The sequence below is a fragment of the Mesorhizobium sp. M8A.F.Ca.ET.208.01.1.1 genome, from assembly GCF_004791315.1.
Taxonomy (GTDB): domain Bacteria; phylum Pseudomonadota; class Alphaproteobacteria; order Rhizobiales; family Rhizobiaceae; genus Mesorhizobium.
In genome coordinates, this window is record NZ_SRUT01000009.1 from 1 (window position 1) to 115,343 (window position 115,343).

At 62.8% G+C, this 115,343-nt stretch carries 98 protein-coding genes and 1 pseudogene; 51 read left to right on the top strand and 48 right to left on the bottom strand.

Annotated elements, in window-relative coordinates; all coding sequences use genetic code 11:
* The 4 genes and pseudogenes from EN851_RS37905 to EN851_RS28140 all read left to right on the top strand — a co-directional run.
* Positions 1–105: pseudogene (locus EN851_RS37905) on the top strand (IS110 family transposase); the annotation flags it as partial.
* 54 nt (positions 106–159) lie between these two features.
* Positions 160–1,083 (top strand): sugar ABC transporter permease, encoded by a 924-nt coding sequence (locus EN851_RS28130; RefSeq protein WP_135882635.1) that lies wholly within the window; start codon positions 160–162, stop codon positions 1,081–1,083.
* Positions 1,083–1,940: a carbohydrate ABC transporter permease gene (locus EN851_RS28135; protein ID WP_135916444.1), complete on the top strand. Its 858-nt coding sequence runs from the start codon at positions 1,083–1,085 to the stop codon at positions 1,938–1,940. Before EN851_RS28130 ends, EN851_RS28135 begins: the two co-directional genes overlap by 1 nt.
* Before the next feature lie 21 nt (positions 1,941–1,961).
* Positions 1,962–3,944 carry a glycoside hydrolase family 127 protein gene (locus EN851_RS28140; RefSeq protein ID WP_135930453.1) on the top strand — a complete coding sequence of 661 codons (1,983 nt, stop codon included), beginning with the start codon at positions 1,962–1,964 and terminating at the stop codon, positions 3,942–3,944.
* A 29-nt stretch (positions 3,945–3,973) separates the two neighbouring features.
* Here EN851_RS28140 and EN851_RS28145 read toward each other — a convergent pair whose 3' ends face one another.
* The 9 genes from EN851_RS28145 to EN851_RS28185 form a co-directional block, all read right to left on the bottom strand.
* A complete protein-coding gene (locus tag EN851_RS28145; RefSeq protein WP_135930454.1) occupies positions 3,974–5,074 on the bottom strand; it encodes an acyltransferase family protein in 1,101 nt (366 codons plus the stop codon).
* Positions 5,075–5,230: 156 nt separating this feature from the next.
* Positions 5,231–5,629 (bottom strand): DUF1801 domain-containing protein, encoded by a 399-nt coding sequence (locus EN851_RS28150; protein ID WP_135930455.1) that lies wholly within the window; start codon positions 5,627–5,629, stop codon positions 5,231–5,233.
* Between the two features lie 33 nt (positions 5,630–5,662).
* The gene (locus tag EN851_RS28155) at positions 5,663–6,097 is read right to left on the bottom strand and encodes a DUF1801 domain-containing protein (protein WP_135930456.1); all 435 of its coding nucleotides are present in this window, start codon (positions 6,095–6,097) and stop codon (positions 5,663–5,665) included.
* A 6-nt stretch (positions 6,098–6,103) separates the two neighbouring features.
* Positions 6,104–6,325: a hypothetical protein gene (locus EN851_RS28160; RefSeq protein ID WP_135930457.1), complete on the bottom strand. Its 222-nt coding sequence runs from the start codon at positions 6,323–6,325 to the stop codon at positions 6,104–6,106.
* Positions 6,326–6,364: 39 nt separating this feature from the next.
* Positions 6,365–6,757, bottom strand: coding sequence for a VOC family protein (locus EN851_RS28165; protein ID WP_127870179.1), 393 nt, complete (start codon positions 6,755–6,757; stop codon positions 6,365–6,367).
* 78 nt (positions 6,758–6,835) lie between these two features.
* Positions 6,836–7,267 carry an SRPBCC domain-containing protein gene (locus EN851_RS28170; RefSeq protein WP_135867368.1) on the bottom strand — a complete coding sequence of 144 codons (432 nt, stop codon included), beginning with the start codon at positions 7,265–7,267 and terminating at the stop codon, positions 6,836–6,838.
* Entirely contained in the window at positions 7,264–7,587 is a 324-nt protein-coding gene (locus tag EN851_RS28175) for a metalloregulator ArsR/SmtB family transcription factor (RefSeq protein ID WP_127870177.1), read from the bottom strand. Before EN851_RS28175 ends, EN851_RS28170 begins: the two co-directional genes overlap by 4 nt.
* Before the next feature lie 86 nt (positions 7,588–7,673).
* Positions 7,674–8,405: a gamma-glutamylcyclotransferase gene (locus EN851_RS28180; protein ID WP_135930458.1), complete on the bottom strand. Its 732-nt coding sequence runs from the start codon at positions 8,403–8,405 to the stop codon at positions 7,674–7,676.
* Between the two features lie 152 nt (positions 8,406–8,557).
* Entirely contained in the window at positions 8,558–9,466 is a 909-nt protein-coding gene (locus EN851_RS28185) for a LysR family transcriptional regulator (protein ID WP_135930459.1), read from the bottom strand.
* A 98-nt stretch (positions 9,467–9,564) separates the two neighbouring features.
* Between EN851_RS28185 and EN851_RS28190 the strand changes: the two genes are divergently transcribed.
* The 3 genes from EN851_RS28190 (at position 9,565) to EN851_RS28200 (ending at position 13,967) form a co-directional block, all read left to right on the top strand.
* A complete protein-coding gene (locus EN851_RS28190) occupies positions 9,565–10,788 on the top strand; it encodes an MFS transporter (RefSeq protein ID WP_135930460.1) in 1,224 nt (407 codons plus the stop codon).
* 52 nt (positions 10,789–10,840) lie between these two features.
* The gene (locus EN851_RS28195) at positions 10,841–11,533 is read left to right on the top strand and encodes a DUF2270 domain-containing protein (protein ID WP_135867364.1); all 693 of its coding nucleotides are present in this window, start codon (positions 10,841–10,843) and stop codon (positions 11,531–11,533) included.
* A gap of 100 nt (positions 11,534–11,633) precedes the next feature.
* Positions 11,634–13,967: a cation:proton antiporter gene (locus EN851_RS28200; protein WP_245520822.1), complete on the top strand. Its 2,334-nt coding sequence runs from the start codon at positions 11,634–11,636 to the stop codon at positions 13,965–13,967.
* An 11-nt stretch (positions 13,968–13,978) separates the two neighbouring features.
* Here EN851_RS28200 and EN851_RS36515 read toward each other — a convergent pair whose 3' ends face one another.
* The 6 genes from EN851_RS36515 to EN851_RS28225 form a co-directional block, all read right to left on the bottom strand.
* Positions 13,979–14,122, bottom strand: coding sequence for a hypothetical protein (locus tag EN851_RS36515; RefSeq protein WP_167531334.1), 144 nt, complete (start codon positions 14,120–14,122; stop codon positions 13,979–13,981).
* Positions 14,123–14,233: 111 nt separating this feature from the next.
* The gene (locus tag EN851_RS28205; protein ID WP_135930461.1) at positions 14,234–15,115 is read right to left on the bottom strand and encodes an ABC transporter permease; all 882 of its coding nucleotides are present in this window, start codon (positions 15,113–15,115) and stop codon (positions 14,234–14,236) included.
* Positions 15,112–16,071, bottom strand: coding sequence for an ABC transporter permease (locus tag EN851_RS28210; protein WP_127870171.1), 960 nt, complete (start codon positions 16,069–16,071; stop codon positions 15,112–15,114). The genes EN851_RS28205 and EN851_RS28210 overlap by 4 nt, the downstream gene beginning before the upstream one ends.
* Positions 16,072–16,079: 8 nt before the next feature.
* Positions 16,080–17,732: an ABC transporter substrate-binding protein gene (locus tag EN851_RS28215; protein WP_135930462.1), complete on the bottom strand. Its 1,653-nt coding sequence runs from the start codon at positions 17,730–17,732 to the stop codon at positions 16,080–16,082.
* 42 nt (positions 17,733–17,774) lie between these two features.
* Positions 17,775–18,548: a DUF427 domain-containing protein gene (locus tag EN851_RS28220; protein ID WP_135930463.1), complete on the bottom strand. Its 774-nt coding sequence runs from the start codon at positions 18,546–18,548 to the stop codon at positions 17,775–17,777.
* 10 nt (positions 18,549–18,558) lie between these two features.
* A complete protein-coding gene (locus EN851_RS28225) occupies positions 18,559–19,911 on the bottom strand; it encodes an LLM class flavin-dependent oxidoreductase (protein ID WP_135930464.1) in 1,353 nt (450 codons plus the stop codon).
* Between the two features lie 190 nt (positions 19,912–20,101).
* On the opposite strand from EN851_RS28225, the gene EN851_RS28230 reads away from it, so the two are divergent.
* The 3 genes from EN851_RS28230 (at position 20,102) to EN851_RS28240 (ending at position 23,489) form a co-directional block, all read left to right on the top strand.
* Positions 20,102–21,928: an ABC transporter ATP-binding protein gene (locus EN851_RS28230; protein ID WP_135930465.1), complete on the top strand. Its 1,827-nt coding sequence runs from the start codon at positions 20,102–20,104 to the stop codon at positions 21,926–21,928.
* 70 nt (positions 21,929–21,998) lie between these two features.
* Positions 21,999–22,445, top strand: a complete 447-nt coding sequence (locus tag EN851_RS28235) for a DOPA 4,5-dioxygenase family protein (RefSeq protein ID WP_135930466.1) — start codon at positions 21,999–22,001, stop codon at positions 22,443–22,445.
* A 72-nt stretch (positions 22,446–22,517) separates the two neighbouring features.
* Positions 22,518–23,489 carry an ornithine cyclodeaminase family protein gene (locus tag EN851_RS28240; RefSeq protein ID WP_135930467.1) on the top strand — a complete coding sequence of 324 codons (972 nt, stop codon included), beginning with the start codon at positions 22,518–22,520 and terminating at the stop codon, positions 23,487–23,489.
* Between the two features lie 259 nt (positions 23,490–23,748).
* On the opposite strand, the gene EN851_RS28245 is transcribed toward EN851_RS28240, so the two are convergent.
* The gene (locus tag EN851_RS28245) at positions 23,749–24,942 is read right to left on the bottom strand and encodes a class I SAM-dependent methyltransferase (RefSeq protein ID WP_135930468.1); all 1,194 of its coding nucleotides are present in this window, start codon (positions 24,940–24,942) and stop codon (positions 23,749–23,751) included.
* A 118-nt stretch (positions 24,943–25,060) separates the two neighbouring features.
* Between EN851_RS28245 and EN851_RS28250 the strand changes: the two genes are divergently transcribed.
* The 3 genes from EN851_RS28250 to EN851_RS28260 are packed head-to-tail and all read left to right on the top strand — an operon-like array spanning position 25,061 to position 29,849.
* A complete protein-coding gene (locus EN851_RS28250; RefSeq protein WP_135930469.1) occupies positions 25,061–26,356 on the top strand; it encodes a site-specific DNA-methyltransferase in 1,296 nt (431 codons plus the stop codon).
* Positions 26,353–28,599 carry an ATP-binding protein gene (locus tag EN851_RS28255; RefSeq protein WP_135930470.1) on the top strand — a complete coding sequence of 749 codons (2,247 nt, stop codon included), beginning with the start codon at positions 26,353–26,355 and terminating at the stop codon, positions 28,597–28,599. Before EN851_RS28250 ends, EN851_RS28255 begins: the two co-directional genes overlap by 4 nt.
* Positions 28,596–29,849, top strand: a complete 1,254-nt coding sequence (locus EN851_RS28260) for a hypothetical protein (RefSeq protein WP_135930471.1) — start codon at positions 28,596–28,598, stop codon at positions 29,847–29,849. The genes EN851_RS28255 and EN851_RS28260 overlap by 4 nt, the downstream gene beginning before the upstream one ends.
* A 371-nt stretch (positions 29,850–30,220) precedes the next feature.
* Here EN851_RS28260 and EN851_RS28265 read toward each other — a convergent pair whose 3' ends face one another.
* The 4 genes from EN851_RS28265 to EN851_RS28280 all read right to left on the bottom strand — a co-directional run bounded on the left by EN851_RS28265 (position 30,221) and on the right by EN851_RS28280 (position 34,238).
* On the bottom strand, positions 30,221–30,466 hold the full coding sequence (locus EN851_RS28265) for a MoaD/ThiS family protein (RefSeq protein ID WP_135930472.1): 246 nt from the start codon (positions 30,464–30,466) through the stop codon (positions 30,221–30,223).
* A gap of 169 nt (positions 30,467–30,635) precedes the next feature.
* Positions 30,636–32,900: a xanthine dehydrogenase family protein molybdopterin-binding subunit gene (locus EN851_RS28270; RefSeq protein WP_135930473.1), complete on the bottom strand. Its 2,265-nt coding sequence runs from the start codon at positions 32,898–32,900 to the stop codon at positions 30,636–30,638.
* Between the two features lies 1 nt (position 32,901).
* Positions 32,902–33,378, bottom strand: coding sequence for a (2Fe-2S)-binding protein (locus EN851_RS28275; protein ID WP_127277000.1), 477 nt, complete (start codon positions 33,376–33,378; stop codon positions 32,902–32,904).
* Positions 33,378–34,238 (bottom strand): xanthine dehydrogenase family protein subunit M, encoded by an 861-nt coding sequence (locus EN851_RS28280; protein ID WP_135930474.1) that lies wholly within the window; start codon positions 34,236–34,238, stop codon positions 33,378–33,380. The genes EN851_RS28275 and EN851_RS28280 overlap by 1 nt, the downstream gene beginning before the upstream one ends.
* 328 nt (positions 34,239–34,566) lie before the next feature.
* On the opposite strand from EN851_RS28280, the gene EN851_RS28285 reads away from it, so the two are divergent.
* Positions 34,567–35,715, top strand: coding sequence for an amidohydrolase (locus EN851_RS28285; protein WP_135930475.1), 1,149 nt, complete (start codon positions 34,567–34,569; stop codon positions 35,713–35,715).
* A 2-nt stretch (positions 35,716–35,717) separates the two neighbouring features.
* Here the strand turns inward: EN851_RS28285 and EN851_RS28290 are convergent, their stop codons facing one another.
* A complete protein-coding gene (locus EN851_RS28290; RefSeq protein WP_245520823.1) occupies positions 35,718–37,136 on the bottom strand; it encodes a PLP-dependent aminotransferase family protein in 1,419 nt (472 codons plus the stop codon).
* Between the two features lie 85 nt (positions 37,137–37,221).
* Here EN851_RS28290 and EN851_RS28295 point away from each other — a divergent pair, with 85 nt between their 5' ends.
* Positions 37,222–37,848, top strand: coding sequence for an FMN-binding negative transcriptional regulator (locus EN851_RS28295; RefSeq protein WP_135930476.1), 627 nt, complete (start codon positions 37,222–37,224; stop codon positions 37,846–37,848).
* Positions 37,849–37,880: 32 nt separating this feature from the next.
* Here EN851_RS28295 and EN851_RS28300 read toward each other — a convergent pair whose 3' ends face one another.
* Entirely contained in the window at positions 37,881–38,810 is a 930-nt protein-coding gene (locus tag EN851_RS28300; protein ID WP_135930477.1) for a sigma-70 family RNA polymerase sigma factor, read from the bottom strand.
* A complete protein-coding gene (locus EN851_RS28305; protein ID WP_135930478.1) occupies positions 38,807–39,565 on the bottom strand; it encodes an SDR family NAD(P)-dependent oxidoreductase in 759 nt (252 codons plus the stop codon). The genes EN851_RS28300 and EN851_RS28305 overlap by 4 nt, the downstream gene beginning before the upstream one ends.
* 601 nt (positions 39,566–40,166) lie before the next feature.
* Here EN851_RS28305 and EN851_RS28310 point away from each other — a divergent pair.
* Positions 40,167–41,300: an ATP-binding protein gene (locus EN851_RS28310; protein ID WP_135930479.1), complete on the top strand. Its 1,134-nt coding sequence runs from the start codon at positions 40,167–40,169 to the stop codon at positions 41,298–41,300.
* A gap of 79 nt (positions 41,301–41,379) precedes the next feature.
* Here EN851_RS28310 and EN851_RS36520 read toward each other — a convergent pair whose 3' ends face one another.
* Positions 41,380–42,558: a hypothetical protein gene (locus tag EN851_RS36520; protein ID WP_189521950.1), complete on the bottom strand. Its 1,179-nt coding sequence runs from the start codon at positions 42,556–42,558 to the stop codon at positions 41,380–41,382.
* A 264-nt stretch (positions 42,559–42,822) separates the two neighbouring features.
* Here EN851_RS36520 and EN851_RS28320 point away from each other — a divergent pair, with 264 nt between their 5' ends.
* Complete coding sequence (locus tag EN851_RS28320; RefSeq protein ID WP_245520824.1) at positions 42,823–43,881, top strand: aminopeptidase; 1,059 nt, start codon at positions 42,823–42,825, stop codon at positions 43,879–43,881.
* Between the two features lie 48 nt (positions 43,882–43,929).
* Here the strand turns inward: EN851_RS28320 and EN851_RS28325 are convergent, their stop codons facing one another.
* Positions 43,930–44,823 carry a LysR family transcriptional regulator gene (locus EN851_RS28325; RefSeq protein WP_135930480.1) on the bottom strand — a complete coding sequence of 298 codons (894 nt, stop codon included), beginning with the start codon at positions 44,821–44,823 and terminating at the stop codon, positions 43,930–43,932.
* Between the two features lie 154 nt (positions 44,824–44,977).
* On the opposite strand from EN851_RS28325, the gene EN851_RS28330 reads away from it, so the two are divergent.
* The gene (locus tag EN851_RS28330; RefSeq protein WP_135916412.1) at positions 44,978–45,631 is read left to right on the top strand and encodes a hydrolase; all 654 of its coding nucleotides are present in this window, start codon (positions 44,978–44,980) and stop codon (positions 45,629–45,631) included.
* Positions 45,632–45,969: 338 nt separating this feature from the next.
* Here the strand turns inward: EN851_RS28330 and EN851_RS28335 are convergent, their stop codons facing one another.
* Complete coding sequence (locus EN851_RS28335) at positions 45,970–46,494, bottom strand: GNAT family N-acetyltransferase (RefSeq protein ID WP_245520825.1); 525 nt, start codon at positions 46,492–46,494, stop codon at positions 45,970–45,972.
* Positions 46,495–46,713: 219 nt separating this feature from the next.
* On the opposite strand from EN851_RS28335, the gene EN851_RS28340 reads away from it, so the two are divergent.
* Positions 46,714–47,019 carry a hypothetical protein gene (locus EN851_RS28340; RefSeq protein ID WP_135930482.1) on the top strand — a complete coding sequence of 102 codons (306 nt, stop codon included), beginning with the start codon at positions 46,714–46,716 and terminating at the stop codon, positions 47,017–47,019.
* A 51-nt stretch (positions 47,020–47,070) separates the two neighbouring features.
* On the opposite strand, the gene EN851_RS28345 is transcribed toward EN851_RS28340, so the two are convergent.
* The gene (locus tag EN851_RS28345) at positions 47,071–47,451 is read right to left on the bottom strand and encodes a UTRA domain-containing protein (protein WP_135930483.1); all 381 of its coding nucleotides are present in this window, start codon (positions 47,449–47,451) and stop codon (positions 47,071–47,073) included.
* 267 nt (positions 47,452–47,718) lie between these two features.
* On the opposite strand from EN851_RS28345, the gene EN851_RS28350 reads away from it, so the two are divergent.
* Positions 47,719–48,930: an alpha-D-ribose 1-methylphosphonate 5-triphosphate diphosphatase gene (locus tag EN851_RS28350; protein ID WP_135930555.1), complete on the top strand. Its 1,212-nt coding sequence runs from the start codon at positions 47,719–47,721 to the stop codon at positions 48,928–48,930.
* Between the two features lie 56 nt (positions 48,931–48,986).
* Here EN851_RS28350 and EN851_RS28355 read toward each other — a convergent pair whose 3' ends face one another.
* Positions 48,987–49,187 carry a hypothetical protein gene (locus EN851_RS28355; protein WP_135930484.1) on the bottom strand — a complete coding sequence of 67 codons (201 nt, stop codon included), beginning with the start codon at positions 49,185–49,187 and terminating at the stop codon, positions 48,987–48,989.
* A 514-nt stretch (positions 49,188–49,701) separates the two neighbouring features.
* Between EN851_RS28355 and EN851_RS28365 the strand changes: the two genes are divergently transcribed.
* A complete protein-coding gene (locus EN851_RS28365) occupies positions 49,702–51,726 on the top strand; it encodes an amidase (protein ID WP_135930486.1) in 2,025 nt (674 codons plus the stop codon).
* A gap of 98 nt (positions 51,727–51,824) precedes the next feature.
* Here the strand turns inward: EN851_RS28365 and EN851_RS28370 are convergent, their stop codons facing one another.
* On the bottom strand, positions 51,825–52,472 hold the full coding sequence (locus EN851_RS28370; protein WP_135930487.1) for a ThuA domain-containing protein: 648 nt from the start codon (positions 52,470–52,472) through the stop codon (positions 51,825–51,827).
* A gap of 54 nt (positions 52,473–52,526) precedes the next feature.
* Positions 52,527–53,549, bottom strand: coding sequence for an LLM class flavin-dependent oxidoreductase (locus EN851_RS28375; protein ID WP_135930488.1), 1,023 nt, complete (start codon positions 53,547–53,549; stop codon positions 52,527–52,529).
* 129 nt (positions 53,550–53,678) lie between these two features.
* On the opposite strand from EN851_RS28375, the gene EN851_RS28380 reads away from it, so the two are divergent.
* Both EN851_RS28380 and EN851_RS28385 read left to right on the top strand, forming a co-directional pair.
* The gene (locus EN851_RS28380) at positions 53,679–54,761 is read left to right on the top strand and encodes a CaiB/BaiF CoA-transferase family protein (RefSeq protein ID WP_135930489.1); all 1,083 of its coding nucleotides are present in this window, start codon (positions 53,679–53,681) and stop codon (positions 54,759–54,761) included.
* Positions 54,762–54,844: 83 nt separating this feature from the next.
* Positions 54,845–55,345, top strand: a complete 501-nt coding sequence (locus EN851_RS28385) for a peptide deformylase (protein ID WP_135930490.1) — start codon at positions 54,845–54,847, stop codon at positions 55,343–55,345.
* A gap of 12 nt (positions 55,346–55,357) precedes the next feature.
* Here EN851_RS28385 and EN851_RS28390 read toward each other — a convergent pair whose 3' ends face one another.
* The 3 genes from EN851_RS28390 to EN851_RS28400 form a co-directional block, all read right to left on the bottom strand.
* A complete protein-coding gene (locus EN851_RS28390) occupies positions 55,358–55,636 on the bottom strand; it encodes a hypothetical protein (protein WP_135930491.1) in 279 nt (92 codons plus the stop codon).
* Between the two features lie 101 nt (positions 55,637–55,737).
* Complete coding sequence (locus tag EN851_RS28395; RefSeq protein WP_135930492.1) at positions 55,738–57,234, bottom strand: aldehyde dehydrogenase family protein; 1,497 nt, start codon at positions 57,232–57,234, stop codon at positions 55,738–55,740.
* Positions 57,235–57,404: 170 nt separating this feature from the next.
* Entirely contained in the window at positions 57,405–58,541 is a 1,137-nt protein-coding gene (locus EN851_RS28400; RefSeq protein WP_135930493.1) for an FAD-binding oxidoreductase, read from the bottom strand.
* 145 nt (positions 58,542–58,686) lie between these two features.
* Here EN851_RS28400 and EN851_RS28405 point away from each other — a divergent pair, with 145 nt between their 5' ends.
* The 6 genes from EN851_RS28405 to EN851_RS28430 all read left to right on the top strand — a co-directional run bounded on the left by EN851_RS28405 (position 58,687) and on the right by EN851_RS28430 (position 64,947).
* Entirely contained in the window at positions 58,687–59,355 is a 669-nt protein-coding gene (locus tag EN851_RS28405; RefSeq protein ID WP_135930494.1) for an XRE family transcriptional regulator, read from the top strand.
* 127 nt (positions 59,356–59,482) lie between these two features.
* Positions 59,483–61,030, top strand: coding sequence for an ABC transporter substrate-binding protein (locus tag EN851_RS28410; protein WP_135930495.1), 1,548 nt, complete (start codon positions 59,483–59,485; stop codon positions 61,028–61,030).
* A gap of 17 nt (positions 61,031–61,047) precedes the next feature.
* Positions 61,048–62,064 (top strand): ABC transporter permease, encoded by a 1,017-nt coding sequence (locus EN851_RS28415; RefSeq protein WP_127277257.1) that lies wholly within the window; start codon positions 61,048–61,050, stop codon positions 62,062–62,064.
* On the top strand, positions 62,064–62,948 hold the full coding sequence (ddpC, locus tag EN851_RS28420; RefSeq protein WP_127277259.1) for a D,D-dipeptide ABC transporter permease: 885 nt from the start codon (positions 62,064–62,066) through the stop codon (positions 62,946–62,948). The genes EN851_RS28415 and ddpC overlap by 1 nt, the downstream gene beginning before the upstream one ends.
* Positions 62,945–63,940, top strand: a complete 996-nt coding sequence (locus tag EN851_RS28425; protein WP_127870140.1) for an ABC transporter ATP-binding protein — start codon at positions 62,945–62,947, stop codon at positions 63,938–63,940. The genes ddpC and EN851_RS28425 overlap by 4 nt, the downstream gene beginning before the upstream one ends.
* Entirely contained in the window at positions 63,937–64,947 is a 1,011-nt protein-coding gene (locus EN851_RS28430; RefSeq protein WP_135930496.1) for an ABC transporter ATP-binding protein, read from the top strand. Before EN851_RS28425 ends, EN851_RS28430 begins: the two co-directional genes overlap by 4 nt.
* 123 nt (positions 64,948–65,070) lie before the next feature.
* On the opposite strand, the gene EN851_RS28435 is transcribed toward EN851_RS28430, so the two are convergent.
* Positions 65,071–66,540 carry a M81 family metallopeptidase gene (locus EN851_RS28435; RefSeq protein ID WP_135930497.1) on the bottom strand — a complete coding sequence of 490 codons (1,470 nt, stop codon included), beginning with the start codon at positions 66,538–66,540 and terminating at the stop codon, positions 65,071–65,073.
* Positions 66,541–66,692: 152 nt separating this feature from the next.
* On the opposite strand from EN851_RS28435, the gene EN851_RS28440 reads away from it, so the two are divergent.
* Entirely contained in the window at positions 66,693–67,952 is a 1,260-nt protein-coding gene (locus tag EN851_RS28440; protein WP_135930498.1) for an amino acid deaminase, read from the top strand.
* Positions 67,953–68,067: 115 nt separating this feature from the next.
* Here EN851_RS28440 and EN851_RS28445 read toward each other — a convergent pair whose 3' ends face one another.
* From EN851_RS28445 to EN851_RS28465, 5 genes are all read right to left on the bottom strand, one after another.
* Positions 68,068–68,865 carry a M55 family metallopeptidase gene (locus EN851_RS28445; RefSeq protein WP_127870136.1) on the bottom strand — a complete coding sequence of 266 codons (798 nt, stop codon included), beginning with the start codon at positions 68,863–68,865 and terminating at the stop codon, positions 68,068–68,070.
* 105 nt (positions 68,866–68,970) lie between these two features.
* The gene (locus EN851_RS28450) at positions 68,971–70,641 is read right to left on the bottom strand and encodes a serine hydrolase domain-containing protein (RefSeq protein WP_127278483.1); all 1,671 of its coding nucleotides are present in this window, start codon (positions 70,639–70,641) and stop codon (positions 68,971–68,973) included.
* A gap of 17 nt (positions 70,642–70,658) precedes the next feature.
* Positions 70,659–71,531: an ABC transporter permease gene (locus EN851_RS28455; RefSeq protein WP_056570727.1), complete on the bottom strand. Its 873-nt coding sequence runs from the start codon at positions 71,529–71,531 to the stop codon at positions 70,659–70,661.
* A complete protein-coding gene (locus EN851_RS28460) occupies positions 71,528–72,535 on the bottom strand; it encodes an ABC transporter permease (RefSeq protein ID WP_245511725.1) in 1,008 nt (335 codons plus the stop codon). The genes EN851_RS28455 and EN851_RS28460 overlap by 4 nt, the downstream gene beginning before the upstream one ends.
* Positions 72,536–72,636: 101 nt before the next feature.
* Complete coding sequence (locus EN851_RS28465) at positions 72,637–74,475, bottom strand: ABC transporter substrate-binding protein (RefSeq protein ID WP_245520826.1); 1,839 nt, start codon at positions 74,473–74,475, stop codon at positions 72,637–72,639.
* Positions 74,476–74,682: 207 nt separating this feature from the next.
* On the opposite strand from EN851_RS28465, the gene EN851_RS28470 reads away from it, so the two are divergent.
* The 6 genes from EN851_RS28470 to EN851_RS28495 all read left to right on the top strand — a co-directional run bounded on the left by EN851_RS28470 (position 74,683) and on the right by EN851_RS28495 (position 82,333).
* Entirely contained in the window at positions 74,683–75,648 is a 966-nt protein-coding gene (locus EN851_RS28470; protein WP_245464375.1) for a LysR substrate-binding domain-containing protein, read from the top strand.
* A gap of 240 nt (positions 75,649–75,888) precedes the next feature.
* Positions 75,889–76,815, top strand: coding sequence for an ABC transporter ATP-binding protein (locus tag EN851_RS28475; protein WP_245464376.1), 927 nt, complete (start codon positions 75,889–75,891; stop codon positions 76,813–76,815).
* Complete coding sequence (locus tag EN851_RS28480; RefSeq protein WP_135930499.1) at positions 76,812–77,759, top strand: ATP-binding cassette domain-containing protein; 948 nt, start codon at positions 76,812–76,814, stop codon at positions 77,757–77,759. The genes EN851_RS28475 and EN851_RS28480 overlap by 4 nt, the downstream gene beginning before the upstream one ends.
* A gap of 965 nt (positions 77,760–78,724) precedes the next feature.
* Positions 78,725–79,939, top strand: coding sequence for a glycosyltransferase family protein (locus tag EN851_RS28485; RefSeq protein WP_127870132.1), 1,215 nt, complete (start codon positions 78,725–78,727; stop codon positions 79,937–79,939).
* Position 79,940: 1 nt separating this feature from the next.
* Entirely contained in the window at positions 79,941–81,185 is a 1,245-nt protein-coding gene (locus EN851_RS28490; RefSeq protein ID WP_135930500.1) for a glycosyltransferase family 4 protein, read from the top strand.
* Entirely contained in the window at positions 81,182–82,333 is a 1,152-nt protein-coding gene (locus EN851_RS28495; protein WP_135930557.1) for a glycosyltransferase family protein, read from the top strand. The genes EN851_RS28490 and EN851_RS28495 overlap by 4 nt, the downstream gene beginning before the upstream one ends.
* A 37-nt stretch (positions 82,334–82,370) precedes the next feature.
* On the opposite strand, the gene EN851_RS28500 is transcribed toward EN851_RS28495, so the two are convergent.
* The gene (locus EN851_RS28500) at positions 82,371–83,042 is read right to left on the bottom strand and encodes a class I SAM-dependent methyltransferase (protein WP_135867326.1); all 672 of its coding nucleotides are present in this window, start codon (positions 83,040–83,042) and stop codon (positions 82,371–82,373) included.
* Positions 83,043–83,223: 181 nt separating this feature from the next.
* Between EN851_RS28500 and EN851_RS28505 the strand changes: the two genes are divergently transcribed.
* The 3 genes from EN851_RS28505 to EN851_RS28515 are packed head-to-tail and all read left to right on the top strand — an operon-like array spanning position 83,224 to position 87,291.
* On the top strand, positions 83,224–85,938 hold the full coding sequence (locus EN851_RS28505) for an ABC transporter ATP-binding protein (RefSeq protein WP_127275929.1): 2,715 nt from the start codon (positions 83,224–83,226) through the stop codon (positions 85,936–85,938).
* 34 nt (positions 85,939–85,972) lie between these two features.
* Positions 85,973–86,419 carry a cyclic nucleotide-binding domain-containing protein gene (locus EN851_RS28510; protein ID WP_127275928.1) on the top strand — a complete coding sequence of 149 codons (447 nt, stop codon included), beginning with the start codon at positions 85,973–85,975 and terminating at the stop codon, positions 86,417–86,419.
* A gap of 23 nt (positions 86,420–86,442) precedes the next feature.
* Entirely contained in the window at positions 86,443–87,291 is an 849-nt protein-coding gene (locus EN851_RS28515) for an MBL fold metallo-hydrolase (RefSeq protein WP_135930501.1), read from the top strand.
* A 1-nt stretch (position 87,292) separates the two neighbouring features.
* Here the strand turns inward: EN851_RS28515 and EN851_RS28520 are convergent, their stop codons facing one another.
* Together EN851_RS28520 and EN851_RS28525 are read right to left on the bottom strand one after the other, a co-directional pair.
* Complete coding sequence (locus EN851_RS28520) at positions 87,293–88,072, bottom strand: polysaccharide deacetylase family protein (RefSeq protein ID WP_135930502.1); 780 nt, start codon at positions 88,070–88,072, stop codon at positions 87,293–87,295.
* Positions 88,069–89,157 (bottom strand): glycosyltransferase family 4 protein, encoded by a 1,089-nt coding sequence (locus tag EN851_RS28525; RefSeq protein WP_127870124.1) that lies wholly within the window; start codon positions 89,155–89,157, stop codon positions 88,069–88,071. The genes EN851_RS28520 and EN851_RS28525 overlap by 4 nt, the downstream gene beginning before the upstream one ends.
* A 74-nt stretch (positions 89,158–89,231) precedes the next feature.
* On the opposite strand from EN851_RS28525, the gene EN851_RS28530 reads away from it, so the two are divergent.
* The 7 genes from EN851_RS28530 (at position 89,232) to EN851_RS28560 (ending at position 98,842) form a co-directional block, all read left to right on the top strand.
* Entirely contained in the window at positions 89,232–90,410 is a 1,179-nt protein-coding gene (locus EN851_RS28530; RefSeq protein WP_127275924.1) for a DUF3095 domain-containing protein, read from the top strand.
* Positions 90,411–90,691: 281 nt separating this feature from the next.
* Complete coding sequence (locus EN851_RS28535) at positions 90,692–92,032, top strand: adenylate/guanylate cyclase domain-containing protein (protein ID WP_127275931.1); 1,341 nt, start codon at positions 90,692–90,694, stop codon at positions 92,030–92,032.
* A gap of 157 nt (positions 92,033–92,189) precedes the next feature.
* Positions 92,190–94,085, top strand: coding sequence for an ABC transporter ATP-binding protein (locus EN851_RS28540; protein WP_127870122.1), 1,896 nt, complete (start codon positions 92,190–92,192; stop codon positions 94,083–94,085).
* Positions 94,082–95,980, top strand: a complete 1,899-nt coding sequence (locus EN851_RS28545; protein ID WP_127870401.1) for an ABC transporter substrate-binding protein — start codon at positions 94,082–94,084, stop codon at positions 95,978–95,980. Before EN851_RS28540 ends, EN851_RS28545 begins: the two co-directional genes overlap by 4 nt.
* Positions 95,981–95,982: 2 nt before the next feature.
* A complete protein-coding gene (locus tag EN851_RS28550; protein WP_127870121.1) occupies positions 95,983–96,981 on the top strand; it encodes an ABC transporter permease in 999 nt (332 codons plus the stop codon).
* Positions 96,978–98,159: an ABC transporter permease gene (locus EN851_RS28555; RefSeq protein WP_127870120.1), complete on the top strand. Its 1,182-nt coding sequence runs from the start codon at positions 96,978–96,980 to the stop codon at positions 98,157–98,159. Before EN851_RS28550 ends, EN851_RS28555 begins: the two co-directional genes overlap by 4 nt.
* Positions 98,160–98,362: 203 nt before the next feature.
* Positions 98,363–98,842, top strand: coding sequence for a class I SAM-dependent methyltransferase (locus EN851_RS28560; RefSeq protein ID WP_135867322.1), 480 nt, complete (start codon positions 98,363–98,365; stop codon positions 98,840–98,842).
* Positions 98,843–98,942: 100 nt separating this feature from the next.
* On the opposite strand, the gene EN851_RS28565 is transcribed toward EN851_RS28560, so the two are convergent.
* Positions 98,943–100,358 (bottom strand): adenylate/guanylate cyclase domain-containing protein, encoded by a 1,416-nt coding sequence (locus EN851_RS28565; protein WP_135867321.1) that lies wholly within the window; start codon positions 100,356–100,358, stop codon positions 98,943–98,945.
* Positions 100,359–100,553: 195 nt separating this feature from the next.
* Here EN851_RS28565 and EN851_RS28570 point away from each other — a divergent pair, with 195 nt between their 5' ends.
* From EN851_RS28570 to EN851_RS28580, 3 genes are all read left to right on the top strand, one after another.
* A complete protein-coding gene (locus tag EN851_RS28570) occupies positions 100,554–101,378 on the top strand; it encodes a hypothetical protein (RefSeq protein WP_135867320.1) in 825 nt (274 codons plus the stop codon).
* Positions 101,379–101,552: 174 nt separating this feature from the next.
* Positions 101,553–102,074: a GNAT family N-acetyltransferase gene (locus tag EN851_RS28575; protein WP_127280037.1), complete on the top strand. Its 522-nt coding sequence runs from the start codon at positions 101,553–101,555 to the stop codon at positions 102,072–102,074.
* The gene (locus EN851_RS28580; protein ID WP_135867319.1) at positions 102,074–103,453 is read left to right on the top strand and encodes a hypothetical protein; all 1,380 of its coding nucleotides are present in this window, start codon (positions 102,074–102,076) and stop codon (positions 103,451–103,453) included. Before EN851_RS28575 ends, EN851_RS28580 begins: the two co-directional genes overlap by 1 nt.
* Positions 103,454–103,469: 16 nt before the next feature.
* Here the strand turns inward: EN851_RS28580 and EN851_RS28585 are convergent, their stop codons facing one another.
* Positions 103,470–105,239 (bottom strand): adenylate/guanylate cyclase domain-containing protein, encoded by a 1,770-nt coding sequence (locus EN851_RS28585; RefSeq protein WP_135930503.1) that lies wholly within the window; start codon positions 105,237–105,239, stop codon positions 103,470–103,472.
* Positions 105,240–105,479: 240 nt separating this feature from the next.
* Between EN851_RS28585 and EN851_RS28590 the strand changes: the two genes are divergently transcribed.
* On the top strand, positions 105,480–108,764 hold the full coding sequence (locus EN851_RS28590) for an adenylate/guanylate cyclase domain-containing protein (RefSeq protein ID WP_135930504.1): 3,285 nt from the start codon (positions 105,480–105,482) through the stop codon (positions 108,762–108,764).
* Between the two features lie 17 nt (positions 108,765–108,781).
* Positions 108,782–109,462: a peroxiredoxin-like family protein gene (locus tag EN851_RS28595; protein WP_135930505.1), complete on the top strand. Its 681-nt coding sequence runs from the start codon at positions 108,782–108,784 to the stop codon at positions 109,460–109,462.
* 60 nt (positions 109,463–109,522) lie between these two features.
* Here EN851_RS28595 and EN851_RS28600 read toward each other — a convergent pair whose 3' ends face one another.
* Genes EN851_RS28600 through EN851_RS28615 form a run of 4 tightly spaced genes read right to left on the bottom strand, consistent with a single transcriptional unit; the run spans position 109,523 to position 115,042 of the window.
* Positions 109,523–110,593, bottom strand: a complete 1,071-nt coding sequence (locus EN851_RS28600) for an adenylate/guanylate cyclase domain-containing protein (protein WP_135882413.1) — start codon at positions 110,591–110,593, stop codon at positions 109,523–109,525.
* Between the two features lie 3 nt (positions 110,594–110,596).
* Complete coding sequence (locus EN851_RS28605) at positions 110,597–111,091, bottom strand: Rab family GTPase (RefSeq protein WP_127279821.1); 495 nt, start codon at positions 111,089–111,091, stop codon at positions 110,597–110,599.
* Between the two features lie 11 nt (positions 111,092–111,102).
* Positions 111,103–114,162, bottom strand: a complete 3,060-nt coding sequence (locus EN851_RS28610; RefSeq protein ID WP_135930506.1) for an OmpA family protein — start codon at positions 114,160–114,162, stop codon at positions 111,103–111,105.
* Between the two features lie 7 nt (positions 114,163–114,169).
* Complete coding sequence (locus EN851_RS28615; protein ID WP_245520827.1) at positions 114,170–115,042, bottom strand: hypothetical protein; 873 nt, start codon at positions 115,040–115,042, stop codon at positions 114,170–114,172.
* Positions 115,043–115,343: the final 301 nt, after the last annotated feature.

Consider the following 115,343-nt stretch of genomic DNA (forward strand, 5'->3'; position numbering starts at 1 on the left):
GGAAAGCCCAAAATGCTCATCCGCATCGCACTCGCCAGAAAACTTCTCGTCATCCTCAACGCAAAAGCACGCGACGCGAGAAGCGAATTCGCAAATGCAACTTGACACCCCAGATAGTCGCTCTCCCACAAGGGGAGAAGGAAGAACGAGCGCCCAGCCATGACCACCATCACAACCACCGCCCCGCCCCGCGCCCGCAAACTCGTCGGCGCCTGGCGTCGGCAATGGATCGGCCTGCTCTATGTCGCGCCGGCGGTCGCGCTGGTCATGCTGTTCTTCGTCATCCCGCTCGGCATGACGGCGTGGATGTCGCTGCACAATTGGCCGCTGATGGGCGAGCATTCCTTCATAGGCCTCGGTAATTACTGGGCAATCCTGCGCGACACCAGGTTCTGGAACGCGCTGAAATTCACCGGTTTCTACACGCTGGTCGTCACCATCGCGATCTTCGCCGTCGCCTTTCCGCTGGCGATCTTCATCGAGCGGCCGCGCCCGTTCACCAATGTCTACCGCACCATGTTCTTCATGCCGGCGGTGGTCGGCTTCGCCTCGGCAAGCCTACTCTGGTCGTGGCTGCTCAACGTCGATTCCGGCCTGTTCAGCCCCGCCGCCTACGACCTCGGCCTGATCGACAGGAAGTTCAACCTGCTCGCCACCTTCCAGCCGGCCTTCTGGTCGATCATCGCCATGGTGGTGTGGAAGGTCGCCGGCTTCACCATGATCATCCTGATGACCGGCCTGCAATCGATCCCGCAGGACCTGCAGGAGGCGGCCGTCATCGACGGCGCCGGGCCGTTCGCGCGGTTCCGGGCGATCACCTTGCCGCTGATGCGCCGCACGCTGGCGCTGGCGCTGATCCTGTCGGTGGCCGGCTCGATCCTCGCCTTCGATCAGTTCTACATCATCCTGCGCGGCGGCCCGCGCAACCAGACGCTGACGGCGGTCTACTGGATCTTCAACCAGTCGTTCGTGTCGTTCAAGCTCGGCTATGGCGCGGCGCTGTCGATGGTGCTGCTGGTCATCCTGGTGGCGCTCAGCCTCGTCCAGCTCTGGCTGCTGCGCAAGCCCGAGGGGCTCGACTGATGGCGCAGGCGATATCAGCCAGAGGCAAGCTCGCCGCGCGCTTGGCCAGGCACTCCACCGGCATCATCGCCTCGCTGCTGTTCGTGGCGCCGATCGTGTGGACGGTGCTGTCGGCCTTCAAGCCGGCGCAGGAGGCGCGCCTGCCGCCGCTGCCGCCCTGGCCGACCACGGGCTTCTCGCTCGAAAACTATGCCACGCTCAATTCCTTTGGCGACGGCCTGTGGGTCTCGGCGCAGAACAGCATCTATGTCTCGGTGATGACCGTCATATTGTCGGTCATCGTCAGCGTGCTCGCCGGTTACGGCTTCTCGCGGTTTCGGTTTCCGTTCAAGGACCTGTTCTTCGTCCTCATCCTGTCGACGATCATGATCCCGTTCCAGTCGATCCTAACGCCGATCTTCCTGGTGCTGACCAAGCTTGGCCTGCACAACACGCTGACCGGGCTGGTCGGCGTCTATGTGACGCTTCAATTGCCGTTCTCGATCTTCATGATGCGCAACGCCTTCGACGCGGTGCCGCGCGAGATCGAGGAGGCCGCTCGCATGGACGGCGCCGGCAACGCCACCATGCTCATAAAGGTGATGCTGCCGCTGGTCTGGCCTGGCGTCGTCACCATCGCGCTCTTTGCCTTCCTTGGCGCCTGGAACGAGTTCCTCGCTGCCCTGGTGCTGATGACCGACCAGTCCAAATTCACGCTGCCGGTGATGATGACCGCGCTTCAGTCGGGCCGCTTCGGCGCCATCGACTGGGGCGCCGTGCAGGCGGGCGTCACCGTGATGATGGTGCCCTGCCTGATCCTGTTCCTGGCTTTGCAGCGCTTCTACATCCGCGGCCTGATGGCCGGGGCCGTCAAGTAATCGATCGAATGGAGTGAGTTCATGACAGCATCGCCATCCCCCCGGCCCGCCACCACAGCCAGGCCCAAGCTCGCCTTCCGCCCGCTGCCGGTGCCGCAGGTCGACGTGCGCGGCTTCTGGGGCGACCGCGCCGAGGCGGTGGCGACGCGCACCGCCGACATCCTTTACGACCGCTGCGTGGAGGCGCGCATGCTGGAGCAGATCGATCCCGACCGTCCCTCGCCCGGCATCGTCATTCCCTTCCACTCGCCGTCGCCCGACGAGGCCGCCTCCCCCGGATTCACCGGGTCGACGGTGACCACGCAGATGTTCTGGGATTCCGATCTCGGCAAGACGATCGAGACATCAGCCTATTCGCTCTACCGGCGCAAGAATCCCGAACTGGAGAAGAAGATCGACGCCGTCATCGACATGTATGGCAGACTGCAGCAGGAGGACGGCTATCTCTCCAGCTGGTACCAGCGCATCCAGCCCGGCAAGCGCTGGACCAATCTGCGCGACTGCCACGAGCTTTACTGCGCCGGCCACCTGATCGAGGGCGCGGTCGCCTACTACCAGGCGACCGGCAAGCGCAAGCTGCTCGACATCATGTGCCGCTATGCCGACCACATCGCCTCGGTACTCGGCCCCGAGCCCGGCAAGAAAAAGGGCTATTGCGGCCATGAGGAGATCGAGCTGGCGCTGGTCAAGCTGGCGCGGGTGACCGGCGAGCGGAAGTACATGGAATTGGCCAAATACTTCATCGACCAGCGCGGCCTTGAGCCGCATTATTTCGACGAGGAGGCCCGCGCTCGCGGCGCCGATCCGAAGGCCTATCATTTCAAGACCTATGAATACAGCCAGTCGCACATCCCGGTGCGCGAGCAGGACAAGGTCGTCGGCCATGCGGTCAGGGCCATGTATCTCTATTCGGGCATGGCCGACATCGCCACCGAATATGGCGACGACACGCTGCGGCTGGCGCTGGACCGGCTGTGGGACGACCTCACCACGAAAAACCTCTATATCACCGGCGGGCTCGGGCCGTCGGCGCACAATGAGGGTTTCACCAGCGACTATGACCTGCCCAACGAAACCGCCTATGCCGAGACCTGCGCCTCGGTCGGGCTGGTGTTCTGGGCGAGCCGCATGCTCGGCATGGGGCCGAACGCTCGCTATGCCGACATGATGGAGCGCGCGCTCTACAATGGCTCGATCTCCGGCCTGTCGCTCGACGGCTCGCTGTTCTTCTACGAGAATCCGCTGGAAAGCCGGGGCAGGCACAACAGATGGAAATGGCACCGCTGCCCCTGCTGCCCGCCCAATATCGGCCGCATGGTCGCTTCCATCGGCAGTTATTTCTACAGCCTGTCCGACGATGCGCTGGCGGTTCACCTCTACGGCGACTCCACCGCCCGCTTCGACATAGCGAGCGTGCCGGTGACGCTGACGCAGGCGAGCCGCTATCCCTGGGACGGCGCCGTCGAGATCACGGTCGAGCCGCAGGCCGCAGTGGAGTTCACGCTGCATCTGCGGGTGCCGGGTTGGAGCTCCGCTGCCAGGCTGGAAATCAACGGCGAGACGATAGACCTCGAGGACGTGACCAGCGACGGCTACGCCGCCATCCGGCGCAACTGGAAAAAAGGCGACCGTGTCCGGCTCGATCTCGAAATGCCGATCGAGCGGCTCTATGCCAATCCCGAGGTGCGGCAGGATGCCGGCCGCGTCGCGCTGTCGCGCGGGCCGCTGATCTACTGCGTCGAGGCGACCGACAATGACACCAGCCTGCATCGACTGACCCTGCCGCGCACAGCCGGCATCGAGGCGCATGACGAACCGGACCTGCTCGGCGGCGTGGTGACGCTTGCAGCCACGGCGCAAGCCGATGCCGGCGACGGCTGGCAGGACGGGCTCTATCGCTCCGAACCGCCGGCCAAGGTCGAGACGCGCCTGACCGCCATCCCCTATTTCGCCTGGGATAACCGCGAGCCCGGCGAGATGCTGGTGTGGCTGCGGGACGGCTGAGGTTGGCGGCAGGGCCTCTTGCGGCTTTGTTATGTCCGGCTTGACTGGGTGGCGGCGGCAGGCAGCGGTGTTTTCGACGCAGCTTGCGCGGCGCTGCCGTCGTCGACATGCGCCCAGGCTGGCCGCTCGAACAGGAACATGCCGAAACCGATGCGCCGGACGATGAAGTAGAGGATCACCGGGCTGATGATCGACACCAGCAGCACCGCCAGGCTGAGCATGCCGGTGTCGGTCAGGAGGCCGCTTGCGAGTGCCGCGCCGCGAAACAGCGACATCGGGATGGTGAAGGCGACATAAACGACCAGTGAGTGCTCGCCCAGCCAGCGCAGCCATTCCATGGCGGGGAATTTCGACAGGAAGCCGCCAAGCACGCACAGCGCCACCGCCCCGGCGACCGCCAAAGTGAGATGCAGCGGCGGCCATGCCGCGAGGCCCATCCGCATGCCGACCGGCTGCATGGCATAACCCGGCGAATAGACCAGCAGGCCGTTGACAACAGCCCACAGGAGCAGCCCGGCGACGGCCAGCTCCGGGCGGGCCCGCGTCCATTCGACGAGCCTGAACACCAGCGGCGCCATGACGAAGCCGACGTAGAAAAAGACGAAATAGGCCGCGAATTGTTCGACCGCGTAGCTATCGGGATGCGGCGCCCACATCTGCAGGCAGGCGGCGATCGGGATGACGATCCAGGCAGGGACCGCAAACTGCCGCAGCAGTTTCGCGGCAAGGCCGAACACGGCCAGCATGTAGATGAACCACAGGACGCCATAGGGCTGCACGACGGCCATTGCGAGGTCGCGCAGCATGCCGGCGGGGTCCCTGCTGAAGATGCCGATCTTCAGGCCGATCGAGATAATCGCCCACAGCACGTAGAAATAGAGGTAATGGACGACGCGCCGGTCGACATAGCGCCGCCATGGCCGGTCGATCACCTGCGACAGGAAAAGTCCGGAGATCAGGAAGAATTCGGGCATGCGAAACGGCGTCGCGAAGCCGATGACATAGTGGAGAAAGCCCACCCCGCCCGTGTACTCGCCGGTGTTGTAGGCCGAGTACATCATGACCACGAGGATGATCGAGAGGCCTTTGGCCGTGTCCACCCACGGCATGCGCATCGGGCTGCTGTTCATGGCGGCGAATCCAAACCTGCCGGCCCGGCAGGCCAGCCTTCATCCGGCCATGTCTAGCACCATCAAGCTTCCCAGATCGTAAACGGGGCCGATCGCTCGCGGCGACCAAACCATTACAGCTTTGACCGTCACGCGCTATGACTATCACGCGGCAGACTACCTTCGCGCCTTCGACTTGTTCAAAGCCACGGCGGCGCGCACCAGCGCCTTGAAGGCCTCCTCGTCCACCTCTTCGCCTTGCTGGAAGTCGATGGCGCGGCGCGTATTGCCTTCGAGACTGGAGTTGAACAGCCGCGCCGGATCGGGCAGCGCCGCGCCCTTGGCGAAGGTCAGCTTGACGACGGCCTTGTAGGTCTCGCCCGTGCAGATCATGCCGGCATCCTCCCACACCGGCACGCCGCGCCATTTCCACGTCTCGACCACATCGGGATCGGCTTGATGGATCAGCGCGCGCAACCTGGCGAGCATCTCGCCGCGCCAGTCGCCCAATTCCTTGATCCTGCCGTCGATCAGTTCGGAGGGAGATTTGCTCGCCTGCGCTTCCGTGGTCGTCATGATGTTTCTCCTTCGAACCGACAAATAGAGCGTTTACATGCGCTCGCCAGGCAATTGGCTGGCCTGCTTCGCCCAGGCGCTGAACCGCGCTTCGTCGAACGCGTCGTCCTCGCGGATGTCGAGATAGCGCGTATCCCCGCTCTTGGACGCGCCCGGCGGCACCGGGTCCAGCGCTAGGCCGCGAAAGAAAGCCACCTTGATGTATTGCGTGAAGCAATGGATGCCGAGGAACCAGCCCTCGCCTTCGACGCCATAGAGCGGCGAGTTCCATTTGACGGCCTTCCGCACGCCGGGCACGGCGCGCTCGATGAGCGCGTCGAGGCGTTGGCCGACCTCGCGCTTCCAGCCAGGCATGGCCGCGATATAGGCCTGCACCGGCGCATCGCCCTGGCCCTTGGCGATCCGCGGGTTGCCGCCGGAAAGCAGCTTCGGTTCAGCCTTGGCGGCTGGTTTGGTCGATTTCGCCATCCGTTCCTATCCGTTGGCGCGCTGCGCGACGCGCGCTTTCGCGACATGGGGCAGCACGAACATATAGAGGCCGCTGAACAGCAAAAGGAAGAGCGGCGGGAGCGGCGAATAGACCACCCAGGCGGGCGGCTGCCCGAACGCCATGGTCGCGAAATTCGCGGCGACGGTGATCGTGAAAATCATCGACAGCCAGCGATGCGCCTGCCGTATCCATTTGCTCCAGTCCAATTCTGCCTCCTCTTGCACTGTTCGTTGAAACCCGGCGCCTTACCAGCGCGCCAGTTCCGTGATCTGGATGAGATTGCCGCAGCCGTCGTTGACCTGCGCGATGGTTGAGCCGGTCACCGCGGTCGGCGCCATGGCGAAGGCACCGCCATTCGCCTTGATGCGCTCATGATCGCCCTTGATGTCGTCGGTGAACAGCATCAGCGCCGGCTGGCCCTGCTTGAAGATCGCCTGCTGGTAGGTTTTTGCCGCCGGATTGTCGTTCAGCGCCAGCTGCAATTCGGTCCCGTCCGGCTCTTCGGCCGAGACGACCGTCAGCCAGCGGAACGGCCCATTGCTGAAATCGGCCTTCTTGGTGAAGCCGAGCACACCGGTGTAGAAGGCGAGCGCCTTTTCCTGATCGTCGACATAGATGCTGGTCAGTTTGATCTTCATCGCATTTCTCCATGGGTTTTGCTGGCGCAGAACCGCCCTTTGACAGTGCTGTTTGGTTTTCAGCCTGGCCGGGAACTCTCAGTCCGTGCGGGCCAGAAGCTCTTCCAGCTTCTCCAGGAATTGCGGCCAACCGGTTTTGGCGCCGCCATAGGCCCGTCTCTGGTCGGGCCGGAAACCGGCCTGCTCCATGCGCAGATGGGTTCCCGTTGGCGTCGGAGTAAGCGTGAAAGTCACCACGCTCCTGAGATCGAAGGCCGGATCCTGGTGCGCCAGGTTCCAGGTATAGGACAGCGTCCTGTGCGGCTCGACGGCAAGCACCTCGCAATCGAGCACGCCGCCCCAATCGGCGCTGATGTTGAAGCGATGGCCGACGACCGGACTGAAATCGTTCTTCATCAGCCATTCCTCCATCAGATGCGGCTGCGTCAGCGCGCGCCAGAGTTTTTCAGGCGGATGGGAAATCTGCCGCTCGACGACGACAGTGCGGGTCTCCTGGGCCCTATCGTTCACTGGTCCATCCTTTTGAGTAAATCCTCGAGGTCGTCGAACCGGCTTTCCCAGAACCCGGCCATCTCACGCGTCCAGTCCATCAGCGGCGCCAGCGCGGCAAGCTGCGCGCTGTAATGCGTCTGGCGGCCTTCATGGCGGTCGCGCACCAGCCCCGCCTGCTTGAGCACGCCCAGATGCTTCGACACCGCCGGCTGCGAGACGCCGGCCTGTATCGTCAGCGCCCCGACCGTCTGCTCTCCCTGTTGGCACAGCCGTTCGAAGATCGCCCGCCTTGTCGGGTCGGCGAGCGTCCTGAATATCATGTCATGAGCGTCCGGCATCCGAGATCGATAACCCGTTGGCTATTGGTTGACGTATAACCACAGAGATATATGTTCGTCAAGCGGAAGATTGGATGGGCGGGAGCCTACATGGTGCTATTGGCACCCAGGATCTCCTGCGCCACCAGCTCCTGCAACTGCCACAGATTGCGGTCACGTATGCCGCAGGCGTCGAGGTGGCGGATCGTCTCGAACAGATATTGCGCGCCCGAGCCCCAATGGCCGACGGCGCTCGCCAGCGTCGCGGCGACCGCCTGCTTGTCCAGTTTGCCGGCGTAGCGCGAATTGGCCGGGTCGACGACGAAGCCGAGCGCCCGGCTCATCCCGCCTTCGGTCCTCACCCACAGCCAGCGCGGCACGTTGACGGCGGGCAGGATGGTCATTTCGCGGCGCAGCAGCGCCTCCAGATTGTCGGCAACCGGCTCGGCGATCTCGAACACCATGCCCTGGCATTGGCCGCCACGGTCGAGCGCCATCATCAAGCCGGGCTGATCGAGCGTGCCGCGAAAGCGTTGCACGGTGAAGCAGAACGACCGGTGCCAGCCCCGCGCCACCGCCCGTTCGCCGCCCCTCACCTCGCCGGCCGGCTTCCACAGCAGCGAGCCATAGGCGAACAGTTTCAGCGGCCCGGCCGGTGCCGAGGCCAGGATCTCGTCACGAAACCGCGCATAATCCTGGTCAGTCATATAGATCATGCCCGGCGTCGGTCCGGCATCCTCGACCACGCGCATGGTGCGCGCCACCAGCGCCTCGGTGAGCGCCATCGGCGGTTTGGGTGGCGCGGGTTTGCGCGGTGCGGCGGAAATCGGCTTGTTCATTTTCGTGCCTCGGCCATGGCAGCCATGTTGCCGAAGGCAAAGGGATTCTCAAGAGCCATTACCGTTTGAACCTGGAATCGGCACTTGAGCAATTCCGCACAGCAGCTTGATCGGATTCGAGAAATTCTGGCGAAATTCAACGTCCCGCGCACCTACGACACCAGCGGCATCGGCACCTTCAGCCCGTCGATCAGCGCGTCGCGGAACAGCGCGATCGGACGCCCCAGCCGCCCGGCCGGCGGGCGGTGCAGCAGCCAGGCGCGCACTTGCGGCTTGAAGTCGGGGCAGTCGATCACCTCCACCGCGTCGCGCCAGCGGCTGTCGGCGAAGGCGCCCGGGGTGACGATGCCGATGCCGTGGCCGCGCGCCACCAGCGACATTCTGAGGTCGACGCTGAGCGCCTCCACCCCGACCTGGAACGGCAGCCTGGCGGCCTCGAGACTCTGCCTTATGAAGGCGCGAAAACCGCAGCCGTTTTCGTTCATCACCCAGGCGAAGCGCGACAGGTCGGCGAGCTTCGCCGGTTTCGGCACGCCAAGGCTGGGGGACGCGACCAGCAGCACCGATTGCGCGCCGAGATCGTCGCAGACCAGTTCGTCCGGCGGCGCCAGGCCTTCGGCAAGGCACACCGCCACCGCGTCGAGCTCGCTGCGCGCCACCTGCTCCACCAGCCTTGGCGACCAGCCCGAACTGATGCGCAGCGTCAGGTGCGGAAAGGCGGCGCGCAGGCTGTCGAGCGGCAGCGCAAGTGCTGCATCCGAGAGATAAGGCATGATGCCCAGCCGGAACTCGCCCTTGACCTCGCCTTGCGGTGAGACGCCGGCCTTCAGATCCTCAAGCGAGCGCAGCACGCGGCGGCCATGCTCATAGGCCTCGCGTCCGGAGGCGGTCGGCTTCAGCGGCTTCGACTGGCGGTCGAGAAGTGCTGTCGCCAGCCCGTCCTCGAGGTTCTGGATGCGGCGCGTGACACCCGGCTGGGTGAGGTTGAGCCTGGCCGAGGCGCCGACGATCGAGCCGGTTTCCACAACGGCGACGAAGGCTTCGAGATCATGGATGTTCATGCGCACCTCGCATAATCATTATCGAATTGATTGAATTGTAGCATGATGAAGCTTTGGCATAAAGTCCTTGCACGATATGCAGCTTCATTGAGGACTTCATGCTCGATACCAATGACGGCCAAACAGCCGGCCGGCTTCCGGTTCAAACCATCACCGGCCCGCAGACGCTGCTGTTTGCCGCCTCCACCGGCATCATCGTCACCAATCTGTTCGCGCCGCAGACACTTGTCGGGCTGATCGGCCCGTCGCTCGGCGCTGGCGCCGCGAGCGTTGGCCTTGTCGCCATGGTGACGCTGCTCGGCTATGCCGCCGGCCTGTTCTTCCTGGTGCCGATGGCCGATCTCGCCGAGAACCGTGCCCTGATCCTGCGCATGTTGGTCGCGGCGGCATTGGCGGCCGGCGTGGCGGCGCTGGCGCCCACCATCGCCTCGCTGCTGATCGTCCTGTTCGGGCTCGGCGCCGCCTGTTCGGCGATCCAGATTCTGGTGCCGATCGCCGCCTCGATGGCCCCGCCCGGCGAGGCAGGCCGCGTCATCGGCGACGTGATGAGCGGGCTGATGATCGGCATCCTACTGGCGCGGCCGTTGGCCAGCCTCGTCGCCGACGCCTGGGGCTGGCGCGCCTTCTACGGCCTCAGCGCCGCCGCCCTGACGCTGCTCGCCATCGTGCTCGCCTTCACGCTGCCGCGCCGGCGGCCGGTGGCGAAATCGTCTTATGGCAAGCTGATCGCTTCACTGTTCCATCTGCTGCGCGAGGAGCCGGTGCTGCGGCGCCGCGCGCTGACGGCGGCGCTGGTGATGGCGGCGTTCAGCCTGTTCTGGACGGCGGTCGCCTTGCGCCTCGCGCAGCCACCCTTCGGCCTTGGCCAGCGCGGTATCGCGCTGTTCGCTTTGGTCGGCGCCGGCGGTGCGGTGGTCACGCCTTTGTTCGGCCGCGCCGGCGATCAGGGCTGGACGCGATCCGCCACCATCTTCTGCCATCTCGTGCTGATCGGTGCGATGGCGCTGGCGGCCTGGGCCGGCTCCTTCTTGTCCGGAACGTCCTGGACGCCGCTCGTGCTGATGGGCATCAGCGCCGTGCTGCTCGATATCGGCGTTACCGGCGATCAGACGCTCGGCCGCCGCGCCATCAACCTGCTGCGGCCCGAGGCGCGCGGCCGCCTCAACGGCCTGTTCGTCGGCATTTTCTTCATCGGCGGCGCCATCGGCTCATTGCTGGCCGGTGTTGCCTGGGCCTGGGCCGGGTGGCCGGCGGTCTGCGCCATCGGCGGCGCCTTTGGGCTCGTCGCACTGCTAGTCGACTGGATCGGCGGCCCGGAATGACCGCCTGCCGGAACGACATTGCCTCATAAGCGTTGTCGGCTGGGAGGAAGTCATGAACGATGCGCCGGCAACGCCCGTCGGCAGACCGCTTTCGCCAGGCGAACTGGTCACCGTGATGTCCCATTTCCATCGCGCCGAGATCGCCCGCATGGCCGGCTGGCGCGACCGCCTCGACCGCACCAGCAATTGGGCGATCACCGTTGTCGCGGCGATGCTGTCGGTGTCGCTGTCGACGGCCAGCGCCCATCACGGCGTGCTGCTGTTCGCCATGCTGCTGGTGCTGCTTTTGTTGTGGATCGAGGCGCGCCGCTACCGCTTCTTCGACGTCTACCGCGCCCGCGTGCGCCAGTTCGAGCGCCATTATTTCGCGCAGATCTTCTCGCCGCAGCCCGATTTCGCCTCCGACTGGCTGCTGGTCGTCGGCGAGAGCCTGCGCACCCCGAAATTCCTGGTTTCGCAGCGCGTGGCGCTGGCGCGCCGTCTGCGCCGCAACTACGTGCACATGATGCTGATCCTGCTGCTCGCCTGGATCCTCAAACTGTCGACCCCGAGCCTCATCGATCAAGGCGTGCCGGTCGGCTTTGTCGGCACAATGCGCGAGGCGGTCGGCGCGGCGGCGCTCGGTCCCATACCGGGCGCGGCCATCGTCGCCGTGGTTGCCCTCCTCTATGCCGGCCTGCTGGCGGCCGCCTTCCTGACGCCAGGCGACGACGGCGAACTCTCCTTCGGTAACGTCCACGTCTGACCTCGATGCCGGACGCCAACAACTCGCGACGGATGGCTGCAACGCAAACGTCGGCCGCGCGTTGTGATGGTCAGTCCGCGGCGGCGTCTTGAAGGGACCCATGATCCATCCATCGGCAACGAGGCCGCACGGTACAGCGGCCGCCCTTTCGCTGGCCATTTTCGTTCTGGCGCCGGCAAACCACGCGCTGGCCGCGCAGCCGGCCGGCCACGCCTCGGGCATCGGCGGCTCGGCGGAGGGATTATTCGTCGCCGAGATCGTACTCCTGCTTCTGGTCGGCCGTGGCCTCGGCGAAATCTTCCAGCGCTATGGCCAGCCGGCGATCATGGGCCAGCTGATCGGCGGCATCCTGCTCGGGCCGTCGCTGTTCGGCTGGATATGGCCGGACGCCCAGCATCTGATCTTCTCCACCGATCCCGCGCAGAAAAGCATGATCGATGCCGTCTCGCAGCTCGGCATCCTGCTGCTTCTCCTGCTTACCGGGATGGAGACGGATCTGCGCCTCGTGCGGCGGGTGGGCGCGGCCTGTTTTTCGATCTCGATCACCGGCGTCGTCGTGCCCTTTGTCTGCGGCTTCGCGCTGGCGCAGGTGCTGCCGGATTCCCTCCTGCCCGAGCCGGGTGAGCGCATCGTCGCCGGACTGTTCCTCGGCACCGCGCTGTCGATCTCCTCGGTCAAGATCGTCGCCATGGTGGTGCGCGAGATGAACTTCATGCGCCGCAATCTCGGCCAGGTCATCGTCTCCTCCGCCATCATCGAGGACACGATCGGCTGGCTGATCATCGCCGTCACCTTCGGCATCGCCACCAATGGCAGCCTGCAGGTGCTGCCGCTCATCATCACGGTGGTCGAAGTGGCGCTGTTCATGGTGTTTTCCTTCACCATCGGCCGCCGCCTGGTGTTCACCCTGATCCGCTGGAGCAACGACTCCTTCCGCAGCGAGTATGCCGTCGTCACCGTCATCATCATCATTATGGGCGTGATGGCGCTGATCACCAATCTGATCGGCGTCCACACCGTGCTCGGCGCCTTCGTCGCCGGCATACTGGTCGGGGAATCGCCGATCCTGTCCGACCACATCGAGGGCCAGCTGCGCGGCGTCATCACGGCGCTGTTCATGCCGGTGTTCTTCGGCATGGCCGGCTTGTCCGCAAACCTCACCGTGCTTGCCGACCCGACGCTGGCGCTGCTGACGCTGGCGCTGGTGCTGATCGCCAGCATCGGCAAATTCTCGGGCGCCTTCCTCGGCGGCCGGCTGGCCGGCATGTCGCTGAGGGAGGCCATCGCCGTCGGCAGCGCCATGAACGCGCGCGGCTCGACCGAGGTCATCGTCGCCTCGATCGGCCTGTCGATGAACATCCTGTCCCACAATCTGTTCACCATGATCGTCACCATGGCCGTCATCACGACGCTCGCCATGCCGCCAATGCTGCGCTGGGCGCTCGGCCGGCTGCCGGTCGGCGATGCCGAAAAGCAGCGCGTCGACCGAGAACTGCTCGACGAACGCGGCTTCGTCTCCAAACTGGAACGATTGCTGCTGCTCGTCGACGACAGCCCGGTCGGCAAGTTCACCGCCTATCTCGCCGGGCTCGTCGGCGGCGGCACCGGCATGCCGACCACGCTGCTCCACCTCGAGGACGGCAAACTGCCCGGCCCTGCCCGCGACAAAGGCCCCGAGCGGGCCTCGAAACAGGTCAAGAGGGGAGCGGCCAGAAGCGCCAGGGCTGTCAGCAAGGCCGAGGACACGCCCGTCGACAAGATCCATCTCACGGCCCGCGCCGAGCTTGAAGCCACCACCGAAACGATCGCCGCCGAGGCCCGCAAGGGCTACGGCCTTCTGCTGGTTGGGCTCGACAACGCGCTGACCGGCAAAGGCACCTTCAGCGGCACGCTGAACGATATCACCAGCGGCTTCGACGGCCCGCTCTGCCTGGTGCTGAATGGCGCCAAATCCAGCGGCAGGATGCCGATGCTGCGCGCCGGCGCGACCATTCTGGTTCCCGTCAACGGCACCGAGGTCGCGCGGCGCGCGGCTGATTTCGCGCTGGCCCTGGCGCGGCCGCACCGGGCGCGCGTCAAAGTCCTTTATGTCTCGCAGGCCCGCAACGGCAGCCGGCCAGGCTCGGTTTCGCACCGCCGCGAGGAGGCCGTGCTCAAGGATGTCGCCGATCTCGCCGACCGCTATGGCGTCGCCGTCGAGACCGCCATCAGAACGCGCGCCACGCCCGACCAGGCGATCGCCCGGGAAGCGGCCAAGGGCGCGGCGATGGTGGTGATGGGCGTCACCCAGCGGCCGGGCGAAGAGCTGTTCTTCGGCGACACGGCGACCGCGGTGCTGGCCGCCGTCGCCTGCCCTGTCGTGCTTCTGGCGAGCGATCGCGTCAGGCGAGCCGACGCCGGCGCCGAGGAGGCGACAGCCGAGACCGGCGCCTGATGTCTATGGTCCTATAGGCCGAGGAACTGCCGCCCGATCAAGTAGCCCAACGCCGCCGCGACGAGCGGGAACAGCGCCGGCGCGACCCTGCTGAACAAGGAAATGCTCGTGTCCTTGGGCGGCACATAGCGTGCATTGCCGAGATTTTTGGTCATTGCGTACCCCACGCGCACCGATAATTAGCAGATGCTTATTGATGCATGGCCGAATTAACGGGTTGTAAAGAAATTCGATCGAATAGCCGACCATTGCATGGCGCCCACAGCCTATTTGTCGCCTTGTTCGAAAGCGCCGATGCCTTGCGCGATGAGGTTGGTGGCCATGACCAGCGAAATGATCGCCGCCGAATTGAACACCACCACCCACCATTTGCCGCCGGTGAGGAAGCCGTAACCGTCGGCGATCGCCAGCCCCCAGTCGGCCGATGGCGGCTGGATGCCGAGGCCGAGGAAGCTCAGCGTCGCGATCGAGAAGAAGGCGTAGCCGAGCCGGGTGATCAGCTCGATCAGGATGGTTTCCCGGACATTGGGCAGGATTTCCAGGAACATGATCGCCAGCCGCCCTTCGCCGGCCAGCCGGGCGGCGCTGACATAGTCGCGCTCGCGCTGTTCGCGCGCGGCGGTGCGCACGGTGCGCGCCACCAGCGGCGCATAGGCAAGGCCGATCACCGCGATGACGGTGAGGTTGGACGGGCCGATCGCCACCAGCGCCATCGTCACCAGCACGATGAAGGGCAGCGACATGACCGCGTCGAGCAGCCGCGCGCCGACGGCATCGACCAGGCCGCCGAAGGTGCCGAGCACCAGGCCGATGACGCTGCCTGAAGCAACACCCGCCAGCGTCGCCAGCGGCGCCACCAAAAGGATGTCGCGCGAGCCGACGATGATGCGCGAGAGCACGTCGCGGCCGAGCTGATCGGTGCCGAACCAGTGCACCGCGTCGGGCGGCGTCATCATCGACAGGAAATCCTCGGCATAGGGATCGAACGGCACGAACAGCGCGCCGAACAGCGCGCAGGCGACCCAGAACAGCAGCACCACCGAACCGATCACGGTCGACGGCGCCACATCGGGCATCAGGCCGCGCAACCTGCCGGTCCAGGAGAGCCTGATGTCGCCGCGCGCCGGGGATTGCGCCAGATCGGTCATGGCGCGCTCCGGCGGCGCTGGCGCGGATCGAGCAGCGCCTGCAGGAGATCGCCGATCGCGGCCGTCGACACGAAGATCGCCGCCATCACCAGCACGCCGGCCTCGAGCATCGGAAAGTCGCGCGCCTTGGCGGCGGTCAGCACAAGATTGCCGAGCCCCTGTATGCCGAACAGCGCCTCGATCACCACCAGCCCGCCGAGCAGGAAGCCGCTCTGCGTGGCGATGACGGCGACTGTCGGCACCAGCGCATTGCGCAGCACGTGCTTGAACAGCACCTGCGAAGGGCTCAAGCCTTTGAGGATGGCGGTGCGGGTGTAGTCGGCGCCACGCGCCTCGATCACCCCGGCCCTGGTCATGCGCGCGACATAGCCGATCAGGTTCAGCACCAGCGGCAGCGCAGGCAGGATGAGGTAGTAGCTGGACGTCCAGAAGCTGGCCCCGTCGGGCGCAGCACCGGTGATCGGAAACCAGGCCAGCCACAGGCCGAAGACCATCAGCAGCAAAAGGCCAGAGACGAAATCGGGTACGATCGAGAGCGAGACGCCGGTCAGCACGATCAGCCTGTCGGCAAGGCTCCCCGGGCGCAGGCCGGCGGCGACGCCGGCGCCGATGCCGATCGGCACGAGGAACAGCAGCACGACGCCGGCGAGTGCGGCGGAGTTCCTGATGCTCTCCAGCACGAACGGCGCCACCGGGGCGCGCATCGACAGCGAGTCGCCGAAATCCCCCGTCATCGCCCGGCTGAACCAGTGCCAGTATTGCGCAAGGATTGGCTGGTCGGTGCCGAGCTTGCGGTTGAGTTCGGCGACCGCCTGCGCATCGGCGAACGGGCCGAGCATGACGCGGCCGACATCGCCGGGCAGCACCTGCCCGGCGAGGAAAACCAGCGCGCTGACCAGCCACAGCGTCAGAAGCAGCGAACCCGCGCGCGCCGCCAGGGGCCTGACGACCGCCATCGAGGCGATCACACGAACGACACCTTGTCGAGCAGCAGATGCGAGATGGCGGTGAAGCGCACGCCCTCGACCTTGGAGGAAACGATGCGGCTGTATTGCGAGAAATAGCTGATGATCAGCGGCGTCTCGTCGAGCAGCAGGGTCTGGATCTTGCCGGCGGCGAGCCGCTGCGCCTGCAGGTCGCGCGCCTTGCCGTAGTCGATGAGCAGCGCATCATAGTCCGCATTGTTGAAATGCGCCGCGTTCCAGGCGCCCGAACTCTTCAGCGTCGCGTTGAGGAAGATGTCGGGCGTGCCGCGATGGCCGAAATCGGTGATGCCGAGATTGGAGTCCAGCCACGGCGAGGAGCCGAATGTCGCCGAGCCGTAATAGGCATCCTGCGGCAGCACGTTGAGCTTGATGTCGATGCCGGCCTTTTTCGCGAAATTCTGGATGATCACCGCATAGTCGGGAATGTCGTAGGCGCGCTCGGTGGTCAGCGTCACCTCGAACCCATTGGGCACGCCGGCCTCGCCGAGCAGGCGCTTGGCCTCGGCGATGTCCTGCTTGCGCTGCGGCACCGACGGATCGGCCGAGGGGAAGATCGGCGCGAACGGCGTGTCGTTGCCGACGACGGCGCGGCCCTTGAGCAGGCCCTTGACCACGGCTTCGCGGTCGATGGTCAGCGCCAGCGCGCGGCGGATGCGCTTGTCGGTGAACGGCGCCTGGTCGGTTCTGAGATGCGCCGGATCATGCGAGCTTGCCTGCACGCTGAGCAGCTTGAAGTTGGGGTTGCCCTCGATCGCCAGCTCTAGCCGCGTGGTGCTCGGGATGACGTCGAGCTGGCCGGCCTGCAGCGCCAGAACCTGCGCCTGTTCGTCGTCGAAGAACTTGATCTCGACGCGGTCGGGCAGCGCCTTGTCGCCCCAATAGTCGGGGTTGCGCACGAAGCTGGCGCCCTGCTTGGGGCGGAAGGACTCCAGCTTGAACGGGCCGGTGCCGTTGAAGGTCTTCTCGAAATCGCCGGCATAGTCGGCCGGCACGATGACGGCGTTGTAGACGTCGGAGGAGACATAGAACGGGAAGTTGCTGTTGGACTGGTCGAGATCGAAGGCGACCGTCTCGTCGTCGACGACCTTGGCGCCGCCCTTGGAGAGAATGCCCTTATAGGCCGACAAGGCCGAGGAGCCGCTGGCCGGATCGACCAGCCGTTCGAAGCTTGCGACCACGTCCTTGGCGGTCACGGCGCGGCCGTCGTGGAATTTGACGCCTGGCCTCAGCTTGAAGGTCCAGCGCCTGGCGGTCTCGTCGGCTTCCCACGACAGGGCAAGCTTCGGCTGCAGGCCGTCCTTGGGATCGTCGAGGATGAGATACTCGCCGACCTGGCTGATCACGCCGATGCTGGCCGGATCGGTGATCGTGACGGGATCGATCGCCTTGGTCGGCTGGCCGAGGCCGACGCGCACCGTGCCGCCGGCAGTCGCCGCGCGCGCCGCGCCTGGCGTGAACAGCCCCTGCGAGGCGGCAAAGCCGGTGAGGCCGAGAAGTGCCGCGTATTTCAGCAGGTCGCGGCGCTTGAGGAAGCCCTGCGCGTATTCATCCACCGCGACATTCCAGATGTCGCCAGTGTGGCCGCGCGTGGCCTGGCTGCGCAAAAGATCGATGTCTGAACGTTTCGTCATTGTTTTTCTCTCTTGAATGGGAAACTGGGAAAAAAGCCGCCGTCAGGCGGGCTGGCCGTCGAGATGGATGCGGTCGACCGCCTGCGGATAGAAGGCGATCAGGCCCTTGATTTTCGCGACCTCGTCGATCGGCTCGCGATAGCTCCAGGCGATGTCGGGGCGAACCGAACCATCCCCGAGCAGGCCCGACCAGTAGGAGGCGATGCCCTTGTAGGGACATCGCGTCGTCGAACTGGACGCCGTCAGCCGCTCCAGCCTGATGTCCTCGGGCCGCAGGTAGAAACGCGTCGGCAGATGGGTCTCGAACAGCAGCACCGGACGATGGCTGTCGGCGATGATCTCGCCGTCGAACCAGACCTCGACATGGCTGGAACTCTGCAGCACGTCGATGCGCGCATAGGGATCACGGGCGTGGACGAAGACTTCCTCTTCCTCCTCGAACCATTGGTCGACCGCCTTCCAGGTGAAGGCGATGCGGCCGGCGAGCGGCGCCAGGTTTTCATCCGGCGGCGCCGTGAACGACCAGGCCGCGTTGGCGGCGCGCTTGTCGCCGCTGTCGATGTCCCAATAGGCGGTCTCGCCGCCGACCGCATGCGGCTCGCGATGCAGCGACGGTTTCAGCACCGAAGGATCGACCGCGGACGGCGGGAAGAAATAGATCGGCAGGAAATGGTTGGAGCGCAGCACCAGCACGTTGCGGCTGTCGGCGATGGTGCGGCCGCCGAATTTCACACGCACGCGCTTGGGGCTGTGCAGCACATTGACGAGACGCGGAGCGGTGGCTTCGCGGGGCTGGAGATTAGGTGCCGCGGTCATGGCTGCCTCCTCAGGACACGGCGCGCTGATTGGCGCGCTGCTCGGCGAAGCGGTTGGCGGGGCGGGCAAGGCCGAAGCGGTCGCGCAGCGTGCCGGGCGCGTATTCGGTCGGCACCAGGCCGCGCCGCTGCAGTTCCGGCACCACCTGCTCGGCGAAATTCACCCAGTCCTCGGGCAGCAGCGGGAACATCAGATTGAAGCCGTCGCAGGCGCCGGCGACGTACCAGTCTTCCAACTGGTCGGCGATCTGCTTCGGCGTGCCGGCCACCGTCGGCACCGAGCCGCTGTTGGCGAGCTTGCGGGCGATGTCGCGCAGGCTGAGATTCTGCTTCGACCATTGCTTGACCCGGTTGAGCGAGGTGCGCCCGCCATTGAAGGTGCTTTCGTCCGGCAGCGGCGGCAGCGGGCCATCAGGCGGGTAGACGGAGAGGTCGATGCCGCTCCAGCTCGACAAAAGGTCGATGCCGACCTGGTCGGGCAGCAGCGTCTGCAGGTATTCCTGCTTGTCGCGGCCCTCTGCCTCGGAGGCGGCAACGATCGGCAGGATGCCGGGCAGTATCTTGAAGCTTTCCGGCCGCCTGCCGTGGCGCGCCAGCCGCTCGTTGATGTCCTGCCGGTATTTGATGCCGTCTTCGCGCGTGGAGAAGATGGCGAAATGCACGTCGGCCTGGGCGGTGGCGAAATTCTTGCCGTCCTCGGACGAGCCGGCCTGCACGATCAGCGGATGGCCCTGCGGCGGCCGCGACACGTTGAGCGGCCCGCGCACCTTGAAATGCTTGCCCTTGTGGTCGATCGGATGGACCTTGTCGGGATCGGCGAAATAGCCCGTCTCCTTGTCGATGAGGAGCGCCTCGTCCTCCCAGCTGTCCCACAACGCCTTGACGATATCGAGGAATTCGCCGGCGCGTTCATAGCGGAAGGCGTGCTCGATATTGCCGTCGCGGCCGAAATTGCGCGCCTCCTCGTCCATCGCCGAGGTGACGACGTTCCACGACGCCCTGCCCTTGGAGATGTGGTCGAGCGAGGCGAACAGCCGCGCCACATTGTAGGGCTCGCTGTAGGAACTCGACGCCGTGGTGATCAGGCCGATATGCTTGGTGACGCCGGCCAGCGCCGACAGCAGCGTCAGCGGTTCCAGCCGCGCATTGGCGTAATGCGCGACGCCGCTCTTGACCGAATCCCAGATCGACACGTGGTCGGCGACGAAGATGGTGTCGATCGTGGCCCGCTCGGCCGCCTGCACCAGCTCGCGGTAATAGTCGAAGTCGAGCACCTCGCGCCCCGGCGCGCGGGGGTGGCGCCAGGCCATGCGGTGGTCGCCCTGCGGGTTGAAGAAGAACGCGCTGAGGATCATGTGCGACATGCCGGTAGCCTTCCCTGTCCATGCGGAAATCGTCAGGCGCGGCGGCGTGTGGCCGTGCCCTGAAAACCTTCCAGTCGGTAAAAGTTAGATTGCGCCCGGGCTTAATTCGAGTAATTTTATAGAGATTGTTCTATGTGAAAGCGGAAGCGATTGCCCCCGATCGCCGCGCGGACAGAAAGTGGTTTCGGGCATGTCCTCTTCATCGTCGTCTTCGGTTCTGAACGTCGAGCACCTCTCGGTTTCCTACCGGGGCGCCCGGCGCATCCACCGCGCGGTCGATGACATCTCGCTCGGGATCGGCCAGGGCGAAGCGCTCGGGCTGGTCGGCGAATCCGGTTCGGGCAAGAGCTCGGTGGCGCTGGCCGTGCTGCGCTATCTGCCCCGGCACGCCCGGGTCGAGGCCGCGCAACTTGCCTTCGAGAACCGCGAAATCCGCGACCTCTCCGCCGTCGAACTGCGCCGGCTGCGCGGCGACCGCATCGCCGCCGTCTACCAGCATCCGGGTTCGGCGCTGAACCCGAGCATGACCATTGGCGGCCAGATCACCGAGACGATCCTGCGCCACCGGCCGATGCATCGCGACGATGCGTTTGCGCGCGCCGCCCAGCTTCTGGGCCGCGTGCGCGTCGCCAACCCCGAGCGCGTGCTAAAACTTTATCCGCACGAACTGTCGGGCGGCATGCAGCAACGCGCCAACATCGCCATCGCGATCGCGCTCGATCCGGCGCTGCTGGTGATGGACGAGCCGACCACGGCGCTCGACGCCAGCGTCCAGTCCGAGATCATCGCCATCCTCGACGATCTGCGCCGCGACCACCGCACCTCGATCCTTTTGATCAGCCACGACATCAACCTGATCAGGCGCTCCTGCGACCGCGTCTCGGTGATGCAATCCGGCGCGATCGTCGAGACGGGTGTCGCCGAAGAAGTGTTCGACAATCCGCGCCACGCCTATACCAAGGCGCTGGTCGCGGCGATCCCGACGCTCACCCGCACCAAGCGCGACGGCAGGCTGGCCGAGGATGCGAGCCCCATCGACCTCGCCTCGCCGGCGCCGGCCACCGACAGCATCCCCGCCCGGCCGCGCGAGATCGCCGTCTCCTGCCGCAGCATAAGACAATCCTTCGCCGGCCAGCCGGTGCTGCACGGCATCGACCTCGACATCGCCGCCGGCGAGACCTTCGGGCTGATCGGCGAATCCGGCTCCGGCAAGTCGACGCTCGCCCGTATCGTCACCGGCCTGCAGCCGCCGACGGCGGGCAGCGTCGAACTGTTCGGGCGCACCGTGGCGCCGCTGGTCGAGCGGCGCCAGCCAGCCGAGCGGCGCGACGTGCAGATGGTGTTCCAGTCGCCAGACCGCACGCTCAATCCGCGCCAGCGCATCGGCCGCATCCTCGGCCGCCCGCTGCGGCGGCTGGCCGGCCTGCCGCGCCGCGCAGTACCGCAGCGCGTCGGCGACCTCTTGGCCTCGGTGCGCCTTGCCCGCGCGACGGCGGAGCAGAAGCCCGGCACGCTGTCGGGCGGCCAGCGCCAGCGCACGGCGATCGCGCGCGCCTTCGCCGGCCTGCCGAGGCTGGTGGTGCTGGACGAGCCGACCTCGGCGCTCGACGTCTCGGTGCAGGCGACCGTGCTCAACCTGCTCAACGATCTGCAGAAGAGCAAGCATACAGCCTATCTCTTCATCAGCCATGATCTCCGCGTCGTGCGCTACATGGCCGACCGCATCGGCGTGCTCTATCGCGGCCGCCTGGTCGAGACCGGTTCCTCCGACCAGATTTTCGCCGGCCCCAACCACCCCTACACGCAGATGCTGCTGGCGGCGTCTTCCAATGAGGGGCGGACCATGGCGGAAGCCGCCATCGAAGCCGGCCGCGATGCCGGCCTCGATTATGCCCTCGCCGGCTGCGCCTTCGCCGGCCGCTGCCCGTTGGCCGACGACGCCTGCCGCAAGGCCGAACCTGTCGCCCGGGAAGTTGAAGCGGGCCATGTCGTCGCCTGCTGGAAAGGCGCCGGCTGATCACGGCAGAAGACAAGCCGCCCGCGCTTCGGCTACAGTTCCCTCGGGGCGTCACCAGGGGAGCATCGAGATGAGCAAAGCCAGTACAACGCCGGCCGGGCAACCCCGGCCGCCCAGCCCGAGACAACTCGCCGAGATCGCCAGCTACCACGCCCATATCTATTACGGCGACGCCGCCCAGCGCCAATACGCCGAATGGCTGCGCCAGCGCATCGCCGAACGTTTCCGCGTGCGCCTGGGCAGCTGGCGCGACGAGCCGGTCGGCCCGCATGAGCAGGCCATGTACCAGGTCTCCTTCGCCACCGAAATCTTCGCCACGCTGGTGCCCTGGCTGATGCTGAACCATGGCGGCCTCAGCATCCTCATCCATCCCAACACCACCAACCCCAAGCGCGACCACCTGGTCGACCCGATCTGGATCGGAAAGGCATTGGGCGTGCATGGCGAGGTGCTGGGGGAAGAGGATGAGGCGGAAGAGGCGCTGGAGGTGAACACGGAGCCGACGCTGGAAGCGTGAGAGGGCGTCCAGACCCGCGATGAGGGCGCTCTCGCGAAGCGGCGGTTTGAGGATCCCATGAGGAATGACAGGATGAACAACCAACTCTTGGCCGCCGAAACCTTGCCCTATCTGTCATCGGCGCTGCTCGACCGCCTGTCGATCTCGACAGTCGACATGGTCGACGAGATCGAACGCCAGATATCAGGCCAGAGGCGCGGCGAAGTCTGGTGCGCGCCGAAGGCGGTCGTGCTGCCGGGCGACGACCGCTACATCATGGCGACGCTTGGCGTTGCGTCGACGCCGCCGGTGCTCGCCACCAAGGCGCTGGTCGTCAATCCGCGCAACGCCGGGCGCGGACTGCCCACGCTGAATTCGCTGATCACGCTGCTCGACGCCGAAACCGGCCTGCCGCTTGCCCTGGTCGACGGCAATTGGGTGACCGAGAAACGCACGGCCGCCTTGAGCGCCGTCGCCGCCAGGCAAATGGCCAGAAGCGAAGCGTCGTCCCTGGCCTTCATCGGCTGCGGGGTGCAAGCGCGTGGACATTTAGAGACATTCGCCGACCTCTTCCCCTTGCGCGAAATCCGCGCCTTCGGCCGCGGCACCGCCAACCGCGACGCACTGTGCCAGATGGCGCGCTCGCGCGGCCTGCAAGCAATCCCCTGCGACACGGCACAGGCTGCGATCGAAGGCGCCGACATGGTGGTGACGACGGTGACCCTGGTGCCCAAACCCGAACCGTTCCTCGACGCCAACTGGCTGAAGCCGGGAAGCTTCACCGTGATGACCGACCAGGCCCTGCCCTGGCTGCCCGAAACGATGCCCCGCTTCGACCGCATTGTCGTCGATGATTTGGAGCAGGAGAGAAATATGACCAAGCCCATGGTTGATCCAGCGCTGGTTGTGGGTGACCTGACGGGGCTGGTCTGCGGCGATTTTGCGGGGCGGCAGGACGCGGGCGAGACGACGGCGTTTGTTTTCCGGGGGCTGGCGGTGGGAGATCTGGCGGTGGCGGGGTTGGTGTATATGCGGGCGCAGGCGGCGGGGGTGGTTGGGACGTAGGGCAAGGGAGGGAACGGCCGCGAAGGCGTGGCGGAGGATGCGGTGCTGGCGGGCAAGCGCGAGATCGAGGTGGGGATTGGCGCGATTACGGCGACGTTGAGGGCGCGGCAGACGTTTTTGTTGTGAGGCTGCGGTAACCGGTGGTCGACCTGAATGGCTGCTTTGCGCCCTCATTCGAGTCGTTCACGCCTCCATTTCGGTTTTCCAAAAGCTCCACTTGCATTGGTGCTCTGAGCCCCTGCCTTCGTTACGTCAGTGGTTATGAACCTTTGCGGCAAACGAGCACCGTCTCGGTCCTCATCCTTTTCGAGAGACTGGCACCCGAGACCGGAAGATAGCGGCTCGCGATAGGCAAGTCTCGTTCCCTTGTCTCGATAACCGTCATCCCGGCACGTGCAGCGGAAGTTGCGACCCCGTCGGCGTTATTGATAAACCTGCCCTTTATGCAGCTGTTGCCGACCACGAAAGTTGCCCTGCCGCCAGGCTTCAGCACCCTTTGGACCTCGGCGGTCATGTCCAAGAGGTCCAGGGCGTAACGCGAAATGACTCCTTCTAGCCTGCTAGACAGAAGTTCAGTTCCGCGCATCGCCGTGGCGACCGCGGCGAGTTCTACATTCCGTGCGTGTGCGTCCGCCGCACGCTCCGCTCCGATGGCGCTGGATCTGACATTTCTCAGATCGGGAATCGAATGGCCCAGCCAGACTAAGGACATGCGGTGGCCACGCATGTAGTCGATGGCGTTTAGATAGGGCGGCGATGTGATCACAGCGTCGACACAGCCATCTGCCAAAGCGAGAGCCCGAGCATCGCCACGATGCACCCGAGCATTTCCTTTTGGCGGATTCTCGAGCAGTCGCTTCTTCAGTTGCGCGACGGACCGCTCGAAATTCGGCAGGACCTTGTAGTCGGACACGGTGGCGACCCTGTGTGGGCGACTGTGCGAGGTGTCCCGAGCAAGTGAAGCGCCCTGTTCTTTAGTGATGATGATACGACTGAAGGCGACCCGTAAAACATCGAGAGCGGCGCATGCGCCGTGAGTCGTGTCTTCACCGCCGGCCAAATGAAGTGCAGCCGCGATACGTGCGAGTTCACCCTTTTGCGCAGGGTGAAACCAGTAGTCTACGAACTGGGTGGTCTCAGCGCCCGCCTGCCAGGCTAGGCCAGGTATATCGTCTCCGTAACCGGCCACTGTACGAAGAAGCTGTTCGAGGGCCTGGTCTATGTCTTCGATGGCGACTTCAGTAGTCCAGGCACGGCTCATGAGTACCGCAAGAGGATCGAGATCGTAACCCAGAGCGGTGTGCCCCCGCTCAAGAGCCTGGCGAACCACGGTGCCTGAGCCAACCATCGGGTCGAGTACGACACTTCCCTCCGGAAGATGCTCCAGAGACACCAGCGCCAAGTCCGGCGCCATCCGAGCGGGGAATGGGTGGATTGATTGAACGGCTTTCATCGGGCTTTCCGAGAAACGAGGTACGAGCCTACCGACAGCCCGACAGGATGTAAGGACTTGATAACCACCAATAATCTACAATTGACGTGCAATAGACGACCTCAGCCAAGTGCCCCTGATGCTTCTCATAGAAGACGACGTGTCCGATTTTTCTCCGGCACGGTGGAAGTATAATCGGCTGAATTTTGCGCCCGTATCGGCCGACTGGACCGAATCCGCATCACCCGAATCGAAGATACACCGAATTCACGCGTATCCCGCAAGATTTCCCGCGTTCCTCGTGCAGAGGTCCATTGATTATGCACAGGCTGAAGGCGTGCACGTGGGTCGAGTCGGCGACATATTCTGTGGCAGCGGGACGGTGGCATACGAAGCCGCATCTCGGAACTATTCCTTCTGGGGATGCGACATCAACCCCGTCGCAACCATGATCGCTCAGGTGAAGGCGAAGCACCGTGATCCTGAGGAATTTCTCCGTATCGCAGCAGAGATCGTGGAACGGTGCGATCGGTCGTCCACCCGCCCCTCGCTGTCCGAGACGGCTTTGGAGAGGCTTGTCCCGTGGTTTGAGGCTTCACAGTTCGAAGAACTCGGGAAGCTGCGCAACGCCATTGCGCAAGTGGTCGGCGACGACGATGACACTGCCTTGGCATTCGAATGCGCATTTTCGGCGATACTGAAGCCTGTCTCGAGATGGAAGAGCCGCTCGACAAAACCGGCGAAGGATCCATCCAAGGTGCCGGTTGCAGTGCTCGAAGCGTTCAAGCGACAATGCAGGACCATGGCTGAAGCATGGGCGGAAGCAGGCGCTGCGCACCCACCAGAAGCCGAAATTGTCCGCGCTAACATCGCGGATGTGGCACGACCCGTCGTGCCGATCGACCTCATCGTGACGAGCCCCCCATACGCCCTGTCATATGAATATGCAGACCTGCACCAGCTCTCTATGCTTTGGCTCGGCTTCGCTGACGACCACCGTGTCCTTCGCGCAGACGTCATCGGAACAAACACCCGCAGAACCGACCTTATGTCGGCTGTGAGAATGCTAAATTCGGTAGGCATACAAGTGGTTTTCAGCCTTTTCGAAAGAGACAAGTCGCTGGCAGGAGCTGCCGCGACTTACTTCCTAGACATGCAAAAAGCCGTACTACGGTGCTTCGAGTTCTTGCGACCGAGAGGAATTTCTGTTTTCGTGGTAGGAAATACCCAACTTCAGGGTATCCGAATCGACAACGCAAACCATCTCGTGGAGAGTCTTCTGGAATCCGGCTTCGTCAATGTACGTGTTGTCAAGCGACAACTATCGAATAAGCCAAACACACCATATAGGCTGTCGAACGGCCGGCTGTCCGCATCGCCCACGCCAATGCGGATCTACGCAGAGGAATACATCGTGATGGCACAGCGTCCATGAGTCCTAAGCCGCTCAAGTTCAAGCCGTATGCACGCCTGTTGACCATGCTCGGGGATCAGTTGATCCGGAACGAGCAGGTCGCACTTTCAGAACTTATCAAGAATGCCTATGACGCCGATGCCACATGGGTGAAAGTCACCTTTGAGGGTTTCGACGGCAGCTTCCGTGCCGGCACCGACGCCAAGATCGTGGTGGAGGATGACGGGCAGGGAATGTCCAGTGACGTCATCGAAAACCATTGGGCGAACCCCGCCACCCCGCTCAAGTTGATGGACAAGAATGCCAATCGCCGCACGACGCCGAGCGGTCGTATCGTCCAAGGCGAAAAGGGCATCGGTCGGTTTGCGCTTCTTAAGCTGGGCCGCGACGTCAAGATGACGACTAGGCCGACCGGATCGCCGGACGAGAACGTTCTCGAGCTCAAGCTAGCCGATTTCAACGAGAATTTCATACAAGGCAACCGAGCCATGTTTCTCGACGAGCTGGAGCTTGAGCTCGAGACCGTCTCACCTGCGAAAACGATCGTTCAGGAGGATGTGGATTTAGGCGGACGGATGACGCCACGCCGTCCGCAGGGAACTCGGATTGAGATTTCTCCGCCGGTCGGCCGTTGGACACGGGCGAAGGTAACAAAGGTATATGAAGAGCTCACGCGGTTGCAGTCGATCTTCCCCGGGGAGCAGAACAGTGAGCCGTCGGGACACGAAAACTTCGCCGTCTACGTCTACCGGGACAAAACCTACGAACCTCTAGGCACCGACAAGCGTGAGCGCCTCGAAGTGCTGATGAGCGATAACGCGGTCTTTCGAATTGTGGGGAGGTACGATGAAAATGACCGTGCGTTCCATTTTGACATAGACGGGCAATTGCAGGATCTCAAGCTCGTTGATCCAGAGGTGTCCGGTCTCGCAGTCTTCCGGGATTATCTCAAGGGTTTGGATCTGAAGCCCGATCAGGTAGACCAGTTGCGAACGGAGTGCGGGTCGTTCGGTTTTTCCTTTTTCGTCTTCGATTTCAGCAACGATGCCAAAGGAAAGCACCAGCTAAACAAAGATGACAAGGAGCTCATCAAAAACCATCGCATCTATCTGTATCGCGATGACATCCGCGTGTATCCGTACGGCGATCCTGATGACGACTGGCTGCTGATCGACGTGCGCCGCGGCACAGTCCGCGCCAGCGAGTTCCTGAGCAACGACCAAGTCGTGGGCTTCGTGAAGATTTCCCAGGAGGGCAATCCCGACCTTAGAGACAAAACCAGCCGTGAGGGCCTGGTAGACACGGGCCGTGCCGTTGAAGATTTCCGGTCGCTGCTTCAAACCTTCTTGGCTTGGGTTCGGAAGACCCCTTACAATCAATACAAGCAGCGATCGCAGAAATCGCAGGACGTCGACGTTTTCCGTAGCGGGAAAGTCCAGTCCTTAATGGACGACGCCATCACTGCCGCCGCAGCTGAACATGTTCCGCCTGTAGTGCGCGAAAAGCTCTCGGAGGCAAACCGCCAATATAAGGCGGAGCGCCGATATCTGGTTCAACGCGCGGAGAACACCGAGCATCTTGCTGGGGTGGGCCTCTCTGTCGAAGCCGCGTCCCACGACCTAATGATCGCCATGCAGCGCGTCATGGCTGCGATCGACCGCCTGATTGTGCAATGTGATAGCGATGCCAAGATCGACAAAGAGGCACTGCGCGCGGAACTACTCGCGATGCGTGGACTGCTGAGCTTCATCCAGTCGCAGATGGCGGACATGCAGATGCTGTTTCGGTCGACGAAACAGCGACGTAAGGATATCCGTGTCTCGGAACTGGTCGAAAAAGTCGCCAAAATCTTTAGGTCGCTGCTAGAAAGGCACTCCATACAAGTGACCGTGGAGAGCACGGGCTCGCCTCTTGTCGCGAAGACGACCGATGCCGTTCTTCTTCAGCTGCTTTTGAACTTATTCGATAATTCAACATACTGGTTACAGAGCGCGCCTCAGCCTCGCGAAATAGAGATCCTGCTGGACGGAGACGCAGGCAGGATGATCTTCGCCGATAGCGGACCTGGTTTCCGGGAAGAGGACCTGCCGTATCTGTTTGAGCCCTTCTACTCAGGGAAGGGCGAAGAAGGTCGCGGGCTCGGTCTTTACATCGCCCGGCAACTGCTTGAGCGGCATGAATACTCGATAGACATAGCAGGCAGTGACCAACGAATTCTCAAGGGGGCTAATCTGGTGGTTTCTTTCGTCAAGGGTCAGGCATGACCGACGCCGTTCCAAACCTTTTCAAAGGTATCGCGGTCGTCATCGATAACGGCATCCAGACCGAGGACGCCATAAAGAGGATATTGCAGAATATCCGCGATGCAGGGGGCCACGCGATTGAGCTACCCGCGCTCCCTCCAATCGAGTATGACCTTGAGCATTTTTCTCGGGCGTCGTTCTTTATCATGGACTGGAACCTAGCCAATGACGGCGGGGGGCCTCTGGAAGCTGGCGTGCGCTTACCTGCGGGCCTGCATGAGGAAATGATCGCGGACAACATCGCGTTCCTGAAACGGCTAAGCCAGAGCCGTCACGCTCCGGTGTTCATCTTTTCCAACGAAGATCCGGACTCGATCGTCGAGGAACTCCGAGCAGATAAGGACCTGCACCGCAGCGTGGAAGAGTCGCATATCCTCGTGATGCGGAAATCCGATGTCGTTGATAAGCTATATTCGGTTCTGGAAGACTATGCGCAGAGCAACCCGTCGGTGCTTACGCTCAAAACCTGGGAGCGGAATTATATCCGCGCCGCCAACGACCTTTTCATCGATCTACACAACCGCACCCCCTTTTGGCCGGTACTGGTCTGGCAGACGTTTGGGGCCGATGAGGTCCCTCCCGAGGTGGAGATGAACAAGCTTCTTAACCGCCTCGTAGAATCCCGCATGGCTTTTCTGGACGTCGACCTGGAGCCTTTCACGAAGGACGTCGCTGAACATAAGGCGAAGGACGAAGAAGCATACCGCGCGTCTGTCTTTCGCGTGCTAGAGGGCGAGCGCTTCCTCCGCAACGACCGCCTGAAGCCGGACTACTATGCGCCCGGAGATATCTTCGCGACCAAGGTCAGCGACACCCAGACCTCACACTGGATGAACGTCCGGGCAGAGTGCGACTGTCTCCGTGGGGGCGAAGATCATCAGCTCTATCTCTTGAAGGTTCAGGAAGTCACGGACGTTGAGACCCGCATCGACGCTGCTTACGGCATCATCAAGAACGAGAAGGACAACGAAACCTTCGTCTTCGCGATGATGGATGGCAAAACTTTCACGGTGAAGTTCAAGGACATGAAGATCAAGACGCTAAAGCAACTTGGAGCCGATAAAAGCGAGCGGATCGGCCGTCTGCTGCCGCCGTTTGTCACACGAGTGCAGCAGCGGTATTCGACTTATATGCAGCGCCCGGGTCTCCCACGGATACCTCCAATGTTCTATCAAACTGAAAGGGCTGACGAACGTCAGGTCAGGTCGTGAGCTGACGGCGACGCCCTCCATTCCCGTGGATCGTCCAACTGTAGCATTCGCTAACGCAGACTAGGTCAAGGTGCCGAAATCCGAGGCAGATGCTGTGCTTGCGTCAGCTCTTTCCTCAGGCATTTCCGTCAAGGTCAATCGTGCGTCGCGCTGCTTCCGGTTCTGTACATGTCACGCCGCAACAGCGGCGGCTACGTCCGTAGTCGATTTGTCCCTTTGAGACTCATCTGTTTGCTTTGATCCCATATCCGCTGTTGGTTCCGCTGGTTACTAAATGTCCGGTATCGACAATCTATTTTCCAACAGCTGCAAGTCTGCTCACGGCCCCTACCAAGACGTTAGAGCCAATGGCAGCGAGGCGCCCTGCCCCCTCACCCCCCCGCCAGCCGCGGCAGCAAAAATATCTCCGCCCCCGGCGGCAGCTTCTTCCCCCAAGTATCGCGATAGATCGTCCCGTCGATCGCCACCGCAATCCCGCGATCGATCCATGGCTCGAACCCGGGATACTGTTCAGCCAGCTTCCTGAACAGCTCCCTGATGTCCTTGGCCTCGACCTCGACCTTGCTCTTGCCCCCGGCAAGCTGGCTCAGCGCGCCCCAAAGGGTGACTTCGACCATCGGCGCTACGGTGTGCTGATATTCAGGTGAGGCCGGCCTGCAAATGGCAGGTTCCTGCGCTTCCGGTGCTCACGTACTTCAAGTACGCTCCGCTCCGGTTCTCGGAACCCGCCACTTTCGGCTCGGCCTGACCAGAATCTCAACACACCTTATCCCTAGCTTTCGCCCTCTACCCTTCCCGTTCCGCCTCGATCGCCGCCAGGATGCGTGGCGGCGACATCGGGATGTGGGTCATGCGCACGCCGGCCGCGTTCGAGACCGCGTTGGCGATCGCCGCCAGCGGCGGCACGATCGAGGTTTCGCCGACGCCGCGCACGCCATAGGGGTGGTTGGGGTTGGGGATTTCCAGGATCTGCGTGTCGATCATCGGCAGGTCGGAGCAGACCGGGATGCGGTAGTCGAGGAAGCCGGCGTTCTGCAGCCGGCCGTCCTTGCCGTAAATATACTCCTCGTTGAGCGCCCAGCCGATGCCTTGCGCGGCACCGCCCTGGTACTGGCCCTCGACATAGGTCGGGTGCACCGCCTTGCCGGCATCCTGCACCACCGTGTAGCGGATCACCCTGGTCGCGCCCGTCTCGGGGTCGACCTCGACGTCGCATATATGGGTGGCGAAGGAGACGCCGGCGCCGTCGGCGACGAGTTCGCTGTGGCCGGCGATCGGCCCGCCCGTGGTGCCGGACTTGGCCGCGATCTCCTTCAGCGACAGTTTTCCGAGATTGCCGTGCTTGTCGCCCTTGGCGACCGCGTGGCCCTGTTCCCAGACGACGTCGTCGACGGAAATATCCCACATCTGCGCGGCGCGCTCGCGCAGGATCTTGATCGCGTTGCGGGCGGCCGAGATGGTCGCCATCGAGGACGAGAAGGTGCCGCGGCTGCCGTCGGTCATGTCGTTGTAGCCGAGGCTCGACGTGTCGGCGACCACCGCCTTGAGCTGGGCATAGTCGATGCCCAGTTCCTCCGCCGCCACCAGCGACAGCGAGGCGCGGGAACCACCGACATCGACGGTACCCACGGCGAGCGACACCGAGCCGTCCATGCCGATGTTCAGGTCGACGCAGGTCTGGCCGCCGAAATTGAACCAGAAGCCGCAGGCCATGCCGCGCCCCTGGTTCTTCTTCAGGGGCGCCTTCATGTGCGCATGGGCCTTCACCGCTTCCAGCGTCGGGCCGATGCCGATCGGGCCGTAGACCGGGCCGTAGGACGAGCGCGTGCCTTCCTGGGCGGCGTTCCTGATGCGGAACTCGACCGGGTCCATGCCGAGCTCCTTGGCGAGCTCGTCGACAGCACTTTCCACCGCGAAGGCCGCCATCGGCGCCGAGGGCGCGCGATAGGCGGCGGTCTTCGGCCGGTTGACCAGCACTTCGTAGCCGACGGTCTTGACGTTATCGAGACGATAGCAGGCGAACGCCGTCATGGCGCCGATCTCGGCCCATGAACCGGCATAGGGGCCGGCGGAATAGCGCAGCGTGGCTTCCGCGGCCGTGATGGTGCCGTCCTTGCGGGCGCCGATCTTGACGTCGATCGAGGTGGCGCTGGTTGGCCCCGAGGCGCGGAACACCTCGTCGCGCGTCATCACCAGCTTCACCGGGCGGCCGGCTTTGCGCGACAGGGCAAGCGCCACCGGCTCGGCCCAGACATGGGTCTTGCCGCCGAAGCCGCCGCCGATCTCCGACGAGGTGACGCGCAGCTTCGAGGCTTCCATGCCGAGCAGCTGGGCGCAGTGCTGGCGGTAGACGAAATGGCCCTGCGTGCAGACCCAGAGGTCCGCGGTGCCGTCGGAGCTGACATTGGCCACGCAGGCATGCGGCTCGATATAGCCCTGGTGCGTCTGCTCGGTCTTGAACGAGCGCTCGACGATGAAGTCGGCGTGCCCAAAACCCTGATGCACGTCGCCATGGCCAAACTGGCTGCGCTTGGTGACGTTGGACGGCTTGACCGGCTTTTCCTCCAGCCCCTCGGTGAAGACCGTGTCGTTGATCAGCGGGGCGTGATGCTGCATCGCCTCGTCGACGTCGGTGACATGCGGCAGCACCTCGTAGTCGACCACGATCAACTTCAGCGCCTGCCTGGCGGTGTGGGCATCGATCGCGGCGACCGCGGCCACCGCGTGGCCGTCATAGAGCGCCTTGGTGCGCGCCATGCAATTGTCGAGGATGTCGTACATGGCGGCATCGCCATCGGTGAGATCAGGCAGGTCTTTCGCCGTAATCACCGCCTTGACGCCCGCAAGCGCTTCCGCTTTCGAGGTGTCGATCTTCCTGATCTTGGCATGCGCGTGCGGGCTGCGCAGCACGCGGCCGACCAGCTGGCCGGCCATGTTGAAGTCGGCGCCGTAGCGGGCGCGGCCGGTCACCTTGTCGACGCCGTCGGGACGGATCGGGCGCGTGCCGACGGAAGCGAATTTACGCCCCGAAAAACGCGGATCGAAATTCATCTCAGGCTCCCTTCATCACGATTGCCGCGTCCTGGACGGCGCGCACGATCTTGTCATAGCCGGTGCAGCGGCAGAGATTGCCGGCCAGGCCGAAGCGGATTTCCTCCTCGGTCGGGTCGGGGTTCTTGGCCAAGAGGTCCTTGGCCGCGATCAGGAAGCCGGGCGTGCAGATGCCGCATTGCAGCGCCGCATGCTCCAGGAACTTCTGCTGCAGCGGGTGCAGCTTGTCGCCATGCGCCATGCCCTCGACGGTCTCGATGCGCCGGCCTTCCGCTTCCGCGCCGAGCACCAGGCACGAACAGACCAGCCGGTCGTCGAGGATGACGCTGCAGGCGCCGCAGTCGCCCGTGCCGCAGCCTTCCTTGGCGCCGGTCAGCCCGAGCCGGTCGCGCAGCACGTCGAGCAGCGTCTCGTCGGGCTGGCAGAGATATTCAATCGTGTCGCCGTTGATCGTGGTTGAAACCGCTACGCCAGCCATCATTTGCCTCCTGCACGTGCATAGGCGGTCTGTGCGGCTCTCCTCGCCAGCACGCCCGCAACCTTGCGTCTGAATTCTATTGTGCCGCGCTTGTCGTCGATGGGGCGGCAGGCCCCGGCGCAGACCTTGGCCAGCCGCTCCAGCGCTGCTTCGTCGAGCTTGCGGCCGATCAGGGCCTCGGCCCCTTCCTCCACCAAAAGCACGGTCGGCGCCGCGGCGCCGATCGCCACGCGGGCCGCCGTCACGACGCCCGCCTCGTCCAGCGTCAGGTTGACGCCGGCGCTGACCACGGCGATGTCCATCTCCGTGCGCGGAATGAACCGCAGATACGCATCGGCCGACCGCGGCGCTTGGCTGCCGAGCAGGATCGCCTCGATGATCTCGCCCTTGGCGAGCGATGTCCGGCCCGGCGCGGTCGGCACGGTCTCGACGGCAATGGTGCGCTTGCCCGACGGGCCGACGACCACTGCCTTCGCACCTGCCGCCACCAGCGCCGGCACGCTGTCTGCCGCCGGCGAGGCGTTGCATAGATTGCCAACAATTGTGCAACGTCCCTGCACCTGCTTGGAACCGATCAGCTTCGCCGCCTCGACGACGCCTGGCCATGCTTTCTTGAGCGCGGCGTTCTCGCCCAGCACCGCGCAAGGCACGGCGGCACCGATGCTGAAGCCGTCGGCGGTTTCCTTGATGTCGCGCAGGCCGGCGATCGACTTGATGTCGATGATCAGTTCGGGTTCGACAAAGCCGCCCTTCATCCTCACCAGGAGGTCGCTGCCTCCGGCAAGGATGGCGGCCGGGCCGGCCGATCCGGCCAGTTGGCCGACGGCGTCTTCGATTGAAAGCGGACGTATGTAGCGCATCGTCTCCCCTTGGTATGGCGATTTCAGCGACCGTTATAAACAATCGTCTCATAATGACCATCCGGTTCGTAGGCCAAGGCGATTGGGCCAGATGGCAAGATGCGCCGGTGCAACGGGTCTTGACCGCGCCTTGTCGGGCGCCGATCCTCCCGGCCAAAGGGAGGAGCTTCCGGTTAAGACTACACGCTGGACCCGTTCAAGGCGCTCTGCCCCAACCGCGTGAAATAACGGGTGCGAAGGTTTCTGGCCCGCCAAAGCCCGGAAGTTGGACCGTGGCCGGCACGGCCGTTTATCGCTAGCACGGGAATGCAGCGGAGGCGCGAAACCCATGACCCTGACCAATCGCGATATTGTCGAACTGACCGAGTGGCGGCGCAAGCTGCACCGGCAGCCGGAAATCTCGAACGAGGAGGAGAAGACGGCTGAAGCGGTCGTCGCCTTCCTCGCCGACACAGGGCCGGACAAGGTGCTGACCGGGCTGGGCGGGCACGGCGTCGCGGCCATCTACGACAGCGGCAAAAACGGACCGACCGTCCTGTTTCGTTCCGAACTCGATGCGTTGCCGATCGAGGAACTGTCGGGCGTGCCGCATGCCTCGCAAGTGCCGGGCAAGTCGCATATGTGCGGCCATGACGGACACACCGCGATCCTGGCAGCGCTTGGCCGCCAGTTCGGCCGCGAGCGGCCGGCCAGCGGCCGTGTCGTGCTGATCTTCCAGCCGGCGGAGGAAACCGGCAATGGCGCGGCCGGCGTCGTCGCCGATCCCCGCTTCGGCGAGATCGCGCCGGATTTTGCCTTCTCGCTGCACAATCTGCCCGGCGTGCCGTTCGGCGAGGTCAGGCTCAAGCCCGGCGTGGTCAACTGCGCCTCGCGCGGCATGCGCATCGTGCTGGAAGGCAAGACCGCGCACTCCTCCATGCCCGAGACCGGAACCTCGCCCATGCCGGCGATCTCGGAGCTGATGCCGGCTTTGCCCGCGCTCGGCCGCGCGACCTTCGCCGATGACGACTTCTCCATGGTCACCGTCACCCACGCTGAGATGGGCGAAGCCGTGTTCGGCATCGCGCCCGCCCATGCCGAGGTCTGGGCGACGCTGCGCACCCGCCGCGACGAGCGCATGGCGGACCTCTGCGCCGCCGCCGAAACGCTGGTCAAGGAGATTGCCGGCCGGCACCGCCTCTCGGCCAGGTGGGACTATCACGAGATCTTCGTCGCCAGCGTCAACGCGCCCGACGCGGTCGAGCATCTGCGGCGCGCCCTCGACGAAGAGAGCGTCGCGCATGGCGAGGAAGCCCTGCCGATGCGCGCCTCGGAAGATTTCGGCCTGTTCGGCCACAGCGCCTCCTCGGCGATGTTCTTTCTCGGCGCCGGCGAACGCCACCCTGCCCTGCACAATCCCGACTACGACTTTCCCGACGACCTGATTCCGATCGGCTCGAAGATCTTCATGCGCACGGCGCGCAACCTTCTCGGCTGATTTCAGCGGAACCCGGCCAGCACCGCCGCCAGCACCGCCACGCCCTGCCGCAAGGCATCCACGTGGAGCCCGGCATAGCCGAGGATGAACCCCGCCGTGGCCGGCTGTGGCCCAGCCGGGTCGTAGAGCGGCGTCACCGGATGGAGGCCGATCCCGGCGGCCTGCGCGGCCGTGACGATCGAGGCAACGCGATCGGCGCCGACGCCGTTCACCCAGATGACCAGGTGCAGCCCGGTGTCGGCGCCCTCGATGGTGACCGATTGGCCGAGCTTGTCCGCCAGCGCCCGCAGCAGCAGCGCCCTTCGCTCGGCGTTCTTCCTGCGGATGGCGCGCACGTGGCGCTCGTAAGCGCCGCTGGCCAGCATGTCGGCCAGCGCGTCCTGCTCCAGCAGCGGCGAGTGCCGGTCCGTCAGGCGCTTGGCCGCGCTGAACGCCTGGCGCAGACCGGCGGGAACGACGAGATAGCCGAGCCGCAGCGTCGGCGACAGCGTCTTGGACAGCGTGCCGGCATAAATGACCATATCCGCGTCCAGCGTCTGCAACGGCGGGATGGGGGCGATGTCGTAGCGGTATTCGCCGTCGTAATCGTCCTCGATGACATAGGCGGCTTCCCGCGCCGCCCAGGCCAGCAGCGCGCGCCGGCGCGTCGCCGACAGGACGCCGCCGAGCGGAAACTGGTGCGAGGGCGTCACATAGGCGAGCCGCGCCGGCGGCAGCGCGTCCGTCCTCAGCCCGTCGCCGTCGACGGCAATGGGCATGGCGACACCGCCCGCCGCCGCGAAGGCCTGGCGGGCAAGCAGATAGCCGGGGTTTTCGATGACGAAGCGGTCTCCCGTATCGAGCAGCAGCCGGGCGCAGAGATCGAGCCCTTGCTGGGAGCCGTTGACGATCACGATCCGGTCCGGCGTGCAGGAGATGCCGCGCGCCCGCCAGAGATAGCCTTGCAGCGCGGCGCGCAGATCGGCCGAGCCCTGCGGATCGCCATAGGCCAGCCGCGCGCCGCCCCGCACGCTGGCCCTGTTCATCGCGCGCCGCCAGGCCAGAACCGGAAAGTCGGCGCCCGACAGATCGCCATAGCGGAAATCCGCGACCCGCGCCGGCTGCGCCAGGGCTGGCACCGGCAGGCCGAGCAGGCGTTGCGCGAAGGCCGAGAGGTGACGGGGCGCGGCCGCCATGGCGGGTTTGGGCGCCACCGCGGCCCCCAGCCCCTGCGCCACTTCAGCGCGCGCCCCGGCCCGCGAGATCAGATACCCCTCGGCGATGAGCTGGCTGTAGGCCGCCGTCACCGTCGTGCGCGACGCCCCCCATTCGGCGGCGAAGACCCGGGTCGACGGCAGACGGTCGCCAGGCTGATAGGCGCCGCCGTGGATCTGCTCCTTGATGGCCGCGATGATGCGGCGCGCGGCTCCGTCCTCATTCAACTGGACCACCTTAACTCTTCGAAACTGGATATTCCAACAGGCCAGATTGTCTGGCATCTGTGGCTGCAACGCAAGGAGTTCGACCATGTATACCCCGCCCGCCTTCCGCGACGACGACAAAGACAGCCTGATGGCGACGATCCGCGCCGCACGGCTGGCAAATCTGGTCACCGCCACGGCGGACGGGCCGCTGGCCACCCCCCTGCCGCTTTTTCTCGACGAGACGGAGGGTGAGCACGGCGTGATCCATGGCCATCTGGCCAGGGCCAACCCGCAGTGGCGTATTCCCGCGATTGGCGACGGGCTTGCCATCTTCATGGGGCCGGACGCCTATGTGACGCCGTCCTGGTACGCGACCAAGCAGGAAACCGGCAAGGTCGTGCCGACCTGGAACTACGCGGCCGTTCACGCCTACGGGCCGGTCGAGTTCTTCGACGATGCGGACAGGCTGCTGGAGGTCGTCACCCGGCTGACCAACCTGCATGAGGGTGCGCGCGATGCGCCGCGCTGGGCGGTGTCGGACGCGCCGCCCGACTTCATCCAGTCGCAGCTTCGCGGCATTGTCGGCCTGCGCATGCCGGTCGTGAGGCTCGAAGGCAAGCGCAAGATGAGCCAGAACCGCAACGCCGCCGACCGCGCCGGCGTCGCCGCCGGGCTGGCCGCGAGCGAACGGCCGTCCGACCGCGAGGTCTCCACCCTCATTCCGTCGTGAAGGCACGACGCCTCGCGACCTGTTGTCTCCTATCAGCGTCCGCCGCCACCACGGGAAGCTCCGGCTTCCCTTGCCAGCATCAGGTCCGCGTCGTCGAGGATGTAGCGGACGTAGCGGTAGTCGCGAATGAAGCTGATCCGGCCTTCGCGCCATTCCAGCCACATGAAGTGATTCGGCTTCGCCGCGGTCCGGTCTTCGAACACCGCGATCACCTCGCGGCCCTCGACCCATGCCGGCTTGAGCCACAAGCCGTCGCTCTTGGCGTAGATCGTGAAGAACATGCCGACGTCGGCGGCGCCCGCGCGCGGCGGGTGCATCGACTGATGGAGCCTCACATCGTCGGCAAGCAGCGCGCGCAAGCCGTCCCAGTCGCGCTGGTTGAACATGTTGACGTAGCGCACGATAGCGGCGGAGGCGATGCGCGCATCGGGCCGCGGGTCGGCCTGCGCGTTGATCTGCCGAAGCCGGGCACGGCCGCGCGCCAGATGCCCCTTCACCGCATCCACCGTGGTGCCAAGCAAGGCGGCGATGTCGGCCAGCGGCTCGTCGAGCACATCCCTGAGGATGACGACGCTGCGTTGCGGCACGGGAAGCTCCGCGAAGCGCGACACGGCGGTTTGCACGGCTTGCCTGCGCATCAGCATCTCCACCGGGTCGGCCGCGTCGGCAATGTCAAGCGCCGCCTCGATCGGCTCGGCCACGCGGATCGCGCGGCTGCGCGACAGGTCGAGCGCCCGGTTGTGGGCGATCCTGAACAGCCAGGGCCTCAGCTGCGGCACCTCGCACAACTCGTCGAGCGCCACGAAGGCGCGGGCGAACGTATCCTGCACGACATCCTCGCCGTCGATGACCGATCCCATCAGGCGGGCGCAATAGCGGTGCAGTTCCGGCCGCAGCGCGGCGGCAAGGGCAAGCAGCCCCTCCCGCCGGTCGCGCTCCACGGCTGGCTTTCCGTCGCTCAAGGACCAGCGCCCTCCATGATCGTCACGCCCGCGTCGCCGCTGAGGCCGAAGACGACGCCCTCGGCATGGGCCGGGTCCTCCAGCAGCGAGACGACCCTGTCGCCGAACGCCCGGGGCGGCATCGGCGCGCCGAAGCGGGCGACGAATTGTTCCGGCGTGATGCCCATCGAGCCGGCATAGGCGCCGGCGGCCGCATCGCCGATCCCGGTGCCGAGGATCATCTGCCGGGGCAGGATCGCCTGGAAGCGTATGCCGAGGCCTTTCTCTTGCGCCACGCCATTGGCGTACTTGGCCATGAACCACAACATCCGCTTGGAGCCGCCATAACCGCCCGACATCTGCGATCCGGTGACGGCGGCGCCGCTCGACCCGACCAGCACCCGGCTGCCCGGCTTGAGCGGCAGGTTCAGCGCCGCCTGCAGCCAGTAGAGCCCGGCCTTGACGTCGGTTTCCCAGGCGACGGAGAAATCCTCCCACTTCAACTGGTCCAGCCGCCCCATGCGCGGCGTGGCACCGGCATTGAGCACCACTATGTCAGGCCGCACCTCGCCCAGAATACGATAGGCCGCGTCCTCGTCCGTGACATCGGCCGCAATGGTGGCGACCCCAAGCCGCGCAGCAACCGCTTCCAGCGCCTCGGCGCCCCGCGCGACAACAGTCACCTCGGCGCCCTGCTCGACTAGCGCTTCGACCAGGCCGAGGCCAAGCCCCCGGCTGCCGCCGGTGACCACGATTTTCCTGTCCTTGAGGCTCATTGGATCCTGCTCCAGTGTTTCACTTTAGCTAAGACGTTTGAGGATCGGGAAAAGAGTCAGCGGTGCGCGAGATTTGGTGATGGCGTCTGGATATGACGTCGCCAATATGGGGGCGGGGGCGGAATGGCAGGTTTTGGAAGCTCCCGGTAGAAAGCTGTCGACCGGACGACGTTTGTAGGGACAGTTGCCACAAAGCTCCCGTTGGAACTAATTTCTTGACGTAGTGAGTATCAAGGTGGAGGTGCGGCTCAGCTCTACCACTCCGATACCCCCTAAATTTCTTCAAAAAAATCAACCGTTTGCATGCTTAAAAAACTTTTGCGTCCCTCAGAGCGTACTGGGAGTCTTAACCCGTGGGATAGAGCCAACAATCCTTCAGCCGACGTCCGGGTGACGTCTCCGCAATCGATCCTGCATCAATGAGCGCAAGAGAATATCCGCAGGTAACAGCAACCGCCTGGCCGACATTGGTCACCAGCGAATTCACCCCGTTCGGCTTGCCGTGCGCTTCTCCAAAGCTTCGCAGTGCCTAATATCAATGGGCCACGACAACTCGGTATGCTAAGGCGGTCCTAATTGGTAGGGCTAAAAAGGGAAGCCGATGCTATCGGAAGCATTGCTTGAGGAGCTACGTTTCAAGGGAGAAGGCTCCGACCTGGACTACAAGGCCGAACGGTACCGGTTTGCCCAGGCAAGCGATGACGACAAGTCGGCGATGCTCAAGGACATACTGGCCTTTGCCAATGCCTATAGGGAGGGCCCGGCCTACATCCTTCTGGGGTTCAAGGAAAACGCGCCACATCCTGCCGAAGTCACCGGTTTGCCTCCCGATGGAGCGATCGATGACTCCCGCGTGCAGCAGTTCGTCAATTCGAAATTGAACGCAAAGCTCGAGTTCCGCTACGAAGAAGGCTTGCTGGGTGACCGGCATATAGCTGTCATTTCAATCCCAAAGCAGCGTAGGCCGTTCTACCTGACCAGAGACTACGGGAAGCTTACCAGAGACACGGTGTATGTGCGCAGGGGCAGTTCCACCGGCATCGCTTCCCCAGACGAAATTGCGAGGATGGGCACCACCAGAGGCGTGGTAAAGACCGTGCTGGACTTTCAAACCCCAGACAACGACCCGCTTCCCAACGCGTTCGAGCGCCGATTCATTAATTTTCCTGCACGTCTCCCAAGCCTGGAACGCGACCGAAACGTGTTTTTGCCCACCACTTTCCTGGTCAACGCGCACTATTACAGGGAGGGGGCCGTATACCACTCGAGTTGGAACAGGGTTTTCCAGGCCAGGTTGCTGCTGACGAACCAGTCCGAATTTTCGCTTGGTGATGCGCATCTCGAGGTCGTCGTCCGGTGCCCGGAGGGAGAGACGGCGTCCATGCTTCGTGCTGACGAGATGCCGGACGTACCAAGCAGCACCTATTTCCCGTTAGCCAATGCTCACCTGGAGCACGCAGGTCAAGCGGTGACGATCGACGACAGGGGGAAAATGCCGGTGGCTCAGGTCGCGCTCGGCACGATACGCCCGGGCCAGACGGTGAGAGCCGAGGAGGACATCGCCATCCTGCCGTCAGGACCAGGAGTGTATTCCATACAGGTCCGAATCCTTGCCAATGAAATCCCGGCCCCGCTATTGGCAGAACATCAGCTCGAGGTCACCGGCCCCCTGGTATCCGTTAGCGAGCAAGAATTCTTTCTGTCGTGGAACAGCTTTCCAGACGACGAAGATTGAGCGGTTATTCGGCGCGCTTCGCAGACTGATCATCCCGGCCATTGCTACCTCACCCCGCGCCGGGGGGAATTTAGGCTCGTCAGGAACGGCCTCGATCTACAGCGCCAAAGTTCGGCGTTTGTAAAGGTTCTTGATTGAGCTCGCGGGCTCCCTGTGCTCTCAACGCGGTATCGAAAGGATGTCCCGCCAAGGGGTGAAGAGCGTTGGGATTCCACGCGAAAGTGGCTTCGATATTGATCTGCGCGGGGACAGTGGACAAGATCAGATTGTCCCGGAGAAAGATGATGCCAGACAGGTGACGGGTTGCGTCGCCGGCCGAAATTGAGGTCTTGAATTTCGGATTGTACTTCGATGCGAGATCGGGTGAGCCGACATAGTCGTTGAAAAAATGGTTGGCAAATCTCTTGAAGAAAAACTCTGGCTCGCGGCCGGTTAAGCTAAGTGCTTTCTCGCCCGACCAAGGGAAAACCACGAACGTGATGATGGTCGGCTCCACCCGTGAAAATTTCTTGGCATGCCCAAACAACAGTGGATGATGCGACTTGGCGTGGTCGATGGGCGAATATGTGCTCTCCCCAAAATGGACTCCGGCGTCCCAGGCGAACGTATAGCTCAGCCCGGGAATGACCTTGCTGTAGAAGACTTTTGGTCGAACGGCGATCTCCACGCCAGCGGTCAATTCGGCCAGCAGCTTCTTGCGATTGCTGGCGTACTCGGTGAAATCGCTGCCCATCTCATACGACGCGATGATCGCTAGGCGGGCGATCCCCTTACTCGATTTGAATTCTTTGAAAATCCCCTTAAGGATGTCTTCTGTCTTGTCGGACAGGAGCTTGGTGTCCATCGAGACACCGAGCTTGTTGAAAGCCAGATCGTGGTTTGCGTTCTGCATCCCCATTTCCGATGCCAGCGTCTCGATCGCGGGGATGGTGCGGTCGAGTTCGACATTTCCTGGTCCCGTAGCTTGTGCTGCCAGAAAGTAGTCGAGCGCACTCAACTCGGCATAGGCGCCGTCCCATTCACTCGTCGCGATCCGGTTTACCGCAGACAGGATTTCGACACTCAGCCTGGGATCGGTCTGCACTGCCGCATGGAGTCGATGCAGCCTTGCCGCGAAATTGTTCCGAAAGTTTTGGAACTGCTGATGGGCCAGCGCGCCTATGACGTGGTTCGAGGCGGGGTCCGACGTATCGAAATTTGCGGTGCCCGGGCCGAAGATAGATTCGACCAGTGATGCGTAGTGAGCCCTTGCGGTCAATATGTCGGATCCTATGAAATCTTGAGGAATACTCGTATGCCAACAATCTCATGAACAGAGAACTCTTCCGTCAAATGATCCACTACTATATCGGACCGTCAGTTTTTAGGAGATCGCGATTGCGCTACGAACGGCCGGAGTGAGCCGCATGGCAGCCACAGCGGCTTGGGGGCCGGCGGCGAACCGGCAGCTTCGAGGGCATGCCCAGTGGACGGTCCGCGAGACATATGCTCCATGGGCAAGTGACGAAGCGGCGGGGAAGAAGTGAAGCGCGTTTTTCGATTGTTTGCCGCGGTGGTCATGGCGTCCGCAGTCAGCGGCTGCACCAGCATTTCCTATTACGCCCAATCGCTGGAGGGTCATGTGCGGATCATGGCCGCGCGCCAAGACGTTGGAAAACTGATCCAGGCTCCTTCTACCCCTGCGGCGTTGCGCACCAGGTTGACGTCGGCGAGCGCGATCAGGCGGTTCGCCACGGACGAACTGGCACTGCCCGAAAACAGCAGCTATCGCAGTTATGTCGACATCCACCGGGATGCCGTGACCTGGGCCGTCTTTGCCGCCCCGCAATTTTCGCTCACGCCAACAACATGGTGCTTTCCGGTTTTCGGATGCGTTCCCTACCGGGGTTACTTCGACCGGAAATCCGCGACGGAAAGCGCTGCCGCACTTCATGAACGGGGGCTGGACGTCTATGTCTCCGGCGTCACCGCCTATTCCACGCTGGGCTGGTCCAGTGACCCGCTGCTCAGCACCATGCTGCGTCAGGACGACACCTATCTCGCGAGCCTCATCTTTCATGAACTGGCGCATCAGCGCCTCTATGTGAATGGCGATTCCGCATTCAACGAGGCTTTCGCGGTTGCCGTCGAAACCACCGGCACAAGAAAATGGCTCCGCGCGGCCGGCGACCGCGCCGGCTTGCGCCGCTACGAAGCCGATCGCAGGCGCAGCGCCGATTTTCTCGCACTGGTGTCGAAAACCCGGGACGAGTTGAGGCAGGTCTATCAAAGCTCCCGTAGCCCCGAGGAGATGGCGGCTGAAAAGGCAGCCACGCTCGACAGGCTGCGGATGCGCTACCGGCAAACGCGCGACAAACGCTGGGCCGGATACCGGGGATACGACGCCTGGTTCGATGCCCCGATCAACAACGCAAAGCTCGCCGCGACTTCCGTCTACGGCGAACAGGTTCCGGCGTTTCTCCGCCTGTTCGACCTGTGCGCCGGCGATTATCCGAGGTTTTACGCATCCGTTCGACGGATCGCGGATCTGCGCGAACCTGCCCGCGCCGAAGCGCTTGAGGCCGCCGCCACGTGTGATTGATTTTAATAAGTGAACGCAATTGTTGAAGGGTTCCGCCTCGTTCGTGCTTTAGCGGTCGAGACCCCAAACGTCTGGATGTCGTGCGAAATACTCGATCAGCATTTCGCTGAGGACCCGGACTTTCCGTGTGGGGTGCCTACCCGGCGGCCGGACGACATACACGCCTGCCGAAGGCGGGGGATAGCGCGTCATCACCGCAACGAGTGCGCCGGAGGCCATATATTCGTGCGTGATGCAGTCGGGGAGCCAGGCGATGCCGAGTCCAGCCGCCGCGGCAGCGGCAAGCGCGGTAGCGTTGTCGGCCTTGAACCTGCCCTGCGGCTGAGCCGTGACAATCTTGTCGCCATCCACGAACTGCCAGGCTTCCGTTCCTTGCATGAGGGCCTGATGGTCGACGAGTTGCTCTACCTTCTCAGGTGAACCGTGCGCCTTGATGTAATCCGGGCTTGCGACAAGCTTTCCATAGATCGGCCCGACGCGCTTCGCGATCAGGTTGGAGTCCTGAAGGTAGCCAACCCGGATCGCGCAATCGAAACCTTCGGCGATCAGATCGACGAAGCGGTCGCTGTAGGAGCTATGGATGTGGAGTTGCGGGTGGTGTTGCGCCATTTCCGCAAGCACCGGAGCGAAGTGGGTCGGGCCGAAAGAAAGCGGCATGGCAACCCTCAGGCGGCCGCGCAGTTCTCCGGTTGGGAGGATCGTTTCCCTGGCCGTGTCGATCTCGGCGCTGGCGCGTGCCGCATGATCCCTGAACGTGATCCCCGCTTCCGTAAGCGCCGCACCCCGGGTCGTTCGTGCAAGAAGCTGAACGCCAAGTTCCGCTTCAACCCGAAAGAGCCGCCGACTGACGATTGACTTGGAAACGCCGAGCCGACGCGCGGCGGCCGATACGCCGCCTGCATCGGCCACTACGACGAATGTCTGTAGATCTTCAATGTCCATTCCGGCGTTCCTCATTTCGCAACACAGTATGCCTGACCATGGCACTACCGCATCACCAAGAGGAACAGCAAATTGCGTCCAGGCAACGCCGCCCGCTGGCGCATGTCTCCCGTGAACCCAGTGCCGTCCATGGCGGCAGAGAAAGGAAGTCTTGATGACCCCTCGCAACGGCCTTGATTCGCTTCTTCGTCCTGAAGACTCGGTCCTCGTTCTGATCGATCACCAACCTTATCAGCTCGCAAACCTGAACAGCCACGATCCGCACATGGTGGTCAACAACACGACCGCGCTGGCGAAGCTGGCAAAAGCCTTCAATGTTCCGGCCATTCTCACCAGCGTGATCGCGGCGCGCGGTGGACTTCTCTTTAAGCAGATCACCGACGTATTTCCGGACCAGGAAGTCGTCGATCGCACCTGGGTGAACACCTGGCAGGACGAGAATGTGGTGAACGTCGTCAAGGCGACCGGCCGCAAGCAGCTGATCATCGCCGGCCTGTGGACCGAGGTCTGCGTCGCAATGCCGGTGATCCAGGCCGCCGGTGAAGGCTGGGACGTGACCGTGATCACCGACGCGTCGGGCGGCATTTCGAAGGAGTCTCACGAAGTTGCCATCCAGCGGATGATCGCGGCCGGCGCGAACGTGATGACCGTGATGGCGCTCGCTGGCGAATGGCAACGCGATTGGGCGCGCACCGAGCATGTCGAGGATCTGACCGAGATACTCATCCAGCACTTCGGCGGCAGCGGCATCGCGTATCTTTGGGAGCAGCAGCTCCTCAATACGCCTGTGCCGAGCGCCAAGGGCTAAGCTGAATAGGGATGACGAGCATCCGGGGCGATGCGTCGCAAGGGAGTTTGAATACGTATCGGGTCTCGTCATCCCACGCCGCCTCGCCAGCCTCACCGCACTGGCTTTCGGCGGCGGCGCCGGGCACTGATCGCCTTGACTGGTGATCTTGTCGCGGCGGATATGCGCTCGACGCCGGCACCTCGTCCAGCTGGTCCATGGGCCAGTGCTTGCGAGGCGGGGACGGATGCTGGCCGGCATCATTTTCGTGGCCTTTGAGGCGCCGATGATCTGATCTGCCCTGAACCGCGGAAAGCCCACGCGATCCAGGGATCATCCCTCGGCGGATGCCTCAAAGCCTAGCAGCCTGGCATCGCATCGCCCGCCAACAGTGACGTTCCGACGTCTGCGTCGAGCACGAAGCGCTCGCAGTGCTCACCGTCGGACTCATCGATGAAGCTCTCGACATGGTCGAAGCCGAGCTTCGCCAGGATCCGCAGCGACGCGACATTGCGCGTCGCCGCCTCGGCCGTCACCCGTTCGAGCGCGAGGGTTTCGAAGGCGTAGCGAAGCACTTCGCGCGCGGCCTCGCTGCCCAGCCCCTGCCCCCAATGCGCGCGCCCGAGCACAAATCCCAATGCGGCCGCCTTGGCGTCGGTTGCGAAGGACAGGGTGATCGCCCCGATCGCATCCGACACACCTGGCTGGTCCACGGACCATTTGATCGCCTTGCCGTCGGCGAACCGCTGACGCGAAAGCGCCAGCCACCGCGCGCCCGCGCTCATGTCGTCGGGAACGGGATCGCCGGCAAGGGAGGCGGATTCGACATCGGTGGCACGCGCGAACCATGCCGGGATATCCCGTTCGCCCGGCGCCCGAAGCACGAGCCTTGGTGTCGTGAGCCTGGGAACTGCTTTCATGGAGGCATTTTCGGCCCGAGGCGGCGCCAATGCAATGGCGCTGGCAGGGCTCGGCTGTAGCCAGGCAACGCCGGCCCAATCGCCTCTTCATCAATGCTTCACCATAGCGGCAACGGTGACGGAACCTTCCTGATCGCGGCGGACTTCTGGAGGCATTCTGAGCTCGATTGAAGAGGTCCCCGCATGAGAGTCACCGCAGCAGGCATCGACCGCATCAAGATCGGCAATGCCGACGCGAGCGGCCAGGGCGCGCATTTCGTCGTCTGGCTTTATCTTCAGGTCGACGAAGGGGGGACACAGACCGGTCAGGAACTGGTGGTGTCGGTGCCGTACGACGCGCGGATGACGTTCGACGATCTCGCGTCTCAGGCCTTCGAGAAGGCACACGCCATGCTTCGAGCCTGCTGCGAGATAGATGAGGCGATGTGGTGGAAGCAGTTCAACCGCAGCCTGGCGCCGCTGCCCGAATGGACGTCCGGCGCCCAGTAGTTGGCGAACCCGAACCAAGAATGGATGCTGGCGGGCGGGCGGTAGCCCGTCTCAGGTCGAACAGCGGCGTTGTTCGCGGCCGCACGCTATCCCGAGCCAGACCGGCGCCGATTTCATCTTTGGCGCGGAACCCAGCCCCTCACCCTCGCCGTTCTCAGCCTGCGCCAGCACGCTGAGCAGCTGGCTCGTATTGTCGATCGAGAACTGCATGCGTTCGCTCGCCCAGACCGTTTCGGAATAGGAGGTCGGCGTGCCTTTCATGTCCACATCGACTTTTTTCGTCAGCATCACCGGCTCGGTCTCCGGTTGCGTGAGCCGTCGCGCCTCCTCCTTGGTCGGCAGCCGCTCGATGATGTCGGTGCGCAGCCTTATGTAGTCGGTGACGCCATATTCGGCGAGGATGACGCTGACGCTGTGGCCCTTGCTTCTCAAGGCCGCGGCAACGTCCGTCTCGTACCGTCACATCTTGCGGATATCTCCGGTGGCAGCACGACGGGCCGGCCTGTTTGTCCTACACAACCCTGTCACCAAGCCAAGTTATCCAGTCATCAGAAATGAAACATTCAAATGCACGCCTTGAAACCGCCTGGCCGGAGGGCGATCCGGAAATGCGGAATGTTGTTTTCGGAGACGACCATGCTTGAACGGGCAGACAAGGCCGCACCCCACCGCGGGGACGAACCGATGGAGCGGCGGAACATGTGGCTGAGTGAATTCCAGATTGTCCTGCGCGACCGTGTCATTGCCAATGGCGCCGTCAGGGTCGAAGACGGCCGGATCGCCGAGATCCGCGACCAGCCTGTCGAGAACGCCGACTTCACCGGCGGCGGCCGCCTGCTGCTGCCTGGTTTCATCGACATGCATGGCGACATGGTTGAGCGCGAAGTGGAGCCGCGCAGCGGTGTCCACGTGCCGATGGAAATCGGCATCGCCGAACTCGACAAGCGGCTGGCCTCCTGCGGCGTGACCACAGCCTATGCCGCGCTTTCCTTCATCGGCAACAGCGCCACCGCGGCTTTGCTGCGCTCGGAAGAACACACATCTTCCATCATCCAGACCATCACCGGGCTGAAGGACGACCTTCTGGTCGACCACCGCATCCACGCCCGTTTCGAGGTGACGTTCACCGCGGCTGTCGGCGTGCTGGAACGACTGATGGATGCCGGCAAGCTGCACCTGGTCTCACTGATGGATCACACGCCCGGACAGGGGCAGTACCGCGACGTCGAACTGTATATCGCCCGCCTGGCCAAGGAGCGCGGCATGTCCATTGCCGACGTCTCCGAGTTCGTCGGCAAGCGCATGGCCGATCGCAATGGGCATGGCGGTGTGCTCGGCACGCTGCAGAGCCTGTCGGCGTTTGCCCGCGCCCGCGGCATCGTGCTCGCCTCGCACGATGACGACACATTGGAAAAGGTGGAATTCGTCCACGGCCTGGGAACCGTGCTCAGCGAATTCCCGGTGACCCTGGAGGCGGCGCGGGAAGCCCGCCGGCTGGGCATGTATACGGCCATGGGCGCGCCCAACGCGTTGCGCGGAGAATCCTATTCGGGCAATCTTTCCGCCCGCCAGGCCTATCAGGCCGGGCTGCTCGACATGCTGGCCAGCGACTATCACCCGGCCTCGATCCTGCCCGCCGTGCTCGGCCTGGCGCAGTTGCGCGAGGATGGCCTGGCAGCGGCTGCGGCGCTGACCAGCGCCAACCCGGCCAAGGCATTGGGCCTGGCCGACCGCGGCGCCATCGAGCCTGGACTCCTGGCCGATCTCGTCGTCGCCGATGTCAGCCCCGTGGCCCGCGTGCGCGCCACCTTCCGTGCCGGCCGCATGATTTATGGCGACGGCACGCTGGCGCCGGCGCGCAAGGCGGAACGTTTTCAGGAGGTGGCGACCCACCCGTATCTGCAGGCCTAGAGCAATCGCCAAGAAAGGTGCGGGCTGCTTATCGTTCCCTGAGACGGTGAACCATCCTAAAGATCGAGCGCCACCATCATCCCGCGCACCTCCGCCATTTCCAGCAGCACATCCTGCAGCCTATCGATGGTCAGCGCCGCGCCGGCTGCCGCCGGCAGTTCCGCGATACTCTCCTTCATCGAAATGACGGCGACCCCGGTTTTCTCGGAAAGCAGCCGTGCAATGGCCGTGCGGACAAGCGCGTTCTGTTCAGGCATGATTCCCCTTTCATGCTGTGATGACGGCACCATTTTCTTTCATGTTATATGCCAGTCGCAACTTATGCGAGCATTCATTCACGCTTGCAAGTCGTCTTGTCGATCATTCTGACAGGATCGGCAGCCACTCAGCAGCGAGAGCGACGGCATCCTGCTGTCATCGGGCTCCATGGCGGCGAGCAGAGCCAGCGGCACTTCGTGCCGGTAAAGACCGATGAAAGCCCTGCCTCCCACGGTTACCGGCAATTCGGTCGATCTGTCGAAAATGGAATACGTGCCTGTCGGCTCGTTCAGTATCTCGAAACGGTACAATGCAAACCTCACCCTCCCCCCGGGAGCCTTGTAACGCGCGCGCCCATCAGAGGTTGCATAAAAAAATCGATTTTTTCGAGGACCGCGTGCCGCTGACCTGAAAGGCAGGAACAACAGGCTCGGCAAAGACCTCTGATTGGCTCTTGCCGAAGCCGGCGGCCTCGCTCATCCATGGCGTACGGACAACAGCCTGGGACCCGCGATGACCGACGCCAGCCTTCACCTCGTCGAAGCGACGATCGACGAACTGCGCCAGGCGCTCGACGAGGGCACGGTCACCAGCGTCGAACTCGTCGCGGCCTATGTCAGGCGCATCGCCCATTTCGACCGGCACGGCATCAGCCTCAACGCCGTGCCTGTGCTCAACCCTGATATGTTCGAGGAAGCCGCCGCTTCCGACCAGCGGCGCCGGCAAGGCAAGACGCTCGGCACCCTCGACGGCATCCCCTACACCGCCAAGGACAGCTACAAGGTCAAGGGGCTGACGGTGGCGGCCGGCTCGCCCGCCTTCGAGCATCTCGTCGCCAATGAAGACGCCTTCACCATCGCCCGGCTGCGTGCCGGCGGCGCTGTGCTGATCGGCCTCACCAACATGCCGCCCATGGCCAATGGCGGCATGCAGCGCGGCGTCTATGGCCGCGCCGAAAGCCCGTACAACGCCGACTACCTGACCGCCGCCTTCGCGTCGGGCTCCTCCAATGGCTCGGGCACCGCGACGGCGGCGAGTTTCTGCGCCTTCGGGCTTGGCGAGGAGACCTGGTCGTCCGGCCGCGCGCCGGCCACCAACAACGCGCTGGTCGCCTACACGCCCTCGCGCGGGGTGATTTCGGTGCGCGGCAACTGGCCCTTGGTGCCGACCATGGATGTCGTGGTGCCGCACACGCGCAGCGTGCCCGACATGCTGGAACTGCTCGATGTCATCGTCGCCGATGATCCGGAAACCAGAGGCGATTTCTGGCGCGCCCAGCCCTGGATCAAACTGCCGAAAAGTTCCGAGCTGCGCCCACCGCGTTACACCGATCTGGCGCTGGAGGGGTCGCTCAAGGGCAAACGGCTCGGCGTGCCCGGAATGTATATCGGCCGCGACAGCGAGGCCGACCGGCCGATCGAAACCCGCGCCTCGGTGCTTGATCTATGGGAGCAGGCGGCAACGGATCTGCGTCGGCTCGGCGCCGAGATGGTCGAGGTCGATTTTCCCGTCGTCTCCAACTACGAGCGCGACCGTCCCGGCGCGCGAACCATGGTCGAGCGCGGACTGGTGCCGGCGGACTTCGCCGACCGCGAAATCTGGGACCTCTGCATCTGGGCCTGGGACGATTTCCTGCGCGCCAATGCCGACCCTGCCTTGCCCGATCTCGCCTCTGTCGACGGCCCGAAAATCTTTCCGCAGCCGCCAGGCACCTTGCCGGACCGCTATGAAGGCGGCTTCGACCTGGCGGACTATGTCGAGCGGGCGAAGTCCGGCGTCACGCCCTTCAAGGACATCCCGACCATGGCAGACGGGTTGACGGGACTTGAGGCGACGCGGCGCATCGATTTCGAGGACTGGCTGGACGCCAACCGCCTCGATGCCGTGGTGTTGCCGGCCGCCGCCGATGTCGGCCCGGCCGACGCCGACATCAACGAGGCGTCCGCCGCGCTCGCCTGGCGCAACGGCACCTGGGTCGCCAACGGCAATCTGGTCTGGCGCCATTTCGGCATCCCGACCGTCACCATACCGATGGGCACCATGGCCGACATCGGCATGCCGGTCGGCCTGACCTTCGCCGGCAAGGCTTACGACGACGAAAGGCTGCTGCGCATGGCCGGCGATTACGAACGCTCCACGCAGCGCCGCACGAGCCCGCCGCGCACGCCTGAACTGGCCGATGATGTGTTTTCGAGCCGGCCCAACCGGGCTGGCGACGCCAAAGCACCTCCGCTTGCCATCGCGTTTGCTGCCGAGATGCGTTCTTCCCGCGATCAGGACGAGATCGCCATCACGCTTGATCTGCCCGGCGACGCAGAGGCGCAGAACGCCAGCGTCAAGCTGCATGTCAACGGAGACGCCGTCGCGATGCAACGAAGCGGGACGCGCTTCATCGGGCGTGCGCTCGTTCCGGCCGCCGAGCACCAGCGCCTCCATAGCCCCTGGCGCGGCGCGTATGGCTCGATCGTGACGGCGGTGGTGCGGCTGGAGGATGGACGCACCGCAGGCGCCTATGCGGTTACGGGTGGGATTGGGTAGCGAAGTAGTGAAAAGCGCAACGTCCACCGTCGAGTTCTGTCACGCCCCCCTTTGTCCGGCAGGACAGAGGGGGGCGCCGTAGAGCGCCACCGTTGCCGCTACCCCCGCGCGGCCCACAGCAAGCCGCGCTCGACCATCAGCGCCATTTCCGGCACCGCGAACTCATCCGCGGTGTGACCAAGCGAACTGTAAAAGACCTTGCCCGCGCCATACCGGCGCTTCCAGGCGACCGGCATGACGACGCCGTCGATGCCGGGGAAATGCGCGTCGGTGAATGTGGTTGTCGCCAGCACTTCGTTGCCCGGGTCGACATGCATGTAATATTGCTCCGACCTATAGGCGAAATCACTGACGCCTTTCGTGATCGGATCGTCCGGCCGGGTGATGACGACGCGATAGTCGATGATGTCGCCGGGATGCGCGACCCATTGGCCGCCGGTCATGAACTGATAGTCGGGCTCATTGCGAAAGCTGTCGCCCATCGTGCCGTGGAAGCCGCCGAGCCCGCTCCCTTGGCGAACGGCCTGCGTCAGGTTCTTCAGCTCGGCCTTTTCGATCGTCGACATGGTGATGACAGGCACGATGAGATCGAATGAGGCAAGGTCCGGGTCGGCGAACATCGCCGTGCCCTGGCCGAGCGTGACCGTGAAACCGTTGCGCTCCAGCATGTCGCGCACGACATTGGCGCTGCGCTCAGGTGTGTGGCCTTCCCAGCCGCCCCAGGCAATCAGGGCCTTCTTCGCCATACCGTGAATCTCCGTGAACCGCCCGCAATGGCGGATGGTTACACGGAGCGGCCGTCAGCGCCACCCCAGCGCCGGCGCGACATGGGTCATGATCGCTTCGAGGACATGGGCGTTGTAGTCGACGCCGAGCTGGTTGGGCACGGTGAGCAGGAGCGTGTCGGCCTCGGCGATCGCCTCGTCCTGCGCCAATTCCTTGATCAGCACATCCGGCTCGGCGGCATAGCTGCGGCCGAAGATCGCCCGCGTATTTTCCTCGATGAAGCCGATCTGGTCGCGGCTCTCATTGCCGCGCCCGAAATAGGCGCGGTCGCGATCGTCGACCAGCGCGAAGATGCTGCGGCTGACCGAGACGCGCGGCTCACGCTTGTGCCCGGCCGCCTTCCAGGCTTCGCGATAGACGCGGATCTGCTCGGCCTGCTGGACGTGGAACGGCTTGCCGCTCTCGTCGAATTTCAGCGTCGAGCTCTGCAAATTCATGCCGAGCTTGGCCGCCCATTCCGAGGTGGCGTTGGTGGCCGCGCCCCACCAGATGCGCTCGCGCAGGCCCTCCGAATGCGGCTCGAGCCTGAGCAGGCCGGGCGGATTGGGGAACATCGGCCGTGGATTGGGCTGGCCAAAGCCCTCGCCGCGCAGCGTGTCGAGGAAGACCTCTGCGTGATGCCGCGCCATATCGGCGTCGGTCTGGCCTTCCTGCGGCTGGTAGCCGAAATAGCGCCAGCCATCGATGACCTGTTCGGGCGAGCCACGGCTGATGCCGAGCTGCAGACGTCCGCCGGCGATGATGTCGGCGGCGCCGGCATCCTCGGCCATGTAGAGCGGGTTCTCGTAGCGCATGTCGATGACCGCCGTGCCGATCTCGATACGGCTGGTCTTGGCGCCGACGGCAGCCAGCAGCGGGAATGGCGAGGCGAGCTGGCGGGCGAAGTGATGCACGCGGAAATAGGCGCCGTCCGCGCCAAGCTGCTCGGCGGCGACGGCGAGATCGATGGATTGCAGCAGCGCGTCCGATGCCGAACGCACCTGCGACTGCGACGAGGGCGTCCAATGCCCGAATGACAGGAAACCGATTTTTTTCATGGCCCTGAAGTATATGCCGACGGCACATGCTTCAATGGCGAAAGAGCGGGGTTACACACCGTCGCCCTCTCGATACCAAACGTTCGCGATAACCAAGGTGCCAAAGGGCCGACCGCTGTGGAGGATGGGATGCTCAGGGGAATCCGCATCGTCGAGATCGAAGCGCTGGGACCGGCGCCCTTCGCCGGCATGCTGCTCGCCGATCTCGGCGCCGATGTCATCGTCGCCCACCGCAAGCACGCGTCCATGCCGGGTGCGCCGGAGCGCTCGCTGCTCGATCGCGGCAAGCGCTCTATCGCGCTCGACCTCAAGGACGCCGGGGACGTGGCCGTGCTGATGCGCCTCATCGCCACCGCCGACGGGCTGATCGAGGGGTTCCGGCCCGGCGTGATGGAGCGTCTTGGGCTCGGCCCGGATGTCTGCCTCGCGGCCAACCCGCGCCTGGTCTACGGCCGCATGACCGGCTGGGGCCAGGACGGACCGCTGGCCGCCACCGCCGGGCACGACATGAACTATATCGGCCTGTCGGGCGCGCTCTGGTACGCCTCCTTGCCTGGAGAACCGCCCATGGCGCCGCCGACGCTTGTCGGCGACATAGGCGGCGGCGCGCTCTATCTGGTGGTCGGCATGCTGGCCGGCATCATCAACGCGCGTGCCGGCGGCCACGGCACCGTGGTCGACGCCGCGATCGTCGACGGCTCCGCCCATATGATGAACCTGTTGATGTCGCTCGGCCAGTCCGGCGCGCTCGCAACGGAGCGCGGTCAAAGCCTGCTGGATGGGCCGCATTGGTGCCGCGTCTACCGCACGTCGGAGGGTAGCTTCATCAGTGTCCAGTGCATCGAGCCGAAATTCTACGCGCTCTTCCTCGACCGGCTCGGCCTCGCCGCCGATCCAAACTTCGCCCGGCAGTTCGATCGCGAGCTCTGGCCGGAGCTCGGCGACCGGCTGGCGGCGATCTTTGCCGCGAAACCCCGTGACGAATGGATCAGCCTGTTCGAAGGGTCCGACGCCTGCGTCGGGCCGGTGCTTGGCCCGCATGAATCCGCCCTGCATCCGCATATGGCCGCCCGCGGTACATGGCAGGCGGTGGACGGCGCGCTTCAAGCGGCTGCGGCACCGCGCTTTTCCAGCGCGCGGTGGACGCCGCCCAAATGCCCGGCGCGCGGCGAACACGATGCCGAAATCCGTGCGGGCCTGGCGGAACCGTGATGGCGCCATGCTAGGCTATGCCAGTATTCGCCGGTCGCCACGGCCCCACCCGACGAAGATGATTGGCGGATAGGACGAGGTCCATGGCGGTTCGGTCGATCATAAAATTCCCCAATCCCCTCCTCCGTGCAGTGGCCGAACCCGTAGAGCTGTTCGACGGCGACCTGCACGCTTTGGCCGGCGATCTCATCGACACCATGCACGCGGCGCCAGGGATAGGCATCACCGGCCCGCATGTCGGCGTCTTGAAACGCCTGGTCGTGATCCAGCTTCCTTCCGCGGCAAAGCCGGGAATCTATGCAAATCCATCCGTCATCCAGGCCTCGATCGAGATGGTCCGTCACACGGAAGGCAGTGTTTCCATGCCCGGCGTCACCGAGGACATCGAGCGGCACGCCCGCATACGCGTCCGCTATCAGGATCTGGATGGCAATGAGCGGTTCGAGGATGCCGAGGGTCTGCTGGCGGTTTGCCATCAGCACGAGATCGACCAGCTCGACGGGCTGTTCTGGACGCACAGGCTGACGCGCCTCAAGCGCGACCGGCTGATCAAGCGCTACGGCAAGTTGATGCGAGCGTCGTAGGCGCCAGGCCGTCTACTTCCCGCAGTGGTGATCGTTGATCTTGTTTATCGCAAACCCATCCGGCCCTGTCCGCTGGTAGGAGCAGGCCCCCGCGGCCGTCGTGATCAACTGCTGGTCATAATAGCGCGGGCCGCCGAACAGGAAATCGATGAGGTCGTCATTGGCCGGAACATAGCGTTCCTGTTCGCCCTGTTGATTGTGGCGGTGCTTGGCCCCGGCGAATGCCGTGGAAGACATGCAGCAGCCTATTGCGAGGGCAAGAACACAGATCGCCAGCCGTTTGGTCGTCATCGCAAAACACCCTTCTGTTCGGTGTTCATCTTATATCCAAATCCTCAGATGACGAAAAGTTCCTGAACACGGGCCTTGCCAGCACCTGAATATCAGCACAGCTAGTCGGTCTGGATCCAGACCGACTTGGTCTCCAGATACTCATGCAGATGCTCGATGCCGCCCTCGCGGCCATAGCCGGACATCTTCATGCCGCCGAACGGCACGGCGGGGTCGATGGCATGGTACATGTTGACCCACACCGAGCCTGCCTTGATGCGGCGGGCGAGCTTGTGCGCGGTGCCGAGATTTGTGGTGAAGATGCCGGCGGCCAGCCCGTAGGGCGTCGCATTGGCGCGCGCGACGGCCTCGTCCAGCGTGTCGAACGGCATCGCCGAAATGACCGGCCCGAAGATCTCTTCGCGCGCGATGGTCATGGTGTCCGACACCGCGCCGAAGACGGTCGGCGCGATGAAGTTGCCGCCGTCATAGAGCGCGCCCGTCAGCCGCGAGCCGCCGGCGACCAGTTCGGCGCCTTCGTCGCTGCCGGCCTTGATGTAGCCCTCCACCTTGCCGGCCTGCCGGGCGTTGATCAGCGGCCCGATTTCGGTTTCCGCCTCGATGCCGTGGCCGACGCGCAGGCTGCCGGCGAACTCGGCGAGCCGCCGCACGAACTCGTCATGGATCTCGCGCGCCACGAACAGGCGCGAGCCGGCAATGCAGATCTGGCCCGAATGCACGAACACCGCCATGGCCGCGATGGGAACAGCCTTGTCGATATCGGCGTCGCGGCAGACGATGATCGGTGACTTGCCGCCAAGCTCGAGCGAGACGCGCTTGAGATTGGCGACGCCCGCCCGCGCGATCGCCTGGCCGGTAAGCGTCGAGCCGGTGAAGACGATCTTGTTGACGTCGGGATGCTCGGCAAGCCGCGCGCCCGCTTCGGCGCCGGTTCCGGTGACGATGTTGACGACGCCGTCGGGCACGCCCGCTTCCTGCATCAGCCGCGCGATCAGCAGCGGCGTCAGCGATGCTTCCTCCGAGGGTTTCAGCACGATGGTGCAGCCCGTGGCGAGCGCCGGCGCGATCTTCCAGATCGAGGCCGCGGTGGGCGCATTCCAGGGGATGATCGCGCCGACGACGCCGACCGGTTCGCGCCGGGTGAAGGTGACGATCTCGCCCGGAATGGAATTGTCTATGGATTCGCCGTGCAGCGCGGTCGCCATGCCGGCATAGAAGCGCAGCATGCCGATGACGCGGCGCCGGTTGGCCAGCGTGCGCGTGATCGGCAGTCCCATGTCGAGCGTGTCGGAAACGCTGAGTTCTTCCCAATGAGTCTCGAACAGATCGGCGATCCTGAGCAACACGCATTGCCGCTCATAGGGGGAGAAGTTCGACCATGGCCCTTCGAAGGCCGCGCGCGCTGCCGCCACCGCCGCATCGACATCGGCGGCTGCGCCGAGCGGCACGGTCGCCAGCACTTCGCCGGTCGCCGGGTTGAGCGCCCGCATCACCTCGCCGGACTGCGCCGCAACCCACTGGCCGCCGATGAACATCGGCCGGAATTCGCCGTGGTAGAGCGTCGCGGCCTTCGCCCTCGGGTCGAAATTCACCGTCATCTCGTCCTCCTCACGAATTCCATGGCGACTATTACTCCCGGTGGGAGCGACCTCAAGCAAGGAAAGCTGAAAGGGCGTTCTCGACCGGGGGCACGCAGCGCATCGCCCGGGCCCGGCGGTCCTGACGAGGCCACGCGCATGTCCGGCAACATGGGCGCCTCAACAGTCATTCACCTCGGTCGTGGCCCATGAAAGCGGGCCGGCGACAACAGGCTGGGATCGGCGCCTTCGCCAAGAAATGGCTTGGGCAGGTCGCTTCCGGTCACCAGGGCCGCGGTCAGTTGACCGAGCGCGGGTCCGGTCTGGATGCCGTAGCCGCCTTGTCCTGCCAGCCAGAAGAAGCCCTCGACATGGGGGTCCCAACCGACCGCCGGCGTCTTGTCCGCAAAGAACGACCGCAGCCCCGCCCAACTGCGCGACACATGCGTTACCGGCAGCGCGGCGGCCTGTTGAACGCGATCGACTGCGATGGCGATATCGATCTCCTCGGGCTGTGCATCACACGGTTCGCTCGGCGTCTCGTCGGCTGGTGAGAGCAACAGCATTCCCGAGGATGGTTTGAAATAGAACATCTCGTCGGCATCGATCACGCCCGGCCAGTCCTTGGCGTTGATGCCGAGTGGCGTTTCGACAAGCATTGCGGTCCGTCGTTTCGGGACCAGGCCAAGCGGCGTGGCTCCTGCCATGGCGGCCACCTGGTCCGCCCATGCACCCGCCGCGTCGACCAGGACGGGCGCCTCGAAGACGCCGGCCGTGGTCGTCACGATCCATGTGCCACCAATCCGCTCGATCGCCTCGACCCGAGCATTGGTGACGACCTGCGCGCCCTGGCGGCGTGCGCCCCGCAGAAAGCCCTGGTGAAGGGTGTCGACATCGATGTCCATCGCCGAACGGTCCAGAAACGCGCTCGCCTCGTATTCGGGTCGCAGGATTGGAATGACCGATCGGGAAGCGTCGGGGTCGAGCCATTCGATGGCTGTTGCCGATTCCGCGACCCTCTCGGCAAACAGCGCCTCCAGCCTGGGCCTCTGCGCGGCCGTGCCGATCGACATTGTGCCACGAGGTGTCAGCAAGGGTACGTCGCAGAAGCCGGACGGCGGCTCGAGGAAGAACCGCCGACTGGCGCGCGTAAACGCGCGGATAGCGACGTTGCCGTAACCCTCGATGAAGAGAGCGGCGGACCGTCCCGTTGTGTGCATGCCGCAATGGGCTTCGGCTTCAAGCACGGTCACCTGTCGACCAGCCGCAAGAAAGAAAGCCGCCGAGGCGCCAGCCATGCCGCCGCCGATGATAAGAACGTCCTGCATGGCTTCCCTCTTGCAAGTGCCGGCAACCAAGCAGAATATTTCCGATCGGTCAAACCTCTTTCCTATGATAAAGGCGGCGCCGCTTGCGAGTCGACTTTGTCCAGTCCCAACCCTAGACTGCCGCCAATGTCGAAAAGGGTCCGCCATGAGCGATTCGAAGCCAAGCCTGGGAGAATGCCTCAAACTGCTGCGCCGGGAGCGGGGCTGGACGCTGACGCAGGTCGCCCAGATGTCGGGGCTCGCCATCTCCACCCTGTCGAAGGTCGAGAACAACCAGATGTCGCTGACCTATGACAAGCTGCTGCAGCTTGCCCAAGGGCTCAAGGTCGACATAACCGAGCTCTTCGGCGTGAGAAAGGCCAGCGCCTCCCCCATCGCGCACGGCGCGCGTGCCGTCAGCCGGCTTGAGGACGGGCGGATCGTCGAGACCCCCAACTATGTCTACCGCTTTCTATGCACGGAACTGTCGCGCAAGGAAATGATCCCCATGCTGGGGTCAATCACCCAGCAAAGCATCGAAACGTTCGGCGAGCTCATCCGTCATCCCGGCCAGGAATTCACTTATGTCCTCGAAGGCGAAGTCGAGCTGCACACCGACGTCTACGAGACGCTGAGGCTGAAAACAGGAGAGTCGGTCTACTTCGAAAGCACGATGGGACACGCCTATGTCAGCGTCGGCGACATGCCGGCCCGGATCCTGTGCGTGTGCACGTCGGCATCCGGCCAGTCGGAGCAGACCATCATCAACGGCGCCAAAAGCGTGCGTCCTCATGACGAGCGCGAGACTGCCGACACGGAAATGACACTTGGCTAATTAGAAAAATATCTTTCCTATCAGAAAAATCGGCTTGCCATCCGAAATGCGGGTGTTAGCGTGGGCGAAAGGCATCCCTCGGTCATCCCGTGAGAGATGCAAAACACAAGCTCGAGGGGAGCGCATCATGTTGTTACGTCGCCTGCCGACTTTTGCGGCATTTGCCGCTTTGACAGCCTTGACCTTCGCGGGGCCGAGCTGGGCCACCGACAAGGATGTCCTGGTCATCGCCAAGGCCGAGGATCCGCCCACGGCCGACCCCGGCGTCGAGGTCAGCAACAACGGCTATACGCTGATCTTTCCGGCCTACGAGCGTCTGGTGAAATATGACGGCGCCAAGACCGAGGTGATTCCGGAGCTTGCCGAGAGCTGGACCACGGCGCCCGACAACCTCAGCTGGACCTTCAAGCTGGCGTCGGGGCACATGTTCGACGATGGTTCGCCGGTCGATGCCGCCGCGGTCAAATATTCATTCGACCGCGTAAAGAAGCTGGCGGCTGGACCGGGCGACATGTTCCCGACCATCAAGGATGTCGTCATTGTCGACCCGAGCACCGTGAAATTCGAATTGTCGGCGCCGTTTGCGCCGTTCCTGTCGGCGCTCGCCACTTCGGCCGGATCGATCGTCAATCCCAAGGCGCAGGAGCACGCGGTCAACGGCGACGACGCGAAGGCCTGGCTCGCCGAGCACAGCGCCGGCAGCGGCGCTTTCAAAATCTCGGGCTGGGAGCGCAACCAGCAGATCACGCTCGATCCCAATCCCCACTATGCCGGCAAGGCGCCGGCTTTCAAGCAGGTCATCTTCAAGATCGTGCGCGAGATGTCATCGCGTCGCCTGCAGCTGGAGAACGGGGACGCCGACCTGATCGACCAGGTTCCGGTCGACCAGGCCGAGGCCATGAAATCAAGCGCGGGGGTGGTCATCGAGAGCAATCCCAGCCTCTATGTCGTCTATCTCTATTTGAACAACAAGAAAGCGCCCTTCGACAATCCGAAGGTCCGTCAGGCCATATCCTATGCGGCCGACTACAAGGGGCTGGTCGATGGCGTCATGCAGGGCCAGGCCGAACAGATGCGCGGGGCTGTCCCGGACGGCATGTGGGGCCATGACCCGCAGGGCATGCAGTACAGCTACGATCTGGAGAAGGCCAAGCAACTGCTTGCCGACGCCGGTGTTTCCAATCTGCACATCAGCTTCACCTATTCGCAGGCCGACTCCGCCTGGGAGCCGGTGGGGCTTGCGCTGCAGGCCTCGCTCGCCGAAATCGGCGTCACGATGGATATGAAGAATGTCGCCGACACGACCAAGCGCGAACTGGTCGCCAAGGGCGACTACGACATCGCGACGGGCGCGTGGACGCCCGATTTCGCCGATCCGTTCATGTTCATGAACATCTGGTTCGACCCGACCAAGATGGGAGCCCCCGGCAACCGAGCCTTCTATGAAAACCCGAAAGTGACAGATTTGATCACCCAGGCGCTCGCGACCGTCGACCAGAAGAAGCGTGAACAGCTCTATATCGACGCGCAGAAAATCACCAACGAGGATGCACCATACGTCCTTCTGTTCCAGAAGAACGACATCTTCGCCATGCGATCCTCGGTGAAGGGGTACGTCTACAATCCGATGCTGATCCAGGTCTACAACATCGCCGATATGTCTAAGTCCGAATAGAAATCGGCGCCGAAGGCATGTCGCTTATTTCAACAATCCTTCGGCGCCTCGTCTTGCTGGTCTTCGTGGTGGCTGGCGTCGCGGTCATCACCTTCACGATTTCGCATTTGATCCCCGGCGATCCGGCGCAGCTGATCGCCGGCGACAAGGCTTCGGCCGAGACGTTGGCGCATGTGCGCCAGGAGCTTGGTCTGGACAAGCCCGTCACCCAGCAGTTCGTCATATACGTCAAGCAACTCCTGTCGGGCGATCTCGGCCAGTCCTTGCGGACACGGCGCCCGGTGGCCGGCGATATTGCCCTGTTCCTGCCCGCCACGCTCGAGCTCGGCATCGCCGCGCTGGTGACGGCGATCATGATTGGCGTGCCGCTCGGTGTGCTTTCGGCAATCTACAAGGACGGACCGGTCGACCAGGCGGCGCGTGTCGTGTCGGTTGCCGGCATTTCAATGCCGGTATTCTGGTTCGGGCTGGCGCTCATCCTCCTGTTCTACGTCAAGATACCGATCCTGCCGGGCAGCGGCCGCATCACGCTTGGCATCGCCGCGCCGCCGCGCATCACCGGCTTCTTCCTGGTCGACTCGCTGGTCGCCGGCGACCTGAAAGCCTTCTGGTCGTCGCTCTATCACCTCATCCTGCCGGCCTTTGTCCTCGCCTTCGCCAATCTCGGCATCATCACGCGCCAGATTCGGGCCTCGATGCTGGATGTCCTGCAGGAGGATTATGTGCGCACCGCGCGTGCGAATGGTTTGTCGCGATCGGCGGTCATCCTGCGGCACGCCTTGCCCAATGCCCTGATCCCGTCGGTGACGCTGCTTGGCCTCGCCTTCGGTGATCTGCTCTACGGCGCGGTGCTGACCGAAACGATCTTCGCCTGGCCAGGCATGGGGAGTTATGTGGTGTCATCGATCCAGACGCTGGATTTTCCCGCGATCATGGGCTTCACCATCGTCGCCTCGCTGGGGTACGTGCTGATCAATCTCGCGGTCGATCTGACCTATATGGTGCTCGACCCACAGATCAGGGAACTCGGCTGATGGCGGCGGATGGCATCGTCACATCGCCCCGGCCGGCTGCGCGGCTTCGCGCGGGACGGTTGTGGTATCGCGTGAAGGAAAGTCCTCTCACTCTGGTCGGCGCCGCGATCGCGCTGGCGGTGCTGTTTGTGATCATGGCCGCGCCCCTGCTGGCGCCCTACCCGCCCGACAAGATCTCACTTGCAGCACGGCTTGCCGCGCCCAGCCCGCAGCACCTCTTCGGCACCGATGAGGTCGGGCGCGACCTGTTTTCGCGGGTGCTCTTCGGCGCGCGCGCGTCCTGCGGCATCGCCTTTGCCATCGTCATCATCTCGACCTTCATCGGCTCGATCATCGGCTGCCTGTCCGGCGTTGTCGGCGGCATCGTCGACACCGCGATCATGCGGCTGATGGATGTCTTTCTGGCGCTGCCGGCACTCATCCTCGCCATGGCGCTGGCCGCGGCGTTGGGACCGAGCCTGTTCAACGCCATGCTGGCCGTCGCCGTGGTGCGGGTGCCCGCCTATGTGCGGCTGGCGCGTGGGCAGACGCTGTCGCTGCGCAACCGCACCTATGTGAAGGCATCGCGCAGCTTCGGGGCTTCGCCCGCCTATATGCTGCGCTGGCACATACTGCCTAACGCCCTGTCGCCCATCATCGTTCAGGCGACCCTGGATCTTGGTGGCACCATCCTGACGGCGGCGGCTTTGAGCTTCATCGGCCTCGGCGCCCAGCCGCCGACGTCTGAATGGGGCTCCATGGTGTCGAGCGGGCGCAACTATTTCCTCGACCAGTGGTGGTATGTCACCTTTCCCGGCCTGGCCATTCTGATCAGCGCCATGGGTTTCAACCTGCTGGGCGACGGATTGCGCGACATGCTCGATCCCAGGCTGGGTGGCCGATGACCGAACCGTCCGGCGATGTCCTGCTCGAAATCTCCGACCTTTCGCTCGAGTTCCGCACCTATCGCGGGCCGATCAAGGCGCTGAACGGGGTCAGCCTCAATGTCCGTGCCGGCGAGATCGTCGGCATCGTGGGAGAATCCGGCTGCGGCAAATCGGTGACCATGATGGCGGCGACGCGGCTTTTGCCCAAGGGCAGCGCGCACATTACCGGCGGCGGCATCCGTCTGTTCGGCAACGATCCGATGACGCTCAGCGAGCGTGAACTCCAGCATGTGCGCGGGCGGCTGGTGTCGACCATCTTCCAGGAACCGATGAACGCCCTCAACCCGACCCGACGGATCGGCGAGCAGATCGTCGAAGTCATCCGCCGTCACCAGCGTCTCGACAACGCGGCCGCGACGAGCAAAGCCTCGGGCCTGCTGCGCGACATGCTGATCAGCGAGCCGGAGCGGATCATGCAGGCCTATCCGTTCGAGCTTTCCGGAGGCATGCGGCAGCGCGTGCTCATTGCCATGGCCTTCTCCTGCGAACCCAAGCTCATTATCGCCGACGAGCCGACGACGGCACTCGACGTGACGGTGCAGGCGCTGATCCTGGGCCTCATCAAACACAAGGCGATGAGCACGGGAACGGCCGTTGTTTTCATATCGCATGACATGGCCGTGGTGTCGCAGCTTTGCGACCGGCTCTACGTGCTTTACGCGGGACGGGTCGCGGAAGCCGGAACGACCGCGTCGGTGCTGGCAGCGCCAGCCCATCCCTACACGCGCGCCTTGATACGCTGTCTGCCGGGGCTGGCACCACCCAAGCAGCCGCTGGAACAGATCCCCGGCACCTTGCCCGACCTGCTTGATCCGCCTGCCGGCTGCCTCTTTCGAGCGCGCTGCCGCGAGGCGAATGATCGTTGCGTGTCGGTGCCACCGCTGGCTGCCATGGAGCCGGCCCGCCGCGCCGCCTGCTGGCGCCGTATCGAGGAGACGCAAGCCGCGTGACCAAGCCTCCGCTCCTCTCCGTCGAAGACCTGGAAGTCCGCTACCGTGTCACCTCGGGCTGGTTCGGAGGCGCCGACGTCCATGCCGTCAACGGCGTGTCGTTCAGCGTGGCCGAAGGCGAGACGGTCGGCATTGTCGGGGAATCCGGCTGCGGAAAAACCACGCTTGGGCAGGCGATCCTCGGCCTGACCGACATTTCCGCCGGTGCCATCAAACTCAGGGGAACCGAACGGGACCGCGCACGGCGCACCCAATTGCAGATCATCTTCCAGGATCCCCAATCGTCGCTCGATCCGCGTCTTCCGGTCTGGCGCCTGATCACCGAACCTCTGCACATTCGCGGCGGCTACACCCGCAAACAACTGATCGGGCGCGCAACCGAACTGGCCGTCTCGGTCGGCTTGCGGCCGGAGCACGTCGATCGCTATCCGCACGAGTTCTCGGGCGGCCAGCGCCAGCGCATCGCGATTGCCAGGGCACTCGCCGTTGAACCGGCGCTGCTGGTCCTCGATGAGCCGACCTCGGCGTTGGACGTGTCGGTGCAGGCGCAGATCGTCAATCTGCTGCTGTCGCTGCAGGCGGAGCGCAAGCTATCCTACGTGCTCATCTCGCATGACGTGTCGCTGGTGCGCCACGTGGCCGATCGTGTCGCCGTCATGTATCTCGGCCAGATCGTCGAGGAAGGCCCGACGCTCGACGTGCTTGACGCTCCCAGGCATCCCTATACCAAGACGCTCCTCGATGCCGTTCCGAGTTTCGATCGTCCACTGACCTCGATCGCACCGCGCGCCGGCGAATTGCCGAGCAACCGAACACTGCCGACCGGCTGCTTCTTCCGCGAGCGCTGCCCTTCCGCGACGGCCGGCTGCGAACTGCCGCAGGTTTTGGCACCCGCCGACGGGTTGCGAACAGTCCGCTGTCATCTGGTCACGCGCGCAACCGATACGGCGGTGCCGCGCACGGCGCCGCGACCGGTATTTTCCTCCCCGAATGATGCGATTGCTTAGAGCAATTCCAGGAAAAGTGCGTAGCGGTTTTCCCGGGAGAAGCGCGTAGCGCTTCCCCTTGGGAATTGCGTAAAAACAAGAAGCTAGAGCGGGTCGGGCGATTCTTTCAAACGCTGAACCGCTCTAAGCCGCGTCGGCCGCGAATGGGTCTTCCACTTTCGGCCAATAGGGCGTCTTGAGCTTCGTGTAGGGGATCGCGGCGAAGTTGGGCTGGGTCGCACCGGGCGGCGCGCAGAACAGGATGCGCTTGGCGATTGGTGCGAAACCAGCCTGGAAATGGTAATTGGATTTGACGATGACGATGCGCCGCTCGCTTGGATCGAGACCGAGCGCGGTCATGCAGTCGGGATGGAAGACCTGCGTGCGTACCGTGTTGATGATCAGGTCGATGCCGCCGTCGGTGGTAACCCATGCCGCATCCCCGAGCGGCCATGGCATGGTGCCGAACAGCTGCGTCAGCTCGCGACCGAGGCCTTTTACCGTAACGCGCAGGTCGACAGGCATGCCCGAGAACACGCCACACTTGCCGCCGACCCGCAGGTTTATGGTACCGCCGACCCCGGCCTCGACGCAGAAGCGATAGGCGATCGGGTCCCAGTACATTGCGCTGGCCACGTTCCCGATGCCGCGCTCTGTCAGCCGGCGCAGGATGTAGGTGGAGTCCCCCGGCGCGCCGCCGCCGGCATTGTCCGAAACATCCGCGATGACGACCGGCCCTTGCGGCTCGGCGAGCGCGATATCGAGCGCCTCGTCGATGCCGAGGAATTTCGGGATCAGGTCGTTGCGCAATGCGAAAAGCTGCTTGCCGAACCTTTCGGCTGTGCGCTCGGCAAGCGACTTGTCATCGTCGGTGACGACCAGCATGCGGGCTCCGACATCCTCGACGTCGCCATGCGGAAAACCATGTCCGAGCGAGACTGACAATATGCCAGGCTCGGCTTCGGCGGCGATCATGCCATCAACGAAGCCGCGCATCGGCTGCTCCTGCACGCGGAAGGTGCTGATCATGCGGCAGTCGTAAAGCGCCATCACCGGCCTGACCTTGCCCTCCACCGCGTCGACGACAATGCGGTAGAGCTCGCCGGCACGGTCCATGATGTCGGTGTGCGGATATTCCTTGTAAGCGACGATGGCGGTGGCATTGTCGACCATCTTCTGGGTTGTGTGGCAGTGCAGATCGAGCTCTGCCCCGATCGGGATGTCGGGGCCGACGACAGCTCTGACATGCGCGAGAAGGTCACCCTCGGTATCGTCATAGCCTTCCGCGACGAAAGCGCCATGCAGCGCCAGAAGCACGCAGTCGACCGGCATGGCGGCCTTGAGCTCGTCGAGGATCTCGTCGCGGAACTGCTCGTAGACATTGCGGATGGTTATGCCTCCGGGCTCGGCGCAGACGCACAGGCTTTCCACGATCTCGTGCCCGTCGGCTTCGCCGCGCTGACGCCACACGAACAGTTGGCAGGACGGCTCGTTCAATGCCTTCGAGGTGGCGTCGCCCCGCGCAATGCCCATTTCCTCGAAACTGTGGTAGCCGGTCGGGATGGGCGCGAACGTGTTGGTCTCCGTGTCCATGCCCGCTATGAAAATGCGCATTCTTTCGTCCTCAACCCAATTTTCGTTTAAGAAAAATCTTTTCTCATCATCAAACTATTATATGATTTCCGCAAGCACCTGGACCATGTAAAGAGCTGCGCCAGACCGCGTTCACGCGGCATCCGGCGGGTGGCACAGAATCGGAAATTCACATGCATCTTCACCCGCTCGACGATCTGGTGCTGGACGAAACCACCAAGGCCATTCCGCCAGGCGTTGCGGTCCGTCTTCATGATGTCGGTTCGATGGGCTGGAACCTCCTGCGCGGAGATGTGCCGCTGCCGGCAGCGGTCATCAGGGAGTCCGCGCTCGACCACAATTCGCGATGGATGCAACGTTTCCTCGCCAAGCGCAACGCGGTCATCGCGCCGCATGTCAAGACGACGATGTGCCCTCAGATCATGCAGAGGCAATTGCGCGACGGAGCCTGGGGCGTGACCGTCGCCACGCTGCACCAGATGAAGGTTTGCCGTCGGTTCGGCATCGATCGCATCGTGCTCGCCAACCAGCTTGTCGGACGGTTGGAACTGGACGCCCTGGTCGCCGAGTTGAACGCTTCGCCCAGCCTCGACTTCTACATGCTGGTCGACAGCCTCGACGCCGTGCGGCTGGCGAGCGAGGCGGTCGGGCGCGCGGGAACGGCCTCGCGGCCGATCCAGGTGCTGGTCGAGCGCGGCTATCCGGGCGGCCGCACCGGTTGCCGCGACAACGACGCGGCGCTCGAGGTGGCGCGTGCCGCGCATGCCGCGCCGCAACTGCGGCTCTGCGGCGTCGAGGCTTTCGAGGGATTGATCAAGCCGAAGGACGGTGGCCCGGCACAGGCAGTCGCGGATTTCGTCGACGAGATCGGCGCGCTCTACGAAGCATGCGCCGGCGAGAACCTGTTCGAGCGCGCGCCACCGATCGTGACGGCCGGAGGCTCGTCGTTCTACGACATCGTGCTCGATCGCCTCTCCGGCAGCGGCGCGCAGGTGATGACGCGCAGCGGCTGCTATGTCAGCCATGACAGCGGTGTCTATCAGGCAGAGCAGAAGCGCATCCTTGCCGCGACGGGCGAGAATGAGGGGCTGATCAACGCGCTGGAGGTCTGGACCCATGTGCAGTCCTGCCCGGAACCCGGGCTGGCGATCCTGACCGCCGGCAAGCGAGACTTTGGAACCGACTCCGGACTGCCGGTACCGCTGCTCATGTCGCGCGACGACGGTTTGCCCGAAACGCTGCCGGGCTGCGAGATTTTCGCCAGCAACGACCAGCACGCCTACATGCGCGTCCCGGAGGCGGTTTCGGTCAAGGTCGGGGATCGTATCGGGCTTGGCGTATCGCATCCCTGCACAACCTTCGACAAATGGCAGATTCTGTTTCTGGTCAACGACGATTATGACATCGTCGGCGCGCTGAAGACCTATTTCTGACCAACCACCGACGCAGGACAGTCGCAGCGCGATTGCGATGGCTCTATCAGGGGCAAGTATTTGCCGGGGGCGGCCCGCCACGGATCGGGCGCGCCGAGCCTATTCCGCTCAATGGTCAGACGACAAACCGTATCGCGCGCTGAATGTCGAAGAAATTGTCCGCCTCGAAACGAAGCGTGCGCGGGGCGGGATGCTCCATGCCCGGATACCAGCTTCCCCTGTAGGCTTCGATCGGGGTGGTATATTCCACGATGAGTTCGAACCGGTCGGCCAGTCTCAGCCGACATTTCGACAGATCGCGCGAAAGCGAGGCCTCCACGGTCTCGCGTATGGCCTTGACCGAGCCTTGCGGCGAGAGCGACGACGTCGCCGGCCCGAACCCCTCGCTGGTTGCAACCGTTGCGATTTCGGGCACCAGTGCCTTCGCCTCGCCGCACATGCCGGCATCGCCAGACAGAAAGACCGATGGCACGCCGTAACGGGCAGCGCAGTGCGCGTTCAGCGTATATTCGGATGCCACCTCCCCGTTGATCAGCATCCTGGACACGGTGCCGGTCAGCGTGTGTGCCAGCGGATTCGTGTCGGTGCCGGCCTTGTTGTGGTAGCCGGTATAGAGAGCGGCATCGAAGGTGTCATCGATGCCGAACATCATCGCATCCGGATGGCCGCTCCAGCCGCGCACGATGCGGACATAAGCCGGAAGCTTGGACAGGATCAGGTTGCGCGCCGTCGAATGGGCATCCTTGACGACGATTTCGGTCGCGCCCGCCGCCTTGGCGCCTTCGCAGGCCGCGACCAGTTCGTCGGTCATGTATTCCCGGAACTCGGCATAGTCGGGATTGCCCTTGCGCGCCTCGTCCCAGTTGGTGATGCCGGCCGTGCCTTCGATGTCGGCGCTGATAAAGACTTTCATGTGCTTGCCTTTCGATTTCAGAGAAAGTCGCCGCGCACGCGGCTTCAATGGCGTCCGGGCCCGTGCGGTTGACGCGGCCCGCGCGGCGATGGCTGCCCGGGCGTCTTAGGCCGCCATTTCGGCCTGCCGGCGCTCCAGAAACATGGGGCCGACGCGGATGCCGCGGCGTCCATTGTCGTCGATGGCACCCAGCTCGAGAATCTCCTCCTCGTAGAGCAGCCCGTGCATGCGGAACCGACCGGCATCCACCGGCTCGCAGCTATGGGTGCAGAAATACTCGATCAGGCATTTCAGCTGGCCATGGCTGTAGGTCAGATAGGTGATGTTGAAGTCCGGCCCGTATTCGCCCAGGTGCGGCGCGATCTCCGGCGGCACCTTCTCGACCGGCAGACTATCGACACGTGACCAGGTCGCCCCTTTCCAGTCTAGCTGGTTGGCCTTCGAGAAGGAGAGATTCATGTGCGCATAGTCGGCGCCGCGACCGTAGATGCGTCCGTCGATGACGAAGTCATTGCCCGAGACCGGGCGGATCTGCAGCGGCACGCCCTCCCCCATCAGGTAGAGCTTGCCGTCCTTGTTCTTCACCTCGACGACCTCGCCGCCCGCCTCGTGACGATAGAGGCCGGGCAGGCTTGCGAACTGGTCTTCGGTGATGGGCGGCGGGGCCTGGCCGCGAAGCGGCATGCGTCCCATGCCGCAATCTGCGAGGGCGATGCGCAAGCCGTCGCCCGCCAGCCGGGAGGCTATCTGATTGGCGAAATCAAGCGTGGCGAAGATCAGGACGCCGAAGCCGGCCCTCGGCAGGAGCATCATCTGCGACGCATAGCCATAAACCGCGCCGCCATGGCCGACGGAGGTCCACCCGTCCATGTCGCCGACGCCGAAGCACAACCCATACCCGTTGAGGTCCTTGTTGTGGCCTTCGGGGCGCTTGCCGATCGGGGTCCACATCTTGCGCAGCGATGCGGGGCTGACGATGGCATCGCCGTTGGGCGCGAAGCCGCCCCGCAGCAGGCACCGCGTATAGTTGGCCATATCGGAAGTGGTGGAGAATATGTTGCCGGCGGGCGATCCGCCCAGGTTGAACACCGGCGCGGGGCTATCCCCGTCCAACGTCCACATGTCGGCCGGCGCCAGCCTTTCGCGGATGCCGGGGGCCATGCCTGACGACGTGTCGTTCATGCCCAGCGGCCTCAGAATGTTCTCGGTGATGTAGTCGGCGTAGCTCTTTCGCGTCACCCGCTCGATCACCATGCCGACCACGGCGATGCCGGCATTGGAATAATGCATGATGCCGGCGCTGGGATCCTGCTTCAGCGTGGATGTGGCAAGCTCGGCGACGGTGTCGGCCAGCGGCGGCTTGTGTGAATCCAGATAGTGTCCGCTCTTGGGTTCGCGCACGATCCCGGCGGTGTGGCTCATGAGCTTGGCCAGGCTGATCTGCGAGCCGTGGGGTCCGCTTTCACGCCCGGCGAACGGATTGACCGGGTGAAAACCGGGCAGATACTCCGAGACATCGACATCAAGGTCGACCAGCCCCTTCTCCACGAGTTGCATGATGGCAACCGACGTGAAGGTCTTTGTGATCGAGCCGATGCGGAAACAGGTGTCGTCCTTCATGTCGAAATGGCGATCGTGCCGCTGTATGTGGCCGTGCGCCATGAGGCCGTCCCGGTCGATCAGGGCATAGGAGATCGACGGGATCGCCTTGTCCTCCACCTCGTGGCGGATAAGGTCTTCAAGAAGCTCGATGGCGTGGGGGGAAAGCGAAGACACGAGGATACTCCCTGATTTCAATTTGTATGACGGGGATCGAGAATGTCGCGCAAAGCGTCGCCGACGAGGTTCCACGCCAGCACGAACAGGAAGATCGCGGCTCCCGGGAAGGCAAGCGTGTACCAGTACTGGAACGGGTTGCCGGGCTGACCGACGATCCAGTTGCGCGCATAGGCGATGAACTGCCCCCAGTCGGCGTAGCCTTCCTCCGTGCCCACTCCGAGGAAGCTCAGGGCGGACGCGGTGAGCACCATCGAACCCGTGGCCATGGTAGCCAGAACCAGCACGGGGAAGAACGCGTTGGGCAGGATGTGGAACACGATCAGCCGGAAATCGCCGGCGCCGTAGCTTCTCGCCGCATTGACGAAATCCATCTCGCGGATCCGCAGAATTTCACTGCGCACCACACGCGCGTAACCCATCCATCCGAACGTCGTCAGCGCGACGGTTATCGGCCCGAGCCCCTTGCCGAGCAGGGCAGTCAGCACCATGGCGGCGATGAGGAAGGGAACCGCCATGAAGACGTCGACGATACGCATCAGCACTTCGTCCACGATGCCGCCGTAAAAGGCCGCGAGCGATCCGATGATCGTGCCGATCAGCACCGAGATGGCGACGACACCGAGGCCGATCTTGAAGGCCGTGCGGGTGCCCCAGATCACGGCGTAGTAGATGTCGTACTGGCCTTCGGTGGTTCCGAAGATGGCCTCGGGCGACGGCGGTTGCGGCGTTGCCAGGAAGCCCGCTCTCGGCGTGTCGTAGACCGACATCTGGAATTCCTGCGGCGGTGCGAGCACAGGCGCGAAAATCGCGATCAGCACGAATGCCAGCAACAGCAGCACGCCAACCAGCGAGATCGGGTTACGCTTCAGATAGCCAAGGGCTCTCATCGCCTCTTCACCCTCGGATCGAGCAGCGGATAGATCAGGTCGACGGCCAGGTTCAGCACCACGAGAACGACCGCGAAGTAGAGGCCGAAGCCCAGCACCGCCGGAAAATCCAGATTGGCGGCAGTCTTGGCCGCGAACTGGCCGAGGCCGGCATAGTCGAAGATGGTTTCGGTGATGACGACGCCGCCCATCATGGCGGCCAGCTCCATTCCGGCGATCGTCGTGACCGGAAGCAACGCGTTGCGCCTGGCATGATGCAGTTCCACCACGCGCCGGGACATGCCCTTCGCGCGTGCCGTGCGGACATAGTCCTGGCGCAGCGTTTCCAGCATCGACGTGCGCATGACACGCGTCATGTTGGCAAGATTGACGTAGGTCAGGGTGATGACGGGGGCAGCGAGATGCCTGAGCGTATCCCAGAAAATGGCCAGATTGCCGTTGAGCAGCGCGTCGATCGTGTTCGCGCCGGTGTAGCGGGTGAAGCCGGGCGAGGTGACGGCGGCCTGGGCCCACTGGCTGAGGCGCCCGGGCGGGAACCAGTCAAGCGCGGAGTAGAAGATCAGCAGCATCAGCAGTCCGAAGACATAGACCGGGAACGACCAGCCCAGGATGGTGAAGATGCGGATCACATGGTCCGGCCAGCGGTTGAGATGGATGCCGGCCCGCGAACCCAGGTAGATGGCGAGCAGAAAGCCAGGAATGAACGCCAGCAGGACCAGTTCCAGCGTCGCGGGCAGCAGGGAAGCCAGCGCGTGGGCAACAGGCTGGCGCGCGGTCTCGGACCAGCCCAGATTGCCCGTCAGGATGTTGCCGATCCAGCGTCCGTATTGAATGTAGAAGGGATCGTTCAGCCCATACTGCTCAATCATCCTGCGAATGCTGTCCTGGCCGCCCTTGAGGAAGTCCGGGGACGGCGCGTACGCCGCCAGGCGCTGTGTCGGCGACAGCGACATCTGCAGCGCGAAAAGCATCAGCGACAGGGCGAAGAGAACGACGGGCAACATCAGGAGCCGCCGCAAAGCGTAGTTCAGCACATCAGCATCCGCACCATGAGGAATAGCCGTTTCACCGGGCGACGATGGCGCCCGGTGAAACCCGAAGCTCTTTAATCGGCCTTCTTGGTGACGGGATAGAAATCCCAGGCGCCGTAGAGGATCATGTTGTGCACGTAGCCGTCGATGTTGCTGCGGGTGACGATGTACCCGAAGTCCTCCCAGAGGAACTGCGTGGTGGCATAGTCGTAGGACATGTCCTGCAGCTTGGCATAGATCGGCTCGCGCACGGCGGGATCGCTCGAGGCCCAGGCCTGGTCGAGAAGCGGCTTGAACTTCTCCGCCATCAGGTCGCGGTAGCCCTGGCCGAGCATGCCGCCGACAAGACCGGTCGGGGACAGATAGTAGGTCGCGGCACCCAGCGGACCACCCGGGTCGGAATAGTCCGGTCCCCAGCCCATGTAGGTGAGCGGCGAGGCAGGCTTTTCACGGTTGTTGAGCTTGTCCGAGATCGAGGCCCAGGGCAGCGACTGGATCTTCATCTTGAACTTCGGATTGATCCGCTGCAGTCCCTGCTGGAGCGCGGAAAGTGCCGCCGTGCCTTGCGGCGTTCCTTCCTGCACATAGGCCGTGAAGGTGAAGCCGGTATCCCACAGCTTGCCGCCGAAGGCCTTCTTGAAGTGCTCCGCGGCCTTTTTCGGATCGTAACTGTAGATCGGCGAGTCGGCGCGGTAGCCCATGATGCCGCGCACGGTCGGGCCGCGCGCCTGCACGGTCTTGCCGAGCAGGGCCTGCTTTATCAGCGCATCGTAATTTTGGGCGTAGTTGAAGCCCTGGCGGACATCGATGTCGGAGAAGAAGTCCGGCGGGATGCCGTTGCCGTCCAGCTTGCCGCTGCCGATGGCGGGGTTGTCGGCATCATCCAGCGGCCACGCGAAATAGAGGCCACGGCTGAACACCTTGGGCAGGCCGTCGATGACCTTGACACCATCCGTCTTGGCTAGCTCGTCCAGGAACTCGACGGGCGTCGTCACGAAGTCGGCATCGCCGGACAGCAACTGCAGCCGACGCGTGGTCCATTCCGGAACCGTGCGCATGACCACGCGCTCGAGCGAGGCCTTGCCCATGAAGTAATTGTCGAAACGCTTCAGCGTGATGCGGCGATCGGTGCGATCCCATTCGTCGAGCATGAACGGACCGGTCCCGTTCTCCTGGGCGAACAGCGGATCGTCGCCGAGTTCGGGACGGTAGTACTTCTTCCAGTTGTCCCCGTTGCCATCCCACCCGCCGACCGAGGCGACCCATTCCTTGTCGACGATCGAAGCACCGAACGGCAGCGCCAGAACGCCAAGCGTGGCGGGGAAGGATTTTGGCAGCTTCAGCGTGACATTGTCGCCCCCGACGGTGATCTGCGACGCGAGTTCGTCATAGACCTTGCGTAGCGCTTCGGGGCTGGCATCCTTGATGTCCGATACCTTGCCTTCGGCTTCGACCCATTTGGCGACGTCGGTGTATTTGCTCGCCGTCACCACCTCGGTGATGGCGTTGGACATCCATGACTGGCCCATCAGGATGGCGCGCAGCAGCGAGTAACGCACGTCTTCGGCCGTGATCTCGCCATAGCCGGGCTCGATCTTGGCCTTCTGCTCGTCAGTGAGCCCGTCATAGTACTGCCAGGTGATCTTGCCGTCGTCGCCCTTGATGCCGACCTTGTGGGCGTGGACGCCCTTCCGGATCGGGAAGGTGTAGCTGACCGAACCGTCCGCGTTCTGCTTGATCAGGCCGTTTTCGAGGCTCGGCACTTGCGAGGACAATGAAGGCACGAATTCGGAAATCTGGGAGCCGTTGTAGTTCAACAGGCGGCTGTAGACGTTGAGCACGCCGTAGGAGCTCGGCGTGTTTGCAATGTAGGCCGGATCGAACGACTGAACATCATCAGTCCAAAGAAACACAAACGTTCCGGGATTCTTGGTTTCTGCAACGGCGGACGACGCAAAAGCGCCTATGCCCATGCAGAAGGCTAATGCCAAGGCACGTTTCATTTTCATGAATATGTTCCCACAATTGACTCGAGGTCTTTTTATCGTTGCGTGCGAAAGCTAGGAGCAGGCTTGCGCCACTGTCCAATGCGTAGATAGGATCGGTTATGCGAATAATGCATGAGGTCGACTGTGGAGCTGGCGTGGTTTGAAGACTTCCTCGAGATCGCAGCGACGCGGAATTTCTCGACCGCCGCGGCGTCCCGAAATATCTCGCAGCCGGCCTTCAGCCGGCGCATCAAGGCGCTGGAGGCTTGGGTCGGCGCCGAACTTATCGACCGCAGCACATATCCGGTGCACCTCACCAGCGCGGGCGCCATTTTCGTTCCGCGCTGCCAGGAAATGCTTCGCGACATGTACCGCCTGCGCACGGACTGCCGCAACGCCGCCGGCGCCAGCTCACGGCTTCTCACTTTCGCCGCGCTTCATACGCTGGCTATCTATTTTTTTCCCAAGTGGATCAGCCATCCCGAAATGCCAAATGCGCCGGTCCGCAGCAGCATGCACACGGGCGACTTCCTGGAATGCGTTGAGCACCTGTCGTCCGGCAAATGCGACTTCGCCATCACCTACGATCACCCTGACGGTCCGCCGGTCCTCGAGGGCGGACCCTTCGAATCGCTTCAAATCGGCAGGGATCGCCTCGTTCTGGTGTCTGGTGTCGACCAGACGGGAGCGCCGCTCTTCGATGTCGATGTGCCGGAAGGCACCAGGATTCCCTACCTCGCCTATTCCTGGAGCGACGGCTATCTCGGCAAGCTGATCTCGCTCATCCAGTCGCGCTGGCGGCGTCCTCTCAACCTCAGCATCGTCTACCAGTCCTCGCTTGCCGAAGGCCTGAAGCAGATGGCGATCGCCGGGCAAGGCGTGGTCTGGCTGCCGCAGATCTGCGTTCACAAATCGATCGCCCAGGGCGAACTCATCCAGATTGGCGGACAACAGCTGTCCCTGGAGATCGAGATCAGGATTTTCCGCCGTGTGGGCTCGCGCAGCCGGGACGGCGAAGCGCTGTGGAAATATCTCTCGCGAACCGCCGAGCAGGCGCGCGGACGCACCCTGGTTGATCCGACACTGACCATGCGCTGAGCGGATCGAGGGTCCATTGGCGAGTTAATGCGAAATCCGACAGAGCGATGCAGAGATTGCATAACTTCGGGTGGAGCGCCGGGAAGCCTGACAATCGCAGGGCCGATGCCGTCTGGCGAGGCATTCCGGGCCATTCCAAGGCATGGCTTCCAGGCGACCGGGTGATGGGCCCTATTGACAGCCCACATGCTCGCTGCGTTCGATACCGAGTGTCGCGACCATTGCGCCTGGAGTGCCTTTTTGACCGTCAAGTCCGCCGCCACAGCGAGCCTTCCCGACGATGTGATCCTCTCGGTCGAGGACCTTGAAGTCTGCTTCGGGGCAAGGGGGACAAAGGTGGTGCCGGCTGTTCAGGGCGTATCGTTCCAGATCAAGCGTGGCGAGACGGTGGCATTGGTGGGCGAGTCAGGTTCGGGCAAATCGGTCACCGCCATGACCGTAATGCGCCTGACCGAATATGATGGCGCCAGGATCACGGGCGGCCGCATCCTGATGAGGCTCAAGGACGGCGGCGTAGCCGACCTGACAAGGCTTTCCGAAAAGCGCATGGAGGGGCTCCGCGGCTTTGAGTTCTCGATCGTGTTCCAGGACCCGATGTCGAGCCTCAATCCGGTGTTCACCGTCGGCGACCAGATTGCGGAGGTGATCACGAGACACCAGGGCAAGTCGCCGCGCGAGGCGCGCGACATCGCGCTGAACGTGCTCAAGCTCGTGCGCGTGCCCGACGCCGCCCTCAGGCTCGACCAATATCCGCACCAGTTGTCCGGCGGCATGCGCCAGCGCGTCATGATCGCCATTGCACTGGCGTGCCGCCCCTCCTTGATGATCCTCGATGAGCCGACCACCGCGCTCGATGTCACCATCCAGGCGCAGATTCTGGATCTTGTCCGCGCACTGCAGCGCGAGATCGGCATGTCTGTTCTTTTCATCACCCATGACATGGGTGTGGTCGCGGAAATCGCCGATCGCGTCTGTGTCATGCTGAAGGGCGAGATCGTCGAATCGGGCTCGGTGAACCAGATTCTCGTGGATCCCCGACACCGCTATACGCGCGCGCTGATCTCGGCGGTGCCAAGGCTGGGCAGCATGGCCGACAAGGATGGGCCCGAGAAATTCCCGCTCGTCATATACAATGCCGAAGTCTCGCAGCCGGAGGTTTCGGCATGAGCGTCGCACCGCACGCAACGGACAGAAAGCCGCTGGTCGAGGTCCGCGAGCTTGTTACGCGTTTCGACCTGCGGGGCGGTATCTTCGGCGGCATAGCCGGCCGGGTCCATGCGGTGGAGGGCGTTTCCTTCGATATCTTCCCCGGTGAGACCCTGGCGTTGGTGGGCGAATCGGGCTGCGGCAAGTCGACCGTGGCGCGCAGCATCATGCAGTTGGACAAGCCCTTGTCCGGCACCATTCGCTACGACGGCATGCAGATGATCGGCGCTGGGCGGGCAACCCTTGCGGGCTTCCGGCGCGAGGTGCAGATGGTCTTCCAGGACCCGTTCTCCTCGCTCAATCCGCGAATGACGATCGGGCAGGCCCTGACCGACCCGATGCGCGTCCACCGCATAGCGCGCGGCGGTGAGCTGCGGAATCGGGCGGCGGCCCTGCTGGCAAAAGTGCATCTGCCGCCGGAACATCTCGAACGCTACCCTCATGCCTTCTCGGGCGGTCAACGGCAGCGCATCTGCATCGCCAGGGCTTTGGCGCTCGATCCCCGCCTCCTCATCGCCGATGAGGCGGTCGCCTCGCTCGACGTCACGATCCAGGCTCAGGTCATCAACCTGTTGATGGACCTGCAGCGCGAGATGGGCATCGCCATCCTGTTCATCAGCCATGACATGGCCGTGGTCGAGCGCATCGCGCATCGCGTTGCCGTCATGTACCTGGGCGAGATCGTCGAGATCGGCGACCGCCGATCGGTCTTCGGCAATCCTCAACACCCTTATACGCGCAAGCTGCTTTCGGCGGTTCCCGTCGCCGATCCGGCGCGACGACCGGTTGGACGCGAACCGATGTCGGATGAGATTCCCAGCGCGGTACGCGGCGTTGATTTTGTTCCGGTCCGTTTACCCATGAATGCCGTTTCGCCGACCCATTTCGTGCGCGAGACGGCCTGATCGGACCGCTGTTGACGGTGCTTGGCGCAAAAAGCCGGCAGCCTTGGGGCCGGTATATGTATCCGGAATGTTGATTTTACTGAGGTTTTCGTGAGCCAAAATCGGAAATCTTTCCGTGCCCGTGTGGTTCCGAGACAGCCTAAAAGTGGCAGGCATAGGCGGACCGCGAAACTGGAATGATGCCCAGCCGATTGTTTCCAGAACATCCAAGCCGTTGATCCAGCTGCATTTTTTGTTTATGGCGCAACGCCAGCCGCCCACCTCGCGCCCAAGTTCGCATAGACGCGCGGATCACGGACCCGGTCATCGAGGGTAGCCAGCGCCGGGTCATCGAACTGCCAGCCCAAGAGAGAATTGGAGGCCAGGGCGATCCACAAGCAACTGGTCTTGCACACGCCCTCCCGCGGGCGCTGCGTTGTGAGCGACGGCATCCACTCGATTCTTGCTGAAATTCCAGCTAGCCTAGGCGACAAATGGCTCAGTTCTGGTCGATGAATGACAATCAGACCGCCCGTCAAGAGATTGATGGGCAGCACCTTTGGTCCCCAAGACCGAGAGCAATGGCGCGCGAAATGAGTTCTACAACAAAATGGGCCGTGCGACTTCCGGCGACCGATCAATTGGCTATATGGGCAGGATAATTCGCCTTCACCGCTCCGAAATCAATGGAGTTCGGAGACACCGGAACTTTTTGGAATCAAGAGGGATGATTTCTGCCGATCTTTTGGATACCACGTTCCCCTTCGATCCAGACACCAACAGGGCGTCTCGGCCCGCTCCCGCCGAGGCGATATTCGTCATCCAACAAGTTTCGGACTCAGGCAATCGGAAAGCCTGCCTGACAGGCACACCACGGAAGCAATACAGATCGAAAATGGCGGCCTCATTTTTCAGAACCAGGATGCTTTCGAAGCCGGCGCGCCGCTCACGGTCCTCAAGGCGAGAATTCTAAGAGACGTTCAACAATGACCCAGCACGCAGAAAACGCTCGAATTCTCATGTACAGCCACGACACGTTCGGGCTCGGCCACTTGCAGCGCTGCCGGACTATCGCGCATTCGCTGGTCGAGGATTTCCGCGGACTTCAGGTGCTTATCATTTCGGGTGCGACCATCGCTGGCGCCTTCGACTACCGGGCCCGTGTCGACTTCGTGAAGATCCCCAGCGTCATCAAGTTGCGCAACGGCGAATACACCTCGCTGGAAAAGGATATCGACCTGCATGAGACGCTCAGGATGCGCCAGTCGATCATCCGCCATACGGCCGAGACCTTCCGGCCGGATATCTTCATCGTCGACAAGGAACCGCTCGGCCTGCGCGGTGAGATTGAGGATACGCTGTCCTACCTCAAGACGCGGGGCACCACGCTGGTGCTTGGCCTGCGCGAGGTGATGGATGCGCCGCACCTGCTCGAGGCAGAGTGGGCGCGCAGGGATGTGATGCGCAAGATAGGCCTGTTCTACGACAAGGTCTGGGCCTATGGCCCGCCGGATTTCTACGATCCGTTGACCGGCTTGGATGTGCCGCCGGCTGTCAGGGCAAAGATGAGGTTCGTCGGCTTCCTGCAACGGAGCCTGCAGCGGAACGAGTTGCCTGGCCACCGGCCCGAGGGCGACTATATCCTCGTTACCACCGGTGGCGGCGGCGACGGTGCCGAATTGATCCACGACGTCATCGATGCCTATCATCAGGATCCGCAGTTGCAGCACAGGGCGCTGATCGTGCTCGGGCCTTACATGCCGGCGCGCAAGCGCAACAAGCTGCTCAGGAAGGGGTCCAAGATCCCCTACATCAAGATCATCGAGTTCGACAATCGCATGGAAGACCTGATTGCCGGCGCCAAGGCGGTAGTGGCGATGGGTGGTTACAACACCTATTGCGAGATACTGTCTTTCGATAAGCCGGCGCTGATCGTGCCGCGCATAGAGCCCCGCCAGGAACAGCTGATCCGCGCTCGGCGCGCAGCCGAACTCGGCCTCATCGAGATGCTTTTGCCGGAGGAAGCCAAGGACTCCCAGCGGTTTGCCGATGCACTGGTGGCGCTGCCGGACCGGTCCCGCCCCTCACAGAGTAATCCGCATCTGACGCTGGAAGGGCTGCCGCATATTTCCGAGATTGTCGCGGAACTGCTGGACCGGCGGGCCGGCCATCACCTTTCGGTTGTTGAAGGAACCATCTGACTTGCAACATCGCAAGATCGTCGTGGTTCTGAAGGGCTATCCACGACTGTCGGAAACTTTTATCGCGCAGGAACTGCTCGGCCTCGAACGCGCGGGGTTCGACTTGATACTCGTCGCGCTCAGGCGGCCCACCGACGCAAAACGCCACCCCGTGCATGACGAGATCAAAGCGCCCGTCCACTACCTGCCGGAATATCTGCACGACGAGCCGCTGCGCGTGCTTCGCTCGCTGTTTGCTTGTTTGCCGCGGCCGGGTTTCTGGCGCGCGCTCGGATCGCTGGCCGCCGATATCCCCCGCGACTTTACGCGCAATCGCGCACGCCGCTTCGGGCAAGCGCTCGTGCTGGCGGCCGAATGGCCGCAAGACGCGGGCTGGTTGCATGCCCATTTCGTGCACACGCCGGCATCGGTGACACGCTATGCCAGCCAGCTTCGTGGCCAGCCGTGGAGCTGCTCGGCCCATGCCAAGGATATCTGGACTTCGGCGGACTGGGATCTGGCCGGCAAGCTTTCCTCGGCGCGTTGGACAGTCACTTGCACGAAAACCGGCTTCGACCACCTGAAAAAACTCGCCAATGGCAACTCGTCCGTGCATTTGAGCTATCATGGGCTCGACCTTGAGCGCTTCGGCAGTTTCAGTGCGGCGCGAAAGCAACATGACGGCTCGGCCCAGAGCGGACCGGTCATCATTCTGAGTGTCGGGCGCGCCGTCGCAAAGAAAGGTTACGACACCTTGCTGGGAGGCCTTGCCCTGTTGCCTGGCGATCTGGACTGGCGTTTCGAGCATATCGGCGGCGGCGAGGAACTGGAACGGCTCAAGGCGCTGGCGAAAAGGCTCGGACTGGATGGTCGCATCTCCTGGAAAGGTGCGCTGGCGCAGAAGGAGGTGCTTGAGCACTACCGCCGCGCCGACATCTTTGCCCTGGCCTGCAGGATCACCGCGGATGGCGACCGGGACGGTCTGCCTAATGTTCTGGTGGAGGCGGCCAGCCAGCGGCTTGCCTGCGTGTCCACCGATATTTCCGGCGTTCCGGAGCTCTTGTCGTCGGATGAAACCGGGCTGCTGGTTCCGACAGAAAACCCGATTGCCCTGGCACAGGCGCTGGAGCGCCTGATCCGTGATCCCGTGCTGCGCGCTCGCCTCGGTGACGCCGCGGAGGCGCGCGTGCGCGGCAATTTCGATCATATGGCGAGCATTGGACAGCTCAAGGAACTGTTCGAGCGCGAGTGGCGGGCCGCCGGTTGAAGCAGCTGCGTGCGTTCCTCTATGTCCAGCACCTGCTCGGTATCGGCCATCTCGCACGCACCAGCCGCGTCGCGGCGGCTCTGGTCGATGACGGGTTTGAGGTAACCGTCGTGACCGGCGGAGCGCCGGTCTCCGGGTTTCCGGGACCGGGGGTAAAGTCCGTAACCCTGCCACCTGTCACCTCCGGTGATGAGGGATTTTCCGGGCTTGTCGACTTGCAGGGCATCCCCATCGACGATGCTTTCAAGAAACGGCGTTCAGAGATGCTGCTGCGGGCATTCCGGGATTGCAGGCCTGATATCGTCATTGTCGAGGCGTTTCCGTTTGGACGCCGGCAGATGCGTTTCGAATTGTTACCGCTGATCGAGGCCATCGCCGCGACTTCGCCCAGACCGCTGCTGGCGACGTCCGTCCGTGATATCCTCCAGGAGCGCGTCAAGCCGGGCCGAAACGAGGAAACAGTCGATCTCATCAACAGGCATTTCGACCTGGTCATGGTCCACGGCGACCCGGCTTTCGCGACCATCGACAAGACATTTCCACTGGCCGGCGCGATCAGGGCTGAGGTCACCTACACAGGGCTCGTCGCGGCGCCGCCATCGCCCGCGGCCCCCGAGCGCTTCGACATTCTGGTGTCGGTTGGCGGCGGGGCTGCCGGAAAGAGCCTTGTTCACTCCACCATCGCAGCGGCGCGGAACGCCAAAAACGGTTGGAAATGGTGTTTGATCACCGGCCCAAACCTGCCGAAAGCCGAGTTTGACACGATCGCACGCGATGCCACGCCTGGCCTGTCCATCTTCCGGTTCAGAGAGGATTTCGCCAGCCTGCTGACCGGCGCCCGGCTGTCGGTCTCGCAGGCGGGTTACAACACGGTCTGCGATGTGCTGCGCGCGGGTTGTCGCTCGCTGCTTGTTCCATTTGCGGCCGGCGGGGAAACCGAACAGACGGTTCGCGCCCTGATGCTCGAAGAACTCGGTCTGGCAACGGTGTTGACCGAAAAGGACCTGACGCCTGAAGGTCTGGCGCAAGCGATCGAACAGGCGTTTGGGGCGCCGACGCCAGCCGCGCACCGTCTCGATCTGGAAGGCGCGCGTCGCTCGGCGCAGATTCTGCGTCAGCGGTATCGAACCTGGTCGCCGAAATCCTGACGCGGGCCGCGCCTGGGTTGGATTCGCGCAAAGCGCGTCAAACAGTTCCAATCAGCATGAAGCGCGTATACTTTTTCGTCGGCAGTTCACCGGAGAACCGCACCTCCCGTAGCGCCGCCATTGCTTCGAAGGCTGCCAGTGAAGCCACGCAGTTGATATGCGTCGGCTCGCTGAAATAATCGTTGGATTGCAGCAGTACGTTCGTGCCTCGCGGAAGCAGGGCAAGCCAAGCACCCAGATCAGCTATGTGTTCGCAGCTCGTGTTGACCACCAGGTCGGGCCGCCCGGCCGCATAGTCGAGTGCGTACATATCCTCCGTCAGCGCCCGGAAGCGGTCGCCGGCTTCCCGGTTGAGGGTCCGGGCGACCGGCCCGACTTCAGGATCGATGTCGATGCTGTCGATCGCCGCAATGTCGAAACGGGCGTCGTTGAAAAGCATCGCCGGCAACACGCCGTACCATCCACCCAGAACCCATATGCGCCCGAACCGGCCGCCGCAGCTTTCGAACAGCCCGTCGAGCGCCCACATCTTGCAGGCGACCTGCTTGTGGTTGAAGGCGTTGGCGATATCGGCCTTCGGGTGCTTGGCGATGACGCGCGCCAGCCCTGCCACGAGAGGGCGATCGACATAGGCCGCAATTCCTCGGGTGAGGTCGAAGGCTTGCTCGTGCCAGTCCATGCCGGCATTGCGCGGTTGCGTGACATCCATCATATTCGCCTTGTATGTTGGGATTTCGGGCGACACAACGCAATCTTGCTGAGCGCAGCACTGCCTCCGTGCACTGCAGCTTCGAGCTTGTCATTGGCGACGAAGAAATTGCCGATACGCCATTCGCCAGCAGGTGCTTTTACATCCAGCACCCTTCCAACTGAAGGCTCCACGATCGCATATGGAACCCAGCCTAGCCCGCTACATCTGGAAGCACACCAGGAAGCAGCAGATCTGGATATTGTTGATCGTCTTGCTTTCGATGATCCCGTATTTCATGTCCTTCGACCTGCCGAAGCTGATCGTCAACGGCCCGATCCAGGGCAAGGGGTTCGAGCAACCGGGCGCGACCCTGCCCTTCATGAGGCTGCACTATAACCTGCCGTTCATTGGCGAGGTCCTGTTGTTCTCCGGCTTTCAGCTCGGCCGCAAGGCGACGCTGCTTGCCCTGAGCATTGTGTTCCTCTTGCTGGTCGTCATCAACGGCCTGTTCAAACTCTACATCAACACCTACAAGGGCCGCCTCGGCGAACGCATGTTGCGCCGTATCCGCTTCGATCTGGTCGATCGTGTGCTGCGTTTTCCGCCGATTTACTTCAAGCGGGTGAAATCCGCCGAAGTGGCGACCATGGTGAAGGACGAGGTGGAGCCGCTGGGCGGCTTCATCGGCGATGCCTTCCTGCAGCCGGTGCTGCTCGGCGGCCAGGCGCTGACGGCCATGCTGTTCATCATGGTCCAGAACGTCTGGCTCGGAGCGATAGCCATCGTGATCGTGGTGATCCAGATCGTGCTCATCCCGCGCATGCGACGGCGGCTGCTCGTGCTCGGGCGCCAACGGCAGTTGACGGCACGCGCGCTTTCGGGCCGGGTTGGCGAAATCGTCGACGGCATCGGCGCTGTTCACGTCCACGATACGTCGAACTACGAGCGCGCCGACATAGCTGCCCGGCTCGGGCTCATCTTCAAGATCCGCTTCGATCTTTACCAATGGAAATTCATGGTAAAGTTCCTCAACAATTTTCTGGCGCAGCTCACGCCCTTCCTGTTCTACATGATCGGCGGCTATCTGGTCATCGCGGGCCGGCTGGACGTCGGCCAACTCGTGGCCGTGATCGGCGCCTACAAGGACCTGCCTGGACCGATGAAGGAACTGATCGACTGGGATCAGGATCGGCAGGATGTCCAGGTCAAATACCAGCAGGTCGTCGAACAGTTCACCGTCGAGGATATCATTGCGCCGACGATCGGAGCACTGACGATCGACAATCCCGGTCCGATGACAAACCCGTTGTCGGCGGTCGGTCTGTCAATGGCGGACGATGGCGGTGCAATGCTCCTCAACCGGATCTCCATGCAGGTCAAGCCGGCCGAGACGGTGGCGCTGGTCAGCACCCCGACAGGTGGAGCGGAGGCGCTGGCAGAAGCCTTCGCGCGGCTGAACTGGCCGGAAAGCGGAAAGGTCGCTTCGGGCGCCGATGACCTGCTTGAGCTCCCCGAAGCAGTGACCGGCCGGCGCATGTCCTACGCCTCGTCGGATGTTTTCCTGTTCCAGGCAAGTCTGCGCGATAACCTGCTCTACGGGTTGAAGCATGCACCGCTGACATCGGTGACTTATGACGGCGCCGCGGCGGACCAGCAGCGCTGGAACATCGACGAGGCGCGCCGGTCGGGCAATCCGGATCTCGATATCCACAGCGACTGGATCGACTATGCTTCCGCCGGTGCTACCGGCCCGCACGACCTCTTCGAAGCGGTGCGCCGGGTGCTCGACGCGGTTCTTCTGTCGCGCGACATTCTGGATCTTGGCTTGCGCTCTTCGGCCGACCTAACGCGTCACACGAAGCTTGCCGGGCGTATCGTCGAACTGCGTGCAGCGCTGCGAACCCGGCTCGAACAGGAAGGGCTGCGCGAACTGGTGGTTCCTTTCGAGCCGGGCGCTTACAACACGGAAGCGACGATCGGCCAGAACCTGCTGTTCGGCGCTGCCGCCGGCCCCGAACTGGCCGACAAGGCTCTGGCGGCCAATCCCTATTTCGCTTCCGTGCTGAAGCAAGCCGGCCTCGACCGCACGCTCTACGAAATGGGCATGGAGATCGCCGAACAGGCGATCGAGCTGTTTGCCGACCTGCCGCCCGATCACCAGTTCTTCCAGCAGCTCGCCTTCATGAGCGCCGAGGAGATCCCCGCCTACGAGACCTTGCTGCAGCGGCTCAAGAACCGTTCCTACGAGGCGGTTTCGGAGGCCGACCGCGCCATGATCATCACTTTGAGCTTTGCCTATATCGAGCCCCGGCACCGCTTCGGCCTGCTGACCGACGAGCTGATGAGCAAGATCGTCGCCGCACGCAACCAGTTCTATGAAAACCTGCCGCCCGAGCTGCAAAACGCGATCGAACGGTATGATCCCGCCAAATATATCGCCGCGGCCACCGTCATGGACAATGTCCTGTTCGGGCGTCTGGGCAACAACCATCCCGACGCGCCGGACCGCATACGCTCCATCGTCTATGAAATTCTTGACGAGCTGGGGCTTTATGCCGAGCTTCTGAATGTCGGCCTGGATTTCAACGTCGGTGCCGGCGGCAGGCGGCTGACCAGTGGACAGCGACAGAAGCTCGATGTTGCCCGGGCCTTGCTCAAGCGTCCCGATTTTCTCATCCTCAACCGGCCGCTGTCGGCGCTCGACCAGCGCATTCAGGAAAAGGTGCTGCGAAACGTGCTCGAGGAAGCCAGACGCGACGGCCATTCGCCGGCAATTGTGTGGGTCGTGACGAGTCCGGCAATGGCCACAGGGTTCGATCGCGTTATCGTCTTTGACTCGGGTCAATTGGTGGAAGACGGTACACACGAGACACTTTTGGCAGGAAACGGTATCTTCAAGGAACTTCTGTCATAGTCTGGCAGACGCGAATTTAGGAAGGTTTGCGACAATGCTGCTCAAGGATGAAGTCGGAATGCTGCAACGCGTTCCCTTGTTCTCTGGCATTGAGCCGGCAAAGCTCAAGCTGCTCGCGTTCACATCCGATCGCGTGAAATACAGCGCCGGCCAGATTCTTTTCCGGCAGGGCGACGAGGCGGACGCCGCCTATGTCATCCTTTCAGGCAGCGCGGACATTCTGGTCGATTCCGATAACGGGCCGATAAAAGTTGCCGAACTGCTGCCAAATTCGATTGTCGGCGAGATCGCCATATTGTGCAACAGCTCCCGCACTGCCGCCGTCAGAGCGGCAACTGATCTGGAGGCCTTGAGAATCCGCAAGGATCATTTCCTGAGGCTTATGAGGGAGTTCCCGGAAATGACGATCGAGATATTGCGGGTTCTTGCCGATCGGCTAAGCCATACGACCGCGGATCTGATCGACGCACGAACCGCCTAGAGCTACGATGGGCGAAGAGTAGTATGGACGACGATTTTTTCCTGGTCAGATTTTGGGGCGTGCGCGGCAGCATTGCGGTATCCGGGCCAGAATTCGCTCGCTATGGCGGCAACACAGTCTGCATTGAGATGCGATGCGGCAAGCATACGCTTCTGTTCGACGCGGGCTCTGGCCTGCGGCCTGCCGGCAGGGCGTTTCAGGCGGCGGATATGACCGATTTCGACCTGCTTTTCACCCATTGCCACTACGATCACATCATCGGGCTGCCGGCTTTTGCGCCGATCTTTGACCCGAGCGTCAAGCTTACCATTTGGTCCGGGCATCTTGCCGGGCGCATGACGACCCGGCAGATGATCGATGAGTTCATACGGCCGCCGTGGTTTCCGGTGAAAATGGACGTCTGCAAGGCAAAGCTCGACTGCCGCGATTTCGTGTCCGGAGACGTGCTTCGGCCGCGCGAAGGGGTCGTGGTTCGGACCGGCAGCCTTGCCCATCCGGGCGGCTGCATAGGCTACCGGGTCGAGTGGGGCGGCCGCATCGTGGCGGTGATCACGGACACCGAGCACGAGCCGGGCAAACTCGATCAGTCGGTGCTCGGCCTCATCGACGATGCCGACCTCGTCATTTACGATTGCACCTACACCGAGAAGGAAATGGAACGCCGCCGCGGTAACGGCCACTCGACATGGCAACAGGGCGTCAAGCTCTGTGAGGCGGCCGGCGCGCGGGGGCTCGCGCTATTTCACCACGATCCGGCACGCACCGACGAGCAACTGGACGAGATGGAGAAACTGGCCCAGGACCGGTTTGCCGGCGCGTTTGCCGCGCGGGACGGCCAAACGCTCGAATTTCCAGTGCAGAAAAAGCGCTGAGCTATTTTCCTCCAGAGCCCTGTCCTGATGGATCGCGGCGTTCGATCAATGTGCTGATCGGAAGCCAGGCGCAGGATTCAGCCCGTGCGGTGACCGCGAATAGCCGTTCGAGGAAAAGCCATGCCGATTCATCATGGACGAGATGGTGCGTGAGCAGGCCGACCGGCTCGCCGCCGTCGAATGCCTGCTGCAATTGCGCGATAATGGCCTGAACCAACAGGCCATGGTCGCGGCAGCCGCGAGTGCCATGCCAGTCCATGATGTCGACATTGCTGTTGATGACCGCCAGGGGAGCGGGCTTCGGCGGGCCGAAGACCGACAATGCCGCAAATCCTATAGATCCAAGGTCGGATACCACGCCGGCGTCGATCCTGTTCCAGGGCGGGACCAGCATCGGAACGGCACGTGCGCCGTGCAGGCCGGTTACGCGCGACAGCCCGCGGGCCAGATCATCGAGCACCAACTCGGGTGGGCGATGTGCGCCGAGCTCCTGCTTTTTCTGGTCCTCGGGCGCATGATTTCGGTGCGCCCAGCCATGGATGGCGACCGTGGCATGCGGCGCCTCGTCAAGCCTGACGACAAGTTTCCCATCAGTCAGGGCCGGGATGACGGCCAGCGTGACCGGAACCGCGAATTCACCGGTCAGGTCGAGCAGCCGATCAAGCGCCGGCGTCGGATCCACGGCGTCGTCGTCGCGCAGCCAGAACTCCGCCCTGCGGCCCGTCCGTCGCAGGCGCGCCAGCTCTTTCACCAAGGGCTGCCAGATCGGATCAGATGTCATGAGACCGGGATCTTCTCGAGAAGTTCGGCCAGCCGCGCCGCTGCAGTACCGAGGGAACGTTCTTCGAGGATGAAACGTCTGGCTTCTGCGGCCATGAGGGTTCTTTCGTCGTTACGGGCCAGAAGCCTTTCAATGGCGGAAGCGAACGCCGCCACATCGCCCGGCGGGGTGAGAAACCCGGTCTGGCCATCCCGCACGACCTCCGGCACGCCGGCGATGTTCTGGGCCACCACCGGAAGGCCGGCGGCCTGTGCTTCAAGATAGGCCACACCATAGGCCTCGCCGAACCCGGGCCAGACGTAAATTCCCCCTCTGTAAAGGACATCCGGCACGGCTGCCGGCTCGATCGCGCCGAGCCATTCGATACGCTCTGCGGGCAAGCCGGCGAATTGCGCCTTGACCTCGTCACGGGCAGGCCCCTCCCCGACGACCGACATGGTCCAGGGCAGATGGCCGATCGAACCGAGCGCTTGCGCCAGCATGCGATAACTTTCGACTTTGTCGCCCGGGCGCATCATGGCGACTGTAACCAGGCGCGTCGGGCAACCCCGTGCCGGCTTTTCCCGGAATGCCGATGTGTCGATGAAGGGCGACAGTATGCCTAGAGAGGCATCGGGAATGGCATCTGCCAGTCCCTGGCGATCCCTTTGCGTGAAGCAGATGTTCAGCGCTGCCTGTTCGATGGCTCGCACCACCAACGCTTGGCTATCGGCCCACAAACCAGCGTTGCGCCGCCTGGAATAGGAGGCTTCCGCTGTCACATAGGGGACAGCAAAGGCCGACGCCAGCTCGGGTCCGATCAGGTCGGGCGCCTTGTAGTAGGGATGATAGGAGAACCAGAGGTCGGGCTTGCCGTCACGGTGCCAAAGCTTTGTCAGCCGAGTGGCTTCCTCTCGGGCCTCGATCTTGAGCGCATCGAAACTTTTCGACTCCGGTTGGCGTAGATAGAAACGCAATTCGGATGCCAGTTGGACGCTATGCCCTCCATGCTCCAGCGCCTTGACCAGCATCCGCGCCATCTGGCGGTCGCCGGAGACAACGGGATGATTGGGTGACTTCAGCGGCGCATAGAAGGCAATTCGCATCGCGCGACCCTATCATCGCAAAGCCAGGGCAAGTCAATTTCGAAGCACGATCGACTTCACCTTCAAGCAGTGGAATGTGCTATCTGATGCTCATGGAAATAGCTGCCGCTTCCGACCCGTTTGTGGCTTCTTTGCCGGTCTTCGCAAAGTTCGAAAGCGTTGCCGATATCGATAACTATCGACCTCTCCCCGATGGCTGGGCGATCGCCACCGCCGACATCGTCGGCTCGACCAAGGCGATCGAGGCCGGGCGCTATAAAACCGTCAATATGGCCGGCGCCAGCGTCATTTCGGCGCTGCTCAATGCGCTGGGTCGGCAAGACCTTCCCTATGTCTTCGGCGGTGACGGCGCGCTCGTGGCGTTCCCCGGCTCGGCGCTGGAACTCGCCCGCAACGCGTTGGCTGCTGTCCAGAGATGGGTGGCGGACGAACTGGACCTGACCTTGCGTGCGGCAATCGTGCCGATAAAGGATATAAGGGCGCAAGGCCTCGACGTCCGCGTGGCGAGGTTTCAGGCCTCCGAAGCGGCCTTCTATGCCATGTTCGCCGGCGGCGGCGGCAGTTGGGCGGAAGCCGAGATGAAAGCGGGGCGCTACCGCATCGATCCTGCGCCGGCCGGCGCGCGGCCGGATCTGACCGGCCTCTCCTGTCGCTGGAACCCGATCGAAGCCCGGCATGGCGAAATCGTTTCGATCATAGCCGTACCGGGGCCGGCGCGCGACTTGCGCGGTTTTCAGTTTCTGGCTTCCGACATCATCGCCCTCGCCGGCAGGCAGGAACGCGATGGTCACCCGGTGCCGGTGGACGGGCCGGACTACAGTTTGCTGCCCGCCGGCCTCGATGTCGAGGCGCGCGCCGCGGCGCCGCCGGGGCGGCGGTGGTTGGCGAAGCTGTGGGTAATCTTCCTGATGACGCTTACGGCTGTCGCCGACAGGTTTGGCTGGACGATCGGCAAGTTCGATCCGAAGGTCTACAAACGCGACGTGGCCAGTAATTCGGATTTCCGCAAGTTCGACGACGGCTTGAAGATGACCATCGATGTTGACGCGGATGTGTTGCAACGGATCGAGAACCGGCTGAAACAGGCAGAAGAGGCGGGCATCTGCCGCTATGGCCTGCACCGCCAGCAGTCGGCCTTGATGACATGCCTCGTAATCTCGCCGCTACAGCCCGATCACGTTCATTTCATCGATGGCGCCTCCGGTGGCTATGCGATGGCTGCCGCAAGCCTGAAGGCGAAGGTGCCTGTCTGATGGCGGCTTGCCGAAATCGGTTCTCCGCAATATGCCTTTCTGATCGTCGACACACGCAATGTATTTGGCCGCCTCGGGCTGGGTCGAGATACGGTGGTAAAGGCCTGACGGCGTCTGAGCCGGGCAATTTTTGCCCGATGTCAGGATCGTGATTGCACTCCGCCGGCAGCCTCGCCACATATGTGCGCCAGCAGATAGATGCAGTTATGCCTGCTCCTTCCCTGCTTCGAGGTGTGGCGGATCAAAGGAGAAGGCTCGTCTTCGACGGGTTTCGAGGTAGCATGAGCACAGCGCAAACAGAAATTTCGACCATTCTCATGGACAAGGTTGCCGATTGGCTGACCCAATCGGCTTTGGCCGGCAACGACTTGGAAACATTGGTAAAGGGGTTTTGCGAGCGGCTGGCTGCTGCCGGCCTGCCGCTGAAGCGGGTGCATTTGAGCTTTTCGATGCTTCATCCGCTTTATGACGCGCTTGGTTTCACCTGGATTCGCGGCCAAGGCATGGAGGTGGAAGGCTTCCGCAAACAGGACGGCGTTCATTCTGACAGGTTCCTAACCAGCCCATACTACCATCTGCTCAGCAACAAGCTCGACCATCTGCGGCGTCGGCTCGACCCGGCGGTCCCGTCGGAATTTCCTGTTTTCGATGAACTCAGGCTAATGGGCGTGACCGATTACATGGCTTTCGTCCATCCCTTCAACGGCAATACCAGTCAGGGCATGATCGGGTCCTGGTCCACCGACAGTGCTTCAGGTTTCAGCGACAGCATGATTTCGGCGCTGCTGCGTATCCAAAACCATCTCGCCATCGCAACCAAAATGGCGGTGCTCACCAAGTTGGCCGACAACATGATGACCACTTATCTCGGCGGCGACGCCGGGAGACGCGTGCTGGACGGCCAGATCAAACGCGGCGAGGGCGACACGATCCGGGCCGCACTGGTCATGGCCGATATGCGCGGGTCGACAAAGCTTGCCGAAACTTCCGGCCGCGAAATCTACATCGATACGCTGAACCAGTTTTTCGATGCCATTGCAGCACCTTTCAATCGCAAAGGCGGGCAGATCATGAGTTTCATCGGTGATGGCTTCATTGCCGTCTACCCTTGCGAAAGGCATCGCTCGCAGTCCGAGATCGCCTGCCAGTCTGCTCTGGCGGCAGCGCACAAGGCCACTGCGCGCATGATGGATCTCAATCTGCGAAGGAAGGAAAAAGGCTTGTCCGACATAAAATTTGGCATCGGCCTGCATGTCGGCAACGTGATGTTCGGCAATGTCGGGCTTACCGACCGGCTCACATTCTCTGTCTTCGGCTCGGCTGTAAACGAGGTCCAGCGCCTCCAGACCCTGACCAAGAAATATCCGCACCGCGTTCTCGCCAGCAAGGACTTCGCCAGCTATTGCGGCGCCAACAGCTGGCTGACGCTCGGCAGCGAGGAACTGGCCGGGATCAAGCAGAAGCTGACGGTGCTTTCACCCGATCTGTCGGGCGCTCTCGCACTCGATGAAGACGGTGCGCTGGAGCCGATTTACGACCGGAGATCGGAGGCCGAGCAGGTCATGCTGCTTCATCGCGATGCCGCACGGCTGTCGGCGGGCGACCGGAGGAAGCTCCAGTAGCCAGCCCCAATCCGGTCCGAACGCCTTGGCAAGCAGTCCGGTCGCTGGTTCCGCCGCTGGCGATCGTTCGAATCCAAGTTGCTCTAGGCTGGCAATGCGGTAGTCTTGCTTCCAGGGCCTGCCGCCTGGCAGGCCCCAGGGTGGGGCTGGTGTGAGAATGAATGCAGGCGTTGATCTGCTGCGGATCGAGGATGTTGGCATCTCTTTTGCCATTATCGGGGGACCGTTGCATGCCGTCAGACGTGCAAATCTCCGCGTCCTGCCCGGCAAGGTTACCGCGCTTGTGGGCGAGTCCGGTTCCGGAAAATCGGTTCTCAGCCAGGCAGTAATGGGCATTTTGCCGAACACAGCCCATGTTCGCGGCCGTATCCTGTTTTCCGATCCTGAAAAGCCCGGCACGACGCAGGATATCCTGCAGATGCCGCGTGACGGGCCCGAAATCCGGGCGTTGAGAGGCAGCCGCATCGGCAAGATCTTTCAGGAGCCTATGACATCGCTGTCGCCGCTGCACACGATCGGCAACCAGGTCAGCGAATCCCTGCAGATTCATACGCCCATGGCGCGGGCGGAGCGAAAGGCGCGGACTGAGGAAATGCTCAGCCTTGTCGGCTTTCCCAATCCCAAGCGCGCCTATGACATGTATCCGTTTGAACTTTCGGGAGGATTGCGTCAGCGCGCCATGATCGCCATGGCGCTGATCTGCCGGCCCGCTTTGTTGATCGCCGACGAGCCGACGACGGCGTTGGACGTCACCATCCAGGCACAAATCCTGCAATTGCTACGCGAGCTTCAGACCAAGCTGAACATGGCGATGCTGCTGATCACGCACGACCTCGGCGTGGTCGCCAATGTTGCCGACGAGGTGGTGGTCATTTACCATGGCGAGATCATGGAAGCGGGACCTGTCGAGGCAATATTCCGCCGGCCAAGTCACCCTTACCTGAAGGGCCTGATGGCAGCCGTTCCGCATTTCGACCTGAAGCCTGGCGAAAGGCTGAAGGCGCTGCGCGAGGTGCCGGTGAATGTCGAGAACCTGCTTGGCAAGCAGACGGCGCCGGCATCGAAGGGGCCGAGCGACATCCTGCTGTCGGTCAGGGACCTGACAAAGACCTTCACCATCCGCAAGTCTGGTTGGTTCGGCGGGGATCATCAAACCTCTGTTCGCGCCGTGGACGGCGTGAGCTTCGACATCAGGCGGGGTGAGTGCCTGGGTCTGGTCGGCGAAAGCGGCTCCGGCAAAACCACCGTCAGCAAGATCCTCATGCGGGCTGTCACGCCTAACGGCGGCTCGGTGATCTTCAATGGCCGCGATGGACCGATCGACGTCTTGGGAGGCGACAGAGACGCCCTGCGCCTGCTGCGCGCGAAAATCCAGATGATCTTTCAAGATCCGGTTTCGTCGCTTTCACCTCGCATGACGGTGGAAAACATCTTGAGCGAGCCGTTGGAAATCCATCAACGGGGCAATGCCGCGTCCCGACTAGCCACGGTCAAGAGCCTTATGCAGGCGATCGGGCTCGATCCGCGCTTCATCAAGCGTTATCCGCACAGTTTCTCCGGCGGGCAGCGTCAGCGTATCGGCATCGCGCGCGCGCTGGCGCTGGGGCCCGAACTCCTGATCTGCGACGAGCCGGTTTCGGCGCTCGATGTCTCTGTCCAGGCGCAGATCCTGAACCTCCTGAAGGACCTGCAGAAGGAACTGGGCCTGACTTACCTATTCATATCCCATAACCTGGCAGTGGTGGACTACATGGCAGACCGCATCGCGGTGATGTGCGGCGGGCGTATCGTCGAGCTTGCCCCGCGCGAAATTCTGCTTAGGAAACCGGTCCACCCCTACACGCGCTCACTGGTCGCCGCTGTACCTTTTCCCGATCTCGACAGGCCGATGGATTTCAAGACGCTGAAGCTCAGCGGCGCTTCCGACAGCAGCGCATGGGGACCGCAATTCCGCGACGAGGGCGACGAGGATGTGCTGTCGCCGCTCGATCTTGGCGGCGGCCACCTCGTGCTGGCCCGACGTTCGGCCGATGTCAGCGAGCTACGCCCTTGATCAGCCGGCGCACCGTCCTTGGACTCATGGCTTCGGCGTTTCTGCCGGGCACGGTACGCGCAGGCGATCTGGAGCCTGAATTTCTTCAGCCGCAGCTGAAGGCCAGGGCGCTGCCGGCACTCACTGAGCGCCTGCCCAAGAGCCCGCGCGTATTGAATCTCGCCGCCATGGGCCGGCAGCCCGGCCAATATGGCGGCACGCTGCGCACGATCATCGGCAGCCAGAAAGATATCCGGATGATGACCATCTATGGGTATGCTCGCCTGGTCGGCTATGACGAAAAGCTTAACATGCAACCCGACATCCTCGAAAGTTTCGACGTAGCACATGATCGTGTCTTCACTTTCAAGATCCGGGAAGGACATAAATGGTCTGACGGCAGCCTGTTGACGCCGGAGGATTTTCGCTATTGCTGGGAAGATGTCTGGCTGAACGATGAGCTTTCGCAAGGCGGGCTTGCTCCGAGCCTGCTGGCAGATGGCAAGCCGCCACGCTTCGAGATCGTCGACCCGTTGACGGTCCGCTACAGTTGGGAGGCGCCAAATCCCGACTTCCTGCCCAAGCTCGCTGCCGCCTCGCCGCTGTCACTTGTTCTGCCGGCCGCCTATCTCAAGCAATTCCACAAGAAATACCAAGATCCATTCCGGCTCGCCGGCCTAATGACGGAGAACCGGGCAAAGAAATGGACGCTCCTGCATATCCGCATGTCGCGGCAGTATCGCCCGGAGAACCCGGAGCTGCCGACGCTCGATCCCTGGCAGAACCGGACCAAGCCGCCGGCTGAACAGTTCATCTTCGAGCGAAACCCGTTCTTTCATAGAATAGACGAGAATGGCCGGCAGCTGCCCTATGTTGACCAGATTGTCATGAATGTCAGCTCGTCGGCGATCATTTCCGCCAAGACCGGTGCGGGTGAGAGCGACCTGCAAAGCATGGGAATTGACTTCTCCGACTACTCTTTTCTGAAGGATGCGGAGAAGCGTTACCCCGTGAAGATGCATCTCTGGAAACGCACACAGGGTTCGCGGCTGGCGCTCCTGCCCAACCTGAATTGTGCCGATCAGGTTTGGCGTAACCTTTTTCGTGACGTGCGCGTACGCCGCGCGCTTTCCCTCGCTGTGGACAGGCGCGAGATCAATTTGGCTGTATTCTACGGATTGGCGCAGGAAAGTGCCGATACGGTCCTGCCGGAGAGCCCGCTCTACCGGCCGGAATTCGCGAAGGCCTGGGTCGCCCATGATCCCGACCGGGCCAACGCCCTGCTCGACGAGGTCGGGCTTCAAACGCGCGACGATGACGGCCTGCGGGTACTTCCCGATGGGCGCCCGGCGCAGGTCATAGTGGAAACGGCCGGCGAAAGCACGCTGGAAACCGACGCGCTTGAGCTCATCACCGATCACTGGCGCCAGATCGGCATCGCCCTGTTCGTCCGAACTTCGCAGCGCGACATCTTCCGCAGCCGCGCGCTTGGCGGCGAGATCATGATGTCGATGTGGTCGGGCATAGACAATGGCGTGCCGACCCCCGACATGAATCCGTACCAGTTGGCCCCCACCATCGACGACCAACTGCAATGGCCACTCTGGGGCGCTCACTACCTGTCCCATGGCAAGATGGGTGAGGCGCCCGATCTTCCTGAAGTGGTCGAGTTGGTGGCTTTGCTCAAGCGCTGGAACGCTTCGTCTGAGGCCGCGGAGCGCGCCGAGATCTGGAATTCAATGCTGTCGATCTACACCGATCAGGTGTTTTCGATCGGCACTGTGAACGGAACGCATCAGCCGGTTCTGGTGTCCTCACGGCTGCGCAATCTGCCTGACAAGGCGCTCTACGGCTATGACCCGACCGCCTATTTCGGTGTCTACATGCCCGATACCTTCTGGCTTGGAGAGTCCTGAGCGTGTTTCGATATATTGTCTGGCGCATCGCTGTGATGGTTCCAACGCTGCTGATCATATCGGCGCTGGTGTTCACGATCATCGAACTTCCCCCAGGCGACTATTTCGACAGCTATGTCTCCGAGCTTCGGGCTCAGGGCGAAGCGGTAGATTCCGATCGCATCAAAATGATGCGGAAGGAATATGGGTTCGACCAGCCGCCGGTCATTCGCTACTTCTACTGGGTCGGCGGGATGCTGCACGGCGATTTCGGCTATTCCTTCGAGTATGAGCTGCCGGTTCGCGACGTCGTCGGGGACCGAATGTGGCTGACCGTCCTGGTTTCCTTCGTCACGATCATCTTCACCTGGCTCATTGCCTTTCCCATCGGCATGTACTCCGCCACGCATCAATACAGTTGGGGCGACTACGGCCTTACTCTCTTCGGCCTTCTCGGCCTTGCCATTCCCAATTTCATGCTGGCGCTGATCCTGATGTATTTCGCCAATATCTGGTTCGGCACCTCCATCGGCCATCTCATGGACCCGCAATATCTCAGTGAGCCGATGAGCTGGGCCAAGGCGAAGTCGATCCTCGCCCATCTCTGGATCCCGGTCTTGATCATCGGCACCGGCGGCACGGCAAGCATGATCCGGCGGCTGCGCGCCAATCTGCTCGATGAGCTTCACAAGCAATATGTCGTGACCGCGCGCGCCAAAGGCCTTCATCCCTTCAAGGCGCTCGTCAAATATCCGCTGCGCATGGCGCTCAATTTCTTCATTTCCGACATCGGCTCCATCCTGCCGGCCATCATCTCCGGTGCCGAAATCACCGCGATCGTGCTGTCCTTGGAGACGACGGGGCCGATGCTGATCAGAGCGCTGCAAAGCCAGGACATGTATCTGGCAGGGTCTTTCCTGATGTTCCTCGCCTTCCTGACGGTGATCGGTGTCCTGATTTCCGACCTGGCGCTGGCGCTGCTTGATCCACGAATTCGTTTGCAGGGCGGCAGCACCAAATGAACAAGCAATCCCCCCTGCCCGCTCCGGGTGCCCCACTGCAGCACTACGTTTCCATCGCGCCCTTTGACCTGCAATCAGTCGAGGCGATGACGGCGGAGCAGTCGAAGGTCTTTCAGGCATCGCAGTTGCGCCTGATGTGGTGGAAATTCCGACGGCACCGGCTTGCCCTTGTATCCGGCATATTTCTGGCAGCGCTCTATTTCGGGATCCTGATCTGCGAGTTCCTGGCGCCCTACAATCTGCACACGCGCAACATGGACTACATCTATTCGCCGCCGCAGCGGGTACACCTGTTCCATGACGGCCAGCTTGTCGGGCCCTTCGTCTATGGTCGCCAGATGACGCTGGATATGGACACACTCAAGCGGAACTACATCGACAACCAGGATGATGTTCAACGGATTCGTTTCTTCTGCAAGGGCGACCGGTACCGGTTCTGGGGCCTGGTCGAAGGTGACAGGCATTTTGTCTGTCCTGCCGAAAACGGCCAGCTCTTTCTGGCCGGCACCGACAGGCTGGGACGCGATGTGCTCTCGCGTATCATCTATGGCGCACGCATTTCACTCACGATCGGCCTTGTCGGCATCAGTTTCAGCTTCCTGCTCGGCATTGTCATAGGTGGACTGGCTGGCTATCACGGCGGCATCTTCGACCTGATCGTCCAACGGATAATCGAAGTTCTGCAATCGATCCCCAGCATTCCGCTATGGCTGGCTCTGGCGGCGATCATGCCGATAACCTGGAGTCCAATCCTGATCTATTTCGGCATCACCGTCATCCTCGGGCTGATCCACTGGACCGGACTGGCGCGGGCCGTGCGTTCAAAGCTTCTGGCCTTGCGCGAGGAGGATTACGTTCTGGCCGCGCAATTGATGGGCGCCAGCAGCAGCCGCATTATCCGTCGGCACCTCATCCCCGGTTTTATGTCGCATCTGATCGCAACGGCGACGATCTCCATACCCGGCATGATCCTGGGCGAGACGGCGCTGAGCTTCCTTGGGCTGGGCCTGAGGCCACCGACAACCAGCTGGGGCATCCTGCTAACCGAGGCGCGCAGCGTCAGCGTCATCGCGTTCTATCCATGGCTGCTTTTGCCGATGCTCCCCGTCATTCTCGTCATCCTGGCGTTCAACTTCCTCGGCGACGGTTTGCGGGACGCCGCGGACCCCTACAAGTGAGATCGCTATTCCGCCGCGCGCCCAGCCGCCGGCCACCCGGTATCACTGCCGGCCTCCGTACGGTTGTTGCAGTGTTCATCATCCGCCCCTATACGTGCCGACACGCAATCGAGCTCAGCGCGTCGCCTTCGGGATGCACTCGTGAACAGTTCTTGTCGCGGGCATTGCCTATCTCTTGATCTGGTTAGGACACACAAAAGCATATGAGTCGTCTCGAGAATTTCATCAGCAGAATGACCGCACAGCGTGACATTCTCGATCACGTCTGCGCCGAGGTGGCGAAGATGGAGGGGCTTGTGCTCGAGCTCGGCCTCGGCAATGGCCGGACGTTCCACCATCTGCGCGAGCGCCTGCCCGGGCGTCGGATCGTGGTGTTCGACCGCGAAGTCGGCGCACATGCCAGCTCAATTCCCGACGCCGAAAACCTCGTGCTCGGCGAAATACGCGAGACGGGCCGCAAGTTCATTGGCATCGAAGCCGCCCTTGTTCATGCCGACATCGGCACCGGCTATGATGATCGCGATGCTGTGACCGCTACCTGGCTTCCCGATCTGATCGCGAGCCTGCTTCGCGTCGGCGGCTTCGCGGTCAGTGGCACGCCGCTCAATCACCCGCTGCTGCAACGCCTCCCGGCGCCGACGTCGGAGCCCGCCGATCGTTATTTCCTCTGCAAGCGCGTGTGAGCGGCCGAGAGCGCTTCACGGAAACGCTGCTCCAGCTCTTTGTTTTAACGCAATTCGTGCTTTTCCCGGGAAAACCGTTTCACAGTTTTCCTGGAATTCCTCAGGGGATTGTATACACCGCGATCTCCCGCTCAATGCCGCGCAGCGAGACTTCGTGGGGCACGGGCGTCAGCGCGCTCCTGCGTAACAGATCGGCGGTGAGATTGTCGTCGACCACCGAATGGGTGGCGAAGATCGCCTGTGCGTTGGCCAGGTTCTGTACCCGTGAGGCAATGTTGACCGTCTGGCCAAAATAGTCCTGCCGCTCGTTCATGGACACGGCGATGCAAGGGCCGGCATGGACGCCGATCTTGAGCAGCAGGTCCTCGCGACCGCTTTTTTCATTGAGCGCACGCATGGCATCGCGCATCCGGAGGGCTGCGGCAATCGCACGATCAGGCGTCGCGAAGGTTGCCATCACCGCATCACCGATCGTCTTGACCACCGCGCCTGCCTCCGCCGCGACGATCTCGTGCAGAACCTGGAAATGCGCGCGCACGAGATCGAAGGCCGCAAGGTCGCCCACCCGTTCGTAAAGGGCGGTCGAACCGCGCAGGTCGGTGAACAGGAAGGTCAGGCTGGTGATTTTCAGGCGCTGGTTGATGTCGAGCGTATCCGTGCGATAGAGATCGCGGAACGTCTGGTTGGTGAGCAGGCGCTTGGCGGTGAGGAAGGGCCGGCGTTTACCCAGGAAATCGTGCAAGGCCTGGCCGGCGATGAAAACCGTCGGCAGCACGCGGGTGTCGGTCCTGTTTTCCAGGGAAATGCGCAACGGGCCGGGTTGCATCTCCAGCGTTTGGTTCTGGACATGGTCGCGGTCGAAGACCAAAGAGAGGCTTCGGCGCTCCTTTGTTGGTTCGCCCTTCACGTCGATGAACTGCGCTGAATGGGTGACCGGCTCAAAGACGATGATGAATTCGGACGGAAGCTGTATGGGCAGAAGCGCCTTTTCACCGGGCGCAAGCTCGATATCTTCCAGCGAAAACGCTTCCAACTTTTTCGCGAAATCCTCATCCGGCACATCAACACCCGAAGCCCAGTAGATCTGGCGGAAATATTCCACCAGCGGCAGTTCGTGTGGATTGTGGGCGGCAATCCTGCGTATGCGCGGACTGACGGTGAATGTCACCTCGACCATCTCGTCGAGGGTTGGCGAATAGCCCTCGGAGCACAGCGCGCAGGTGTATTCATCTTTCTGCAGGGTTTTCAGCGTGGCGTTGGTGTCGAGCACGCCGCCACAGCCTGGGCACAGAACATTCCAGGAAACATCGAAGATGCCCACCCGCGCCGCATGGAGAAATGCGCTGATGGTGCGCTCCTCGTCGAGGCCATGCTTGCTGGCGAAGGCTGGCGCATTGATGCGGCAAAGTTCGCGGTCGTTGCCGTCCGCGACGGTTCGCTTGATCGCGTCGATTACCAGTGGATCGACATCGGTCGATTGCCGCAGAAGCGAGAACAGATCCTGAGCTTCATTCATCCTGCTGGCTCCAGAAAATGCGCCTCCCAGGCGTGTTGATCGGACTGCCCTTGGTGCGAGTGCTGCATTTTACTTCGAAACGGACCATTCGAATAGGCAAGCCTGGTGATGGTTCAATTTCCATTCGGCGGATTTTCTCCGGCCGCAAGCGGCACTATGATGGTCGATAGGCGTTCATCTTTGGGGTTTTCTCCTGTGCCGACACCCGACAACCCGCCATTTCCCGCCGCCCTGCGCCTTTTCTCGGCGGGGGTCATCATCGTCCTGATCGTCGGCGCCGGCCTGTTTTTCGCGCCTGAGCTGGTCAAGCCGCGGTGGCCTTGGCCTGTCACGCCGTTCAGTGCCCGCTTCCTCGGCGGCTTCTACACCGCCGAAATGGCGGTGATGGCAGCGCTGCTGGTCTGGAATCGCTGGTCGCCCGGCAGGCTCGTCCTCGTCATGGCCTTCATCTTCACCGTCATCGTGTCGGCGGTTTCGTTGATCAATCTCGGCTATTTCAACTTCGAGCGAAAAGCGGCCTGGCTCTGGTTCCTGGTCTATCTTGCCTCGGCGGCGGTATCCGGGCTGTTCCTTTGGCGGACCAGGGCCTATCCCCCAGCAAAAGGCGTGACCCCTAACCCCACATGGCGCGGCTACATGTTGGCGGAAGCCGCGATCCTTGGCCTCTATGGCATCGGCATGTTGCTATTCCCTCAAAGGGTCAGCAGCACCTGGCCATGGCCGGTCGATCCCTTCCACGCCCAGGTCTACAGCGCCATCTTCCTCGCCGGCGCCGGCGGCGCCTATCTCGTCTGGAAAAACGCGCCGCGCGAGGAACTGCTGGTGCTTGGCCTGGCGCAGTTTCTGGTCGGCCTGCTTGCCATCCTTGGCCTCGTCATCACCGACGCTGCGGTGCACCGGATCGACTGGAGTGCGACCGCTACATTGTGCTGGCTCGCGCTTTTCGGCTGGATCGGCATCAGCGGCGCCTTCAAACTCTACGCCGCCTCCCGGTATTTTGGCTTGCAATCGGCATCATAGGCTGCAGAGATAGCTGGATTTTCAGGTGACGTCCGGCGCATCGTGCCGGGCCGATTGGGTTCGAGCACTTCACCGTTTCAAGGAAACGGCGAATTGCTCTATCCTTGGTTCTGACGCAATTCCGGGCGGAAAACCGCTCACACTTTTCCTGGAATTGCTGTAGCCGGGAACGCCATGACCAGCACGACCTCGCCATCCGAGAAAATCCGGCCGCAGCTTCGAGCCGTGCGGCCAAGCGATGCGGAGGCGCTTTGCGCTATCTTCAACATGCCGGGTTTCCGCTGGGGCACGCTCAGGATGCCATTCGAGATGGTGGAGCAGGTGGAGCGGCGCATCGCCAAGTGCGGCCAGGAAACCACCTGGATCGTTGCCGAGTTGGACGGCAGGATCGTCGGCCATGGCAACCTGGTTGTCCAGGGTTCGCCGCGCCGTTCGCATATAGGCGAGATCAATATCGGCCTTGACGATGCCTTTGTCGGCAAGGGCATCGGCTCTGCCATACTTGGCGCGCTGCTTGACGTTGCCGACAATTGGCGCGCGCTGAAGCGGGTCGAATTGACCGTCTATGCCGACAACGAGCCGGCCATCCGCCTCTACACCAGCCACGGCTTCGAGGTCGAAGGCCGGCATGTGAAGGCCGGCTTTACCGACGGGCAGTATCACGACCTTCTGAGCATGGCCCGGCTGCGGTTCTGATGACCGCCGTCTTCGCCCCAGCCCCTACGCCTCCGGTGGAAATTCTGGCTGTGCTGTCGCTGCTCTGCCCGGAAGTCGTGCGTGACATCGAGCAGAACTGGAATGCATCGGTTTCCGATTACGCCCGCCATCTGTGGCGGCCGGTAGCAAGGCCTGCATCCGGCCCGGCGATCGCTGCCCGCTCGATCCTGCGCGAAGTCCTGCATCAGCGCCTCGGTGCGATCATGCAGCCTGAGGAGATCGGCAATATCCTCGAAGAGTTCGAGCACAGACCGGTAATTCAGTCCGGCCTGCACTGCCTGCTTCTGATGGACCGGATCACCTTCGATGCCCTCCTGCTTGCCTGGTTCGGCGCGGTCGAAAACGGGCTGTCGGCCTTCTTCGGCTTCATGGGAACGACGATGACCATGGAGACAATTGGCCGGGAGGGGCCGGGCTGGCTCGATGTCGGCGACGACAAGGTCAACCTGTTTGGCATGGGGCGCCACAAACTGTGCCGCAAAAGCGTTTGCGCGGCCGGTCCCGTCACCCTCAACAGGCGCGCCCTCGAAGCGGTGTGCGACGAAACGGATGCCAGCCGCTGGCTGGGCACACTGCTCGCCAGCCACGACAAGGTGTTTGCAACCGCCGCCGATGCGCTGACAGAACTCAACGAGGATCTGGTCGCCGGTTGGGATCGTTCCGGCATGGCCCTGCCGGTTTTGATCGATGACCGGCTCGCCGCTGCTGCCATGGCGCGGCATCTAGACCATGACGGCGGCCTTCTTTCCAGGCTGCTCTTCGAGCCCGCAAGGCGCCGGCGTCTCGAGCATGCCTTGCAAGAGGCCGCATCGAGCCCATTTGGCAGATTCCTGCCCAATGCCACCGCCTATTTCTGGGGCATCCGCGAGGAGCGCGTGCGCAAGCTCGTCCTCGAGAACGGGCAGCTGATCGAGCCTGACAGGCCGCATGGTCTTTCCATCCCGTTCGAGCGGCCGCATCTCAAGCAGGCGCTGCTGGACGGTGCGCTGCTGCCGGACTTGTTCCTGACGTTCCTCGTCCTTGCCATATTGCCGCGCGTGCGGGTCGTGGGCGGCTTGAGACAGATTGGCTATGTAGCGCTTTTCCACTCGATCCTGCTGGCTGCGCTGGATGAAAACGCGCCGGAAGAGCGCGATCTGGCTGCGGAGCTGCAGGTTCGGGAAAATGCCTGGGGCACTCGGGTCATCGATGAAAAGATCTCGGTCCGCGAGCAGCTTGCCGGCCTCCCGGAAGGGGCGCCCTTCGCGGACTTGCTCCGGCAATACCGTTCGCGGACATTTGCCGAGACCACCGACGACCTGAAACTGGTGCGCGAAAACGCCCGATGGTGCAAGATCGGCCGGGCCTCCGGCCTCTGATCGGGCCGCTACCCGGTCATTGCACCAAACCGGCCTTGCGGAGCCCGTCGACCATGAGTTCGAAATCGGCAGGGTTCTTGTAAGGCAAGACTTTGCGACGGTATTCCAGCGAAAAGTCGGGATTGACGCGAAGCATGTCCTGCCATGCCGCGCGGGCCTCCTCCAAACGGCCCAGATGGCCGTAGCTGGCGGCCAGGAGCGCGCGAGAGACGTCGGTCACAGCGTTGCGAGCCAGCCGTTGCAGCAGGAGGTCAACGGCCTCGTTGTATCGTCCCAGTTGAAACAACGCCAAAGCCTGGAAGTGCAGAAGCACATCCGCAAAGTACGGGTTCAAGGACTTTCCCCGGGCGAAACTCTCGAGGGCCTCCTCGGATTTGCCTGAATAGTACAGCGTTTCGCCGCGGCAGACGTGCGCTTCGGCGAAGTTCGGATTGAGGACCAGTGCGCGCTCGACCTCGTCGATGGCCTCATCGTGCCGTCGTGTGTACAGCTTGGCTATCGCCAGCGCCCAGTGCGCCCAGGGATCGTTGTCATCCAGCGTTACCGCCCGCGTTGCGGCCTCTTCGGCTTGCGCCATCGATTCCGGCGGCGACGCTCCCCACCTGTTCAGGTAATCGACGCCGTGCGTGAGGGCGAGGAAAGCGTGGGCAGAGGCAAAGTTCGGGTCCAGTTCGGTGGCACGTTGCAAGAGATCGCGGGCTGCGACGTTCGTCTCCTTCGTCAGCCGGTGCCACAGCTCCCGGCCGCGCAGGAAATAGTCATACGCCTCGGTGTTGCGTGGGTGCTCCGGCGCCAGCCGTTGCCGGGCATCGTCTGTCAGGTTGAGCGCCAGCGCACCGACGATCTGCTGCGTCACGTCGTCCTGCACGGCGAATATGTCGGTCAGGTCGCGATCGAACCGCTCCGCCCAAAGATGGCCGCCTGAAATTGCATCGATGAGCTGCGCGGTGATCCGCACCCTGTTGCCCGACTTGCGTACGCTGCCTTCGAGCACATGCCGCACGCCGAGTTTCGCGCCCACCTCCTGCACATGGACGTTCTGGCCCTTGAAGGTGAACGACGAATTGCGTGCGATGACGAAGAGTTGCGACAGTTTTGACAGCGCCGTGATGATGTCTTCGGAGATGCCGTCGGCGAAGTAGTCCTGTTCGGCGTCACCGCTCATGTTGGCGAACGGCAGCACGGCGATCGACAGCTTCGGCGGCACGGCCGCAGCCGGTCGGCTCGTCGCGGTTTCCGGGGTCGCGGCCGCCTTGGCCCCCGCGCCGACTTGCAGCGAATAGACCCGGACCGGCTCGGCGATGTTCTTGAGCTGTGTGCTGCCGAGATCGCTGACCGAAAGGTCGAGCCTCGCCTTGACCTGGCGATAGGCATCCTCGGACAGGCAGATAGCGCCGGGCGCCGCGACACCCTCCAGACGCGAGGCGATGTTGACGCCGTCGCCCATCAGGTCGCCGTCGCTTTCTTCGACCACATCCCCCAGATGGATGCCGATCCTGAACTCGATGCGGCGGTCCTGCGGCACGCCGGCATTGCGCTCAACCATGCCGTTCTGGATCTCAACGGCGCAGCGCACGGCATCCACCACACTGCGGAACTCAACCAGCGCCCCGTCGCCGGTGCGCTTGATCACCCGCCCGTTGTGGACTGCGATGGTGGGATCGATCAGGTCGCTGCGCAGCGTCCGCAACCTCGCCAAGGTACGCTCTTCGTCCGCGCTCGCGAGCCGGCTGTATCCGACCACATCTGCAGCCAGGATTGCGGCCAGCTTGCGGTTCTCGCTCATGCGTCGGTCTCCTTATCTCCAAGATAGCAGGAAGACAGCGGGTAGAGGGAACTTTCGCAAACGACGGCCGCGCAACCGCCCGGCTCGGCAGCGCTCTGCCGCAGAAACCATCCGATCTCTCGATGGCTATTTGCGCTGCCGCTTGCCGGTTGAGAGCTATCGGTTCATCCTTGTGATTGCCCTGGCCGTGAAATGCGTGGCGAGATCATGCCGTCACGGCCCCTAGTGAGGTCTTGTTCCATGGACTGCTCAGGCTGCGGTTTCGAGATTGAGGGCGGTTACGCCTTCTGTCCGAAGTGTGGCCGGCGCCAGCCCGTGTCATGTGCCAGTTGCGGCTATGTCTGCGCACCTGATTTCGAGTTCTGTCCGAAATGCGGGGCAAGCGTCGGTGCGTCCGCAAAATCCGTCGAACGGCCTGCTCCGACACCAAGCCGGACCTTTGCGCCACCTTCTCGAACTGCGGCGCCGAACATCGAAAGCGAAGAAGGGCCGCATTCTGTCTCTGACGCCGATCGCCGGACGGTCACGGTCCTGTTCGCCGACCTCTGCGGCTTCACGACACTCAGCGAGCAGCTCGACCCCGAGGTCATGCAAACGCTGCAGAACGAACTGTTCAAGGAATTGACGGCGGCCGTGCGAAACTTTGGTGGTTTCGTCGACAAATTCATCGGCGATGCACTGCTCGCCTTGTTCGGTGCGCCGGTCGCGCATGAGGACGATCCGGAACGTGCGCTTCGCGCCGCTCTCGACATGATCGCCCGGACGGCGCGGCTGGGCGAAAGCACCCCCTACTCCGGCTCGCCTCTCCTACTCCACATCGGCATAAACACTGGTCCGGTCGTTACTGGAGGATTGGGCATCGGCGCCGCCAAATCCTATTCGGTGACCGGCGACACGGTGAATACGGCGCAACGCCTGCAATCGCTGGCCGCACCCGGTGAGGTGCTGGTGGGCGAGCTCACGCACAGGCTGACCCGACATGCCTTCTCTTACGAGTCGATGGGTGATGTCGTGCTTCGCGGCAAGGCTGGCAGTGTTCTCGTCCATCGACTCGATGCACCGCTTGCGGCGCCGCGTGCGGCGCGTGGGCTCGAGGCGCTCGGCCTCAGTGCGCCGATAATAGGCCGTGATGCGGAACTCAACAGAATGCTGGCGAGCCTCGACCAGGCGTGCGGCGGCTCGGCCCAACTTGTCCGCCTCGTCGGAGAAGCCGGTATCGGGAAATCGCGGCTGGTGAGGGAGTTCGTCACCCGGGTCGGCGACGACGATCGTTTTCGCAACGTCGCCGTGCGACAGGCCACGTGCTCACCGCTGGGCGAACAATCATTTGGCGCCCTGGGCGCAGTGGTGCGCAGCGCTGCCGGGATGATGCAAAACGACAATGGGGACGAAATGCGGGGGAAGCTCGCAGCCTTGCTGACCGATCTCGGCCTGCAGGGCGACGAGGCGAAGCGGCTGATGCCTTTGCTCTATCATGTGCTCGGCCTTGGCGACCCCGATGCCACCTTGCAGCATGTCGAGCCCGAGCAGTTGCGGCGGCAAATTCTCTACGCGGTCCGCACAATCATCGAACGGCGGCTTGCGTTGTCGCCGCTGCTGATCGTCGTCGAAGACCTGCACTGGGCCGACGCCGTATCGCTCGAGGCACTGCGTTTCGTGATGGACAGGCTGGAGCGCACGCGGTTGATGCTGCTGGTCACGCATCGTCCGGCGCCGGACAACGATCAGCTCGACTCAAGCCGGGTCAGTCACACAGCGCTCAGGCTTTCGCCGCTCAGCAGCCATGACGGACGTAGCATGGTGGCGGCACTTTTCGGCGATAGCTGGGTAAACTCCGCGGGCGGGCTTCTCGACCAGATCCTTGAGCGCGCCGGCGGCAACCCGCTTTTTATCGAGGAGATCGTTCGCGGCCTTATCGATCGCGGTGTATTGATGCGCGAAGGCCAGCGATGGCGGACGGTGGCGGGCGAAGTCGCAACCGGCATTCCCGCCACCATCCAGGCAATGTTGCTTGCTCGTGTCGACCGGCTGCCCCAGGAGGTGCGCCGGTTAGCCCAGGAAGCCGCGGTAATCGGCCCGCGCTTCGATGCCACGCTTCTGAAAACCGTGACGGCCGATCCCGGCCGGCTGGAGGCCGGCTGCGAACTGCTTTGCGATGCGGAGATCATCGAAGAAGTTGCCGGATCAGGCTCGGTCTCGTCGCAAAGCTACCGCTTTACGCAAACATTGCTGCAGGACGTGATCTACCAGAACCTGCTCCTGCAACGCCGGACCGACATCCACGGCCGTGTCGGTGTCGCCCTGGAGCAACTGTGCGGCGACAAGCCGGAACGGCTCGAGGATTTGGCCGTGCTCGGTCATCATTTCGCACAGAGCGCCGAGCGGGAGAAGGGCGCGCATTGCCTTCAGGCGGCGGGAGATCGCGCTCGCATGATATACGCCAATGACGACGCCCTTCGTTTCTACGACCGAGCCCTGACCGCGTTGGGCGCGACCGGGCAAACACCGCTCAAACTGGCAATTGCAGAGCGCATTGCCGATTTGAGCGGCCCGGCAGGCCGCCGCGAGATCGCGCACCGCCACTACGAGGCGGTGTTGCAGGCGTACCGCGGGTCAGCCGACCGCGTCGCGTCGGCGCGCGTTTTGCGCAAGATCGGTCGGCTGCTCTGGGACGTCGGCAAGCGGGACAAAGCGGAATCCCGCTATGCTGAAGCGGCGGCGTTCCTCGATGGAGCGGATGCCCCGATCGAGCAGGCGCATCTCTGGCAGGAACGCGGCCGACAGGCATTCCGGAGCGGAGATCACGCTCTCGCGGCAAGATGGGCGGACGCGGCGCTGGATTGCGTACGCAGTCTGACGACGGAACAGGTCTCCGATGATGCCACTCTCGTGACCGCCGAGGCCCTTAACACCAAGGCCGTTGCGCTGGCCCGCCTTGGGCGAAACCGTGAAGCCGTGGGTCAGGTTGAGCGCAGCATTGAATTGGCCGAAGCCGCCGGTCTGCTCGGCGCGGCCTGTCGCGGCTACACCAATCTCGGCGTGCTTTACACGACCATCGATCCGGCAAAGGCGATGGAGGTCTGTCGGCGCGGTCTGGAGGTGGCGCGCCATATTGGCGATCAGGGTTTTCAGGCGCGCCTCCTCACCAATCTGGCGGTCGCTTGTTGTACTTTCACGGATCGCTGTCCAACGGAGGGCATCCCTGCTGCCGAGAAGGCCATCGAGATCGACAGGGCGCTCGACCAGCGCGAGCACCTGCCTGTGCCGTTGATCGTGCTTGGGCAGATCCACCAGTGCAACGGCCGTCCGGAACTGGCGGTCGGCTTGTTCCACGAAGCACTGGACGTCGCCCGCGAAACGGGCGAACCCCAACTGCTGTTTCCGTGCTATGATGGTCTTGCAACGCTTAATCTCGACCTCGACAATCTGGCCGAGGCCGAACGCTACTTTTCCTTGGCGCAGGGTATATGCGCCCAGCACGGGCTCGACCCGGAAGCGCTTGTGGTGCTGCCTTTTCTCGACTAGCCGGGTGGGAGGTTGAAATGTCCGCGCCTAGTGACTTGGTACCGCTTCAACCGGGCGACCGCGCGCCGAACTTGGTACTCGACGCCATTACCCAGGAAGGCAAGATCGCGCTCGACGACTTTCGTGGACAAAGACCGGTTCTGGTCGGGCTGTTTCGAGGTCTGCATTGTGCGTTTTGCAGACGCCATATCGCCGCCCAGGCGCGGCTTGATCCGGAACTGCGCGAGAAGGGCGTGGGGAGCCTGACGGTGGTCAACACGCCGATCGAACGGGCGCGTCTCTATTTCCGCTACCACCCGATGCCGAATCTGCTTGCGGCCTCCGACCCTGAACGCGCTTCACATCGTGCTTTTGGACTGCCCAATCTCGGATTCACCCAAGACGAGACGAACTGGCCGTACAGGGTCTCGATGGCAGCGGCACAGGATATGCGGATCAACATGCCAGGCGAGTTTCCCGGCCCTATCAGTGCTATCGTGGCCGGGGAACTCCTCAACAAGAAGGACAATTACGAAGTCACCGAAGCCGACGAGCAGATGATGGCAACCGGACACGGACAACTGGTCGGTCAGTTCCTGCTGGACCGGCAGGGGATCGTCCGCTGGAGCTTCACGGAGGTTCCAGAGGGTGGGCGTTACATGTTTGGGGCGCCAAACCCGCAGGAGCTGATGTCAGCCGTGTCCCAAGTCGCCCAATAGACTGTCGGAATATGGGCTTGAGATGCGTGGGCTCCAGGGGTCGGCATTGCTAAGCGGCAATCAGGCCGGGAGCCGCCACATTCGCACGCGGCCTGCACCACGCAATTCCGTTTCCTCGAGTGGGTCGCAAGCAAAATTTGGCCCAAGCATTTGGCGAGTTGCATCCGAAATGCGGATTTCATCGGGCTCCGCGGACGTTTGAATACGCGAGGCGAGATTAACGGTCTCGCCCCACAGGTCATAGGCGAACCGCCTCTTGCCTATGACGCCCGCGACGATTGGGCCTGAGTGAATTCCGATTCTGAGTCTCAGCGGTTCTCCTGCGAAGCGTTCGCGCCTAACCGCCTTGCGCAGCTCGAGTGCATAGCGTGTGAGGGCCTTTGCATGGTCGGATCGCGCGGTGGGCAGGCCGGCGACCACCATCACACAATCGCCGATTGTCTTGATCTTTTCGCAGCCATATCGTTCCGAGAGCCGATCCGCGGCCTTGAAGAAGTAATTTAAAATAGCGAGCGTCGTCACGGCTCCGACGCTCCGCGCTCGTTCCGTAAAACCGACTATGTCGGCAAAAAGCACACTCACTTCCGCGTGGTTGTCAGCAATTTTTTTGTGCGCTTTCAACCGCTCCGCGATCGACGCCGGAAGAATGTTGAGGAGCAGGGCTTCGGCGCGCTGGTATTCACGCGCCAATCCCTCCTGGCTCTTCCTCAATGCCTCGTTCGTCGATTGTAATTTCTCGTTGAGTTGACGCTCCCTCTCTTGCAGGAGTGTCATTTCATAAGCCTTTTGTTGAAGCCGCTGCCTATTGTCGCGTTCGGCAGTGGCGTCAAGAAAGAGCAGCCACACGCAGGCATCGTCAGCAAAAAAATGGAGGTCGGCGACACACCCGCTGGGCAGTTCGACCATGGCAATGTGAAACGGAAGCTCCGGGCAAGGCAGCAATCCTTCCATGAATTCAAGCTGCTCGGCAACAGGCTCGCCGATGCGAAGCGATGAGAGCCCGTAATGCTCAACATTGCCGCCCTTCGCAGCGACGCAAAGCTGAGTGTCGATTTTCAGATATGCGACAGAATGCCCGTTGTAGAAGAAATTGAAAATCCAGTTTCCAACCTCTTTTGGCAATCCATGCATGATCTATTTGGTGACCATTAAAGCAAGTTGACGAAATGCATCATCAACATGTTCACCCGAAAGCGCACTTGTTAGATAGATTTGCCATCCACGTTGCCTCAGTTCGTCAATCTCACTATCCGATATTGCCCACCGATCGGCCAGATCGGATTTGTTGAACAGCAATACAAACGGCATGGCGCCGAATTCGGCCTCGACCCGTTCGCGCAGCGTGAGCGCCACGGCAAGAGTGGCGGCGCGCGTACCATCGACGACAAGCACAAGCCCGGTTGCACCTCGCACATAGCTGACACGGAATGAGCCGATATCGTCTTCACCGGCTAAATCCCACAAAATCAGATCCACGGTTTTGTCCGGGAGCACGACATTCTTCTTGTCGATCTTCACGCCCACCGTGGTCAGGTAGGTTTCTGAAAAGATGCTCTGCACATACCTGCGCACAAGACTCGTCTTCCCGACAGAGAACCCGCCCAGCATGCAGATTTTTTTTTGCAACATCTTGGGCTCCACTAGTCCAGGTTCACAGTAATCGAAACCCGGCGATTGGTAGAGCTCCCGGCCTGACTATTTTCAGGCACCAGCGGCTCAAAAGTGCCCGCGCCCCGAACCTGCAGCAGTTCCGGAGCGACGCCGCGCTTGTTGAGAAGCGCACGAACTGTCTCGGCGCGGGCGGCGCTGATCGATGCGTTGGCCGTCTCACGGCCCGTGGTGTCCGAATGGCCGGTCAACATGAACCGCGCTGTTACGCCTGACTTGCGGGCATTTTGGGCGAATTCCTTTATCTGATCCGCCAACCTGTCGAGAACCGGCAGCTGCTCCGGTCCCGGCACAACTTTGCCGGAAGAGAAGAAAATATCGGTCGTCTGGATGGCGTCTCTCAAAGAATTAAGTTCTGCAAGGTTCAGCTCACGCAGCTGCGAGACATCCAGAACCACTCCGTCCGCCGAAAGCTGTTCGGAGGCGGCTTGCGCCCGGCTGATCCAGCCGGCAGGAGCCTCACCCACGGCGACGATGCGACCCTGGATGATCGAAAGCTGAACCGATTTCGGCGGGGACAGCGACGCCGTCAGCCGCTTCACCACGAACTTCGGATCAAGGCTCTGATAGAATTGCCACTGTGAATGAACGCGGGCAGGATCAACCTGCGTTCCGGACAGCAGAGCTTGCGGGTCGGCGGCAAGCGGGTCTCTCAGGCCGGAAATGTAGAATTGTCCGCCGCTCGTCCGTTGTTGGGCGACGATGATTCCCGATTGGGCCTCAAGTCGCGCCACATAATACTGCCAATGCTCCGCCTCGCGCGCTTCGGGACTCACATCACGAACCTTGGAGATGTCGAATTCCGGTCCGCCTACCGAAAGCTGTCGGGCCGCTGCGCGCGCTCGATCTATCCAGGTGTCGGGAGCCTCACCCTCGGCAACGATGCGATTCTCGACGATCGAAAACCGAACCGATTTCGGCGGATAGAGCGACGCCGTCAGCCGCTTCAACACGAACTCCGGTTCAAGGCTCTGATAGAATTGCCACTGCGAATGAACCAGTGCGGGATCGACCTCGGTTCCCGACAACAGCGACTGCGGGTCGGCGCCAAGCGGGTCTCTCAGGCCGGAAATGTAGAATTGGCCGTCGCGTATCCTTTGTTCGGCAACGATGATGCCCGGCTGGGTGCCCAGTCGCGACACGTAGGCCTGCCAGTGCTCCGCCGCGCGTTCTTCGGGGTCACGGACCCTGGAAATATCGAATACCGGCCCGCCTGCTGAAAGCTGCCGGGCGGCGGCCTGCGCCCGGTCGATCCAGGCGCCGGGAGCCTCGCCCTCGGCAACGATGCGATTCTCGACGATCGAAAGCTGAACCGATTTCGGCGGATAGAGCGACGCCGTCAGCCGCTTCAACACGAACTCCGGCTCAAGGCTCTGATAGGATTGCCACTGCGAATGAACGCGGGCGGGATCGACCTGCGTTCCGGACAGCAGCGACTGTGGGTCGGCGGCAAGCGGGTCTCTCAGGCCGGAAACGTAGAATTGGCCGTCGCGTATATTTTGCTCGGCAACGATGATGCCCGGCTCGGCCGCCAAGCGCGACACATAGGCTTGCCAGCGCTCCGCCGCGCGTGCTTCGGGGCTCACATCACGAACCTTGGAGATGTCGAATTCCGGTCCGCCTGCCGAAAGCCGTCGAGCCGCTGCGCGCGCCTGGTCGATCCAGGTGCCAGTGGCCTCGCCCTCGGCAACGATGCGATCATTGACCACCGAAAGCCGCACCGACTCTGGCGGCACCAGCGACGCCGTCAGCCGCTTCAACACGAACTGAGGCTCGAGACTCTCATAGAACTGCCACTGCGCATGCACGCGCGCGGGATCGACCTCGGTTCCCGACAACAGCGCCTGCGGGTCGGCGGCAAGCGGATCGCGGAGGCCGGCAATATAGAATTGGCCACCGCTTATATTTTGCTCGGCAACGATGATGCCTGGCTCGGCCACCAAGCGCGACACATAGGCCTGCCAGCGCTGCCCGGTTTGCCAGGAAAGAAAGAACCAGGCACCCCCCAGAATCAAAATCAGCGCAACCAGAGCCACCACCAGCCACGGAAATCCCTGGTTTGTATCCTCCTGCTTCAGCTCAACGCAGGTCTGCAGCTGCGCCTCTACGCCGAACAGCTGCGAGGTGTCGCCGTCAAACTGCTCTAAAGCCTCCGAGCTTTGGTCATGGATGCGAAGCAATACGTCGCGAAATATTTCATGCAGTCCCTCCGGCGGATTTCCCCGGATCACCGCAACCAGCGTCGCAAGCGGTCCGACTTCCGACCAGAGACGAAGCTCGCCAAAGCGGATCGTGTCCAGGCCGCTCTGTTCTTTCTCGTTGAATGAATCCTTCACAAAATCTTGAATTGCGCTGAGCATCGAGGAAATGAGCTGAGGATCCTCGCTGGTTGCGTTATCGGCCGTAACATGCGCTATCAAGAGCCCGGAATTGCGGTTGATGAGAAAAACATGCTCTACGCGATAGACGAGAGAATGCTTCAGAACGACTTCCGAGAAGCTGGCACCGGTTCTCCAAGCTTCCACTCTCCACTTGAGACCATGCCAAGTGAATATATGTCGTAGAGTTTCATTTAGCGACTGAAAGGTCTGGTCGATCTTTTCTCCGATCGACTTGCGAATTGCCGGCAGAAACACCGGATACAATATATCCGTCAGAGTACGCGGGCTCTTCTGGATCGAGCGTTGCACGGCCCGCTCGACGGCCGGTGCGAGGGCCTCGCCGAGTTGCGCATGCGGCGCTTGGGCGGCCGCACTGGGAAGAACGCCGCCCACCGCCGACGCAAGCTGCGCCGGTTCGTCCAGCAGATCCGTGACGCGTGAGAGCTCCGAAATCTCGCGGCCGACCAGCAACTGGCGCAGCGCTTCCATGCGAGGGTCGGCGGTTGGAACCGACTCGAATTGCGCCCGATAGTCCGGATCGACGTTCCGGGCTATTTCGACCAAAAGCTTAGCGAGAGCCTCGCGATCAATCCCTGTATCGTTCGAAGCTGCTTTTTTTGGAAGGCTGATTGGGTCGACGGTTGACGTCAAGTTCCGATCAACTCACTTTCCAGCCACGCTCCGAGTTGGTCTTGCTGCCGACGGGATCCTGATTGAGACATTTTGCGACCTCGACAAACAGGCCGGCCAAAAGATTGCGGTCGGTCTTGACGTTGCTGAGATCGGAAAACACCTTCTCTATCAGCATCTGAACGCTTTCGATCCTTTGCTTGATTTCCTCACGCAGCAAATGATCGTTTCGATTGATCCGGTCTGCAACATCGCGCTCGAGCTCGCTGACTTGATCCGACAATGCGCGCACCTGCTTTTCAAGTGCCTGATTTTGCTCGCGAAGATTCCGGTCGATCTCCTTGTCGCCCTCGGCTCGCGCATCTTTTTCGTTCCGCAATTGCGTCGCGAGCGAATCGACCTGCTTCTTCGCATTTGATTCGTACATTTCAAGATTGCGCTTGGCCTCGGATTCAACATCCTTGAAGCGCTGCAAGACCCGTTCTTCAAGCTTGGAAAAGCGGCGATCGTAGTCCTGCATCTGGTTGCCGAACAGCAGATCCCGTATCTTGTCGACACCTACAGCGTCGCCCGGGGCTCCGCTCTCGCGAGCTTGGCCCGCCATGAAGCTCAGTCCATTTCCCTCTGCATTACCGATCAGATTTGCGTCCGCTTTATTTGCTGAAGACGCGGTACTCGAAGATTCCTTAGCCATCACTATGCCCCAATTGCCAGTGGAAAACCCGGAAACGGGGATTATGTCAGACAAATACCCGACCCACAAGCCGAAATCCTCTTTGGCTCGAGCCGATTCGCGCGCCTCTTGTTCGATCTCTGAACTAGCAACAGCTGCGCAATCTTCGATGATTTCGATCTTGTATTTCTTTGATAGCTGAAGCAGTCGGCAAATCCAATTGATCATTCACTGAAACGTACTATCGAAAGCACGTCTAAAATCTATATATACTTTGAATGGAATAAATTATGATTTTTCATTAGATTAATTGCAATCCGCTGATCTAGATGTGCAGATACTTTCTGGCATCGGCCCGCATACTGTAACCGTCACCTTCCAACGCGGACCCAACGCTAGAAGGAAGGTCTTCTCTAGGACAGAGAATGGCTGTTCGAGAATCCAGGTTGAACGGCTGTTATTGCCGCAAGGCGGCCTGCGGCCATTACATTAGCGATGTCTACTTTTAATGAATCGACAGGACCTTGGA

What these genes read in the sequence shown, in the direction of transcription:
- EN851_RS28305 (WP_135930478.1), bottom strand. Translation starts at nt 39,565, where the DNA reads ATGAGCCTCAAGGACAGGAAAATCGTGGTCACCGGCGGCAGCCGGGGG.
- EN851_RS28275 (WP_127277000.1), bottom strand. Translation starts at nt 33,378, where the DNA reads ATGGCTGGCGTAGCGGTTTCAACCACGATCAACGGCGACACGATTGAA.
- EN851_RS28585 (WP_135930503.1), bottom strand. Translation starts at nt 105,239, where the DNA reads ATGAGCGAGAACCGCAAGCTGGCCGCAATCCTGGCTGCAGATGTGGTC.
- EN851_RS28215 (WP_135930462.1), bottom strand. Translation starts at nt 17,732, where the DNA reads ATGACGAAACGTTCAGACATCGATCTTTTGCGCAGCCAGGCCACGCGC.
- EN851_RS28340 (WP_135930482.1), top strand. Translation starts at nt 46,714, where the DNA reads ATGAGAGTCACCGCAGCAGGCATCGACCGCATCAAGATCGGCAATGCC.
- EN851_RS28355 (WP_135930484.1), bottom strand. Translation starts at nt 49,187, where the DNA reads ATGCCTGAACAGAACGCGCTTGTCCGCACGGCCATTGCACGGCTGCTT.
- EN851_RS28150 (WP_135930455.1), bottom strand. Translation starts at nt 5,629, where the DNA reads ATGACGACCACGGAAGCGCAGGCGAGCAAATCTCCCTCCGAACTGATC.
- EN851_RS28525 (WP_127870124.1), bottom strand. Translation starts at nt 89,157, where the DNA reads ATGCGAATTGCCTTCTATGCGCCGCTGAAGTCACCCAATCATCCCGTT.
- EN851_RS28535 (WP_127275931.1), top strand. Translation starts at nt 90,692, where the DNA reads ATGAGCACAGCGCAAACAGAAATTTCGACCATTCTCATGGACAAGGTT.
- EN851_RS28485 (WP_127870132.1), top strand. Translation starts at nt 78,725, where the DNA reads ATGACCCAGCACGCAGAAAACGCTCGAATTCTCATGTACAGCCACGAC.
- EN851_RS28395 (WP_135930492.1), bottom strand. Translation starts at nt 57,234, where the DNA reads ATGACGGTGAATTTCGACCCGAGGGCGAAGGCCGCGACGCTCTACCAC.
- EN851_RS28220 (WP_135930463.1), bottom strand. Translation starts at nt 18,548, where the DNA reads ATGACCGCGGCACCTAATCTCCAGCCCCGCGAAGCCACCGCTCCGCGT.
- EN851_RS28580 (WP_135867319.1), top strand. Translation starts at nt 102,074, where the DNA reads ATGACCGCCGTCTTCGCCCCAGCCCCTACGCCTCCGGTGGAAATTCTG.
- EN851_RS28245 (WP_135930468.1), bottom strand. Translation starts at nt 24,942, where the DNA reads ATGAAAGCCGTTCAATCAATCCACCCATTCCCCGCTCGGATGGCGCCG.
- EN851_RS28375 (WP_135930488.1), bottom strand. Translation starts at nt 53,549, where the DNA reads ATGAAAAAAATCGGTTTCCTGTCATTCGGGCATTGGACGCCCTCGTCG.
- EN851_RS28130 (WP_135882635.1), top strand. Translation starts at nt 160, where the DNA reads ATGACCACCATCACAACCACCGCCCCGCCCCGCGCCCGCAAACTCGTC.
- EN851_RS28155 (WP_135930456.1), bottom strand. Translation starts at nt 6,097, where the DNA reads ATGGCGAAATCGACCAAACCAGCCGCCAAGGCTGAACCGAAGCTGCTT.
- EN851_RS28505 (WP_127275929.1), top strand. Translation starts at nt 83,224, where the DNA reads ATGGAACCCAGCCTAGCCCGCTACATCTGGAAGCACACCAGGAAGCAG.
- EN851_RS28600 (WP_135882413.1), bottom strand. Translation starts at nt 110,593, where the DNA reads ATGCATGGATTGCCAAAAGAGGTTGGAAACTGGATTTTCAATTTCTTC.
- EN851_RS28200 (WP_245520822.1), top strand. Translation starts at nt 11,634, where the DNA reads ATGATCCATCCATCGGCAACGAGGCCGCACGGTACAGCGGCCGCCCTT.
- EN851_RS28185 (WP_135930459.1), bottom strand. Translation starts at nt 9,466, where the DNA reads ATGAACATCCATGATCTCGAAGCCTTCGTCGCCGTTGTGGAAACCGGC.
- EN851_RS28510 (WP_127275928.1), top strand. Translation starts at nt 85,973, where the DNA reads ATGCTGCTCAAGGATGAAGTCGGAATGCTGCAACGCGTTCCCTTGTTC.
- EN851_RS28590 (WP_135930504.1), top strand. Translation starts at nt 105,480, where the DNA reads ATGGACTGCTCAGGCTGCGGTTTCGAGATTGAGGGCGGTTACGCCTTC.
- ddpC (WP_127277259.1), top strand. Translation starts at nt 62,064, where the DNA reads ATGGCGGCGGATGGCATCGTCACATCGCCCCGGCCGGCTGCGCGGCTT.
- EN851_RS28190 (WP_135930460.1), top strand. Translation starts at nt 9,565, where the DNA reads ATGCTCGATACCAATGACGGCCAAACAGCCGGCCGGCTTCCGGTTCAA.
- EN851_RS28165 (WP_127870179.1), bottom strand. Translation starts at nt 6,757, where the DNA reads ATGAAGATCAAACTGACCAGCATCTATGTCGACGATCAGGAAAAGGCG.
- EN851_RS28440 (WP_135930498.1), top strand. Translation starts at nt 66,693, where the DNA reads ATGCATCTTCACCCGCTCGACGATCTGGTGCTGGACGAAACCACCAAG.
- EN851_RS36515 (WP_167531334.1), bottom strand. Translation starts at nt 14,122, where the DNA reads ATGACCAAAAATCTCGGCAATGCACGCTATGTGCCGCCCAAGGACACG.
- EN851_RS28480 (WP_135930499.1), top strand. Translation starts at nt 76,812, where the DNA reads ATGAGCGTCGCACCGCACGCAACGGACAGAAAGCCGCTGGTCGAGGTC.
- EN851_RS28515 (WP_135930501.1), top strand. Translation starts at nt 86,443, where the DNA reads ATGGACGACGATTTTTTCCTGGTCAGATTTTGGGGCGTGCGCGGCAGC.
- EN851_RS28260 (WP_135930471.1), top strand. Translation starts at nt 28,596, where the DNA reads ATGACCGACGCCGTTCCAAACCTTTTCAAAGGTATCGCGGTCGTCATC.
- EN851_RS28425 (WP_127870140.1), top strand. Translation starts at nt 62,945, where the DNA reads ATGACCGAACCGTCCGGCGATGTCCTGCTCGAAATCTCCGACCTTTCG.
- EN851_RS28270 (WP_135930473.1), bottom strand. Translation starts at nt 32,900, where the DNA reads ATGAATTTCGATCCGCGTTTTTCGGGGCGTAAATTCGCTTCCGTCGGC.
- EN851_RS28410 (WP_135930495.1), top strand. Translation starts at nt 59,483, where the DNA reads ATGTTGTTACGTCGCCTGCCGACTTTTGCGGCATTTGCCGCTTTGACA.
- EN851_RS28225 (WP_135930464.1), bottom strand. Translation starts at nt 19,911, where the DNA reads ATGTCGCACATGATCCTCAGCGCGTTCTTCTTCAACCCGCAGGGCGAC.
- EN851_RS28175 (WP_127870177.1), bottom strand. Translation starts at nt 7,587, where the DNA reads ATGCCGGACGCTCATGACATGATATTCAGGACGCTCGCCGACCCGACA.
- EN851_RS28180 (WP_135930458.1), bottom strand. Translation starts at nt 8,405, where the DNA reads ATGAACAAGCCGATTTCCGCCGCACCGCGCAAACCCGCGCCACCCAAA.
- EN851_RS28555 (WP_127870120.1), top strand. Translation starts at nt 96,978, where the DNA reads ATGAACAAGCAATCCCCCCTGCCCGCTCCGGGTGCCCCACTGCAGCAC.
- EN851_RS28370 (WP_135930487.1), bottom strand. Translation starts at nt 52,472, where the DNA reads ATGGCGAAGAAGGCCCTGATTGCCTGGGGCGGCTGGGAAGGCCACACA.
- EN851_RS28380 (WP_135930489.1), top strand. Translation starts at nt 53,679, where the DNA reads ATGCTCAGGGGAATCCGCATCGTCGAGATCGAAGCGCTGGGACCGGCG.
- EN851_RS28595 (WP_135930505.1), top strand. Translation starts at nt 108,782, where the DNA reads ATGTCCGCGCCTAGTGACTTGGTACCGCTTCAACCGGGCGACCGCGCG.
- EN851_RS28460 (WP_245511725.1), bottom strand. Translation starts at nt 72,535, where the DNA reads ATGTTGCCCGTCGTTCTCTTCGCCCTGTCGCTGATGCTTTTCGCGCTG.
- EN851_RS28195 (WP_135867364.1), top strand. Translation starts at nt 10,841, where the DNA reads ATGAACGATGCGCCGGCAACGCCCGTCGGCAGACCGCTTTCGCCAGGC.
- EN851_RS28140 (WP_135930453.1), top strand. Translation starts at nt 1,962, where the DNA reads ATGACAGCATCGCCATCCCCCCGGCCCGCCACCACAGCCAGGCCCAAG.
- EN851_RS28445 (WP_127870136.1), bottom strand. Translation starts at nt 68,865, where the DNA reads ATGAAAGTCTTTATCAGCGCCGACATCGAAGGCACGGCCGGCATCACC.
- EN851_RS28145 (WP_135930454.1), bottom strand. Translation starts at nt 5,074, where the DNA reads ATGAACAGCAGCCCGATGCGCATGCCGTGGGTGGACACGGCCAAAGGC.
- EN851_RS28435 (WP_135930497.1), bottom strand. Translation starts at nt 66,540, where the DNA reads ATGCGCATTTTCATAGCGGGCATGGACACGGAGACCAACACGTTCGCG.
- EN851_RS28520 (WP_135930502.1), bottom strand. Translation starts at nt 88,072, where the DNA reads ATGACATCTGATCCGATCTGGCAGCCCTTGGTGAAAGAGCTGGCGCGC.
- EN851_RS28560 (WP_135867322.1), top strand. Translation starts at nt 98,363, where the DNA reads ATGAGTCGTCTCGAGAATTTCATCAGCAGAATGACCGCACAGCGTGAC.
- EN851_RS28605 (WP_127279821.1), bottom strand. Translation starts at nt 111,091, where the DNA reads ATGTTGCAAAAAAAAATCTGCATGCTGGGCGGGTTCTCTGTCGGGAAG.
- EN851_RS28230 (WP_135930465.1), top strand. Translation starts at nt 20,102, where the DNA reads ATGTCCTCTTCATCGTCGTCTTCGGTTCTGAACGTCGAGCACCTCTCG.
- EN851_RS28210 (WP_127870171.1), bottom strand. Translation starts at nt 16,071, where the DNA reads ATGGCGGTCGTCAGGCCCCTGGCGGCGCGCGCGGGTTCGCTGCTTCTG.
- EN851_RS28530 (WP_127275924.1), top strand. Translation starts at nt 89,232, where the DNA reads ATGTGCTATCTGATGCTCATGGAAATAGCTGCCGCTTCCGACCCGTTT.
- EN851_RS28235 (WP_135930466.1), top strand. Translation starts at nt 21,999, where the DNA reads ATGAGCAAAGCCAGTACAACGCCGGCCGGGCAACCCCGGCCGCCCAGC.
- EN851_RS28135 (WP_135916444.1), top strand. Translation starts at nt 1,083, where the DNA reads ATGGCGCAGGCGATATCAGCCAGAGGCAAGCTCGCCGCGCGCTTGGCC.
- EN851_RS28385 (WP_135930490.1), top strand. Translation starts at nt 54,845, where the DNA reads ATGGCGGTTCGGTCGATCATAAAATTCCCCAATCCCCTCCTCCGTGCA.
- EN851_RS28285 (WP_135930475.1), top strand. Translation starts at nt 34,567, where the DNA reads ATGACCCTGACCAATCGCGATATTGTCGAACTGACCGAGTGGCGGCGC.
- EN851_RS28255 (WP_135930470.1), top strand. Translation starts at nt 26,353, where the DNA reads ATGAGTCCTAAGCCGCTCAAGTTCAAGCCGTATGCACGCCTGTTGACC.
- EN851_RS28330 (WP_135916412.1), top strand. Translation starts at nt 44,978, where the DNA reads ATGACCCCTCGCAACGGCCTTGATTCGCTTCTTCGTCCTGAAGACTCG.
- EN851_RS28240 (WP_135930467.1), top strand. Translation starts at nt 22,518, where the DNA reads ATGAACAACCAACTCTTGGCCGCCGAAACCTTGCCCTATCTGTCATCG.
- EN851_RS28365 (WP_135930486.1), top strand. Translation starts at nt 49,702, where the DNA reads ATGACCGACGCCAGCCTTCACCTCGTCGAAGCGACGATCGACGAACTG.
- EN851_RS28205 (WP_135930461.1), bottom strand. Translation starts at nt 15,115, where the DNA reads ATGACCGATCTGGCGCAATCCCCGGCGCGCGGCGACATCAGGCTCTCC.
- EN851_RS28390 (WP_135930491.1), bottom strand. Translation starts at nt 55,636, where the DNA reads ATGACGACCAAACGGCTGGCGATCTGTGTTCTTGCCCTCGCAATAGGC.
- EN851_RS28565 (WP_135867321.1), bottom strand. Translation starts at nt 100,358, where the DNA reads ATGAATGAAGCTCAGGATCTGTTCTCGCTTCTGCGGCAATCGACCGAT.
- EN851_RS28325 (WP_135930480.1), bottom strand. Translation starts at nt 44,823, where the DNA reads ATGGACATTGAAGATCTACAGACATTCGTCGTAGTGGCCGATGCAGGC.
- EN851_RS28470 (WP_245464375.1), top strand. Translation starts at nt 74,683, where the DNA reads ATGAGGTCGACTGTGGAGCTGGCGTGGTTTGAAGACTTCCTCGAGATC.
- EN851_RS28405 (WP_135930494.1), top strand. Translation starts at nt 58,687, where the DNA reads ATGAGCGATTCGAAGCCAAGCCTGGGAGAATGCCTCAAACTGCTGCGC.
- EN851_RS28250 (WP_135930469.1), top strand. Translation starts at nt 25,061, where the DNA reads ATGCTTCTCATAGAAGACGACGTGTCCGATTTTTCTCCGGCACGGTGG.
- EN851_RS28295 (WP_135930476.1), top strand. Translation starts at nt 37,222, where the DNA reads ATGTATACCCCGCCCGCCTTCCGCGACGACGACAAAGACAGCCTGATG.
- EN851_RS28540 (WP_127870122.1), top strand. Translation starts at nt 92,190, where the DNA reads ATGAATGCAGGCGTTGATCTGCTGCGGATCGAGGATGTTGGCATCTCT.
- EN851_RS28400 (WP_135930493.1), bottom strand. Translation starts at nt 58,541, where the DNA reads ATGCAGGACGTTCTTATCATCGGCGGCGGCATGGCTGGCGCCTCGGCG.
- EN851_RS28455 (WP_056570727.1), bottom strand. Translation starts at nt 71,531, where the DNA reads ATGAGAGCCCTTGGCTATCTGAAGCGTAACCCGATCTCGCTGGTTGGC.
- EN851_RS28575 (WP_127280037.1), top strand. Translation starts at nt 101,553, where the DNA reads ATGACCAGCACGACCTCGCCATCCGAGAAAATCCGGCCGCAGCTTCGA.
- EN851_RS28415 (WP_127277257.1), top strand. Translation starts at nt 61,048, where the DNA reads ATGTCGCTTATTTCAACAATCCTTCGGCGCCTCGTCTTGCTGGTCTTC.
- EN851_RS28265 (WP_135930472.1), bottom strand. Translation starts at nt 30,466, where the DNA reads ATGGTCGAAGTCACCCTTTGGGGCGCGCTGAGCCAGCTTGCCGGGGGC.
- EN851_RS28615 (WP_245520827.1), bottom strand. Translation starts at nt 115,042, where the DNA reads ATGATCAATTGGATTTGCCGACTGCTTCAGCTATCAAAGAAATACAAG.
- EN851_RS28310 (WP_135930479.1), top strand. Translation starts at nt 40,167, where the DNA reads ATGCTATCGGAAGCATTGCTTGAGGAGCTACGTTTCAAGGGAGAAGGC.
- EN851_RS28280 (WP_135930474.1), bottom strand. Translation starts at nt 34,238, where the DNA reads ATGCGCTACATACGTCCGCTTTCAATCGAAGACGCCGTCGGCCAACTG.
- EN851_RS28500 (WP_135867326.1), bottom strand. Translation starts at nt 83,042, where the DNA reads ATGGATGTCACGCAACCGCGCAATGCCGGCATGGACTGGCACGAGCAA.
- EN851_RS28350 (WP_135930555.1), top strand. Translation starts at nt 47,719, where the DNA reads ATGTGGCTGAGTGAATTCCAGATTGTCCTGCGCGACCGTGTCATTGCC.